Origin of the sequence: Pseudonocardia sp. CA-107938, from assembly GCF_050936315.1 — a bacterium.
Taxonomy (GTDB): domain Bacteria; phylum Actinomycetota; class Actinomycetes; order Mycobacteriales; family Pseudonocardiaceae; genus Pseudonocardia.
The window spans coordinates 329,000-438,082 of the sequence record NZ_JBNJNA010000002.1; the positions used below are offsets into that span (position 1 = coordinate 329,000).

115 protein-coding genes and 1 other annotated feature (2 of these 116 only partly in view) are annotated in these 109,083 nt (G+C 73.4%); of the genes, 48 read left to right on the forward strand and 67 right to left on the reverse strand.

The genetic code is table 11. The features are described 5' to 3' along the window. Window positions 1-495 carry the final stretch of an alpha/beta fold hydrolase gene (locus ACQEVB_RS34485; protein ID WP_432981779.1) on the forward strand. 639 nt of this gene lie to the left of the window's left edge, so the window shows 495 of its 1,134 coding nt (coding positions 640-1,134); the start codon falls outside the window, past its left edge; its stop codon occupies window positions 493-495. On the opposite strand, the gene ACQEVB_RS34490 is transcribed toward ACQEVB_RS34485, so the two are convergent. Then, entirely contained in the window at window positions 492-1,472 is a 981-nt protein-coding gene (locus ACQEVB_RS34490; protein WP_432981782.1) for a patatin-like phospholipase family protein, read from the reverse strand. The two genes, ACQEVB_RS34485 and ACQEVB_RS34490, sit on opposite strands and share 4 nt — an antisense overlap. 65 nt (window positions 1,473-1,537) lie before the next feature. On the opposite strand from ACQEVB_RS34490, the gene ACQEVB_RS34495 reads away from it, so the two are divergent. Beyond that, complete coding sequence (locus ACQEVB_RS34495; RefSeq protein WP_432981785.1) at window positions 1,538-2,032, forward strand: pyridoxamine 5'-phosphate oxidase family protein; 495 nt, start codon at window positions 1,538-1,540, stop codon at window positions 2,030-2,032. Between the two features lie 8 nt (window positions 2,033-2,040). Here ACQEVB_RS34495 and ACQEVB_RS34500 read toward each other — a convergent pair whose 3' ends face one another. The 4 genes from ACQEVB_RS34500 to ACQEVB_RS34515 all read right to left on the reverse strand — a co-directional run bounded on the left by ACQEVB_RS34500 (window position 2,041) and on the right by ACQEVB_RS34515 (window position 6,065). After that, complete coding sequence (locus tag ACQEVB_RS34500; protein WP_432981788.1) at window positions 2,041-3,162, reverse strand: ricin-type beta-trefoil lectin domain protein; 1,122 nt, start codon at window positions 3,160-3,162, stop codon at window positions 2,041-2,043. A 429-nt stretch (window positions 3,163-3,591) separates the two neighbouring features. Further along, window positions 3,592-4,902 carry an NAD(P)/FAD-dependent oxidoreductase gene (locus ACQEVB_RS34505; protein ID WP_432981791.1) on the reverse strand — a complete coding sequence of 437 codons (1,311 nt, stop codon included), beginning with the start codon at window positions 4,900-4,902 and terminating at the stop codon, window positions 3,592-3,594. Window positions 4,903-4,963: 61 nt separating this feature from the next. After that, entirely contained in the window at window positions 4,964-5,287 is a 324-nt protein-coding gene (locus ACQEVB_RS34510; RefSeq protein WP_432981794.1) for a DUF3040 domain-containing protein, read from the reverse strand. Then, complete coding sequence (locus ACQEVB_RS34515) at window positions 5,277-6,065, reverse strand: TetR/AcrR family transcriptional regulator (protein ID WP_432981797.1); 789 nt, start codon at window positions 6,063-6,065, stop codon at window positions 5,277-5,279. The genes ACQEVB_RS34510 and ACQEVB_RS34515 overlap by 11 nt, the downstream gene beginning before the upstream one ends. An 85-nt stretch (window positions 6,066-6,150) precedes the next feature. Between ACQEVB_RS34515 and ACQEVB_RS34520 the strand changes: the two genes are divergently transcribed. Then, window positions 6,151-7,563 (forward strand): MFS transporter, encoded by a 1,413-nt coding sequence (locus ACQEVB_RS34520; protein ID WP_432981800.1) that lies wholly within the window; start codon window positions 6,151-6,153, stop codon window positions 7,561-7,563. Next, window positions 7,560-7,913: a nuclear transport factor 2 family protein gene (locus tag ACQEVB_RS34525; RefSeq protein ID WP_432981803.1), complete on the forward strand. Its 354-nt coding sequence runs from the start codon at window positions 7,560-7,562 to the stop codon at window positions 7,911-7,913. The genes ACQEVB_RS34520 and ACQEVB_RS34525 overlap by 4 nt, the downstream gene beginning before the upstream one ends. A 7-nt stretch (window positions 7,914-7,920) precedes the next feature. Here the strand turns inward: ACQEVB_RS34525 and ACQEVB_RS34530 are convergent, their stop codons facing one another. Continuing rightward, window positions 7,921-8,490: a helix-turn-helix domain-containing protein gene (locus tag ACQEVB_RS34530; RefSeq protein WP_432981805.1), complete on the reverse strand. Its 570-nt coding sequence runs from the start codon at window positions 8,488-8,490 to the stop codon at window positions 7,921-7,923. A 66-nt stretch (window positions 8,491-8,556) separates the two neighbouring features. On the opposite strand from ACQEVB_RS34530, the gene ACQEVB_RS34535 reads away from it, so the two are divergent. After that, window positions 8,557-9,177, forward strand: coding sequence for a class I SAM-dependent methyltransferase (locus ACQEVB_RS34535; RefSeq protein WP_432981808.1), 621 nt, complete (start codon window positions 8,557-8,559; stop codon window positions 9,175-9,177). 309 nt (window positions 9,178-9,486) lie between these two features. On the opposite strand, the gene ppdK is transcribed toward ACQEVB_RS34535, so the two are convergent. Next, window positions 9,487-12,195: a pyruvate, phosphate dikinase gene (gene ppdK, locus ACQEVB_RS34540; RefSeq protein ID WP_432981811.1), complete on the reverse strand. Its 2,709-nt coding sequence runs from the start codon at window positions 12,193-12,195 to the stop codon at window positions 9,487-9,489. Between the two features lie 203 nt (window positions 12,196-12,398). On the opposite strand from ppdK, the gene ACQEVB_RS34545 reads away from it, so the two are divergent. Beyond that, the gene (locus ACQEVB_RS34545) at window positions 12,399-12,668 is read left to right on the forward strand and encodes a hypothetical protein (RefSeq protein ID WP_432981813.1); all 270 of its coding nucleotides are present in this window, start codon (window positions 12,399-12,401) and stop codon (window positions 12,666-12,668) included. 16 nt (window positions 12,669-12,684) lie between these two features. Here the strand turns inward: ACQEVB_RS34545 and ACQEVB_RS34550 are convergent, their stop codons facing one another. The 7 genes from ACQEVB_RS34550 to ACQEVB_RS34580 all read right to left on the reverse strand — a co-directional run bounded on the left by ACQEVB_RS34550 (window position 12,685) and on the right by ACQEVB_RS34580 (window position 19,493). Beyond that, window positions 12,685-13,329, reverse strand: coding sequence for a spermidine synthase (locus ACQEVB_RS34550; RefSeq protein WP_432981816.1), 645 nt, complete (start codon window positions 13,327-13,329; stop codon window positions 12,685-12,687). Further along, the gene (locus tag ACQEVB_RS34555; RefSeq protein WP_432981819.1) at window positions 13,329-13,994 is read right to left on the reverse strand and encodes a haloacid dehalogenase type II; all 666 of its coding nucleotides are present in this window, start codon (window positions 13,992-13,994) and stop codon (window positions 13,329-13,331) included. The genes ACQEVB_RS34550 and ACQEVB_RS34555 overlap by 1 nt, the downstream gene beginning before the upstream one ends. A 177-nt stretch (window positions 13,995-14,171) precedes the next feature. Then, on the reverse strand, window positions 14,172-15,485 hold the full coding sequence (gene ggh / locus ACQEVB_RS34560; RefSeq protein WP_432981822.1) for a glucosylglycerate hydrolase: 1,314 nt from the start codon (window positions 15,483-15,485) through the stop codon (window positions 14,172-14,174). Next, window positions 15,482-16,534: an ABC transporter ATP-binding protein gene (locus ACQEVB_RS34565; RefSeq protein WP_432981825.1), complete on the reverse strand. Its 1,053-nt coding sequence runs from the start codon at window positions 16,532-16,534 to the stop codon at window positions 15,482-15,484. Before ACQEVB_RS34565 ends, ggh begins: the two co-directional genes overlap by 4 nt. Before the next feature lie 6 nt (window positions 16,535-16,540). Then, a complete protein-coding gene (locus tag ACQEVB_RS34570) occupies window positions 16,541-17,377 on the reverse strand; it encodes a carbohydrate ABC transporter permease (protein WP_432981828.1) in 837 nt (278 codons plus the stop codon). Next, on the reverse strand, window positions 17,374-18,189 hold the full coding sequence (locus ACQEVB_RS34575) for a carbohydrate ABC transporter permease (protein WP_432981831.1): 816 nt from the start codon (window positions 18,187-18,189) through the stop codon (window positions 17,374-17,376). Before ACQEVB_RS34575 ends, ACQEVB_RS34570 begins: the two co-directional genes overlap by 4 nt. Beyond that, window positions 18,189-19,493, reverse strand: a complete 1,305-nt coding sequence (locus tag ACQEVB_RS34580) for an extracellular solute-binding protein (RefSeq protein WP_432981834.1) — start codon at window positions 19,491-19,493, stop codon at window positions 18,189-18,191. Before ACQEVB_RS34580 ends, ACQEVB_RS34575 begins: the two co-directional genes overlap by 1 nt. 51 nt (window positions 19,494-19,544) lie before the next feature. Between ACQEVB_RS34580 and ACQEVB_RS34585 the strand changes: the two genes are divergently transcribed. Next, window positions 19,545-20,660 carry an ROK family transcriptional regulator gene (locus ACQEVB_RS34585; protein ID WP_432981837.1) on the forward strand — a complete coding sequence of 372 codons (1,116 nt, stop codon included), beginning with the start codon at window positions 19,545-19,547 and terminating at the stop codon, window positions 20,658-20,660. Between the two features lie 73 nt (window positions 20,661-20,733). Here the strand turns inward: ACQEVB_RS34585 and ACQEVB_RS34590 are convergent, their stop codons facing one another. The 3 genes from ACQEVB_RS34590 to ACQEVB_RS34600 all read right to left on the reverse strand — a co-directional run bounded on the left by ACQEVB_RS34590 (window position 20,734) and on the right by ACQEVB_RS34600 (window position 25,170). Beyond that, window positions 20,734-21,498: a maleate cis-trans isomerase family protein gene (locus tag ACQEVB_RS34590; RefSeq protein ID WP_432981840.1), complete on the reverse strand. Its 765-nt coding sequence runs from the start codon at window positions 21,496-21,498 to the stop codon at window positions 20,734-20,736. Window positions 21,499-21,554: 56 nt separating this feature from the next. Then, on the reverse strand, window positions 21,555-23,309 hold the full coding sequence (locus ACQEVB_RS34595) for an ABC transporter ATP-binding protein (RefSeq protein ID WP_432981843.1): 1,755 nt from the start codon (window positions 23,307-23,309) through the stop codon (window positions 21,555-21,557). A gap of 181 nt (window positions 23,310-23,490) precedes the next feature. Further along, complete coding sequence (locus ACQEVB_RS34600; protein WP_432981846.1) at window positions 23,491-25,170, reverse strand: ABC transporter ATP-binding protein; 1,680 nt, start codon at window positions 25,168-25,170, stop codon at window positions 23,491-23,493. A 46-nt stretch (window positions 25,171-25,216) separates the two neighbouring features. On the opposite strand from ACQEVB_RS34600, the gene ACQEVB_RS34605 reads away from it, so the two are divergent. From ACQEVB_RS34605 to ACQEVB_RS34620, 4 genes are read left to right on the forward strand one after another with little or no spacing between them, the layout of a single operon-like run. Then, on the forward strand, window positions 25,217-26,167 hold the full coding sequence (locus ACQEVB_RS34605; RefSeq protein ID WP_432981849.1) for a methionyl-tRNA formyltransferase: 951 nt from the start codon (window positions 25,217-25,219) through the stop codon (window positions 26,165-26,167). A 58-nt stretch (window positions 26,168-26,225) separates the two neighbouring features. Then, window positions 26,226-26,411 (forward strand): hypothetical protein, encoded by a 186-nt coding sequence (locus ACQEVB_RS34610; protein WP_432981852.1) that lies wholly within the window; start codon window positions 26,226-26,228, stop codon window positions 26,409-26,411. A gap of 40 nt (window positions 26,412-26,451) precedes the next feature. Then, complete coding sequence (locus tag ACQEVB_RS34615; protein WP_432981855.1) at window positions 26,452-27,456, forward strand: acetamidase/formamidase family protein; 1,005 nt, start codon at window positions 26,452-26,454, stop codon at window positions 27,454-27,456. Further along, window positions 27,456-28,217, forward strand: a complete 762-nt coding sequence (locus ACQEVB_RS34620; RefSeq protein ID WP_432981858.1) for an SDR family NAD(P)-dependent oxidoreductase — start codon at window positions 27,456-27,458, stop codon at window positions 28,215-28,217. Before ACQEVB_RS34615 ends, ACQEVB_RS34620 begins: the two co-directional genes overlap by 1 nt. Here the strand turns inward: ACQEVB_RS34620 and ACQEVB_RS34625 are convergent. Continuing rightward, the gene (locus ACQEVB_RS34625) at window positions 28,214-29,392 is read right to left on the reverse strand and encodes an MFS transporter (RefSeq protein WP_432981861.1); all 1,179 of its coding nucleotides are present in this window, start codon (window positions 29,390-29,392) and stop codon (window positions 28,214-28,216) included. The genes ACQEVB_RS34620 and ACQEVB_RS34625 overlap by 4 nt on opposite strands. Window positions 29,393-29,456: 64 nt before the next feature. On the opposite strand from ACQEVB_RS34625, the gene ACQEVB_RS34630 reads away from it, so the two are divergent. Further along, a complete protein-coding gene (locus tag ACQEVB_RS34630) occupies window positions 29,457-30,059 on the forward strand; it encodes a TetR/AcrR family transcriptional regulator (RefSeq protein ID WP_432981864.1) in 603 nt (200 codons plus the stop codon). On the opposite strand, the gene ACQEVB_RS34635 is transcribed toward ACQEVB_RS34630, so the two are convergent. Further along, window positions 30,019-30,864 carry a helix-turn-helix transcriptional regulator gene (locus tag ACQEVB_RS34635; RefSeq protein ID WP_432981867.1) on the reverse strand — a complete coding sequence of 282 codons (846 nt, stop codon included), beginning with the start codon at window positions 30,862-30,864 and terminating at the stop codon, window positions 30,019-30,021. The genes ACQEVB_RS34630 and ACQEVB_RS34635 overlap by 41 nt on opposite strands. A gap of 85 nt (window positions 30,865-30,949) precedes the next feature. Here ACQEVB_RS34635 and ACQEVB_RS34640 point away from each other — a divergent pair, with 85 nt between their 5' ends. Then, entirely contained in the window at window positions 30,950-31,660 is a 711-nt protein-coding gene (locus ACQEVB_RS34640; protein WP_432981870.1) for an SDR family NAD(P)-dependent oxidoreductase, read from the forward strand. Window positions 31,661-31,700: 40 nt separating this feature from the next. Beyond that, entirely contained in the window at window positions 31,701-32,252 is a 552-nt protein-coding gene (locus tag ACQEVB_RS34645) for a DinB family protein (protein WP_432981873.1), read from the forward strand. Window positions 32,253-32,362: 110 nt separating this feature from the next. Here the strand turns inward: ACQEVB_RS34645 and ACQEVB_RS34650 are convergent, their stop codons facing one another. From ACQEVB_RS34650 to ACQEVB_RS34660, 3 genes are read right to left on the reverse strand one after another with little or no spacing between them, the layout of a single operon-like run. Continuing rightward, on the reverse strand, window positions 32,363-33,601 hold the full coding sequence (locus ACQEVB_RS34650; RefSeq protein WP_432981876.1) for a VOC family protein: 1,239 nt from the start codon (window positions 33,599-33,601) through the stop codon (window positions 32,363-32,365). Then, window positions 33,598-34,122, reverse strand: a complete 525-nt coding sequence (locus ACQEVB_RS34655; protein WP_432981879.1) for an RNA polymerase sigma factor — start codon at window positions 34,120-34,122, stop codon at window positions 33,598-33,600. Before ACQEVB_RS34655 ends, ACQEVB_RS34650 begins: the two co-directional genes overlap by 4 nt. A gap of 56 nt (window positions 34,123-34,178) precedes the next feature. Then, window positions 34,179-35,942, reverse strand: a complete 1,764-nt coding sequence (locus ACQEVB_RS34660; RefSeq protein WP_432981882.1) for a helix-turn-helix transcriptional regulator — start codon at window positions 35,940-35,942, stop codon at window positions 34,179-34,181. Window positions 35,943-36,086: 144 nt separating this feature from the next. On the opposite strand from ACQEVB_RS34660, the gene ACQEVB_RS34665 reads away from it, so the two are divergent. Both ACQEVB_RS34665 and ACQEVB_RS34670 read left to right on the forward strand, forming a co-directional pair. Then, the gene (locus ACQEVB_RS34665; protein WP_432981885.1) at window positions 36,087-36,662 is read left to right on the forward strand and encodes an RNA polymerase sigma factor; all 576 of its coding nucleotides are present in this window, start codon (window positions 36,087-36,089) and stop codon (window positions 36,660-36,662) included. Then, the gene (locus ACQEVB_RS34670; protein ID WP_432981888.1) at window positions 36,659-37,096 is read left to right on the forward strand and encodes a hypothetical protein; all 438 of its coding nucleotides are present in this window, start codon (window positions 36,659-36,661) and stop codon (window positions 37,094-37,096) included. Before ACQEVB_RS34665 ends, ACQEVB_RS34670 begins: the two co-directional genes overlap by 4 nt. Here ACQEVB_RS34670 and ACQEVB_RS34675 read toward each other — a convergent pair. Continuing rightward, window positions 37,020-38,417 carry a cation:dicarboxylate symporter family transporter gene (locus ACQEVB_RS34675; protein ID WP_432981891.1) on the reverse strand — a complete coding sequence of 466 codons (1,398 nt, stop codon included), beginning with the start codon at window positions 38,415-38,417 and terminating at the stop codon, window positions 37,020-37,022. The two genes, ACQEVB_RS34670 and ACQEVB_RS34675, sit on opposite strands and share 77 nt — an antisense overlap. A 115-nt stretch (window positions 38,418-38,532) precedes the next feature. On the opposite strand from ACQEVB_RS34675, the gene ACQEVB_RS34680 reads away from it, so the two are divergent. After that, the gene (locus ACQEVB_RS34680; protein WP_432981894.1) at window positions 38,533-39,162 is read left to right on the forward strand and encodes a hypothetical protein; all 630 of its coding nucleotides are present in this window, start codon (window positions 38,533-38,535) and stop codon (window positions 39,160-39,162) included. A 233-nt stretch (window positions 39,163-39,395) separates the two neighbouring features. On the opposite strand, the gene ACQEVB_RS34685 is transcribed toward ACQEVB_RS34680, so the two are convergent. Beyond that, the gene (locus tag ACQEVB_RS34685; protein ID WP_432981897.1) at window positions 39,396-40,622 is read right to left on the reverse strand and encodes a DUF222 domain-containing protein; all 1,227 of its coding nucleotides are present in this window, start codon (window positions 40,620-40,622) and stop codon (window positions 39,396-39,398) included. Window positions 40,623-41,281: 659 nt separating this feature from the next. On the opposite strand from ACQEVB_RS34685, the gene ACQEVB_RS34690 reads away from it, so the two are divergent. Genes ACQEVB_RS34690 through ACQEVB_RS34730 form a run of 9 tightly spaced genes read left to right on the forward strand, consistent with a single transcriptional unit; the run spans window position 41,282 to window position 50,264 of the window. Next, window positions 41,282-42,307 (forward strand): isopenicillin N synthase family dioxygenase, encoded by a 1,026-nt coding sequence (locus tag ACQEVB_RS34690; RefSeq protein WP_432981900.1) that lies wholly within the window; start codon window positions 41,282-41,284, stop codon window positions 42,305-42,307. After that, the gene (locus tag ACQEVB_RS34695) at window positions 42,304-43,566 is read left to right on the forward strand and encodes an O-acetylhomoserine aminocarboxypropyltransferase/cysteine synthase family protein (protein ID WP_432981903.1); all 1,263 of its coding nucleotides are present in this window, start codon (window positions 42,304-42,306) and stop codon (window positions 43,564-43,566) included. Before ACQEVB_RS34690 ends, ACQEVB_RS34695 begins: the two co-directional genes overlap by 4 nt. Beyond that, window positions 43,563-44,432, forward strand: coding sequence for an alpha/beta fold hydrolase (locus tag ACQEVB_RS34700; protein ID WP_432981906.1), 870 nt, complete (start codon window positions 43,563-43,565; stop codon window positions 44,430-44,432). Before ACQEVB_RS34695 ends, ACQEVB_RS34700 begins: the two co-directional genes overlap by 4 nt. Next, window positions 44,429-45,937, forward strand: a complete 1,509-nt coding sequence (locus ACQEVB_RS34705; protein ID WP_432981909.1) for an ABC transporter substrate-binding protein — start codon at window positions 44,429-44,431, stop codon at window positions 45,935-45,937. The genes ACQEVB_RS34700 and ACQEVB_RS34705 overlap by 4 nt, the downstream gene beginning before the upstream one ends. After that, complete coding sequence (locus ACQEVB_RS34710) at window positions 45,937-46,887, forward strand: ABC transporter permease (protein WP_432981912.1); 951 nt, start codon at window positions 45,937-45,939, stop codon at window positions 46,885-46,887. The genes ACQEVB_RS34705 and ACQEVB_RS34710 overlap by 1 nt, the downstream gene beginning before the upstream one ends. 2 nt (window positions 46,888-46,889) lie before the next feature. Further along, entirely contained in the window at window positions 46,890-47,738 is an 849-nt protein-coding gene (locus ACQEVB_RS34715) for an ABC transporter permease (protein WP_432985441.1), read from the forward strand. Beyond that, window positions 47,735-48,517 carry an ATP-binding cassette domain-containing protein gene (locus tag ACQEVB_RS34720; RefSeq protein WP_432981915.1) on the forward strand — a complete coding sequence of 261 codons (783 nt, stop codon included), beginning with the start codon at window positions 47,735-47,737 and terminating at the stop codon, window positions 48,515-48,517. Before ACQEVB_RS34715 ends, ACQEVB_RS34720 begins: the two co-directional genes overlap by 4 nt. Before the next feature lie 44 nt (window positions 48,518-48,561). After that, window positions 48,562-49,305, forward strand: a complete 744-nt coding sequence (locus tag ACQEVB_RS34725) for an ABC transporter ATP-binding protein (RefSeq protein WP_432985445.1) — start codon at window positions 48,562-48,564, stop codon at window positions 49,303-49,305. Further along, window positions 49,302-50,264, forward strand: coding sequence for a P1 family peptidase (locus tag ACQEVB_RS34730; protein ID WP_432981918.1), 963 nt, complete (start codon window positions 49,302-49,304; stop codon window positions 50,262-50,264). Before ACQEVB_RS34725 ends, ACQEVB_RS34730 begins: the two co-directional genes overlap by 4 nt. An 8-nt stretch (window positions 50,265-50,272) precedes the next feature. Here the strand turns inward: ACQEVB_RS34730 and ACQEVB_RS34735 are convergent, their stop codons facing one another. Beyond that, window positions 50,273-50,671, reverse strand: coding sequence for a PPOX class F420-dependent oxidoreductase (locus ACQEVB_RS34735; protein ID WP_432981921.1), 399 nt, complete (start codon window positions 50,669-50,671; stop codon window positions 50,273-50,275). Between the two features lie 352 nt (window positions 50,672-51,023). On the opposite strand from ACQEVB_RS34735, the gene ACQEVB_RS34740 reads away from it, so the two are divergent. From ACQEVB_RS34740 to ACQEVB_RS34750, 3 genes are all read left to right on the forward strand, one after another. Next, entirely contained in the window at window positions 51,024-52,427 is a 1,404-nt protein-coding gene (locus tag ACQEVB_RS34740) for an amidase (RefSeq protein ID WP_432981924.1), read from the forward strand. Window positions 52,428-52,498: 71 nt separating this feature from the next. After that, complete coding sequence (locus tag ACQEVB_RS34745) at window positions 52,499-53,497, forward strand: TIGR03885 family FMN-dependent LLM class oxidoreductase (RefSeq protein ID WP_432981927.1); 999 nt, start codon at window positions 52,499-52,501, stop codon at window positions 53,495-53,497. After that, window positions 53,494-55,176 carry an alpha-amylase family protein gene (locus ACQEVB_RS34750; protein WP_432981930.1) on the forward strand — a complete coding sequence of 561 codons (1,683 nt, stop codon included), beginning with the start codon at window positions 53,494-53,496 and terminating at the stop codon, window positions 55,174-55,176. The genes ACQEVB_RS34745 and ACQEVB_RS34750 overlap by 4 nt, the downstream gene beginning before the upstream one ends. A gap of 70 nt (window positions 55,177-55,246) precedes the next feature. Here ACQEVB_RS34750 and ACQEVB_RS34755 read toward each other — a convergent pair whose 3' ends face one another. The 6 genes from ACQEVB_RS34755 to ACQEVB_RS34780 all read right to left on the reverse strand — a co-directional run bounded on the left by ACQEVB_RS34755 (window position 55,247) and on the right by ACQEVB_RS34780 (window position 59,616). Then, a complete protein-coding gene (locus ACQEVB_RS34755; RefSeq protein WP_432981933.1) occupies window positions 55,247-56,107 on the reverse strand; it encodes an NAD(P)-dependent oxidoreductase in 861 nt (286 codons plus the stop codon). Continuing rightward, window positions 56,104-56,985 (reverse strand): NAD(P)-dependent oxidoreductase, encoded by an 882-nt coding sequence (locus ACQEVB_RS34760; protein WP_432981936.1) that lies wholly within the window; start codon window positions 56,983-56,985, stop codon window positions 56,104-56,106. The genes ACQEVB_RS34755 and ACQEVB_RS34760 overlap by 4 nt, the downstream gene beginning before the upstream one ends. Window positions 56,986-57,044: 59 nt before the next feature. Next, window positions 57,045-57,344: a hypothetical protein gene (locus tag ACQEVB_RS34765; protein WP_432981939.1), complete on the reverse strand. Its 300-nt coding sequence runs from the start codon at window positions 57,342-57,344 to the stop codon at window positions 57,045-57,047. Window positions 57,345-57,462: 118 nt separating this feature from the next. Next, window positions 57,463-58,140 (reverse strand): hypothetical protein, encoded by a 678-nt coding sequence (locus ACQEVB_RS34770; RefSeq protein WP_432981942.1) that lies wholly within the window; start codon window positions 58,138-58,140, stop codon window positions 57,463-57,465. 54 nt (window positions 58,141-58,194) lie between these two features. After that, a complete protein-coding gene (locus ACQEVB_RS34775) occupies window positions 58,195-58,773 on the reverse strand; it encodes an LGFP repeat-containing protein (protein ID WP_432981945.1) in 579 nt (192 codons plus the stop codon). A gap of 72 nt (window positions 58,774-58,845) precedes the next feature. Then, window positions 58,846-59,616, reverse strand: coding sequence for an FHA domain-containing protein (locus ACQEVB_RS34780; protein ID WP_432981948.1), 771 nt, complete (start codon window positions 59,614-59,616; stop codon window positions 58,846-58,848). A 24-nt stretch (window positions 59,617-59,640) separates the two neighbouring features. On the opposite strand from ACQEVB_RS34780, the gene ACQEVB_RS34785 reads away from it, so the two are divergent. Continuing rightward, window positions 59,641-62,751 carry a BTAD domain-containing putative transcriptional regulator gene (locus ACQEVB_RS34785; protein WP_432981951.1) on the forward strand — a complete coding sequence of 1,037 codons (3,111 nt, stop codon included), beginning with the start codon at window positions 59,641-59,643 and terminating at the stop codon, window positions 62,749-62,751. Here ACQEVB_RS34785 and ACQEVB_RS34790 read toward each other — a convergent pair. From ACQEVB_RS34790 to ACQEVB_RS34805, 4 genes are read right to left on the reverse strand one after another with little or no spacing between them, the layout of a single operon-like run. Continuing rightward, on the reverse strand, window positions 62,742-63,263 hold the full coding sequence (locus tag ACQEVB_RS34790; protein WP_432985448.1) for an LppA family lipoprotein: 522 nt from the start codon (window positions 63,261-63,263) through the stop codon (window positions 62,742-62,744). The genes ACQEVB_RS34785 and ACQEVB_RS34790 overlap by 10 nt on opposite strands. Further along, on the reverse strand, window positions 63,205-64,953 hold the full coding sequence (locus ACQEVB_RS34795) for an alpha/beta hydrolase (RefSeq protein WP_432981954.1): 1,749 nt from the start codon (window positions 64,951-64,953) through the stop codon (window positions 63,205-63,207). Before ACQEVB_RS34795 ends, ACQEVB_RS34790 begins: the two co-directional genes overlap by 59 nt. Next, entirely contained in the window at window positions 64,953-65,324 is a 372-nt protein-coding gene (locus ACQEVB_RS34800) for a hypothetical protein (RefSeq protein WP_432981957.1), read from the reverse strand. Before ACQEVB_RS34800 ends, ACQEVB_RS34795 begins: the two co-directional genes overlap by 1 nt. A 60-nt stretch (window positions 65,325-65,384) precedes the next feature. After that, a complete protein-coding gene (locus ACQEVB_RS34805; RefSeq protein WP_432981960.1) occupies window positions 65,385-66,152 on the reverse strand; it encodes a sugar phosphate isomerase/epimerase family protein in 768 nt (255 codons plus the stop codon). Window positions 66,153-66,462: 310 nt separating this feature from the next. Here ACQEVB_RS34805 and ACQEVB_RS34810 point away from each other — a divergent pair, with 310 nt between their 5' ends. Continuing rightward, on the forward strand, window positions 66,463-67,704 hold the full coding sequence (locus ACQEVB_RS34810) for a DUF222 domain-containing protein (RefSeq protein WP_432981963.1): 1,242 nt from the start codon (window positions 66,463-66,465) through the stop codon (window positions 67,702-67,704). Here the strand turns inward: ACQEVB_RS34810 and ACQEVB_RS34815 are convergent. Beyond that, window positions 67,667-68,943, reverse strand: a protein-coding gene (locus ACQEVB_RS34815; protein ID WP_432972188.1) for an IS3 family transposase whose coding sequence is annotated in 2 segments (ribosomal slippage) — window positions 67,667-68,643 and window positions 68,643-68,943 — 1,278 coding nt in all. Because the reading frame shifts where the segments join, the coding sequence is not laid out codon by codon here. The genes ACQEVB_RS34810 and ACQEVB_RS34815 overlap by 38 nt on opposite strands. Beyond that, window positions 68,522-68,653 (reverse strand) — a sequence feature (AL1L pseudoknot). Its footprint overlaps the gene before it by 132 nt. 320 nt (window positions 68,944-69,263) lie before the next feature. Between ACQEVB_RS34815 and ACQEVB_RS34820 the strand changes: the two genes are divergently transcribed. After that, entirely contained in the window at window positions 69,264-69,854 is a 591-nt protein-coding gene (locus tag ACQEVB_RS34820; RefSeq protein ID WP_432981966.1) for a UdgX family uracil-DNA binding protein, read from the forward strand. 1 nt (window position 69,855) lies between these two features. On the opposite strand, the gene ACQEVB_RS34825 is transcribed toward ACQEVB_RS34820, so the two are convergent. The 11 genes from ACQEVB_RS34825 to ACQEVB_RS34875 all read right to left on the reverse strand — a co-directional run bounded on the left by ACQEVB_RS34825 (window position 69,856) and on the right by ACQEVB_RS34875 (window position 75,669). After that, a complete protein-coding gene (locus ACQEVB_RS34825; protein ID WP_432981969.1) occupies window positions 69,856-70,131 on the reverse strand; it encodes a gas vesicle protein K in 276 nt (91 codons plus the stop codon). Further along, window positions 70,124-70,330 carry a gas vesicle protein gene (locus ACQEVB_RS34830; RefSeq protein ID WP_432981972.1) on the reverse strand — a complete coding sequence of 69 codons (207 nt, stop codon included), beginning with the start codon at window positions 70,328-70,330 and terminating at the stop codon, window positions 70,124-70,126. Before ACQEVB_RS34830 ends, ACQEVB_RS34825 begins: the two co-directional genes overlap by 8 nt. Continuing rightward, complete coding sequence (locus tag ACQEVB_RS34835) at window positions 70,327-71,070, reverse strand: GvpL/GvpF family gas vesicle protein (RefSeq protein ID WP_432981975.1); 744 nt, start codon at window positions 71,068-71,070, stop codon at window positions 70,327-70,329. Before ACQEVB_RS34835 ends, ACQEVB_RS34830 begins: the two co-directional genes overlap by 4 nt. Continuing rightward, window positions 71,067-71,435 (reverse strand): gas vesicle protein, encoded by a 369-nt coding sequence (locus ACQEVB_RS34840; RefSeq protein WP_432981978.1) that lies wholly within the window; start codon window positions 71,433-71,435, stop codon window positions 71,067-71,069. The genes ACQEVB_RS34835 and ACQEVB_RS34840 overlap by 4 nt, the downstream gene beginning before the upstream one ends. Further along, complete coding sequence (gene gvpO, locus ACQEVB_RS34845; protein WP_432981981.1) at window positions 71,432-71,830, reverse strand: gas vesicle protein GvpO; 399 nt, start codon at window positions 71,828-71,830, stop codon at window positions 71,432-71,434. The genes ACQEVB_RS34840 and gvpO overlap by 4 nt, the downstream gene beginning before the upstream one ends. Window positions 71,831-71,839: 9 nt before the next feature. Next, window positions 71,840-72,079, reverse strand: a complete 240-nt coding sequence (locus tag ACQEVB_RS34850; protein WP_432981984.1) for a gas vesicle protein GvpG — start codon at window positions 72,077-72,079, stop codon at window positions 71,840-71,842. Next, window positions 72,079-72,807, reverse strand: a complete 729-nt coding sequence (locus tag ACQEVB_RS34855) for a GvpL/GvpF family gas vesicle protein (RefSeq protein ID WP_432981987.1) — start codon at window positions 72,805-72,807, stop codon at window positions 72,079-72,081. Before ACQEVB_RS34855 ends, ACQEVB_RS34850 begins: the two co-directional genes overlap by 1 nt. After that, window positions 72,804-73,247, reverse strand: coding sequence for a gas vesicle protein GvpJ (gene gvpJ, locus ACQEVB_RS34860; RefSeq protein ID WP_432981990.1), 444 nt, complete (start codon window positions 73,245-73,247; stop codon window positions 72,804-72,806). Before gvpJ ends, ACQEVB_RS34855 begins: the two co-directional genes overlap by 4 nt. Then, window positions 73,244-74,383, reverse strand: a complete 1,140-nt coding sequence (locus tag ACQEVB_RS34865; RefSeq protein WP_432981993.1) for an SRPBCC family protein — start codon at window positions 74,381-74,383, stop codon at window positions 73,244-73,246. The genes gvpJ and ACQEVB_RS34865 overlap by 4 nt, the downstream gene beginning before the upstream one ends. Further along, window positions 74,376-75,098 carry a hypothetical protein gene (locus tag ACQEVB_RS34870; protein WP_432981996.1) on the reverse strand — a complete coding sequence of 241 codons (723 nt, stop codon included), beginning with the start codon at window positions 75,096-75,098 and terminating at the stop codon, window positions 74,376-74,378. Before ACQEVB_RS34870 ends, ACQEVB_RS34865 begins: the two co-directional genes overlap by 8 nt. Window positions 75,099-75,294: 196 nt before the next feature. After that, window positions 75,295-75,669: a hypothetical protein gene (locus ACQEVB_RS34875; protein ID WP_432981999.1), complete on the reverse strand. Its 375-nt coding sequence runs from the start codon at window positions 75,667-75,669 to the stop codon at window positions 75,295-75,297. Window positions 75,670-75,881: 212 nt separating this feature from the next. Here ACQEVB_RS34875 and ACQEVB_RS34880 point away from each other — a divergent pair, with 212 nt between their 5' ends. After that, a complete protein-coding gene (locus ACQEVB_RS34880) occupies window positions 75,882-76,688 on the forward strand; it encodes an SDR family oxidoreductase (protein WP_432982002.1) in 807 nt (268 codons plus the stop codon). A 4-nt stretch (window positions 76,689-76,692) separates the two neighbouring features. Here the strand turns inward: ACQEVB_RS34880 and ACQEVB_RS34885 are convergent, their stop codons facing one another. From ACQEVB_RS34885 to ACQEVB_RS34895, 3 genes are read right to left on the reverse strand one after another with little or no spacing between them, the layout of a single operon-like run. Further along, window positions 76,693-78,171, reverse strand: a complete 1,479-nt coding sequence (locus ACQEVB_RS34885) for a flavin-containing monooxygenase (protein WP_432982005.1) — start codon at window positions 78,169-78,171, stop codon at window positions 76,693-76,695. Beyond that, window positions 78,168-78,992, reverse strand: a complete 825-nt coding sequence (locus ACQEVB_RS34890; RefSeq protein WP_432982007.1) for an SDR family oxidoreductase — start codon at window positions 78,990-78,992, stop codon at window positions 78,168-78,170. The genes ACQEVB_RS34885 and ACQEVB_RS34890 overlap by 4 nt, the downstream gene beginning before the upstream one ends. After that, entirely contained in the window at window positions 78,989-79,888 is a 900-nt protein-coding gene (locus tag ACQEVB_RS34895) for a patatin-like phospholipase family protein (RefSeq protein WP_432982010.1), read from the reverse strand. Before ACQEVB_RS34895 ends, ACQEVB_RS34890 begins: the two co-directional genes overlap by 4 nt. Window positions 79,889-79,959: 71 nt before the next feature. On the opposite strand from ACQEVB_RS34895, the gene ACQEVB_RS34900 reads away from it, so the two are divergent. After that, window positions 79,960-80,553 carry a TetR/AcrR family transcriptional regulator gene (locus ACQEVB_RS34900; RefSeq protein ID WP_432982013.1) on the forward strand — a complete coding sequence of 198 codons (594 nt, stop codon included), beginning with the start codon at window positions 79,960-79,962 and terminating at the stop codon, window positions 80,551-80,553. Window positions 80,554-80,564: 11 nt separating this feature from the next. Here ACQEVB_RS34900 and ACQEVB_RS34905 read toward each other — a convergent pair whose 3' ends face one another. Together ACQEVB_RS34905 and ACQEVB_RS34910 are read right to left on the reverse strand one after the other, a co-directional pair. After that, a complete protein-coding gene (locus tag ACQEVB_RS34905) occupies window positions 80,565-81,077 on the reverse strand; it encodes a DUF6328 family protein (protein ID WP_432982016.1) in 513 nt (170 codons plus the stop codon). A gap of 39 nt (window positions 81,078-81,116) precedes the next feature. Continuing rightward, on the reverse strand, window positions 81,117-82,496 hold the full coding sequence (locus ACQEVB_RS34910; protein ID WP_432982019.1) for a serine hydrolase domain-containing protein: 1,380 nt from the start codon (window positions 82,494-82,496) through the stop codon (window positions 81,117-81,119). Between the two features lie 214 nt (window positions 82,497-82,710). Between ACQEVB_RS34910 and ACQEVB_RS34915 the strand changes: the two genes are divergently transcribed. Both ACQEVB_RS34915 and ACQEVB_RS34920 read left to right on the forward strand, forming a co-directional pair. Further along, on the forward strand, window positions 82,711-83,592 hold the full coding sequence (locus ACQEVB_RS34915) for an alpha/beta fold hydrolase (RefSeq protein WP_432982022.1): 882 nt from the start codon (window positions 82,711-82,713) through the stop codon (window positions 83,590-83,592). Then, window positions 83,589-84,332 carry a phosphotransferase family protein gene (locus ACQEVB_RS34920; protein WP_432982025.1) on the forward strand — a complete coding sequence of 248 codons (744 nt, stop codon included), beginning with the start codon at window positions 83,589-83,591 and terminating at the stop codon, window positions 84,330-84,332. Before ACQEVB_RS34915 ends, ACQEVB_RS34920 begins: the two co-directional genes overlap by 4 nt. A gap of 61 nt (window positions 84,333-84,393) precedes the next feature. Here ACQEVB_RS34920 and ACQEVB_RS34925 read toward each other — a convergent pair whose 3' ends face one another. The 4 genes from ACQEVB_RS34925 to ACQEVB_RS34940 are packed head-to-tail and all read right to left on the reverse strand — an operon-like array spanning window position 84,394 to window position 88,320. Next, window positions 84,394-85,281, reverse strand: a complete 888-nt coding sequence (locus ACQEVB_RS34925; protein WP_432982028.1) for an ROK family protein — start codon at window positions 85,279-85,281, stop codon at window positions 84,394-84,396. Beyond that, window positions 85,278-86,489, reverse strand: a complete 1,212-nt coding sequence (locus ACQEVB_RS34930; protein ID WP_432982031.1) for a sugar ABC transporter permease — start codon at window positions 86,487-86,489, stop codon at window positions 85,278-85,280. The genes ACQEVB_RS34925 and ACQEVB_RS34930 overlap by 4 nt, the downstream gene beginning before the upstream one ends. Continuing rightward, window positions 86,486-87,229 carry an ATP-binding cassette domain-containing protein gene (locus ACQEVB_RS34935; RefSeq protein ID WP_432982034.1) on the reverse strand — a complete coding sequence of 248 codons (744 nt, stop codon included), beginning with the start codon at window positions 87,227-87,229 and terminating at the stop codon, window positions 86,486-86,488. The genes ACQEVB_RS34930 and ACQEVB_RS34935 overlap by 4 nt, the downstream gene beginning before the upstream one ends. Then, window positions 87,226-88,320 carry a substrate-binding domain-containing protein gene (locus ACQEVB_RS34940; protein ID WP_432982037.1) on the reverse strand — a complete coding sequence of 365 codons (1,095 nt, stop codon included), beginning with the start codon at window positions 88,318-88,320 and terminating at the stop codon, window positions 87,226-87,228. Before ACQEVB_RS34940 ends, ACQEVB_RS34935 begins: the two co-directional genes overlap by 4 nt. A gap of 199 nt (window positions 88,321-88,519) precedes the next feature. Here ACQEVB_RS34940 and ACQEVB_RS34945 point away from each other — a divergent pair, with 199 nt between their 5' ends. Continuing rightward, window positions 88,520-89,698, forward strand: a complete 1,179-nt coding sequence (locus ACQEVB_RS34945) for an ROK family transcriptional regulator (protein WP_432982040.1) — start codon at window positions 88,520-88,522, stop codon at window positions 89,696-89,698. Here ACQEVB_RS34945 and ACQEVB_RS34950 read toward each other — a convergent pair. Genes ACQEVB_RS34950 through ACQEVB_RS34960 form a run of 3 tightly spaced genes read right to left on the reverse strand, consistent with a single transcriptional unit; the run spans window position 89,684 to window position 91,649 of the window. Beyond that, on the reverse strand, window positions 89,684-89,959 hold the full coding sequence (locus ACQEVB_RS34950) for a DUF3618 domain-containing protein (protein WP_432982043.1): 276 nt from the start codon (window positions 89,957-89,959) through the stop codon (window positions 89,684-89,686). The two genes, ACQEVB_RS34945 and ACQEVB_RS34950, sit on opposite strands and share 15 nt — an antisense overlap. Beyond that, window positions 89,956-90,399, reverse strand: a complete 444-nt coding sequence (locus ACQEVB_RS34955) for a phage holin family protein (RefSeq protein ID WP_432982046.1) — start codon at window positions 90,397-90,399, stop codon at window positions 89,956-89,958. Before ACQEVB_RS34955 ends, ACQEVB_RS34950 begins: the two co-directional genes overlap by 4 nt. Before the next feature lie 56 nt (window positions 90,400-90,455). Beyond that, window positions 90,456-91,649 carry an MFS transporter gene (locus ACQEVB_RS34960; RefSeq protein ID WP_432982049.1) on the reverse strand — a complete coding sequence of 398 codons (1,194 nt, stop codon included), beginning with the start codon at window positions 91,647-91,649 and terminating at the stop codon, window positions 90,456-90,458. Window positions 91,650-91,720: 71 nt separating this feature from the next. On the opposite strand from ACQEVB_RS34960, the gene ACQEVB_RS34965 reads away from it, so the two are divergent. Further along, window positions 91,721-92,242, forward strand: a complete 522-nt coding sequence (locus tag ACQEVB_RS34965) for a CGNR zinc finger domain-containing protein (protein WP_432982052.1) — start codon at window positions 91,721-91,723, stop codon at window positions 92,240-92,242. Between the two features lie 59 nt (window positions 92,243-92,301). Here ACQEVB_RS34965 and ACQEVB_RS34970 read toward each other — a convergent pair whose 3' ends face one another. Further along, on the reverse strand, window positions 92,302-93,351 hold the full coding sequence (locus ACQEVB_RS34970) for a hypothetical protein (protein WP_432982055.1): 1,050 nt from the start codon (window positions 93,349-93,351) through the stop codon (window positions 92,302-92,304). A gap of 117 nt (window positions 93,352-93,468) precedes the next feature. Here ACQEVB_RS34970 and ACQEVB_RS34975 point away from each other — a divergent pair, with 117 nt between their 5' ends. From ACQEVB_RS34975 to ACQEVB_RS35020, 10 genes are all read left to right on the forward strand, one after another. Then, entirely contained in the window at window positions 93,469-94,305 is an 837-nt protein-coding gene (locus ACQEVB_RS34975) for a mycofactocin-coupled SDR family oxidoreductase (RefSeq protein WP_432982058.1), read from the forward strand. A gap of 24 nt (window positions 94,306-94,329) precedes the next feature. Next, entirely contained in the window at window positions 94,330-95,136 is an 807-nt protein-coding gene (locus tag ACQEVB_RS34980; protein ID WP_432982061.1) for a mycofactocin-coupled SDR family oxidoreductase, read from the forward strand. A gap of 81 nt (window positions 95,137-95,217) precedes the next feature. Then, on the forward strand, window positions 95,218-96,072 hold the full coding sequence (locus tag ACQEVB_RS34985; protein WP_432982064.1) for a tryptophan 2,3-dioxygenase: 855 nt from the start codon (window positions 95,218-95,220) through the stop codon (window positions 96,070-96,072). Beyond that, on the forward strand, window positions 96,069-97,058 hold the full coding sequence (locus tag ACQEVB_RS34990) for an amidohydrolase family protein (protein ID WP_432982067.1): 990 nt from the start codon (window positions 96,069-96,071) through the stop codon (window positions 97,056-97,058). Before ACQEVB_RS34985 ends, ACQEVB_RS34990 begins: the two co-directional genes overlap by 4 nt. Then, window positions 97,055-98,350 carry a kynureninase gene (gene kynU, locus ACQEVB_RS34995; RefSeq protein WP_432982070.1) on the forward strand — a complete coding sequence of 432 codons (1,296 nt, stop codon included), beginning with the start codon at window positions 97,055-97,057 and terminating at the stop codon, window positions 98,348-98,350. The genes ACQEVB_RS34990 and kynU overlap by 4 nt, the downstream gene beginning before the upstream one ends. Next, window positions 98,340-99,680 (forward strand): FAD-dependent oxidoreductase, encoded by a 1,341-nt coding sequence (locus ACQEVB_RS35000; protein WP_432982073.1) that lies wholly within the window; start codon window positions 98,340-98,342, stop codon window positions 99,678-99,680. The genes kynU and ACQEVB_RS35000 overlap by 11 nt, the downstream gene beginning before the upstream one ends. Next, window positions 99,677-100,108, forward strand: coding sequence for a RidA family protein (locus ACQEVB_RS35005; protein ID WP_432982076.1), 432 nt, complete (start codon window positions 99,677-99,679; stop codon window positions 100,106-100,108). The genes ACQEVB_RS35000 and ACQEVB_RS35005 overlap by 4 nt, the downstream gene beginning before the upstream one ends. After that, a complete protein-coding gene (gene nbaC / locus ACQEVB_RS35010; protein ID WP_432982079.1) occupies window positions 100,109-100,648 on the forward strand; it encodes a 3-hydroxyanthranilate 3,4-dioxygenase in 540 nt (179 codons plus the stop codon). Continuing rightward, window positions 100,645-101,523 carry a PaaX family transcriptional regulator gene (locus tag ACQEVB_RS35015; RefSeq protein WP_432982082.1) on the forward strand — a complete coding sequence of 293 codons (879 nt, stop codon included), beginning with the start codon at window positions 100,645-100,647 and terminating at the stop codon, window positions 101,521-101,523. Before nbaC ends, ACQEVB_RS35015 begins: the two co-directional genes overlap by 4 nt. A gap of 263 nt (window positions 101,524-101,786) precedes the next feature. Continuing rightward, window positions 101,787-102,983 (forward strand): fumarylacetoacetate hydrolase family protein, encoded by a 1,197-nt coding sequence (locus tag ACQEVB_RS35020; protein ID WP_432982085.1) that lies wholly within the window; start codon window positions 101,787-101,789, stop codon window positions 102,981-102,983. Window positions 102,984-103,222: 239 nt separating this feature from the next. On the opposite strand, the gene ACQEVB_RS35025 is transcribed toward ACQEVB_RS35020, so the two are convergent. From ACQEVB_RS35025 to ACQEVB_RS35055, 7 genes are all read right to left on the reverse strand, one after another. Then, window positions 103,223-103,696 (reverse strand): YybH family protein, encoded by a 474-nt coding sequence (locus tag ACQEVB_RS35025; RefSeq protein ID WP_432982088.1) that lies wholly within the window; start codon window positions 103,694-103,696, stop codon window positions 103,223-103,225. Then, a complete protein-coding gene (locus ACQEVB_RS35030) occupies window positions 103,693-104,262 on the reverse strand; it encodes a helix-turn-helix domain-containing protein (RefSeq protein ID WP_432982091.1) in 570 nt (189 codons plus the stop codon). Before ACQEVB_RS35030 ends, ACQEVB_RS35025 begins: the two co-directional genes overlap by 4 nt. A 39-nt stretch (window positions 104,263-104,301) precedes the next feature. Continuing rightward, entirely contained in the window at window positions 104,302-105,405 is a 1,104-nt protein-coding gene (locus ACQEVB_RS35035; RefSeq protein WP_432982094.1) for a Gfo/Idh/MocA family protein, read from the reverse strand. Then, entirely contained in the window at window positions 105,390-106,085 is a 696-nt protein-coding gene (locus ACQEVB_RS35040) for a ThuA domain-containing protein (protein WP_432982097.1), read from the reverse strand. Before ACQEVB_RS35040 ends, ACQEVB_RS35035 begins: the two co-directional genes overlap by 16 nt. 12 nt (window positions 106,086-106,097) lie before the next feature. After that, a complete protein-coding gene (locus ACQEVB_RS35045; protein ID WP_432985451.1) occupies window positions 106,098-106,886 on the reverse strand; it encodes a carbohydrate ABC transporter permease in 789 nt (262 codons plus the stop codon). A 107-nt stretch (window positions 106,887-106,993) separates the two neighbouring features. Further along, complete coding sequence (locus ACQEVB_RS35050; protein WP_432982100.1) at window positions 106,994-107,908, reverse strand: carbohydrate ABC transporter permease; 915 nt, start codon at window positions 107,906-107,908, stop codon at window positions 106,994-106,996. Further along, window positions 107,905-109,083, reverse strand: partial view of an extracellular solute-binding protein gene (locus ACQEVB_RS35055; RefSeq protein ID WP_432982103.1) — the 3' portion only. 108 nt of this gene lie beyond the right edge of the window; 1,179 of the gene's 1,287 nt are visible here — the last part of the coding sequence; the start codon falls outside the window, past its right edge; the stop codon is at window positions 107,905-107,907. The genes ACQEVB_RS35050 and ACQEVB_RS35055 overlap by 4 nt, the downstream gene beginning before the upstream one ends.

Here is a 109,083-nt window from a genome sequence, read left to right on the forward strand (position 1 = left end):
CGGGCCCTCGTCGCCGCGGGCGGGGGCACGGTGCCGGGCGCGGCGCTCCTCGCGAACTTCGTCGGGATCGCGCCGGCCGCCGAGATCGGCCGCCAGCTGGAGCTCCTGCAGCACCTCGACGAGCCCGACCACGTTTCCCGCTACCGCGCGTTCGAGGACTGGTTCAAGCACACCCAGGACCTGCCCGGCGCTTTCTACCTGTGGCTCGTCGAGCACCTGTTCGTCCGCAACGAGCTGATCGCCGGCGAGCTGGTCGTGGGCGGCCGGCGCGTCGACCCTGCTGCGATCACCTGCCCGCTGCACCTGCTCGCCGGCGCGCGTGACCACATCACGCCGCCCTCCCAGGTGTTCGCGTTCGCCGACGCCGTCGGCACCCCCGCGGCCGACATCGTGCGGCGCACCACCGCGGGCGGCCACCTCGGCCTGTTCATGGGCCACGACGCCCTGCGCACGGACTGGCCGGCGCTCGGCGCGCAGATCCGCGCGCGCTCCTAAGCCGCCCGCTGGTCGCGCTCCGCGGCCTGCACTGCGCGCAGGGCCGAGCCCGCCCCGATCTCGACGGCCGCGGCCACGAGCTCGCGCTCGACCGTCAGCGAGCCGACGCCGCTCGAGCTCTCCGGGGCGATCGCGGCCAGGCGAGCCGTCCCACGCAGCGGGTGCTCCGGCTCGGTGACGAGCCGCAGCTCGGCGCCGTAGCGGCGGGAACCCTGCGAGAGCGTGCCGAGACCGGCGGCGACCCGGTCCAGCCCGCGGGCCCACAGCGGCATCCGCGGCCCCGGCTCGGGCCCGCGATCGGCCGCACCGCGGCACAGCATCACCAGCACGTGCGTGGCGCCGCCGCGGATCGCCCGCGCCGTGGCCAGCGGCTCGGCCACCGAGCCGTCCACCCAGCGGCGGCCGCCGAACTCGGCGGGCGGGCCGGCGAGCAGCGGGATCGTGGCGCTGGCCGCCAGCGCCTGCCGCCAGTCCGCCCGGCCGGTCATGCCGGTGAGGGTGTGCGCGGTGAGGTCGGCGGTGTCGGTGGCGACCAGGTGCAGCGCGGCCGGGGTGGTGCCGAGCGCGTCCCAGTCCAGCGGCCGGCGATCGCCCATGATGTCGTCGAGGAGGTAGTTCAGGGCCAGCACCGGGCGGCGCGAGCCGAGGCGGCGCATGTCGATGAACTCGCGCGTCGTCATGTCCTCGGCGTAGCTCTCCGCGGCGCCCGCCGCCCCGCCCGTCACGAACGCGGCGGCCAGGAGCGCACCCGACGACGAGCCGTACACCTCGTCGAACGCGCGGGTCAGCCCCTGCTCCTGCAGCGCCCGCAGCATCCCGGCCGCGTACGAGCCGCGCATGCCGCCACCGCCGATCACCAGCGCCACCCGGTGGGCGTCCGTGCGGGCGCCGGGCGCGCTGCCGGCCTCCCGGCGCGCCACCAGCACCTGCAGCACGTCGCGATCGCCTTGGACGAAGGGAAGACCCGCGGTGGTCACCCGCCCGAGCCTAGTTGCTGCTTCACCGACACCATCTGACAGGTTTGCCCCCTACGGTCGCGGCCATGGTCACCTGGAACGAGTTCACCGAGGCAGCGCCGCGCATCGCCACCATCTTCGCGCGCCGGCACGAGGCGACCGGCAACCTCTGCATGCTCGCCACGCTGCGCGCGGACGGCTCGCCGCGGATCAGCCCGCTCGAACCGCGCGTGTGGGAGGGCGAGCTGTGGATCGGCGGCATGCCGAACACGACGAAGTTCGCCGACCTCGCCCGCGACCCGCGCTTCTGCCTGCACACCGCCACCGTCGACACCCACGTCGGCGACGGCGACGCCAAGCTCTGGGGCACCGTGCACCACGTCGACGACGAGGAGCGGCAGCAGCGCTACGCGCAGTACCTGTTCGAGCAGACGGGGATGGACGTGCGCGGCCAGAAGTTCGACCAGTTCTTCGCCGCCGACATCACTTCCGCGTCGTCCGTCGAGGTGGTGGACGGGAAGTACCTCGAGATCACCATCTGGAAGCCGGGCGCGCCGGAGCGGGTCGTCCGCAAGGACTGACCGGCAGATCAGGAGCTGGTCACGAACTGCGCGGTGGGGTCCTTGCCGGTGCCGCAGCGGACGGTCCCGGCGACCGGTCGCCCGTCGGGCGGCCGGACCAGCGCGCACTCGCCCGTGCTCCCGTTGACGATCATCCGGCCGCCGAGGCGCCACTGCTGCGTGGCGTCGCCAGGGCGGCACGGCTGCACCGCCAGCGCTTGCGGGGCGACCGCGGTGAGGCACCCGCCGCCCGTCACGAGCTGCCCGGACGCGGTCTGCGTCCAGATCTGGTCCGGCCGGTTCCGCAGGCACGCGCCGGAGCCGAGCGTGGTCGCGGACGCGCTCAGGCACGTGCCCAGGCCGTCGATGACGCGGCCACGGATCCCCTGCGGGGCGGGCGGTGGTGCCGGTTGGGGTGCCGGCTTGGGCGCAGTTTTGGGTGCAGGCTTGGTTGGCGGCTGTTGCGCCGGCTTGGGTTTCGGAGCGGCCGGCGACGGCTTGGGAGCTGCTCGCGGCGCGGCGGTCGCGCGCGGCGCCTGGGGCCCGGCTGGTTTCGGCTGAGGAGCGACCGGAGCGGGTGCTGCCGTGGTCGGCGGGGGCGGCAGTGTGGGCTGGGTGGCGCTCGGCGGTGGCAGCGTCGGCGGTGGCAGCGTCGGCGAGGCGGGGGCGGCCCGCGCGGTCGTCGGTGCCGCCGTCGGTGCAGCGGTCGGTGCGCTGGTGGGGGCGGGTGGCGCGGCCAGCGGCTGGTCGGCCGAGCGCGGCTGCGTACCGATCACGATCGCCGAACCCGCGACCAGCACCGCGGCCGCGGCCAGCAGCGCCAGGAACGGCCCCCGCCGGCGCCGGACGGGTGGCGGCGGGGTGACGTCCTCGGCGATCGATCGGTCGGCCTGGACGACGAAGCGGCCGGTCCAGTCGGACGCGGTGTCGATCACCGTGACGGAGATGGGCTCGCCGATGCGCTCGGCGGTGGCGGCGACCTGCGCGAACCCGGCGTCGACCGCGGCCTGCCAGCCGCCGTCGACGTCGAGCGGGCGCCCGTCGAGCGTCACGGACGGCCGCCCGCCGCTGTCGACGCCGATCACGATCTGGCTGGTGCGCCGGTACTGGTCGTCGCCGCCCGCGGGCTCCGGCGACCAGGGCGGGGTCACCGGCGCCACCGGTTGCAACCGCCCCGGACCATGTGCACGGCCTCCCTCGACACCCGCCGGTCGGGTGATCGGGGCGAGCGTCGCACGTCAGGGGGTGTGCCCGTGGGCGTTCCGGAGAAGTCGCCGCAGATGCAGGTGCCCGGCACCGGGATCCGGTGCCGGGCAACCGCCGCGCCGCCGGCAGCTGCCCCCGATGCGCTGCCGACCTGGCTGCACCAGCGTAGGAGCGGGCGGCGCCGCGGGGAAACCGGAGCCCGCTACGCCGAACGTGGTAACGGACGTAACCGTCGAACGGGGATTCTCTTCACGGGAGGTGACGGATGCGGGCGTGTCGCCGCAGCTGCCGGACCGTCGCCCGGCGTACGGCCGCCGCGGCGGAGGGCAACTGGGGTGAACTGCGGCCGGGCGGCCGCTGCGAGGACCGCCGGATCAGGTGACGCGCGGGATCTCCGGGGCCGCGGTGTCCAGCGGCACTGCGGTGGCCCGCACCAGGTCGAGGTGCACCGACTGGCGTGGCAGCGCCGCATCGAGCGCCCAGTCGGTGGCGATGCGGAGCCGGTTGCCGGGCATCGCCAGCAGGTGGTACCCGCGCGTCACGACCTTCGCGGGCAGCCCGCCGAGGGGAACGCGGAGCGGGTTCGCCGCCGCGTCGAGGCCGCCGAGGTCGACGACGAACCCCAGGTCGTGGTGCTTGTAGTGGCGCAACCGGCCGCCGTTCAGCGACGCCGCCACGTTGCGTCCCGCGACGACGCCCTGCCGCTGCGCGTGCTGGGCGGTCATCGCGGTGATCTCGCCGGGCCGCGTCAGGTCGGGCACGGCGGCGGCGTCACCGGCCGCGAACACGTCCGGGTGCCCGGGCACGGCGAGGTCCGTGCCGACGACCAGGCGGCCCTTGTCGGTGGCCAGGCCGGTGCTCTCGATCAGCGGATCGGGCCGCACGCCGACGCACCAGATCAGGGAGCGGGTCGGTACGCGGCCGCCGCCGTCGGACAGCTCGACACCGTCGTAGGTCGCCTCCTGCACCGACTGGCCCATGCGCACCTCGACGCCGCGATCGCGCAGCACGGCCTCGGCGGTGCGGGCGAGCCGCTCGTCGAGGGTCGGCAGCACCCGCGGCGCCACGTCCAGCAGGATCCAGCGCATCCGCTGCTCGCGCAGCTGCGGCAGGCCCCTGGCCAGCGCCGCGGTGAACAACGGGCCCTGCGCCGCGACCTCGGTGCCGGTGTAGCCCGCGCCGACGACGACGAACGTGCAGCGCGCCTCCCGCTCCAGCGGATCGGTGGCGGTGGCGGCCAGCTCGACCTGCCGCGTGATGTGATCGCGGAGGTAGAGCGCCTCGGGCAAGCCGCGGAAGCCGTGCGCGTGCTCGTTGACGCCAGGGACGGGCAGGAGCTTGTTGACGCTGCCGGCGGCCAGCACCAGCCGGTCGTAGCGCAGCTCGCCCCGCCGGCCCTCGGGGTCGGTGTAGCCGACCGTCCGGGCGTCGACGTCGACCACGTCGACCTCGCCGAGCACCAGGTCGACGCCGCGCAGAGCGGCCGGCAGCGGCACCGCGATCCGTCGCGGGTCGAGGATGCCCGCCGACACCTCCGGCAGCAGCGGGAGGTACAGGAAGTAGTTGGTGGGGTTGACGATCGTGACCCGGCCCGTTCCGCCGAGTCGGCGCCGGACCGTGCGGGCCGCATGGAACCCGGCGAAGCCGGCACCGACGATCACGACGTGCGGGGACGGGGTGCTCACCCAGGCTTCCTACCGCGCCCGTCCACGGCCCGCATCCCCGAGGCGCGTCCGGGTGAGGCGATCAAGCCCACGTCCACCCGGTGGCGGTGGCGCCGCCGGCCGGTCGTTGCAGCGGGCGGTTGCGCAGCACGAGGAACGCGGTCCAGCTCGCGGCCGCCACGAGGCAGCCGAAGAACACCAGGCCGAGGCTGAACGCGAGCAGGCCGAGCACGGCCGAGGCCAGCCCGATGACGAGCGCGCCGACGGTCGCCGCGGCGAGCCACCGCCTGCGGCTGCGCGCCGCCCGATCCAGCGGCTGGTCGAGCCTGCGGCACAGCGCCGGGTCGTCCGCCTGCAGCTGCAGTTCGATCGCTTCGAGCGCGCGCCGTTCCTGCTCACTGAGCATCGTGTGCCTCCTGCCGCCGTCCCCCGTTCTGAGGTTGGGATGCCCGCTGCGGGTGCGTTCCAATCGCCGATCCGTCGCTCTGGAGGCCGTAGGAGCGGAGGAGGTCGGCCATCTCGTCCTCGAAGAGCTGCGCGGGTTCGTGGATGAGCGGCCTGAGGTGCCCGTAGACCTCGAGCGCGACGAGCCCGTGCATGCGCCCCCACAACCGCATCGCCAGCGCCACGGCCGCCGGCGGCAGGCCGGGGAACTGCTCCTGCACGTCGGCCGCGAGCGTGGCGTCGAAGCTCGACCAGTCGTACGTCGCGGACGAGTTCTGCTCCGCCTGCGGCCAGGCGCCGGCGACGAGGCCGGTGAGTCCGGCGCAGGCCCGGTGGGCGGCCTCCGACGCAGGCCCGCCTTCCGGCGGCTGGTACCCGGTGATCGCATCCCCGTAGATCAGCCGGAACCCGGCGGGGTTGGCCAGCGCCCATTCGCGGAACGACCTGGCCCAGGCCAGTATCCGGCCGGCCGCGTCCGTGCTGGGGAGCGCGTCTCGGGCCGCTTCGATCGTGTCGACGGCGGATTCGTAGACGTCGGTGATCAGCGTGGTGATCAGGTCGTCGCGGGTCGGGAAGTAGCTGTAGATCGCGCCCGCGGTCATGCCCATCTCGCGGGCGATCGCACGCAAGGAGATGGCGTCCGGCCCGCCGCTCGACATGAGGTCGAGCGCCACCTGCTTGATCTCCGCGACGGTGGCCGACCGCAGTCGGGCGCGCCGGCTGATCGTCTTCTCCGTCACGCTTGACACTCTACAGCGCTGTACTACTGTTCGCCGTGTTCTAACTGAACGCCGTGTAGTAACTGCATGCTGATGAGGGAATGTGATGGAAGGACTCCGGGACCGACCAGGTCTCCGCCTGACGCTGCTGGCATCGACCCAGCTCATCGTGGCTTTGGACTACAACATCGTGTACATCGCGCTGCCCGACATCGGCAGTGCGCTCGGGTTCACCGCGCAGTCCGTGCAGTGGGTCGTCAGCGCGTACGCGCTCGGACTCGGCGGCCTGCTGCTGTTCGGCGGCCGCGCCGTCGACCGGCTCGGTGCCCGCCGCATGTTCATGATCGGCCTCGCGCTCTACGCCGTCGCGTCGTTGGCGGGCGGGCTCGCCACCGACGCCGGCTGGCTGCTCGCCGCCCGCGCCGTGCAGGGCGTCGGCGGCGCGCTCGTGACACCCGCGACGCTCGCGTTGATCTTCGGCAGCTTCGCGGAGGGTCCCGCCCGCAACAAGGCGATGGGCGCGTGGGGCATGGCGGGCAGCGCCGGCCTCGCCGCCGGATCCCTCGCCGGGGGCTTGCTGACGAACTACCTGGGCTGGGAGTGGGTGTTCTTCGTCAACGTCCCGCTCGCGCTCGGTGCGGCCTGGTCGGCGACCCGCCTCCTGGCCGCCGACCCGCCGCTGCCGCGTGGGTGGACCGGGTTCGACGTGCCGGGCGCCCTGCTGGCCACTGCCGGATCGCTCTCGCTGGTGTTCGGTCTCGCCGGCGGTGCCGAGGCGGGCTGGGTCACTCCCAGCGCGCTGGCGCTCGGCGCGGTACTCCTCGCCGTGTTCGTCCTCGTCGAGTGGCGCAGCCGCAGCCCGCTGATGCCGCTGCGGCTGCTGACGGACCGCAACCTCGCCACGACCATGGCCGTCATCGCCGTCTTCCAGGCCACGCTCGGCGGCACCTACTACGTCCTGACCACCTACCTGCAACCCGTGCTCGGCTACACGTCGCTGGAGGCCGGGCTCGCCTTCCTCCCGCTGACGCTCGTCTGCATGGCCGCAGCGCTCCGTGCCGCGCCCGTCCTGCTCGGCCGATGGGGACACCGCGCCACGCTGAGCCTCTCCATGATCGGCGCCGGCGCCGGGATCGCCGTGCTGGTGGGCGGGATGTCCGTCGGCGGGTCGTTCTCGGCGCTGCTGCCCGGCAGCGTCGTCTGGGGCTTCTGCGGTGGCGTCGCGTTCGTCTCCGTCTTCGTCGCGGCGGGATCCGGCATCGCGCCGGGCGAGCAGGGGATCGCCTCCGGCATCGCGACGACCGCGAAGGAGATCGGTGGCGCGATGGGACTGGCGGTGCTGGTCGGCATCGCCGCCGGCGGCTCCGGCACGACACCCCAGCTCGACACCCTGCGGACGGCCGGATGGGTCGCCGCCGCCGCGACCGCGCTCGGCGGTCTCGTCGCCCTCCTGATCGCCCGACCTGCCCGAAACCTCGACCTCGCGCCCGCCACATCCACGGAAGGACCGACATCGTGACCACCACGAGCACCGACCTCGTCCAGCAGTACCTCGACATCTGGAACGAGCGCGACCGCGCGGCGCGCGACACCGCCATCGTCGCCGTGATGACCGAGGACTCGACCTACAGCGATCCCGACTACGCGGCCGTCCACGGCCACGCAGCGCTCAGCGACGTCATCGGCACCGCTCACGAGAAGTTCGGCGACCTCGTCTTCACGCTCGGGGAGACGCTCGGCAGCCACCACGACACCACGTTGATCACCTGGCGGCTCGGAGCGCCCGGATCGGCGGAGGCCGTCGCGACCGGCTACGACGTCATCGACTTCGCGGGCGACCGCATCCGGCGCGTCGTCGGGTACTTCTGACGGCCGGTCACCCGTGTGCCGGGCGGGCGCGGACGTGCATCCGCTCACCCTGCGGGCCGAAGATCGACAGGATCTCGGCCGGCCCGTCGACGGCGGCGAACCAGTGCGGCACGTGCGTGTCGAACTCGGCCACCTCGCCGGCGCGGAGCACGACGTCGTGCTCGCCGAGGACCAGCCGGATCCGCCCGGACAGCACGTAGAACCACTCGTAGCCCTCGTGGGTGCGCGGCTCGGGCTCGGCATCCGAGGCGGCCGGGTAGATCATCTTGAAGGCCTGCAGCCCGCCCGGGCGACGGGTCAGCGGCAGGAACGTGACACCCCCGCGGACGATCTGCCGCGGGCGCACCCGCGGGTCGCCCGTCGGCTGCTCGCCGATCAGCTCCTCGATGGGCACCTGGTGGGCGCGGGCGATCGGCAGCAGCAGCTCGAGCGTCGGCTTGCGCTGCCCGGACTCGAGCCGGGACAGCGTGCTGATCGAGATGCCCGTGGCGTCGGAGAGCTCGGCCAGGGTCGCCCCGCGCTCCTGGCGCAGCGCCCGCATGCGCGGGCCGACCGCGGCCAGCACGTCGTCGGTCATGGCAACAGTTTGCCAGAACGGCAACCGGATTTGTCGAACTGTGGAACGAGGGCGCAGAGTCGGGGCATGCACGAACTCGCGGAGATGTTCGAGGAACCGTACTGGGAGGCGCGCTACCGCTCCCGGACGTCGGTCTGGAGCGGCCGACCCAACGCCCACCTCGTCGCCGAGGTGGCCGGGCTCGCACCCGGCACCGCCATCGACGTCGGCGCCGGCGAGGGCGCCGACGCCGTCTGGCTCGCCCGCGCCGGCTGGCAGGTGACGGCGCTGGAGTTCTCCCGCACCGCGCTCGACCGCGGCGCCGCGCAGGGCGTGCCCGGCATCGAGTGGGTGCAGGGCGACGCACGCACCTTCACCCCGCCACCGCCGGGATACGACCTGGTCACGTCGTCGTTCGTGCACCTGCCGGCCGGGCAGTTCGAGCAGTACTTCGCCCGGCTCGTGGCGATGGTCGCGCCCGGCGGCACGCTGCTCGTCGGCGCGCACCACCCCGACGACCTCGCCAACGGCGTCCCCCGCCCACCCCACCCGGACCTGTTCCGGACGGCCGAGCAGCTGGCCGCCCTCCTCCCGGCCGGATGGGTGGTCGACACCGCGGCCGCACCGACGGGGGAGCAGCGGCACCCGGAGACGGGAGAGCCGATGACCATCACCTTCGCCGTGTTGCGGGCGCGGCGGCCGGAGTGAGAGGTGCGGTGCGGTGGCCGGGCCGGGGCGCCGCTGCGTCGGCCGGGCGTGGCGGTGATCAAGGGCAAAAGGTTGCTGAACAAGATCGACTGACGACCATTTGCCCTTGATCGGCGCGGGCGGGCTGCGGTCGGGTTCAGCCACCGCGCCGCGAGGCTGGGCGCGGCGGCGCGTTTGTCGATCATGGGCAGAACGTCGTCAGTCGATCTTCGAGAGCAACGTTTTGCCCATGATCACCGCGCCCCGCTCGGCCGCGCCGCGCCCTGCCCTGCCCGGCCGAACCGACGTGGCCCGCGCCAGTGCCCGGCCTTAGAGGTGCCCCCCGGCCTCCGCCCGCAACGCCGCCCGCCCCGACTCCAGCCGCGCCACCGGAACCCGGAACGGCGAGCAGGAGACGTAGTCCAGGCCCGCGTCGTGGAAGAAGTGCACGGAGTCGGGGTCGCCGCCGTGCTCCCCGCACACGCCGAGCTTGATCGCCGGACGGGTCTCGCGGCCCGTCTCGACGGCCGTGCGGATGAGGGCGCCGACGCCGTCCCGGTCGAGCGACTCGAACGGCGACACGGTGAACACGCCCTTCTCCAGGTACGCCGCGAAGATCGACGCCTCGACGTCGTCGCGGGAGAAACCCCAGGTCGTCTGGGTGAGGTCGTTGGTGCCGAAGGAGAAGAACTCCGCGGCCTCGGCGATCCGGCGGGCGGTGAGGGCCGCGCGCGGCAGCTCGATCATGGTGCCGATCGGGATGCCCAGCGACACGCCGGCGGCCTCCTCGATGCCGGCGATGATCCCGTCGATCTCGTCGCGGATGAGGTGCAGCTCCATCACCGAGCCGACGAGCGGCACCATGATCTCGACGTGCGGGTCGCCGCCCTCGTCCTGCCGGGCCGCGGCCGCTTCGGCGATCGCCCGCACCTGCATCGTGTACAGCCCGGGTACGAGCAGGCCCAGCCGCACCCCGCGCAGCCCGAGCATCGGGTTCGACTCGTGCAGTCGCTCCACGGCGGCCAGCAGCCGCTCGTCGCCCTCCTCGCCGTCGCCGCGGGCGATCTTGACGGCGAGCTCGGTGCGGTCGGGCAGGAACTCGTGCAGCGGCGGGTCGAGCAGCCGGATGGTGACGGGCAGCCCGTCCATCTTCTCCAGCAGCCCGATGAAGTCGGCGCGCTGCAGCGGCAGCAGCTCGGCGAGGGCGGCCTCCCGCTCCTCCGTGCCCTCGGCGAGGATCAGCCGCTCGATCAGGACGCGCCGGTCGCCCAGGAACATGTGCTCGGTGCGGCACAGCCCGATGCCCTCGGCGCCCATGCTGCGGGCGCGGGCGGCGTCCTCGGCGGTGTCGGCGTTGGCGCGCACGCGCAGCCGCCGGGTGCGGTCGGCGTGCCGCAGCACCCGGTCCACGGCGCGCACGAGCTCGGCGGTCTCCGCGTCGCTGTCGGCCAGCGCCGCCTCGAGACCGCTCTCCAGGTACTGGACGACCGGCGAGGCGACCACGGGCAGCTGCCCGGCGAACACCTCGCCCGTCGACCCGTCGATGGAGACGACGTCGCCCTCGGCGAAGGTGCGCCCGTCGACGGTGACGGTGCGCGCGGCGCCGTCGACGTCGAGTTCCTCGGCCCCGCACACGCACGTGCGGCCCATCCCGCGGGCGACGACGGCCGCGTGGCTCGTCTTGCCGCCGCGGCTGGTGAGGACGCCGACGGCGGCGACCATGCCGGGCAGGTCGTCCGGGGTCGTCTCGCGCCGGCAGAGGATCACGTTCTCCCCGCGGGCGGCCCACTCGACCGCCGTGGACGAGGAGAACACGAGCTTCCCGGACGCGGCGCCGGGCGAGGCGGCCATGCCCTTGGTGAGCAGCTCGCGGTCGGCGCCGGCGTCGAACTGCGGGAACAGCAGCTGGCCGAGCTGCGCGCCGGTGACGCGCGACAGCGCTTCGTCAGCGGTGATCACCCGCTCGTCCATGAGCTGGGTGGCGATGCGGAACGCCGCGGCGGCCGTCCGCTTGCCGACGCGGGTCTGCAGCATCCACAGCTTGCCGCGCTCGACGGTGAACTCGATGTCGCACAGGTCGCGGTAGTGGGTCTCGAGCCGGCGCATGATCTGCGTCAGCTGGGTGTGCGACGCGGGGTCGAGCCGGGCGAAGTCCTCCAGCGAGAGGGTGTTGCGGATGCCGGCCACGACGTCCTCACCCTGCGCGTTCACGAGGTAGTCGCCGTACGCGCCCTGCTGACCGGTGGCGGGGTCGCGGGTGAAGCAGACCCCCGTGCCGGACGTGTCGCCGAGGTTGCCGAACACCATCGCGCACACGTTGACGGCCGTGCCGAGATCCTCCGGGATCCGCTCGCGGCGGCGGTAGAGCCGCGCCCGCTCGGTGTTCCACGACTGGAAGACCGCCCGCATCGCCAGGTCGAGCTGCTCGCGCGGGTCCTGCGGGAACTCGCGGCCGCTGTGGTCGGCCACGATCTGCTTGAACGTCTCGACGAGCTCGCGCAGCTCGTCGACCGGGAGCTCGACGTCGGTCGCCGCCCCGGCCCGGCGCTTCGCGGCCTCCAGCTGCTCCTCGAACGCCTCGCCGGGGATGTCCAGCACCGTCTTGCCGAACATCTGGATCAGCCGGCGGTAGGAGTCCCACGCGAACCGCTCGTCACCGGACGCTTCGACGAGGCCCTTCACGGAGTAGTCGTTGAGGCCGACGTTGAGGACGGTCTCCATCATCCCGGGCATCGAGAACTTCGCGCCCGAGCGCACGGACACGAGCAGCGGGTCCTGCACGTCGCCGAGCCGACGGCCCAGTTGGTCCTCCAGCCTGCGCAGCGCCATCGTGATCTGGACGCGCAGCGACTGCGGTTCCTCGCCCTGCGCGAGGTAGTAGCGGCAGGCCTCGGTGGTGATCGTGAACCCGGGCGGCACCGGCAGGCCGAGCTTGGTCATCTCGGCGAGGTTCGCCCCCTTGCCGCCGAGCAGATCGACCTGTTCCCGGCTGCCGTCGGCGAAGTCGTACACCAGTTGTGCGGGGCGGGGAGTGGCCAACGGGACCTCCGGGTTCGTGACCTGCAGAAAGCGCTAGACGGTAGGGGCATCTTCGCCGCGGCGGAGCGGCCGTCGGGTTCCGTATCGATCCCGAAATCGTGGGAGTACCGCGAACATCACGCCTGCGGTGATCGAAGTGCCCGGTTCGAGTGGTGTTCGACGATGGTCATTGCGCGTTCACACATCGTGTGCATCATGGTCGAATGCTGTTCACCGGAGGCGCCGCTCACCAGGGCTTCGTCGCAGGACGTTACCGAAACGGTGCGTTCAGTGACCGGTGGACGGACGTGCTGCGCTGCGCCGAGCTCACCTTCACCGCGTACGCCCCCGCCTGCTCGTGCGGGTGGCTGGGCCGGACGTTCCCGGCCACCGAGATCGGGCACCTCGACAGCCGGCGCGCGCTCGTGCACGAGCACCTCGTTCCGGTGCCCCGGCGCCGGCGGCGGTCACTCGGCGGTGCGGTCCTCGCGTGAGCGGTCGCGCAGCCGGCTACCCGCGGACCGTGCCCAGCACCACCACGTCCGGCTCACCGCGCGCCACCGGCACCTCGAGCACCCGGACGTCGTCGAGCCGCTCGCGCAGCTGCGCGGCGAGCGCGTCGACGCGGGTCGCGCTCCACACCGCGAGCACCCCGCCCGGCGCCAGCACGCGCAGGGCCGCGGCGATCCCAGGCGGTGCGTAGAGCCGGGCGTTCTCCGGGACGACGACCCAGTCGGGGCCGTTGTCGACGTCGAGGCACACCGCGTCGTACTCCGCCGCCGCGGCACCGGCGAGCACGTCGGCGACATCGGCGACGTGCACCTGCACCCGCGGGTCGGTGAGCGCGTCGCCGTGCCGGGCGGCGAGCGGGCCGCGGTTCCAGCGCACCACCGCCGGCTCCACCTCGACGACGTGCACCTCGCGCACGCGCGGCTCGGCGAGCGCCGCGGCCAGCGAGAACCCGACGCCGAGGCCGCCGAGCAGCATCCGCCCGCGCGCCGGAATGCGTTCGGTGGCGGCCGTGACGAGCAGCCGTTCGGAACGACCGTCGGAGGTGTCCATGAGGAACACGCCGTTGGCGACGATCTCGTGGTCGGTGCCGCGGCTGCGCAGCACCAGCTCCCCGTTCACGCCCTGCACCCGCTCGATCTCCATCAGAGCTGGTCCGCGAGGTCGGCGAGGTCGCGGGCGTGCAGGTCGAAGCGATCCGAGGCAGTCGGCGGGTCGCCGACCGGGCGCTCGACGTAGGCGGTGCGCAACCCGACGGCCGCGGCGCCGCGCAGGTCCCACGCGTGCGCGGCGACCATGAGCAGCTGCTCCGGCGCGCACCCCGCCACGTCGACGGCGAGGCGGTAGACGGCGGCGTCCGGCTTGTAGGTGGCGGCGCCCTGGGCGGACAGCGCCTGGTGCCAGCGCAGGCCCGCGTGCGCGTTGAGCCGCAGCAGTGCGCGCGGGCTCGCGTTGGACAGCCCGATCAGCGGGAACCGCTCCGCGAGCCGGGCGAGCCCGGCCTGGGTGTCCGGCCACGGCGGGAGGCGATGGCTCGCGGTGGCGAGCGCAGCGGCGTCGGTGATGCCCGCCCGCTCCGCGACGAGCGCGGCGGCTTCGGCGTCGAGCACGTCGCTCGGGGCGAAGGCCCGTCGGCCGGCGACGATCTTCTCCTGCTCGGCGGCGACGTGGTCCTGCCACAGGCGGACCAGCCCGTCGACATCACCGTCGGCGCTGCGATCCGTCGCCGCGGCGATCGCCGCCCGGAGCCCGGCCGGCTCGTCGACGAGGGTGCCGAGCACGTCGAAAACGATCGCAACGGGGGCGGGCACGGCTCCACGGTAGCGAGGGCACGGCAGCGCCCGGCCAGGGCACGGGCGGGCGCTGCCGCTACGCGGCACGGGAGGGAAGTGCCGCGCACCTGCTCACTCCGCGTTGATACGCGTAGCGTTACGTGTGCGGCAGGTGTCTTGCCCAATTGTCCGTACGCGCACGATGTGCGACCACTCTCACTCGGTGCCGAGCCACTCCAATGCCGCAGCGGCCGTCCACGACTGGCGTCTGCTGCCCAGCGGCGCACCCGTGAACGGCTCGTAGTACTCGGCGAACTCCAGGTCGGACAGCTGGTCCAGCGAGGCGCCGCGCAGCTCCTTCGCGAGCACCTGGTCGCCGTCGCGGGTGGCCGCCCAGCCGAGCAGCAGCGTCAGGAACGGCCACACCGGCCCTCTCCAGTACGTGCACGGCCGGAAGGCCGGGCTCGCCGGTGACGTGGACGGCGGCAGCGGGTACGCGAGCCCGGGGTGCCCCATCCAGCGGCGCCCGCGGATGATCCGGCTCTGCCGCGCCAGCAGGTCGGCGAAACCGCCGCTCACCAGCGGCGCGAAGCCGGCGATCGTCTCCGGCGCGATCCACTGGCCGGTTAGCACGTCCTGGTCGCGGGCCAGCCCGCTGATCGGGTCGATCGTCGACGTGACGCCGGCGCGGAACCGCCGCGCCATCGCCCGCAGCTCGACGGACTCCGGCCGGCCCAGCTCCTCGCCGATCCCGGCCAGCACGTCGCTGGCGGCGGCGAGGATCGCGGAGAAGAACACGTCGCGGACGCGGAACGCGGCGATCGGCAGGATCGCGTCGTCGTCGTAGCCGACGGAGCGCTTCTGCTCCACCAACCACAGGTAGCGCTGGTACTCGGCGTCGCTGGGCCGTTCGGCCAGGTCGGCGACGTGCGCGGTGTCGCGCCGCTCGAACGGCGGCACCGGCCCGGGCACAACCCGGGAGTACGGGCCGTCCCAACGCGGCGAGTTGTCGAACCCGGACTCCCAGCCGTGGTGGATCTCCACGAGGCCGACGCCCTCCGGGTCGCGGGCGGTCGCGAGCCAGCGGTGCCAGGCCAGCCAGCGGTCGAACGTCTCCGCGACGAAGCGCTCGGCGACGACCTGGTCGTGCCCGCCGTTCTCCCGGCCGCGGTCCAGCACGTGCCGCACCGCGATCGCGTGCACGGGCGGCTGGGTGATCCCGCTGGTCGCGACGCCGTCCGGCATGGCGGCCGCCCGGCCCCAGCGCTCGGGCCCGGGGAAGTAGTCGCCGCCGTCGGCGAAGCGGATGTGCGGGATCATCCCGGTGCTCCACTGGGCGCCGAGCAGCGTCTCCAGCTCGGTCACCGCGCGGGGCACGTCGAAGCGGGCGAGCCCGATCGCCACGAACGCGGCGTCCCAGCTCCACTGGTGCGGGTACAGGTCGGGGGCGGCGGCGGTCATCGCGCCGAGGTCGTTGGTGCGCAGGACGTCGATGGCGGCGTCGCGGATGCTGTTGTTCGAGGTGTTCACGGTGAGAGTGCCAGCTGCGTTTCTGCGTCGTAGTAGCGGAGCGCGTCCGGCGCCAGGTCGAGCCGGACGGTGTCGCCGGGCCGGGCCCGGAACGTGGGTGGCGCCGAGACCTTCAGGACCTCTGTCCCGACGCGGGTGGTGAGCAGCACGGCTGCCCCGGTGGGCTCGACGACCTCGACGTGCGCCTCGATCCCGTCGTCCGAGAGGCCGATGTGCTCGGCCCGGATCCCGACGAGCAGGTCACCGGCGGGCAGGTGCGCGGGCGCGGGCCGGGAGTGCCCGGCCACGGCCAGCTGCCCGTCGGCGACGGTGGCGGGCAGGAAGTTCATGGGCGGCGAGCCGAGGAAGCCGCCGACGAACCGGTCGGCGGGTCTGTCGTAGACGTCGAGCGGGTCGCCGAGCTGCACGATCCGCCCGCTGCGCATCACCGCCACCCGGTCACCGAGCGAGAGCGCCTCGCCCTGGTCGTGCGTGACGTAGACGGTGGTGGTGCCGAGGTCCTGCACGATCTTCTTGAGGTCGGCGCGGAACGACAGCCGCAGCAGCGCGTCGAGGTTGGACAGCGGCTCGTCCATGAGCAGCACGTCGGCGTCCATGACGATCGCGCGCGCGACGGCGACGCGCTGGCGCTGCCCGCCCGAGAGCTTCGCGGGGTAGCGGTCCAGGTACGGCGTGAGCTGCAGGAGGTCGGCGGCCCATTCGACCTTCTCCGCGACCGCCTTCGCCGGGACCTTGCGCATGGCCAGCCCGAACCCGATGTTGGTGCGCACCGTGCGGTGCGGGAACACTGCGTAGGACTGGAACACCATCGACAGGTTGCGCTGGTGCGGCGGCTGGTAGGTGACGTCGCGGCCGCCGATGGTGATCTTCCCGGCGTCCGGCAGCTCCAGCCCGGCGAGCATCCGCAGCAGTGTCGTCTTGCCGCAGCCGGACGGGCCGAGCAGCACCACGAACTCGCCGTCGGCGACGTCGAGCGAGACGTCGTCGGTCGCCCGCTCGGTGCCGCCGGGGTACGTCTTGACCAGGCCCTCGATGCTGATCTCAGCCATGCGTGCTCACCTGATCGTCGTCCCCCACATGTTGGTCAGCCAGCGGCGCATGACCGCGATGAACAGCAGCGCAGGCACCACCAGCGCGAACCCGCCGGCGAAGCGGTACGCCAGCGGCGACTCGCCCAGCGACGTCAGCACCTGGGCGGGCAGCGTGCGCCGGTTGAGCGTGAGGATCGAGGCGCCCAGCACCTCGTTCCAGCTCAACACGAATGTGAAGATCGACGCGGCCGCGATGCCGGGCAGCGCCATCGGCGCGACGACCTGCCGGAACGCCTGCGCGGGCGTGCAGCCGAAGACCCGCGCGGCCTCCTCCACGTCCACGGGCACGGAGACGAACACGCTCGCCGTGATCAGGATCGTGGTGGGCAGCGCGAGCGCGGCGTGCAGCAGGATCACCGCGTACGTCGTGTCGTAGATGCCGGACACCAGGAACAGCTGGGCCAGCGGCACCGACAGCACCACGATCGGCAGTGCCCGGGTGAACAGCAGGAACAGCTGGTAGGAGTCCTTGCCGCGGAACGCGTAGCGGGCCAGCGCGTACGCCGCCGGCACCCCCACCGCCGTGGAGAGCACAAGCGCGCCGAAGCCGACGATCAGCGAGTTGCCCAGCGACGCGACGATGCCGGTGGAGGCGAGGAACCGGCCGATCGTCTCGGTGGAGACGTCCGTGGGCAGCAGAGACAGCGGGAACCGGTCGAGCGCGGCGCGCGTGGAGAACGCGGCGAGCGCGACCAGGTAGAGCGGCACGGCCACGAACGCCGTCACGGCGACGCAGGCGACCTGGATCAGGACGCGGTTGCGGCGGTGGCGCCGGAGGGGAGTGCGGTCGATGTCGGTCATGACTGCGCTCGCAGGGTGCGCAGGTAGACGACCGACGTCAGCATCGAGACGAGCAGCACGACGACGGCGAGCGCGGCGGCCACGTTCGGGTTCTGCAGGACCGTGTACCAGCGGTAGGTCTCGCCGACGAGCAGCGGGAAGTTCTGACCGGTCAGCGCCTGCGCGACGGCGAAGGTCTGGAACGCGAGGATCGTGCGCAGGATCAGCGCCACCTGCAGGCTCGGCCGCAGCAGCGGCAGCACCACGTGCCGCAGCCGCTGCCAGGGGCTCGCGCCGAACACCGCGGCCGCCTCCTCGTAGTCCTTGGGGATGCCCTGCAACCCGGCCACGACGATCACGAGCACCAGCGCGGTGGCCCGCCACAGCTCCGCGACCAGCACGGCCACGAACAGCGAGACCGGGTTGTCGAACGCCAGCCACGGCACGGGGGAGAGGCCGAGCCCGGCGAGCACGGAGTTGAGGTAGCCGCGGTCGGTGAGCACCGCGAGCCACACCAGCCCGGCTGCCAGGTCGGAGACGGCGAGCGGGATCGCCCACACGTAGAAGTAGAGGCCGCCGAAGCGCGGGTTGGCGCGCAGCAGCAGCGCCATCCCGACGGCCAGCGCGAACTGCAGCGGGATGAGCACCACGATCAGCAGCAGCGTGTTGCGCACCGCGGGCCAGAAGTACGGGTCGGCGACCATCCGGCCGAGCCCGTCACCGGTGAACGCCGTGCCGATGCCCACGATCAGCGGCCAGCCGAACAGCAGCGCCATGAACAGCACCGACGGCCCGACGAGCCACACGACGGGAGCGATCCGGGACCGGTTCATCACCCCACCTCGCAGACCGCGCCGGGCGGGTCGGGCGCCCAGCACGGCACCTTCAGTCCGTCGAGGATGCGGGAGAGGACGCCGGCCTGCGCGTCGACGACCTGACGGGCCGGGCGCGCGTCGAGGCAGATCTGGGTGAAGCAGTCCTTGAACACCTGCGAGACCTCGCCGTCCTTCGCGCCGACGCCGACGGGCGGCAGCGCGAGCACCGCGCCGTCGGCGTCCCGCTGCGCGCGCACGGCCTTCGCCTCCAGCGCGATGCCGCCGGGCAGGTCGGTGGGCAGCTCGATCGAGGTGACGGGGAAGAACGCGTTGCTGCGCAGGGTCTCGACCTGCATGGGCGCGCTCGCCATGCCGCGGATGGCCTGCTCGGCCTTGTCGCGTTCGGGACCGCCGTGCGGGAGGGCGACGCCGGCGACGATCAGCATGTAGCCCAGGCCCTTCGGCCCACGCGGGGCCGGCACCATCAGCCAGTCGTCGGGCCGTTCCTTGGTGGCGCCGACGAGCCGCGCCACGTGGTCCCACCCGACCAGCACCTCGCCGCGGGCCAGCGGCTCCTGCATGAACGCGTAGTTCGTCGAGGCGGGCGCGGTGACCGCCCACAGGTCGCGCAGGTACTCCCACGCCGTGACGGCGTCGGCGGACGCGAACGTGGTGATCTGCCCGCCGGTGAAGCTGGGCAGCAGGAAGCCCTGGTGGAAGCGGTGGTGCAGGCCCTTCGGTCCCGCCGGCAGTCCGAAGATCGGGGCACCGTGCGCAGCCTTGCCGGCCTGCATCCAGCGCAGGAAGCCCGCGTAGTCGAGGTTCTGCACGTCCACGCCGGGCGGCAGCCACTCCAGCGCGCGCTTGTTCACCGCCAGCACGTAGGTGGCCTGCATCCACGGCACGTACTTGGCCGCGGCGCCGCCGATCCGGGCCAGCTGCAGCACCTCGGGGGCGTAACCGGCGCCGGAGAGGTCGGCGAGCAGCCCGTCGACGTCGTCGAGGCGGTCGGCGATCGGAGCCAGGTCGCCGTGCAGCCCGCCGACCATGCCGACCTGCACCTGACCGGACCGGGTCTGGCTGTCGATGGTGGTGCGGAAGACGCCGGCGTCGACGGGGTTGTAGGCCACCGGCACCGGGAGCCGGCGCAGCACCTGCTCGTAGCGCTGCCGCTCCTCGACGGGCGCGAACTGCGTCGAGAGGAAGCCGACGGTGCCCGGGGACGCGGCGCCGCTGGTGTCGAAGCCCGCGCAGGCAGCCACGAGCGGCGTGGCCAGGAGACCGCTGAGGAACGCGCGCCGTGACGGCCGTGTTACGCGCATGTTGCCTCCCTTCTGTGCACTATGTAGACAAAAGGCGGTTACCGTCAAGCCATGAGTGCGACGAGTCACGGCGGTCTGCTCGCGCTGGTGCGCGAGCACGGCGGCCTGTCGCGCCAACAGATGTTGGACGTGACGGGCATGTCCCGGGGCACCCTCGTCGCGCGGCTGGACGCGCTGGCCCGGCTCGGTTACATCTACGAGGCCGAGGCGCTCGCGCCGACGGGAGGGCGGCCGGCGCGGCGGGTGCGGTTCGACGACCGCGGACGCGTCGTGCTCGCCGTCGACCTCGGGCAGACCCACGCGCGCGTCGCCGTCACCGACCTGGCCGGGCGCGAGCTGCGCGGCAGCGCCAGTGACGTGCAGATCGCCGACCCGGGGGTGCTCGCGGCGGCGCTCGACTCGGGTGCGGCGCTGCTCGCCGGCGGTCGCGGGGAACGGCTCGTCGGCGTGGGCATCGGGGTGCCGGCGGCGGTCGACCCGGCGTCGGGCACCGTCGTGCACCCGACGACCATCCCGGGCTGGGCGCCCGGCGCAGTCCGCGATGCGGTGCGGGAGCGCTGGACGGTGCCGCTGGTCGTCGAGAACGATGCGCGGGCCGGCGCAGTGGGGGAGAGCCGCGGACCGGACGAGACGTTGGTGCACGTCAAGCTGTCGATGGGCATCGGGTGCGGCATCGTCGTCGGGGGAGAGGTGCTGCGCGGTGCCGCCGGGTTGGCCGGCGACATCGGGCACGTGCGGGTCGGCCCGGCCACCGGGCCGCTGTGCCGGTGCGGGCGGCGCGGCTGCCTCGCCGCCTACGCGTCCGGGCGGGCGCTGCTGGAGCGGCTCGGCGGCTCGCTGGGGGACCTGGTGGCGGCGCAGTTCGATCCGACCGTCGCCGCGGCGCTGACGGAGGCGGCCGACGTGCTCGGCACGGCGCTGGCCACCACCGTCACGACGGTCAACCCGCACCGGCTGGTGCTCGGCGGCACCCTCGGCCCGCTGCCGCTCGTGGTGGAACGGGTTCGGCGCCAGATCCACGAGACCGTCACCGAACGGGCGTGGCCGGTGGTCGAGGCCGGGACGTCCGGGGCCACGGTGACCGGGCTGGCCCGGCTCGTCGTCGCCGCGGCCTACGCGCCGGAGGCGGTGGACGCCGCGGTGGCGGCCGCCCCCCGCCCACCCTGACGCGTCGAGAACGACGTTACGGTTATTTGAAACGATTCATATTCACCGCAACGTCGTTCTCGACGCGTCGGCGCTACGCGAACAACCTCCCGTACCCGCGCACCAGGCCGGGATCTGCGCCTGCGGCCCCCAGCATCGCCCACAGGAGCACCTGGTTGGCGGTGAGCACCGGGCGTCCGAGCAGCCCCTCCAGCACCTCGATGACCCCGACGGCGCGGAACCCGTTGCCCCCGATCGTCACGGCGTCGACCGTGTCGGGTACGTTCGCGAGCACCCAGTCCTGCAGCTCCTGCGGGGTGATCAGGCCCTGCCCGCTCGGCAGCCCGCACGGCGCGGAGAGCTGCACGTCGAACCCGGCCTCCTGGTAGTAGGCGCGGCCGAGGTCGCAGAGCTCGGCGTCGAACCACGGCGGGCTCAGTACGGCCAGCCGGGTGGCGTCGAACTCGCGCAGGGCGGTCACGGCCGCGGCGCACGGGGTGACGACCGGCAGCCCACCGGCCACGTCACGCAGCCGGGCGATCATCTTCTCCTCGCCGCCGGCGCCGATGACGTACGCGGAGCTGGTGAACCCGAACCCGATCGCCTGCACCGGCGCCGCGGCCAGCAGCTTTGTCGCGTCGTCGACGCCGGGTGGCTCGGCGAACGCCCGCACGGGTGCCAGCGGGATCGTCGGGTCCATCGCCCCGCCGGCCGTCATCGCGCCGAACGGGACCCGCGCGGTGTGGATCCCGACGTCCGCCGGCGCCATCGCCCGCAGCTCCGACTCCGGGCCCACGTCGGCGTGCGGGACCAGCACACCGAGCCGCCACCGCGCGTCCCACCCGTCCGCTCGCCACATCGCGCCGCCTCCTGCCGATCGGGGGCGACGATTCTCCGCCCGTCGGCCTCGGCGGTCTAGCGCTGCGCCGACCAGGCCTGCCACAGCTGCGCGTACCGCCCACCGGCGGCGACGAGCTCGGCGTGCGTGCCCTGCTCGACGACGCGGCCCCCGTCCAGCACGACGACGGTGTCGGCGGCTGCGGCCTGCGTCAGCCGGTGCGCGACGAGCAGCGCGGTCCGTCCTGCGGTGGCGGTGCGGGCCGCGGCCTCCAGCACGCGCGCCCCGGCGCTGCCGGCCTCCGCGGTGGCCTCGTCCAGGATCGCGACGGGCGGGTCCGCGAGCACGAGCCGGGCCAGCGCAAGCTGCTGCGACTGCACGACGGTGAGTGTGTGCCCGCCCGCGCCGACGACGGTGGCGAGCCCGTCGGGGAGAGCCACTGCCCAGTCCAGCGCGTCGACGGCGGCGAGGGCGGCGCGCAGCTCGTCGTCGGTGGCGTCGGGGCGGGCGAGGCGCAGGTCGTCGGCGAGGGTGCCGGCGAAGACGTGCACCTCCTGCGTGATCAGCGCGACGGTGCGGCGCATGCCGTCCGGGCCGATGTCGACGATCGCCGCCCCGCCGATGCCGACGCTGCCCTCGCTGGGCCGGTGCACGCCCGCGACCAGCTTGGCCAGCGTGGACTTGCCGGCGCCGCTCGTGCCGACGAGCGCCACCGTGGACCCTGCCGGCAGGTCGAGGTCGACGTCGTCGAGGACGGGGTGCCCTTCGACGTAGGCGTGGCCGAGGCCCTTGACCTGCACCCGCCCGTCGGCCGGCTGGGCGGGCTCGGCGGGCTGCTGCTCGGCCGGCAGGTCGGTGACGCCGACGATGCGCCCGAGGCTCGCGGTGGCCGACTGCGCGGTGTCGAGCAGGAACAGCACCACGTTGATCGGGCCGAACAGGTTGATGAAGTAGAGCGCCGCGGCGCTGGCCGTGCCGATGGTCGTCAGGTCGGCGCGGACCAGCAGGAACCCGACCGTCAGGACGGCGGCGACGCCGATCCACTCGGCGGTGTTGAGCCGGCCGAAGAACCGCGTCTGCATGCCCATCACGCGCAGCCCGAGCCGGACGACGTCCTCGGAGCGGGCGTGGACGCGCTCGCGGTGGGCGGCCGCGAGCCCGAACGCGCGCACGGTCGCCGCGGCGCCGATGGTGTCGAGGAGCTGCTGCTGCTGGGTACCGGCGACGCGGCGCTGCTCGGCGTACAGGGCCGTGGAGTGCTTGAGGTACCAGCGCGCGGTGGCCGCCTGCACCGGCACGGCGCACAGCGCGGCCAGCAGGAACCGCCAGTCCAGCACGGCGAGACCGACGAGCGTCAGCACGATGAGCAGCGCCGAGCGCGCGAAGTCGGGCACGGCCTCCCGCACGGCCTCCGCGATGCGGGAGACGTCGGACGTGACGCGCGAGGTCAGGTCGCCGGAGCCGGCCTCCTCGATCTGCTCCAGCGGCAGCGTGAGCGCGCGGGCCACGAACCGTTCGCGCAGCTCCGCCAGCATGCCCTCACCGACGCGCGCCACCAGCGTGACCCCGAGGACGGCGAGCAGGCCCTGCGCGACGGCCACGACGGCGAGCGCCAGCACCGGGCCCGTCACGGCGTCGGCGGGCTGGCGGGAGGCCACGAGGTCGACGATCCGCCCGAGGAGGGGCGCGGTGACCAGGCTGACCGCGGCGCCGGCGACCAGCGCGGCGACGGCGGCGAGGGCCTGCCACCGGAACGGGCGGAGCAGCTCGCGCAGGGCGGCGCGGATGCGCGCGCCGTCGGCGACGGGCAGGAGGGCCCACTCGCCGCTCATCGCCCGCCCCCCGCACCGCGAGTTGCCCCGCTCGGGATGCCGAGTTGGCCGGATCGGGACGCTCGTCGCCGTTCCGGGATCGCCAACTCGCCGTCCTGAGATCCGCAACTCGCCGTACGGATTCGGGCGACTCGCCGTCCCGATCGGGGCAACTCGCCGTCCAGGGCGGGGCAACTCGCGGTCATCGCAGCACCACCTCCCGGTAGCGGGCGCTGTCCAGCAACGCCGCGTGGTCTCCCGCCGTGGTCGTGCCGTCCGTGTCCAGGAGCACCACGCGGTCCGTCACCGCGAGCAGCGCGGGGCTCGTCGTCAGCAGGAGGGTGGTGCGGCCGGCTCGGTGCGCGCGCAGGCCCTCGGCGATCTCCGCCTCCGTGACGGCGTCGACGGCGGTCGTCGGGTCGTGCAGCACCAGCACGGGCGCGCCGGTGGCGAGTGCCCGGGCGAGTGCCACGCGCTGTCGCTGCCCGCCCGACAGCGAGCGGCCCTGCTCGGTGATCGCCGTCTCGACGCCGTCGGGCAGGGCCTCGGCGACCTGGTCGGCGCGGGCCGCGGCCATGGCGGTCGCGACCGCGTCGCCCCCAGCTGCCACGTTCTCCCACAGGGTGCCGGCGAACAGTTCCGCGTCGTGCGCCGAGACCACCACCGCGGCCCGGGCGGCCTGCGGGGGATAGGCGGTCAGGGCGACGCCGTCCAGCTCGACGGTTCCGCCCTCGGGGTCGACCTCGCGGGCGAGCAGGCGCATCAGCGCCGTCGCGGCGGCCGGATCCGCCGGGACGACGCCGACGATCTCCCCGGCGGGCACGTCGAGATCCAGTGCCGGCAGCGGGCCGTGCGCGAGGCCGCGCAGCCGCAGCGCGCCCGTGACCTGCGCCGGGGCCGGCCGATCACCGGCACCGACGGCGGGCGCGGCCGCGAGCACGTCCGCGACGCGCACCGCGGACGCCCTGGCCATGGCGAGCCAGCCCATGACCTCGCCGAACATCTCCAGCGGCCCCACCAGGAACTGGGCCAGCCCGACCGCCGACACCAGCTCGCCGACGCTGATCGTGCCCTCGGCCGCCATCCGGCCGCCGACCAGCGCGATCAGCGCCAGGAACAGCCCGTTGATGGCCAGCACCGCGCCGTCGAAGCGGGCCTGGGCGCGGGTGGCGCGCAGCGTCGCGCCGAGGGCGTCGCGGCTGGTGCGCCGGTAGCGGCGCACGGCGACGGGTTCGGCGCCGATCCCCTTGAGCACGCGCACCCCGGCCACGAGGTCGGCGGCGACGCCGCTCGCCAGCGCCGCCCGTTCCTGCTCCGGGCCGCTGCGCCTCTCCAGCGGCTTGCCCAGCAGGTGCACGGCGTAGAGCAGCGGCGGCGTGCCGAGCAGGATCAGCAGGCCCAGCGGCACGGAGATCCGCAGGAGCGCGACCGTCCCGACGGCGAGCGCGACGACCGCCGCGGCGCCCATGGGCAGCACGAACCCCATCACCGCCACGCGGAACGTGTCGGAGGTGGCGAGGTTGACCAGGCTCCCGGGCAGTCGACCGGTCTCGGCGCCACCGTGCGGGTCGAGCACGCGATCGGCGACCTGCAGCCGCAACCGTTGGTCCATCCGCTGCTCGGCGGCCTTCGCGACGCGCGCGCCGAACCGGTAGGACCACGACAGGAACAGGAAGTCGACGCCGAGCACGGCGATCCAGAACAGCAGGGCGCCCACGTCGCCCGTGGCGACGGCCGCGTCGATCACGACGCCCACCAGGACCGGGACCAGCGCCTCGCCCGCCTGGTGGCCGCACATGAGCAGGCCGGAGAGCCCCACCTGGCGTCGCTGCGAGCCGACGGCGTCGCGGAGGACGCGGCTCCCGGTGATCATCCCCGCCATGTTCGTAAGGTTATCCTCACCTGAGTCGAACGGAGCGGAGTGGCGCATGCGGGTGGTCGCGTTCGGGTACATGACGTGGGGGCGGCGCACCATCGAGGCGGTGCTCGACGCCGGCCACGAGGTGCCGCTGATCGTCACGCACCCGGAGAGCGACAACCCGTACGAGAAGATCTTCAACGAGTCGGTGGCCGAGCTCGCCGCCGACCACGGCATCCCGACGCTCGTGCGCGAACGCGCCGACGACGCCGAGGTGCGCGCCGCGATCGCCGCCGCGCAGGCCGACATCGTGGTCGTGTCGAACTGGCGCACCTGGCTCGCGCCGGAGGTGTTCTCGATCCCGCGCCTCGGCACGCTCAACGTGCACGACGCGCTGCTGCCCGCCTACGCGGGCTTCGCCCCGCTGAACTGGGCGCTGATCAACGACGAGCCCGAGGTCGGCGTCACCGCGCACATGATGAACGCCGAGTTCGACGCCGGCGACGTGGTGCTGCAGTACGCCACCCCGATCACGGACGCCGACACCGTCGTCGACCTCTTCGACCGCACCCTGGCCATGTTCGGGCCGATCACGGTCGACGCGCTGAAGCTGATCGAGTCCGGCGCGGCCCGGCCGCAGCCGCAGGACCGGCGGGCCGCGTCGTACTTCCACCGGCGCGGCGACGAGGAGAACCGCATCGACTTCGGCTGGCCGGCGCGCGACATCTTCAACCTGGTGCGCGCCCAGGTCGACCCGTACCCGAACGCCTACTGCTATCACGGCGACCAGCGGTTGCGGGTCCTTTCGGCCACCGTCACCGACGATGCGATCGGCGGCACCCCGGGCCGGATCGTGATCCGCCGCGGCCGCGGCGTCGTGATCGTCGCGGGGGCCGACGCGCGGCGCGGCCGCAACCGCGGCCTCGTGCTGCAGCGCGTGCGCACGGACGACGGACGCGAGTTCGACGCCGCGGAGTACTTCGAGCGCATGGGCGGCTACCTGACGAGCCACCCGGCCTGACCTCGCGAAGACTGTCGGTGTCCCGTGCTCTCCTTCCGGTGAGGAGGAGGTGGTGGACATGGCGTTCGTCCACGGCCACGCCCGCGCCACGGGCTGGGTGATGGCGCACGTCCGGGCGCCCAACCGGGCGCAGGAGGGGCAGCTCGCGCTGCTCCCGGCGCTGCTGCCCGCGCTCGCGGAGCGGATCCCGCGGCAGCGGCGGGGTTCGTCGCGGCCGGTGCCCGCGGCCGCGCACTCGCCCTGAGGTCTTGCCGCGGCCCTGTGGGAGGGCTTCGATCACCACGGTGGACGTCGTCGAGTTCCGCCCGAGCCCCGACCAGTACGCCTGGACGTTCGGCGGGGTCGCCCCGACGCACCGCATCAGGCCCGGCACCGTGCTGCGGCTCTGGACGGAGGACGCGTTCTCCGGCCGGCTCACCCGCACCACCGACCGGCCGAGCCAGGTGCTGAACATGGCCGAGGTCAACCCGCAGACCGGCCCGTTCTTCGTCGAGGGCGCGGAGCCGGGCGACACGCTCGCGCTGCACATCGTCGACCTCACCCCGGCGCGCGACTGGGCCGCGTCCACGACGATCCCGTTCTTCGGCGCGCTCACGGGCACCGACCGCACGGCGCTGCTGAACGAGCCGTTGCCCGAACGGACGTGGATCTACCAGCTCGACCGTGCCGCCGGCACCGTCCGGTTCGAGGCGGAGCGCAGCTCGCTGGTGATCGACCTGCCGGTGGCTCCGATGCTGGGCACCGTCGGGGTGGCACCGCCCGCGCGGGAGGTGCGGTCGAGCCTGGTGCCCGACACGTTCGGCGGCAACATGGACACCCCCGAGATGAAGCCCGGCACCACCTGCTACCTGGGCGTCAACGTCGAGGGTGCGCTGTTCTCCGTCGGCGACGGGCACTACCGGCAGGGCGAGGGCGAGAGCTGCGGCACGGCGGTCGAGGGCGCCATGGACGTCACGCTGATCGTCGAGCTGATCAAGGGCGGCTCCCCGCCGCCGTGGCCGCGGCTGGAGCACGACGACCACTACGCCGTCGTCGGTTCGGCGCGCCCGCTGGAGGACGCGTGGCGGGCCAGCCAGGTCGGCATGATCGGCTGGCTCGGCGAGCTGTACGGGCTCGACCGGCTCGACGCCTACCAGCTGCTCACACAGGTGAGCCGGGCGCCGCTGGCCAACGTCGTCGACGTCAACTACAGCGCGCTCACGCTGCTGGAGAAGGCGCTGCTGCCGCCGGCGTCGGCGTACGACGGGATGCACGCGCACCTGCGGTCGATCGCGGAAGGGCTGGTCTGATGGACCTCGGACTCAACGGGAAGGTCGCGCTCGTCACGGGCGGCACCAAGGGCATCGGACGGGCGATCGTCGAGGGGCTCGCCGCGGAGGGCGCCAGGGTGGCGTTCTGCGCGCGCACCGCCGAGGACGTCGACACGGCGCAGGCCGAGCTGACGGCCGACGGCGCCGAGGTCGCCGGCACGGCCGTCGACGTGGCCGACGGCACTGCGCTCGCGGCCTGGGTGGCCGCGTCGGCGGAGCGGTTCGGCGGCATCGACGTCGTCGTCGCGAACGTCAGCGCGCTGGCCATCGGGCCCGGCGAGGAGAACTGGCGGTCGAGCTTCGAGGTCGACCTCATGCACACCGTGCGGCTGGTGGAGGCCGCGCTGCCGCACCTGGAGGTCAGCGCGGCCCCGTCGATCATCGCGGTGTCCAGCGTGTCCGGCCGGGAGATCGACTTCGCCGACGGCTCGTACGGGGTGATGAAGGCGGCGATCGTGCACTACGTCTCCGGCCTGGCCCACGACCTGGCGGGGAAGGGCATCCGCGCCAACGTGGTCTCGCCCGGCAACGTCTACTTCGACGGCGGTGTCTGGCAGAACGTCGAGCAGGGCAACCCGTCGCTGTTCGAGGCGGCGATGGCGCTCAACCCGACCGGCCGGATGGGCACCCCGGACGAGACCGCCTACGCCGTGGTGATGCTGGCCAGCCCACGCGCGTCGAGGATCAGCGGCACCAACCTCGTCGTCGACGGGGCGTTGACGCGCGGCGTGCAGCTCTAGCGATCCCGGGTCGCGCACCAGCGCGCCCCGCCGAGACCGGCGACGACGAGCCCGGCCACGCACACGGCCGTCCAGCCGCCCTGCGCGAACGCGGAGGCGCCGACGACCGAGCCGACCATGCCGCCGCTGAACATCGAGACCATGTAGGCGGTGGTGATGCGGCCACGCGCGGCCGGGTCGAGCTGGTAGATGCGGTTCTGGTTGGAGATCTGCAGCGCCTGCACGGCCATGTCGAGCACCAGCAGCCCGGCGACGAACGCGACGAGCGAGCTTCCGCCCAGCCAGAGCAGCCCCCAGCCGGCCGCGACGAGGATCCAGCCCGCCGTGGTGGCGCGGGCGCCGTGCCCGCGGTCGGCGAACCGGCCGACGAGCGGCGCGGCCAGCGCGCCCGCGGCCCCGGCCAGCCCGAACAGGCCGATGACCGGGTCGGGGAGCCCGTAGTGGCCGGCGAGCAGGAACGCCGACGCCGTCCACGTGGCGGAGAAGCCGAACATGCCCAGCGCGCCGAGCAGCATCCGGTTGCGCAGCACCGGCTCAGCGCGCACGAGCCCGGCGATCGACCCGATCAGCGCGCCCAGGCCGCGCGGGTCCTTGCCGTCGCGGTCGGCGGGCAGCAGCCGCCATGCGACCACCGTCAGCACGGCCATGACCACCGCGGCCGCGACGAAGACGCTGCGCCAGCCGGCCGCGCCGGCCACGGCGCCCGACACCGTGCGCGCGAGCAGGATGCCGAGCAGCAGGCCGCCCATGACCGTGCCGGTGACCCGCCCGCGGTGCGCGGGATCGGCCAGCTGGGCCGCGAACGGCACGGCGACCTGGGCGGCCGCTGCTGCGATCCCGATCGCCGTCATCGCGACGACGAGCAGCCAGAACGCGGGCGTCACGGCTGCCAGCGCGAGGGTGGCGGCGGACGTCGCCAGGAGCGCCGTGACGAGGGTGCGTCGGGAGGTCCGGTCGCCGAGCGGGCCGCCGACGGCGAGGCCGGCGACGAACCCGAGTTGGGTCGCGGTGACCAGCAGCCCGGCGGCCGCGGGCCCGACCCCGAACTCGCGCGCGATGGTGTCGAGCAGCGGCTGGACGTAGTAGATGCTCCCGGCGGCCAGCGCGGCGATGACGGCGAGGGTGAGCGTGGTCCGGCGGTCGACGCCCGGCCGGGTGCAGGCGGTGGTGGACATGGCGACAAGTCAACCAACCAGTTGGCTGGTCTGTCAACCAACTAGTTGGTGGTAGTGTATGCGCATGGCGAGGGATCCGGCTGACACCCGTCGCAAGCTGCTCGACGCGGCCCGCCACGAGTTCGCGCGGCACGGGTCGGCCGGTGCCCGGGTCGATCGCATCGCGGCCGCGGCCGGCGTCAACAAGGAACGCATCTACGGCCACTTCGGCAACAAGGACGACCTGTTCGCCGCCGCGCTCGCCGACTCGATGCGCGACATCACCCGCGAGCTGGAGACCGGTGACGACCAGGACCTCGGCGCCTACGTGGCGCACAAGCTGGCCTTCCACGCCGAGCACCCGGACGTCGCCCGGCTGGTCATGTGGGAGACCCTCGAGCGGGCCGACGCGCCGATCGTCGCGGAGGAGGAGCGCCGCGCGGTCTACGCGCGCAAGGTGACGGCGTTCGCCGAGATGCTGGGCATCGACGAGCACGAGGCGCGCTACGCGGTGCTCGTCGGGCTCGCGCTGGGCACGCTGGAGCGGGTGTTCCCGCACCTGGTGACGATGATCGCCGGCGACGCCGACGGCACGGTCGACCGGGCCGAGCTGCGGGCGCAGCTCAGCGCCGCCGCGTCCCGCGCGTTCACGTCTGTGCCGTCAGCTGCTGCAGACCCACGACCCTGAGCAGGTCGAGCGCCTCGGCGCTGCGGGTGCCGGGTTCCGCGGAGTAGACGATCAGCTCCTGGTCGTCCTCGGGCACGTGCAGGCGCTCGCAGTCGAGGACGATCGGGCCGAGCTCGGGATGGCGGATCGTCTTCTGCTCGTCCGGGCGCCCTTTGACCTCGCGGCGCTCCCAGTGTTCGACGAACCGCGGGCTCCGCCTCAGCAGGGTGGCGATCAGCCGCTGCATGCCGGGGTCGTCGGGGTAGCGGGCAGCGGCCCGGCGCAGGCCCGCCACCAGGTGACCGTCCATGCGGTCGCGGTCCGCCTCGTCCAGGCCGACGCGGCGCTCGCCGCTGACGAACGCGATCCACACGATGTTGCGCTCGGCCCGCGGGACGGCCGAGAAGTCGCCGAGCAGCGCGGCGGCCATCGGGTTCCACGCCAGCACGTCGGTCTTCGCGTCGACGAGCAGGGCGGGCAGGTCGGTGAACCGGTCGAGCAGGCGCAGCACGCTGGGGCGCACGATGCTGCGGATTCGGCCGGGCAACGGCGGGCTGGCCCCGGCGAGGCGGAAGAGGTGCTCGCGCTCGGCGTCGGACAGGCGGAGGGCGCGCGCCAGGCTGCCGAGCACGGCCTCCGACGGGTGCGGGCCGCGGCGCTGCTCCAGCCGGGTCAGGTAGTCGACGGACACCCCGGCCAGCTGCGCGACCTCCTCGCGGCGCAGGCCGGGCGTGCGCCGGTGCAGACCGGCGGGCAGGCCGACGTCGGCGGGGGTGATGCGCTCGCGCCACACCCGCAGGGCGGCGCCCAGCTCCACTCGGTCCATGCGTCCAGCATGCCCCGCGGCGCGCGGACGTGCCTGGTACTGCTGATCCCTGGCGGAGCTCCGGCCGGCGCCGCACGGTGATCGCATGACGGAAACGACGATCGCGCTGGTCACCGGCGCGAACAAGGGGCTCGGCCGGGAGACGGTCCGCCGCCTCGCCGAGCTGGGCTGGACGGTGCTGCTCGGCAGCCGCGACGCCGAACGCGGCGCCGCGACCGCGGCCGAACTCGGCGGCGACGTGCACGCCGTCCCGATCGACGTGACCGACGACGACTCCGTCGCCGCCGCCGCGAAGGAGATCGAACGGCGGTGGGGCCGGCTGGACGTGCTGGTCAACAACGCGGGCATCACCGGCGAGCGGGTCGGCGCGCTCGACACCACCGCCGAGCACCTGCGGACGGTGTTCGAGACCAACACGTTCGGCCCGGTGCGGGTCACGCACGCGATGCTGCCGCTGCTGGAGCGCTCGGCCGCGCCGCGGATCGTGATGGTCTCCAGCGGGATGGGCTCGATCGCCGTCACCAGCGACCCGGAGCGGCTGGAGTCGACCATCGTCGCGCTCGGCTACCCGTCGTCCAAGACCGCGCTCAACATGATCACGACGCAGTACGCGAAGGCCCTGCCGCGGTTCCGCGTCAACGTCGCCGACCCCGGCTACACCGCCACCGACCTCAACGGCAACAGCGGCCACCAGACCGTCACCGAGGGCACCGACGCGATCGTCGCGCTCGCCACCGCCGCGCCGGACGGGCCGACGGGGACGTTCGTCGACCGCCATGGAACCGTGCCCTGGTAATCCGCTCGCGCCCGCCGTCGCGGTGTAGGACGGTGCGGTCATGGCCAAGACCGCACGGGCGGACATGTTCCTCGACCTCGCCGACGACCCCCGCGAGGTGCGCCCGCCGATGACCGACGAGCGCAGCACCCTGGTCGGCTACCTGCGCGACCAGCGCCTCACCCTGGAGATCAAGTGCACCGGCCTGGACGCGGCCGGGATGGCGGCGCGCTCGGTGCCGCCGTCGACGCTGTCGCTGCTGGGGCTCGTCCGCCACCTCGCCGACGTCGAGCGGAGCTGGTTCCGCCGCTACATGGCCGGCGAGGACGCACCGCCGCGCTACTCCTCGGCCGAGGACCCGGACGGCGACTTCGACGGCGCCGTCGCCGACCCCGCGGTCGTCGAGGAGGCGTGGGCCGCGTGGCGGGAGGAGTGCGCGTGGACCGACGCGTTCGTCGCGGCCGCGCCCGACCTGGAGGTGCCGGGCAGCCGCCCGTCGGACATGCACACGAACCTGCGGCAGGTGCTGATCCACATGATCGAGGAGTACGCCCGGCACAACGGCCACGCCGACCTCCTGCGCGAGCTCGTGGACGGTCGTGTCGGGCAGTGACTCGATGACGTCACACACCGAGTGCGGTCCTCACACATGCTGCAACGTGTGTGACGTCCCTACTGGATGTGTGACGTCGTCGTCCGGCGGGCCCACGCCCGCCGGCGTGCTCAGGCCGGGTAGAGGCCGAACGCGAAGCCCTGGTCGTCGACGCAGGAGGCGATCGGGTCGTGGCCGCGCTCGCTCACCTCGTCCACCCGGCCGCCCGCCGCCGTGACCGCCGTCAGCGCCGCGTCCAGGTCGTCGACGACGAAGAGCGGCACGACCGCGGCCTCCGGTCCCGCTGCCAGCCCGGCCATGGGACGCAGCGGCGCGCCGGCGCGGAACGGGTGCCAGTAGCCCGGGTCGGTGCCGGGCAGGTACTGCACGCCCAGCGTCGACCCGTAGAACGCGCGGGCGCGGGCGACGTCGGGCACCCGCAGCTCGACGTACCCGAGCGCGCCGGACGCCTGGCCCGGTACCGGCCCGCCGACGGCCTGGTTGACCGCGAACGGCACCCCCTGGTCGTCGACGCACTGCGCGAGCGGCCCGTACGGGGTCGGCGCCACGTCCTGCGCGGTTCCGCCGGCCGCGCGCACCACCGCGACCGCGGCCTCGGCGTCCTCGACGGCGTAGCAGCAGAAGAGCGTCGGCGTGCCGGTGGTCGACCAGATGCCCAGGTGCCCGGGCAGGTTCGTCACCTGCACGCCGGCGCCGTCGTGGTCCGCGGCGAACGCCCAGCCCAGCACCGCGCCGAAGAACCGGGTGGCCCGCTCGACGTCGCGCACCCACAGCGACGCGTAGGTGAGGTCGCCGGCGCCGAGCGCCGGCACCGCCTGCACGATCATCAGCCGGTTGCCGGAGTCGTCGAGCACGACCCCGCCGCGCCCGTACGGCTCGTCCTGGACGGGCCGCTCCACGCTGGCCCCCGCGGCGACGGCTGCGGCGAACGCCGCATCCGGATCGGGCACCTCGATGCGCACCGAGCCCGTCGGCCCGCCGCGCTCGGCAGGCGACAGGATGTCGATGTCGGGGTTCGAGTCGGCGAGCATCAGCACGCTGTCGCCGATGGTGATCTCGGCGTGCGCGATGCGGCCGTCCTCCCGCGGGAAGGGCTCGCCGCGGAGCACGCCGTCGAACGCGGCCACGTAGAAGTCGATGGCAGCGGCCGTGTCGCGGACGCGCAGGTAGGGGGTCAGCGTGTGCGGTCGCACGGTGCTGGCCGGGCGGGTCTCGGTCGTGGTCACAGGTGTCTCCGATGCAGGTGCGAGCACCTCGCGCTCCAGCCGGGCGCGCAGCGCGGCGGCGAACGCCGGGTCGGGGTCGACGGGCACGATCGGTTCGCGCAGCTCGTCGAACGGGCTGGTCATGCGATTCCCCCGATCCGGCGGTACTCCCGGCGGAAGGCCGCGCGGGAGCGGGCGAGCAGCGACTCGGTGGCCGGCACCGTGCGCCGCAGCGCCCGCGCCACCTCGCCGACGCCGAGGCCGTCGAGGTAGTGCAGGGTCAGCGCGGCCCGGTGCAGGCCGTCGAGGGCGGCGAGCACGTCGTGCGCGACCAGCACGTCGATGCGCTCGTCCCACGGGTCGGAATCGGGCTCCGGCTCGTGCGCGACGGCCGTCAGTCCGCGGCGCTCGCGCTCCGCGGACCGCCAGTGGTCGACGAGCTTGTGCCGGGCGATCCCGACCAGCCACGCCGTGCTCGGTGCGGGCGGCGGCACCCGGCGACAGGCCGTGACGGCGGCGAGGAACGTCTCCGCCGTCAGGTCCTCCGCGAGTGCGGTGCCCCCGCACCGGGCCAGGAGGTAGCCGTAGACCTGCGGCAGCGCGGCGTCGTACAGCTCGAGCAAGGCCGTGCCCGCGTCCGGTCGGACGTTCTCCCTGCCGCTCACGACCCTTCATCGCCGGGGAGCCGGCAGTTCCGTCGCGGATTCACCCGATCGTCGTATCAGCCCAGCACCGCTTCCAGGGCTGCCCGGGTGTCGACGTGCAGCTTCGCGCAGGCGCGGTAGAGGTGGCCCTCCACCGTCCGCACCGAGACGACGAGCCGCGCCGCGATCTCCTTGTTGCTCATCCCGCCGGCGGCGAGCGAGGTCACCTCGCGTTCGCGGGCGGTCAACGGGAGCGGTCGCGCGGCCGCGCGCAGCGCCGGGGTGACGGCGCCGCCACAGCGCCGGGCGAGCTCCTCCGCGCGGGCCGCCGAGGCGATGGCCGACCCGCGCGCGCCCGCGCGGTGGTGGGCGGCCGCGGCCTGGGCGACGGCGTCCGCGGCAGCGGGCAGCGCCCCGCGCTCGGCCAGCCGGCGTGCGACGGTGTCGAGGGCAGGGCCGTCGTCGTCCGCGAGCGCCCCGGCGTGGGCGGCGGCCAGGTCGGCGCCCGGGACGGTGTCGGCGAGGGCGGCCAGCCGGGCCGCGCCGCCGGGGTCGCCGAACCGGACGGCCGCGTGCAGCGCCGCCACCTCGGCGTCGCGGTCGGCGTCGTCGCGGGCGAGCACGGCCGCGTGCCGGGCGTGCGCCGCGGCCTCGGACACCGCACCCGCGGCCGCCGCGGCCCACGCGCGGGCGATCAGGTGCTGGCGCCGGCACCCCGTGCTGAGCGCCAGTGCGGCCGCGGCGCCTGCGGCGTCGCCGCGCATGCCGAGCACCACGGCGAACTGCAGCTGGATCGGGCCGGTGGGCGCGCCGTCCGCGGTGTTGACGGCGACGGCGTCGCGCAGGGCGCGGGTGGCGGCGTCGAGCCGGCCGCGGGCGGCGAGCGCGGCCGCCGTCGCGACGGCGTCGGCCACGGGCGGGCGCGGCGCGGGCAGCGGGGCAGCGCCGAGGCGGCGCATGCGGATGGTCCCCGCGCGCTCGCGCACCAGCCGGCCCAGCAGCGGCACGGTCAGCGTGACCAGCCCGTCCTGCTCGCGGAGCAGCCCGGCCCGTTCGGCGGTCTCGACGGCGGTCGCGCCGACGAGCCGGTCCAGCTCGCCGGGCCGGACGGACCCGCGCGCGGCCACCACCTCGACGGCGGGGCACGCGGCCGCGTCGACGGGCAGGTGCGCGTCGAGCAGGTCGACGGTGCGCGGTGAGAGCTCCGGCTCCCCCGTCCACAGCCACACGCCGGCCACCCGGCGCAGTCGCCCCGCCGCGGTCTCGTCCGCCACGAGGGAGCGCACCAGCGCCAGGTCGCCGCCGGTGAGCTCGTGCAGCCGGGCCGCGGTGCCGGACTCGACCTGGTCGCCGAGCCCGGCCTCCAGCAGCTCGTGCAGCTGCGCAGGCGCCGGCACGTCGACGTCGACGCGCTCCAGGCGGCCGTCCTTCCACAGGTCCACGAGCGGCCCGGCCGTCCGCGCGGTGACGATCACCGGCACCGCCCGCGTGGCGACCAGCCGGTGCACCAGCGCGAGCGACGCCGGGTCGAGCAGGTGGGCGTCGTCCACGGCCAGCACGCCGCGGCACCGGGCGGCGACCTGCTCGGCGGCTGCCGTGACCTCGGCGGACGCGCTCAGCGCGGCGAACGCACCCAGCGGGACGGTCGCTCCGGCCGCGGTCGCGGTGACCCACGCGCCGGGCCCGTGCCGCTCCGCGGTGGCCGCGAGCAGCTCGCGGGCGAACCGGGTGCGCCCGCTGCCGGCCGGTCCGGTGACCAGCACGCCCGGACGGTGCCGCAGTGCTGCCGCCGCGGCCCGCACCCGCTCGGCCGCACCACCGCTGAACGTCCACTCCGCCATCGGGGCTCCCTCCGCGTCTACAGCGGGGCAGAGCGGTCGGATCGGCCGGTTGATGCGTCCGTCCGGGTGATTCCCGGGATCAGCGCTGGACCGCCGGTGCTCTCGAACCGTGCGATGCCCGGGTACCGGTGCAAGGAGGAGTTCGTGATCGACGACGCGACGACGGCTCGGCTCGTGTCCGCGGCCGCCGCGGGCGACGAGGCGGCGTGGGACGCGCTCGTCGACGCGTACACGGGCATGCTCTGGGCGATCGCGCGCAGCTTCCGGCTCGACCAGGCCGACGCCGGCGACGCTGTCCAGACGACCTGGCTGCGGCTCGTCGAGAACCTGGACCGCATCGAGGACCCGAGGCGGCTACCCGGCTGGCTCGCCACCACCGTGCGCCGCGAGTGCCTGCGCATCCTGCGCCGCGGCGGCCGGGAGGCGCCGGGCGGCGAGGACTGGTCGGACGTGCTGGTCGCCGACACCCCGCCCGTCGACGCGGCCCTGCTCGCCGACGAGCGCGACGCCGCCCTGTGGCGGGCCCTGCAGGCGCTGGGGGAGCGCTGCCAGCAGCTGCTGCGGGTGCTGATGGCGACGCCGCCGCCGTCGTACGCCGCGGTCTCGGCTGCGTTGGGCATCCCGGTCGGGAGCATCGGGCCCAGCCGCGGGCGCTGCCTCGACCAGCTGCGCCGGATCGCCGCCGGTGACGACCTGCTCGACCTGCAGGAGCGGTTGTGACCAGCCCGGACGACGCGTTCCTGGAACGCCTGCGCGGCATCGCCGCCGCCGTCGACCCGCCCCCGGAGCTGGTGACTGCCATGGCCCGGACGGCCTTCACGACCCGCCGCCTGGACGAGGAGCTGGCCGAGCTCGTGCTCGACTCGGCGGAGGCACTCACCTCGGTCCGCTCCGGCACCGCCGACGTGCGGGTGCTGTCCTTCGAGGCCGGCGACGTCACGGTCGAGGTGCAGGTGCAGGAGGGGCCACGGGGCCGGGAGCTGCGCGGCCTCGTCGACGGCACGCAGGTCGAGACCGTCACGGTCGAGTTCGGTGCCGCGGAACAGCTGGTCGTCGCCGTGGACGAGGACGGCTGGTTCACCGCCGCTCCGGTGGTGGCCGGGCCGGTGCGACTGCGGCTGGGTGCCGTCGTGACGACGTGGGTGGTGCTCTGAAGCCGATCAGGTGGTGACGGCGACCTCCCGCTCCTCCGGTCCCGTCACCGGCTCGGGCGCCTCGCCGCGCACCAGCACGGACTCCATCCGCTCCCGGTCGAGCTGGCCCTCCGACTTCGCCACGACGAACGTCGCCACGCAGTTGCCGAGCAGGTTCACCACCACGCGCATCGAGTCCATGAGCCGGTCCGCGCCGAGCAGCAGCGCCACCCCGGCGACCGGGGAACGCGCCGATCGCCGCGGCCGTCGCCGAGAGGGCGAGGAACGACGAACCGGGCACCCCGGCCATGCCCTTGGACGTGAGCATGAGGACGCCGACGGCGGCCAGCTGCTGCCCGAGCGTCATCTCGACGCCGAACGCCTGGGCGAGGAACACCGTGCTGATCGCGAGGTAGAGGGTGGCGCCGTCGAGGTTGAACGAGTAGCCGGTGGGCACGACGAGCCCGGTGGTGGCGCGGGAGCAGCCGGCGTCGGTGAGTTTCGCCATGATCCGCGGCAGCACCGACTCCGTCGACGCCGTGCCGAGGGCGAGCAGGAACTCCTCGCGGGCGTAGCGCAGGAACCGCCACAGCGACACTCCCGCGTACCAGCGCGAGATGGCGGCCAGCACCAGCACGAACAGCGCGCCGGCGCCGTAGCAGGCGCCGATGAGGGCGGCGTAGGTGCCGAGCGTCGCGATGCCGTACTGGCCGATGATGAACGCCATCGCGCCGAACGCGCCGATCGGCGCCACCCGCATCACCCAGCGCATGACGACGAAGATCGTGTGCTGCACCTGCTCGATGAACCCGAACACCACGGGCGCCCGTTCCGGCCCGACGAGGGACAGCGCGCAGCCGAAGATGACGGCGAAGAACAGCACCTGCAGGAGGCTGTTCTGCGCGAACGCGCCGACGATGCTGTCGGGGATCACGTTGAGCAGGAATTCGGCGGTGGAGGGGAGGTGCCCGCCGGCCGTCTTCGCCGCCACCGCGCCCGGGTCGAGGGTGGCCGGGTCGATCGCGAGCCCGGCGCCCGGACGCAGCAGGTTGGCCACCGCCAGTCCGAAGACCAGCGCGAACGTGGTGACGATCTCGAAGTAGACGATCGCCTTCAACCCGATCCGGCCCACCGAGCGCAGGTCGCCGACCGCCGCGATGCCCGTGACGACGACGCAGAACACCAGCGGCGCGATGATCATCTTGATGAGCCGGATGAACCCGTCGCCGAGCGGCTTCAGCGCGCCGCCGATCTGCGGCCAGAAGTGGCCGATCAGCACGCCCGCCACGACCGCGACGAGCAGGTGGACGAACAGCGACTGGTACCAGCGAGGCTTCGACACGGTCGGAACCTAGGTCGCCCACATTCCGACGGCGTTAACTACATCGAACACAAACCATCTCGGGCCGCCCCAACCGTTTGCGGGTCTGCCGGGTCGTCCACGGGGGAGGGGTGGCATGCGTTTCGGTGGGGACCTGGCGGTCGTGCGGTGGTTCTGGGCGGTCGGCGTGCCGGCGGTGTCGGCGGGGCTCGTCGTCGGGAGCGGGTTGTTGAGCGTGCAGGGACCGGACGTGCTCGCCGCGACCGCACCGGGCCGCGTCGTCATCACACTGATCGGGCTGGCCGGCTACTGCGTCGCCCTGTTTTCGCAGCTGCGCTACACCAACGTCATCGTGTTCTTCGGCGCCTTCCTGGCCTTGTTCACGGGCCTGAACCTGCTCAGCGGCGCCGTCACCGACGACGCCCTGCACCAGCGCGGCGAGCTGACGAGCTGCACGGTCCGCACCGTGCTGCCCGTCTCGGTCACGTCGAGCGACTCGGAGGGCCGCACCCAGACCCGCATCCGCTACGCCTACGACCTGGACTGCGCCGTGCCCACCGTCACAGCCATGTCGACCGACCGCCGCGTCGCCGCCCCCGGCGACCGCATCGACGTGCTCTACGACCCGTGGCACCGCCTGGACCCCCGTATCCCCGACGGCGACGAGGACTCGCAGTGGCTGCCGGGCCTGCTGCTGCTCGCCCTCGCCGCCGGCCTGCGTCTGCTGTGCGAGTACGGCGTGTGGCCGTTCCGCGCGCACTGGTGACAGCCGTTCCGGTCTTTCTCGGGGCTCCGCCCCGAACCCCGGCCCTCCTCTGGTGGGGCGGGAAACCGCGGTCGGCTCCACCGCCGATCGGTCGCCCTGTCGGGATGCCACAGCCCCGGCCGACGCGCAAACGAAACCGCGCGTTTGCCCGCCGACCGGGTCTGCGGCGTTGCTGCGCACGCCCGATCGACGGTGGAGCCTGTGGCCTGCCTGCGGGCACAGTGGTGCCCTGGTCATGGCGCAGCCCACAGATCAGCCATCCAGGGTGGCGGGATGAACTCCGGTTTCCCGGACGACATGTCTATTCGCCAATCGGTCGAATGGACTTGATCATGGTGTTGGCAGCACAACATGACCAGGTTGTCCAAGGCCGTTGCGCCGCCGTGCTGCCACTCGATCACATGATGGACTTCGCACCACGAGGGTGGCCGATCACAGCCGGGGTGGGCGCAACCGTGGTCGCGCAGGGCAACCGCCCGGCGCAACCAGGGCGGGACCAGGCGGTGGGTGCGGCCGACGTCGAGGGGTTGGCTGTCGCCGTCGAGCACGACCGGGACCAGGTGGGCATCGCACAGCAGCCGCCGCAGCTGTCCGGGGGTCAACTGTCCCCCGGTGTCCAGCATCGCGGTGCGGGCCCGGTCTTCCAGATCGTCGAGCCGGATCGTGACGGTGACCCGGGGGCGTTCTCCACCGACCTCGCCGGAGGCGCCGTGGTCGAGGGCGAACCCGCAGATCTCGGCCAGGGCGGCGGCGTTGCGTTCGGCCGAGGTGGTGCCGCGGTTGTCGGGTGTGGGGCGGGTGCGGGCCTCGATCGCGGTGCGGATCGCCGCGAACGCGAGCGGGTCGTCGAACTGGCCCCGCAGCCACCCGCTGCCATCAGAGTTGGCGCCCATCTGGAGTTCGTTGCGGCCGGGCCGCTCATCCGGCTCCGGCCCATCCAGGTCGGCCGCCGCCAACAGCTCCAGCCCCATCAGCCGGACTTCCCGCGGGGTGAAGGTGCGGGCCGCCTCACCGAGGCTGGCCTCGATCGAGACCCGATCGGCCAGGCTGATCCGGGAGGCCAGGTGGGAGTTCATCAGCGCGGCGATGGTCTCCACGTGCCGCATCGTGGCCGCACCATCGGTGAACGCGGCCGCGGTGGCCGGGAGCACCGGCTCCAACGGAGCACCGTCCAGGGCGACCCGGGGCCCAACGTGTTCGGCGACCGTGACATGCCGCCGGGCGGTGTCGTGATCCCATCCGAGCAGATCCTTCAACCCCGCGACGGTGGTGCGGTAACCCTTCTCCGCCAGGGAGCCGTCGCGCTCCACGGCAGCGATGGCGGAGACCTTCGCCCGGTCGACCTGCCGCGACACGCCCTCCAGAACGAGGAGCGCGGCAAGGGGATCGGGGCTGTCGGAGAGGGCCGTGAACGCCTGCTCGATCAGGCTCGCGGCCTGTGCGAGTGGGTTCTCGGTCATGCCTTGATTCTACCCGAACACAGGTTCGAACGCGTGCTGATTGCCGCAGGTCAAGTGCCGTTTAGCGCTCGCCAAAACGGTGCCTGAAAGGCTCCACCGTCGGTCGGGCGTGCACAGCAAGGCCGCGCCGGTGGTCGGGTGGCAAACACGCGTTTCGTTTGCCACCCGGCCGCCGGTGTGGCATCCCGGAGGGCGACTGAGCGACGGTGGAGTCGGCCCGTCGAAGCTCCACCGGAGGGAGGGACGGGGTCCCGGGGCGGAGCCCCGGAAAGAACCGCAACCTCAAACGGCTCCACCGGAGGGAGGCGCCGGGGCCCGGGCGGAGCCCCGGAAAGAACCGCAACCCCAAACGGCTCCACCGGACGGAGGCGCCGGGGCCCGGGGCAGAGCCCGGAAGCCACGCCGCAACGAGGCCGTGCGGATCTTCGGGACCGTACGCGTTTCCGCAGGTCAAGGCCATGTGAGTTGATCCTCGATGGTCTTGACAGATCGGCGTGGCGAGAGGTTGGCTGCTGTGATCGACCACGCACCGGGGGAGGCGCCGTGCTCATCCCGCACCCTGCCCGGTGGCGGCGGCGGCACGTGGACTTCTGCCGGACGGGCGCGGCGCTCTGTCGGTGAGCACCGTCCCTGCCCGCTCCCGAGCATCCGAGGTTGTCGTGCCCGCCGCCCTTCCCACCGCCCTTCCCGTCGTCGATCTCTCCCGTTTCCGCGCCGGCCCCGCCGAGCGTGCCGCGTTCCTGGTCGAGCTGCGCGCCGCCGCCCGTGACGTCGGCTTCTTCTACGTCACCGGCCACGGCGTGCCTGCCGAGGTGACCGAGGGCATCGAGGTGCTCGCGCGGAGGTTCTTCGCGCTGCCCGTCGAGCAGCGGTTGGAGATCGAAAACATCCACTCGCCGCAGTTCCGCGGCTACACCCGCACCGGCACCGAGCACACCGGCGGCACCGCCGACTGGCGCGAGCAGATCGACATCGGGCCCGAGCGCGCCGCGGTCGAGCAGCGGCCCGGCGACCCCGACTGGGTGCGCCTGATCGGTCCCAACCAGTGGCCGTCGGCGCTGCCGGAGCTGCGCGAGGCGGTGCTGCGCTGGCAGGACGAGGCGCTGCGGGTGAGCCGCGAGGTGCTGCGCGCGCTGGCCGCCGCGCTGGGCCAGGACGAGGGCTACTTCGACGCGTGGTTCGACGAGGAGTCGTCGCTGCACGTCAAGATCGTGCGCTACCCGGGCCGTCCCGATCCCGACTCCGACCAGGGCGTCGGCGCGCACAAGGACTACGGCTACCTGGCGCTGCTGCAGCAGGACACCGTCGGCGGGCTGCAGGTCGAGGGCCCGGACGGGCAGTGGATCGACGCCACCCCGCTGCCCGGCACGTTCGTGGTCAACATCGGCGAGATGCTCGAGATCGCCACCCGCGGCTACCTCACCGCGACCCGCCACCGCGTGGTCAGCCCGCCGGTCGGGGTGGATCGCTTCTCCGTGCCGTTCTTCCTCGGCCCCCGCCTCGACGCCGTGGTCGAGCCCCTCGAGCTGCCGGCCGAGCTGGCCGCGCAGGTCCGCGGGGTCACCGACGACCCGGACAACCCGCTGCTCGCCCAGTTCGGCGAGAACGCCGTCGTGGGGTGGCTGCGCTCGCACCCGCGCGTCGCGGAGAAGTACTGGTCCGACGTGCTGGCGCGGCGCGCGTGAAAGCCTTCGCCACCCGCCAGCTGCACGCCGGAGCGCGCGGGGCCGTCCCGATCTACCAGACCACCTCGTACGTCTTCGACGACAGTGCGCACGCCGCCGCCGCGTTCGCGCTGGAGGACCTGGAGACCCACGCCTACACGCGCCTCTCCAACCCGACGACGGTCGTCGTCGAGGAGCGGATCGCCGCGCTGGAGGGCGGCACGGCCGCGGTCGCGGTGGGCAGCGGCCAGGCCGCCACCTCGCTGGCCCTGCTCAACCTCGCCCGCGCCGGCGACCACCTCGTGGCCGCGGCCAGCCTGTACGGCGGCACGCACACCCTGCTGTCGACGACGTTCGCCGAGCTGGGCATCGACGTCACGTTCGTCCAGGATCCGGACGACCTCGACGCCTGGCGGTCCGCGATCACCCCGCGCACCCGCGCCCTGTTCGGCGAGAGCATCGGCAACCCGCTGGGCAACGTGCTCGACCTCGCGGCGGTGGCGGCTGTGGCGCACGACGCCGGGCTGCCGCTCGTCGTCGACAACACCGTGCCGACGCCCTACCTGCTGCGCCCCCTGGAGCACGGCGCCGACATCGTCGTGCACTCCACGACCAAGTTCCTGGCCGGGCACGGCACGGCGATCGGCGGGATCGTCGTCGACGGCGGCCGGTTCGACTTCGGCACCGACCCCGCACGCTGGCCTGGGCTCACCGCGCCCGACCGCACCTACAACGGCCTCTCCTTCTGGGACCGCTTCCCCGGGTTCGCGTACGCGATGCGGCTGCGCACCCGGCTGCTGCGCGATCTCGGCCCGGCACCGTCGCCGTTCAACTCGTCCCTGCTGCTGCAGGGCATCGAGACCCTGGACCTGCGGCTGGCCCGGCACGTACGGAACGCGGCCGCCGTCGCGCAGTTCCTGGCGGCGCACCCGGCCGTCGAGCGCGTGCACCACCCGAGCCTGCCGTCGAGCCCCTGGCACGCGGCCGCGCAGCGCTACCTGCCCGACGGGGCCGGCGCCGTGCTCGCGTTCGAGATCCGCGGCGGCCGCGCCGCCGGCGCCCGGTTCATCGACGCGCTGGGGCTGTTCAGCCACCTCGCCAACATCGGCGACGTGCGCAGCCTCGCGATCCATCCCGCGTCCACCACGCACGCCCAGCTGGACCCCGCCGAGCAGCTCGCGAGCGGGGTGACGCCCGGCCTGGTGCGGCTGTCGGTGGGCATCGAGGGGATCGACGACCTGCTCGCCGACCTGGACCAGGCACTGGGAGGAACTCCGTGACGACACACCGCGAGACCAGGCTGGCCGGGCGGCGCGGGTCGTTGCACCTGCACCGCTGGTCACCGCCCGGTCGCCCGTCCGCGGTCGTGGTGCTGCTGCACGGGCTGGGGGAGCACGCCGGCCAGTACGCGCCGCTGGCCGAGACGGCCGCGGCAGCCGGCATCGAGACGTGGGCGCACGACCAGGCCGGGCACGGGCGCAGCGACGGCGTGCGGGTGCTGATCGAGTCGATCGACGACCTCGTCGCCGACGCCGAGACCGTGCTCGCCGATGCGCGTCGGACGCGGCCGGGGGCGCCCGTCGTCGTGGTGGGGCACTCGCTGGGCGCCACCGTGGCGACCCTGCTGCTCGGCGAGCTGCGCCTGGACTCGGCCGACGACCCGGCGGGCGGGGTGGCCGGGCTGGTGCTGGCCGGCTCGTCGCTGCGCGGGCCGGGGTTCGTGCTGCCGCCCGGCATCGACCCGTGGGAGCTGCGCAAGGACCCGTCCGAGCTGGTCCGCGACCCGGAGCAGGCCGAACGCGTGCGCAACGACCCGCTCGTGTGGGACGGCGGGCTGCGCCGCGAGACGTTCGCCGCGCTGAGCGCGGCGCGATCCCGCACAACCCGGGTGGTGGAGACGGGCGCGCTCGACCACCTGCCGGTGCTGGTGCTGCACGGCGCCGACGACGACCTCGCACCGGCCGCCGACGCCGTCGCCCTGGCGGAGCTGCTGCCCCGCGGCCGCGCCGTCGTCTACCCGCAGGACCGGCACAACATCCTGCACGAGCTGGACCGCCACGCCGTGCACGCCGAGCTCCTGCGTTTCGTGGCGTCCCTGGGCCATCCTGACGCGATCACCACCCCGATCGGAGAAGCCACCCGATGAGGCACCGCAGATCAGCCCTGGCCGTCGCGCTCGCCGCCCTCGTCGTGCTCGCCGGCTGCGGTTCCGGTGGCGGCGCCGCCGCACCCAGCGCCGACGCGACCGTCGACGTGCGGCTGGTGCTGGAGCCGACCAGCCTCGACATCACGTCGGTTGCGGGGGTGGCGCTGGAGCAGGTGCTGCTCGACAACGTCTACCAGGGACTCCTGACTCGCACGCAGGACGGGCAGGTCAAGCCGCTGCTCGCGCAGGCGGCGCCGACGGTCTCCGCGGACGGGCTGACGTACACGTTCCAGCTCAAGCCGGGCGTGACCTTCGCCGACGGTTCCCCGCTCACGTCGGCCGACGTCGTGTGGTCCTACCAGCAGGTGATCGCGCCGGAGTCCACGAACCCGGACAAGAAGAGCTTCGGCTCGGTCGCGGCGGTCGCCGGGCCCGACCCGCAGACCGTGCAGATCACGCTCAAGCAGCGCGACAGCAACTTCGCCTGGGCGCTGACCGGGCGTGCCGGCGCGGTGCTGAAGAAGGGCACCGACCCGTCGACGCTGGCCACGACGCCCAACGGCAGCGGCCCGTTCGTGCTGAAGCAGTGGAACCGCGGCTCCACCATCACGCTGGCCCGCAACGACAGGTACTGGGGCGAGAAGGCCAAGGTCGCGTCGGTGGTGCTGCACTACATCCCCGACCCCAACACCGCCAACAACGCCCAGCTCACCGGCGAGACGGACGTCGAGACGCGGCCCGAACCCACGTTGCTGTCCGCGTTCACCGGCCGGGACGAGTTCACGGTCGCCGAGGGCATCACGTCGGACAAGTTCGTGCTCGGGTTCAACAACGGGCGCGGCCCGCTCGCCGACCCGAAGGTGCGGCACGCGGTCCGCCAGGCCATCGACAAGGACGGCCTGATCAAGATCCTGGGCGGCACGAACAAGCGCATCGGCAGCGGCGTCGCCCCGACCGACCCGTGGTTCACCGACCTCACCTCGATCGACCCGTACGACCCGGCCGCGGCCAAGCGGCTGCTCGCCGAGGCGGGCCACCCGAACGGGTTCCCGCTCACGCTGACCGTGCCCAACATCTACCCGGAGAGCATCGGCAGCTACGTCGCGTCGCAGCTGGGGCAGGTCGGGATCACCGTCGCCGTGCGGCCGGTGGAGTTCGCGACCTGGCTGGACAAGGTCTTCAAGCAGGCCGACTACGACATGTCGATCGTCGACCACGCCGAGCCGCGCGACATCGCCAACTACGCCAACGCCGCCTACTACTGGCGCTACAACAGCCCGGCCGTGCAGGACCTGATCGCGCGCGCCGGCACCGCGGCGTCCGACGGTGAGCGCGACGGCCTGATGAAGCAGGCCGCCCAGCAGATCTCGAACGACGCGGCGAGCGACTGGCTGTTCAACGTCGGCGAGCGCACCGTGATCCGCAAGGGCGTCACCGGTTTCCCCACCAGCTCGACCACGTCGCGGCTGGACCTCTCCGGGCTCGCGGCCACCGAACCCGCCTGATGGCGGCCTTCCTGCTGCGCCGCACGGGCCTGTTCGTGCTGTCGCTGCTCGTCGCGAGCCTGCTGGTGTTCGGGCTGCTGCGGCTGCTGTCGGGCGACATGGCGCAGGTGATCGCCGGCGTGGAGGCCACCCCGGCGCAGGTCGAGCTGCTGCGCGTGAAGCTGGGCACCGATCGGCCGCTGGTCGTGCAGTACCTGGACTGGATCGGCGGCGTCGTCACCGGCGACTTCGGCACGTCGGCGCTGTCAGGGGTGTCGGTGTCGGCGGAGCTGGGCGCCAAGCTCACGGTGACCGCGCCGCTGGTTGCCGGCTCGATGGTGCTGGCGGTGCTGATCGCCGTGCCGCTGGGGGTGGTGGCAGCGGTGCGGCACCGCACCCGGGTGGGCGTCGGCATCGCGGGGCTGTCCCAGCTCGGGATCGCGCTGCCCACGCTGTGGGTCGGGCTGGTGCTCGCCATCGTCTTCGCGGTGCTGCTGCGCTGGCTGCCCGTGCAGGGCTTCCCGACAACCGGCTGGGCCCAGCCCGGCCGAGCCGTGCGCAGCCTCGTGCTGCCGTGCGTGACGCTCGCGCTGTCCGAGGGGGCCGTGCTGCTGCGGTTCGTCCGGTCCGCCACGCTCGGCGTCCTACACCAGGACATGCTCCGCACCGCGCGGGCGACCGGCCTGACCCGCACCGGCGCGCTGCTGCGGCACGGGCTGCGCAACGCCGCGCTGCCGGTGATGTCGATCCTCGGGCTGCAGGTGGCGGCGCTGCTCGTCGGCGCCGTCGTCGTCGAGCGCGTGTTCTCGCTGCCGGGGGTGGGCACGATGCTGCTCGCCGACGTCGGCAACCGGGACCTGATCAAGGTGCAGGGCGAGGTGCTGCTGCTCACCGCCGTCGTCCTGACGATCGGGTTCCTCATCGACGTCGGGCACCGGCTCGTCGATCCGCGGTTGCGGGTGGCGAGGTGAGCATGTTCAGGGCGCTGCTGCGCGAACCGTCCGGGCTCATCGGGGTGATCCTGATCGGCCTGCTCGTCGGGTGCGCGCTGGTCTCGCTGGTGTGGACGCCGTACGACCCGACGCTCGTGGACCCGGCGGCGGCGTGGACCCCACCGTTCACGGGCGGCCACCTGCTGGGCGCCGACGGCAGCGGTCGCGACCTGTTCAGCCAGCTGCTCGCCGGCGCTCGCATCACGACGGTGGCGGCGGTCGCGGCGACCGTGGTCGCCGGGGTGGTCGGCGTCGGGCTGGCGGTGCTCGCGGCCGTCGGGCGGCGCAGCGGCGAGGTCGTCGCGCGCCTGATCGACGTGCTGGTGGCGCTGCCGACGCTCCTGCTGGCGATGGTGCTATCGGCGGTGTACGGGGGCTCGGTGGTGACGGCGGTCGTCGCGATCGGCATCGGCACCGGCGTGAACGTGGCGCGGGTGGGCCGCGCCGAGATGACGTCGGCGTTGAGCACCGACTACGTGCTCGCGGCCCGCACCAGCGGCGCGTCGACCGCGCGGATCGTGCGCCGGCACGTGCTGCCCAACGTGGCGCCGGTGCTGCTCGTGCAGCTCTCGCTGACCCTCGCGCTGGCCGTCCTCGCCGAGGCCGCGCTGTCCTACCTCGGCTTCGGCACCGCACCGCCCACGCCGTCGTGGGGGCGGATGCTGCAGGACCTGCAGGTCTTCGTCACCGTCCACCCGTGGGCGGTGGTGTGGCCGGGCGCCGCGATCACCGCAGCGGTGCTGGGGTTCTCGCTGGTCGGGGACGCATTGCGGGACGTCACCGACCCGCGGCTGCAGCGGCAGGTCACGGTCGGGGAGGTGCTCGCGTGACGCTGCTGGCGATCGAGGACCTCACGGTGCGCTTCGGCGGCCGGGCCGTCGTCGACGGGGTGTCGTTGAGCGTGGCGAAGGGCGACCGGCTGGGGCTCATCGGCGCCTCCGGGTCGGGCAAGTCGCTCACCGCGCTGGCCGCCGTCGGGTTGGCGCCCGACGACGCCGACGTCACCGGCCGCGTCCGGCTCGACGGGACGGACCTGCTCGGCCTGCGCGACCGCGAGCTGGCGCCGCTGCGCGGTCGCCGGGTCGGCGTGGTGTTCCAGGAGCCGCAGACCGCGCTCGACCCGTTGATGCGGGTGGGGCGGCAGGTCGCCGGTCCGGTGCGGCGGCTCACCGGGGTGGACCGGCGGGCCGCCGACGAGCGCGCCGTCGAGCTGCTGACGGCGGTCGGGCTGCCCGACCCGGAGAGCCTGGCCCGCGCCTACCCGCACCAGATGTCGGGCGGGCAGCGCCAGCGCGTCGGGATCGCGATCGCGCTGGCCGGCGATCCCGCGCTGCTGATCGCCGACGAGCCGACCACTGCGCTCGACGTCACGGTGCAGGCGGAGATCCTGTCCCTGCTCGACCGGCTCGTCGAGGAGCGCGGCATGGCACTGCTGTTCATCAGCCACGACCTGGCCGTCGTGGCGCGGGTGGCGCGGCGGGTCGCCGTGATGGCCGACGGGCGGGTGCGCGAGGAGGGCCCCTTGGAGCAGGTGCTGCACGAACCGGCCGACCCGTCGACGAAGGCGCTGCTCACGGCCTATCGGGCGAGCGCGTGGAGCCCGTCGTGAAGGACCCGCTGCTGCGCGCCGACGGGTTGACCCGCCGCTACCGGCTGCCCCGCACCAGCCTGCGCGGCCCGCGCCGGTACCGGGAGGCCCTGCGGGGCGTCGATCTCGAGGTGAGCCCGGGTGACGGCGGTCTCGGGATCGTGGGGGAGTCCGGCTCAGGCAAGTCCACGCTGGTCCGGCTGCTGCTGGCGGTCGACCGGCCGGACGCCGGGACCGTCACCCATCGTGGGCAGGATCTGGCCGCCGCGTCGGCGGATCGGCTGCGGGAGTTCCGCCGGGACGTGCAGGTGGTGCTGCAGGACCCGTTCGCGTCGCTCGACCCGCGCATGCGCGTCGGCGACATCGTGGCCGAGCCCCTGGAGTGCCTGGACGTCCCGGGCGACCATCGGGCCCGCGTGCACGAGCTGCTCGGCGCGGTCGGGTTGGAGCGATCCGCGGTCGACCGGTACCCGCACCAGTTCTCCGGCGGGCAGCGGCAGCGCATCGCGATCGCCCGCGCGCTGGCTCCCGGGCCGCGCGTGCTGGTGGGGGACGAGCCGCTGTCGGCGCTCGACGTCGCCGTGCGGGTGCAGGTGATGGACCTGCTCGGCGGGCTCGCCACCGACCTCGGGCTGTCGCTGGTGCTCGTCTCGCACGACATCGGCGCCGTCGCCCGGCTGTGCCGGCGGGTGCTCGTGCTGCACGACGGGCGTGCCGTGGAGCGCGGGGAGACCGCGCAGGTGCTGTCCGCGCCGCAGGAGGGGTACACGCAACGGCTGCTGGCCGCCGTGCCGCGGCTCCCGGCGTGATCCCCGGGCTCCGCGTCGGGCACTGGCAGCGGATCGGCGACGGCTGGCTGACCGGCACGACCGTCGTCCTGCCGGACGCGCCCGCGCTCGCCGCCGTCGACGTGCGCGGCGGGGGACCGGCGACGCGCGACACGATCGCCCTGCGGCCGGGCGGACTCAGGGCCGACGCGATCGTGCTCACCGGCGGCAGCGCGCACGGTCTCGCTGCGGCCGACGGGGTGGTGGAGTGGCTGGGTGGCGACGCCCCGGTCGTCCCTGCGGCGGCCATCTACGACCTCGGCCGCGGCGGGGTGCGCGGCAACCGGCCGGACGCCGCCGCCGGGCACGCGGCCGCAGCGACTGCCGGGCCCGACGTCGCGCAGGGGTGCGTGGGTGCTGGCGCCGGCGCGGTGACCGCGGAGATGAAGGGCGGCATCGGCGCCGCCTCCGTGGCGCTGGCCGGCGGATCGGTCGTGGGCGCGCTGGCCGTCGTCAACGCGCACGGCTCGACGCTCGACCCGGCCACCGGACTCCCGCTGGCGGCCGGGCTGGGCGCGTTCGGGCTCTGGGTGCCGGAGCCTGCGGAGCACGCCGCCGCCGTGCACGCCCTGCAGCACCCCGACCGACCCTCCGCCGGCCTCGACCTGCCCAACACCGTGATCGGCGTCGTCGCGACGGACGCGCCCGTCGACCACGCCGGCCTGACCCGCGCCGCCGCGGCCGCCCAGCGCGGGATGGCCCGCGCGATCCGCCCGGTGCACGGGCAGACCGACGGCGACACGGTGTTCGCCCTGGCCACGGGCCCGCTCGGCAGCGATCCCCGGCAGGCGGCCGAGGTCGCGGCCGCCGCCGAGCTGGCCTTCGCCCGGGCCGTCGTGCACGCGATCCTCGCCGCCACGTCCGTCACGACCGGGTTCGGGCACATCGCGAGCTACCGGGAGCTCTACCCGGGCGCGACGGGCGGCGCGGCGGGTGGGTGATCACCGCACTACCCCACCGTGCGCGTCCCCGGCCCACCCTCCTCGATGCCGAACGCCAGGATGCGGGTCGGGTGGATGCGGATGATCCCCGGTGGCGCGCCGGGGACGACCGCATCGCCGGGGGCGTCGGGCAGCACCTCCGCCTTCCCCCGCACCTCGAGGGCGCGGGGCCGCCACGGCGGCAGGACGTCGTCGACGACGAGGGCGGCGCGCCCGTCGCGGACGACGTTGCGCCACTTCTGGCTGGCCGGGTTGCGGTGCCCGGCGATGTCGACCGCGCCGGTCTCCTCGTCGACGGCGAAGGAGACCGGGCGGACCTGCGGCTCTCCGTCGGGCCCGATCGTGGCGAGGCGGCCGAGCTTCTGTTCGCGGAGGTAGGCGAGCTCTGCCGGAGTGAAGGGCGTCATCGGCACAGCCTGCGACCTGAAGTCGACTCGAGGTCAATGAGCTGCGGCGATCGCCAGGAACCGCTACGCGACGACGCCCGTCGGCGCGGGAGCGGCCCATCGCGGCGAGCGTCTCGGCCACCGATCCCGGGCGCGTCGTAGACCGCCGCCGAACGCCGTGCGCCGCCACGCAGACGACCGCGCCGAGCGCGGCGAAACGCGTCGTCGATCGTGGCCGGTCGGGTGCGGTCGATCGCCGGGGTCGTGCTGCGGGACGGCTCGATCACGGCGTGCCTGCACCGAGGACGACGGTGCGACGGTGTCGCGGTCGGTGACGTCGAGTGCGACCGCCTCGCCTGGCAGAGTCGAGGGCGTGACAGCTGTGGCCACCGACCTGATCTCCCTCTCCGCGACGGAGCTGCGCGCCGGCTACGCCGCGGGCACGTTCCGGCCCGTCGACGTCCTGGAGGCCGTCCTGGCGCGGATCGCGGAGCGGAACCCGCAGATCAACGCGTTCAGCGAGACCGAGTTCGACCGCGCCGGCCGGAAGGCGCGCGCGAGCACCGGCACGGCCGGGCTGCTCGACGGCGTGCCGATCACGCTCAAGGAGAACATCGCGACCGTCGGGCATCGGCTCGCCGCGGGCACCGCGGCACTGGCCGAGGCGCCGCCGCAGACCGTCGACGGGCCGGTAGCGCTGCTCACCGACGCCCAGGGTGCGGTGCGGATCGGCAAGACCGTGATGCCCGACTACGGCATGCTCTCGGCCGGGGTCTCCAGCCTGCACGGCATCACCCGCAGCCCGTGGAACCCGGGCTGGACGGTGGGCGGGTCGAGCGCCGGGTCCGCGGCCGCCGCGGCTGCGCGGTTCGGGCCGATCCACGTCGGCAGCGACATCGGCGGTTCCGTCCGGCTGCCCGCCACCTGGACGGGGCTGGCCGCGCTCAAGCCGACGTTCGGCATCGTGCCCGTCGACCCGCCGTACATGGGTCGGGTGATCGGCCCGCTCGCGCGCACTGTCGACGACGTCGCGCTGGCGATGGCCGTGCTCGCGGAGCCGGATCCGCTCGCCCGCGACCACACGTTCACCGGTCCGCGCGCGGCGAACTGGGCCGACGTCGCCGGGCAGCCGCTGGCCGACCTCGCCGGGCTGCGGGTCGCCGTCCACACCGACGCGGGCTGCGGCCTGCCGACCGATCCCGAGGTCGTCGCCGTCGTCGACGCCGCGGCCGCCCTGTTCGAACGGGCGGGTGCGCACGTCGAGCGCATCGCGCCGTTCGCGTCGGAGGAGCTGCTGCACGAGCTGGACGTGTTCCTGCGCATGCGCTCGTGGGTGGACGTGAAGGCGCTGCCGATGGCCGCGCGCGACCGCGTGCTCCCGTACATCCGCGAGTGGGTGCTGGGCGCGGCCGACCTGCCCGGCACGGCCGTCATCCAGGCCTACCACGGCGTGCAGGCGCTGCGCCGGGCCACGGTGACGACCACCGAGCAGTTCGACGTGGTGCTCTCCCCGGTGGCGCCGGTGGCCGCGTTCCCGGCGGAGGACCCGTCGCCCACCAACGACCCGGCCCGCGCGATGGCCCACATCGCCTACACCGCGCCGTACAACTTCTCCGAGCAGCCCGCCGCGACCGTCAACGCCGGGTTCACCGCCGACGGCCGCCCGGTGGGCCTGCAGCTCGCCGCCCGCCGCTACGACGACGTGCGGCTGCTGCAGGTGGCGCGCTGGTACGAGGGCGCGCGCCCGGCGTCGGCGACCCCGGCCTGGCCGGCCTGAACGACCTCGCAGAGGTTGAGGCGTCCTTGCAGAGGTTCGGCCTCCTGCGAGGACGACCTGACCTCTGCGAGGTGCGGCTGATCTTCGGCTCGAACGGGTACCAGGCACCCGTGGCGACCTTCGGCTTCCATTCCTCGCACGAGCAGGTCCACCCCAGCGCGCTGCTGGCCGCGGTGCAGCGGGCGGAGCAGGCGGGCTTCGGCTTCGCCATGTCGTCGGACCACTTCTCACCGTGGAGCGCGCGGCAGGGCCAGTCGGCGTTCGCGTGGTCGTGGCTCGGGGCCGCGCTGCAGGCGACGTCGCTGCCGTTCGGCGTGGTCAACGCGCCCGGGCAGCGCTACCACCCGGCGATCATCGCGCAGGCCATCGGCACGCTGGGTGCCATGTACCCGGGCCGGTTCTGGGCCGCGCTGGGCACCGGGGAGAACAGCAACGAGCACATCACCGGCGGCGTGTGGCCGCGCAAGGACGTCCGCAACGCGCGGCTGCGCGAGTGCGTCGACGTCATCCGCGCGCTGCTGGCCGGGGAGGAGGTCAGCCACGACGGGCTCGTCACCGTCGACCGGGCCCGCGTGTGGACGCTCCCACCGGAACCACCACCACTCATCGGCGCGGCGACCAGCACGGCCACCGCCCGCTGGTGCGCCGAGTGGGCCGACGGCCTGATCACGACGAACGCGCCGGCCGAGCACCTGCGCGAGATGGTCGACGCCTACCGCGGGGCCGGCGGGCGCGGCCCGCTGCGCCTGCAGGTGCACCTGTCCTGGGCGCCCGACGAGGCCACCGCCGAGGCGATCGCGCTGGAGCAGTGGCGCAGCAACGTGTTCCCGCCGCCGGTGTGCTGGGACATCGACCACGTCGACACGTTCGACATCGTCTCGGAGAAGGTGGGGATCGACGTGGTCCGCGGCGTCGTCAACGTCTCGGCCGACCTGGGCCGGCACGCCGCGCTGCTCGCCGAGTACGCCGAGCTCGGGTTCGACGAGATCGCCCTGCACCACGTCGGGCAGGAGCAGGACGCGTGGATCGACGCGTTCGGCGCGAAGGTGCTGCCGGAGCTGGCGGCATGAGGCTCACGCAGACCTCGGACCTGTGGTGGAAGAACGCGGTCATCTACTGCCTGGACGTCGAGACGTTCGCCGACGGCAACGGTGACGGCTGCGGCGACTTCCAGGGCCTCATCCAGCACATCGACCACCTCCACCGGCTCGGCGTGACCTGCCTGTGGCTCATGCCGTTCTTCCCCTCGCCCGACCGCGACGACGGCTATGACATCACCGACTTCTACGGCGTGGACCCGCGGCTGGGCACCCTCGGCGACGTCGTCGAGTTCGTGCGGACCGCCCGCGACCGCGGCATGCGCGTCATCGCCGACCTCGTCGTCAACCACACGTCGGCGGAGCACCCGTGGTTCGTCGAGTCGCGCAGCAGCCGCGACAACCCCAAGCGCGACTGGTACGTGTGGCAGGACGAGCCGCCGCCCAACGCGTCGGAGGGCGTGGTGTTCCCCGACCAGGAGACCAGCCTCTGGGAGTTCGACAAGAAGACGAAGCAGTACTACCTGCACCAGTTCTACAAGCACCAGCCCGACCTCAACATCGCGAACCCGCAGGTCCGGGACGAGATCGCGCGGATCATGGGGTTCTGGATGGAGATCGGCCTGTCCGGGTTCCGGGTCGACGCCGTGCCGTTCCTGCTGCAGACGGTGCGCCCGCAGGACGTGGAGGCGCTGCCCGACCCGCACGACTACCTGGCCGACCTCTCGGCGTTCCTGCGCCGGCGCAACGGGGAGGCGGTGCTGCTGGGCGAGGTCAACCTGCCCTACCCGGACCTGATGAAGTTCTTCGGTGCCGAGGACGGCGGCGGGGCCTGCGACGAGCTGACGATGTGCTTCGACTTCATCGGCATGCAGAACCTGTACCTGGCGCTGGCCCGCGGCGACGCCGAACCGCTCGCGCGGTCACTGCGGGAGCGGCCCCAGCCGCCGGAGGACGGGCACTGGGCGACGTTCGTGCGCAACCACGACGAGCTGACGCTGGACAAGCTGACCGACTCCCAGCGCCAGGAGGTGTTCGCCGCCTTCGGGCCCGACGAGGACATGCAGGTGTACGGCCGCGGGCTGCGCCGTCGACTGCCACCCATGCTCGGCGGTGACCTGCGCCGCATCCGCATGGTCTACAGCCTGCTGTTCGCCCTGCCCGGAACCCCGGTGCTGTTCTACGGGGAGGAGATCGGGATGGGGGAGAACCTCGCCCTCCCCGGCCGCTTCGCCGTGCGCACGCCGATGCAGTGGACACCCGAGCCGCACGGCGGGTTCTCCACCGCCGACCCGTCGACGTTCCCCGGCCCGGTGCCCGAGGGCGAGTACGGGCCCGAGCACGTCAACGTCCGGGACCAGGAGCGCGACCCGGAGTCGCTGCTCGCCTGGATCCGCACCCTCGTCGAGGCCTACCGCGCGTGCCCCGAGCTGGCCTGGGGCACGGCGACCGTGCTCGACCCCGGCCCGGACGCGCGGTCCGTGCTGGCGCACCGCTGCGACGACGACGGCCAGACCGTGATCGCGCTGCACAACCTGTCCGGGGCCGGTGTGGACGCCGTGCTGAAGCTGCCCGAGTTGGCCGGAGTGGCGCTCACTGACCTGCTGGACCTGAATGCCCCACCGGTCGAGGCGGAAAAGGACGGGGTGCTGGAGCTGCGCATGCGCCCGTACGGCTGCCGGTGGTTGCGGACAACAGGGCCGCAGGGTTGACGGTGATCATGGGCAAAACGTCGTCAGTCGATCTTCGAGAGCGACGTTTTGCCCATGATCAACGCAACCTCTACCCGCGCATCACCTCGATCGTCGCCGTCCAGCTGTCCTTGCCGCGGCCCGCCGCGACGGTGCGGTCGTAGAGCGACTTCACCGCCAGCGGCAGCGCGGCGTCGATCCCGGCCTCGCGGCTCGCCGCGACGATGTGGTCGGCCGTGGCGCCCATCATCGCGGCGTTGCCCGCGTCGCCGGGGTGCTCGCCGTTGTCGAAGGCGCGCGCGGTGTCGCTGATGTAGTACGAGAGCGTGTCGCTGAACGCGGTCGCGTACGGCAGGAACGTCGCTGCGTCGACCCCGGCGGCGCCCAGCAGCGCGGTGGCGTGCGTGTAGGCCGCGAGGTAGCTCAGGAAGATGTCGAGCAGCGCCTGGTAGTACAGCTGGGCGAGGCCGGGGTCGGTGCCGCGGTAGTCCGGCCGCCCGAGCACCCGCAACGTGTCGACGTGGGCCTCGTAGGCCGCGGCCGGTCCGCTGTAGAACACCATCGCCTCGGGCTTGCCCACCAGCACGGCCGGCACCATCACTCCGCCGACCACCAGTTCCGCGCCGCGCTCGGCCAGCCACGCCGCCGCCTCGCGGGTCCGACCGGGCGAGTCCGAGCTGAGGTTCACCACCACGCGCCCGCGCAGCGCGTCCTCCGCGGGGCCGAGGATGTCGTACATCGCCTGGTAGTCGGTGAGGCTGAGGATCACCAGCTCGTTCGCCGCCAGCGCTTCGCCGGGGGTCGCGGCGAGCACGGCCCCCTCCACCACCAGCGGCTCGGCCCGCGCCGGCGTCCGGTTCCACACGGTGACGGGGTGGCCGGCGGCCAGCAGCGACCGGACCATGGCCTGGCCCATGGGGCCGAGTCCGATGAGGGTGACGGGGGTGTTCACGCGTTCTCCTTGAGAGTCAGCAGCTCGACGAGGCCGGCAACGTTCTCGGCGCCGTGTCCGTCGGCGACGCGGCGCTGCATGAGGGGCAGCAGCGGGGCCAGCAGGTCCGGTCGCACGCCCTGCTCGGTCGCGGCCTCCAGCAGGTGGTGGTAGGCGGCGGTCTGCATCTCGAGGTTCGACACGACCTCGCCGCCGTACTCGCCGGCGTCGATCAGGCGGGCCGCCTCGGTGGTGAACCGGCTCATCGCGGCCAGCCAGGCCGAGAGGCGCGGCTCGAACTCCGTGGCGGCGATGCCGGCCGAGCGGACCATCGCGAACGCGTGCAGCACGCCCATCATCTGCCCGTACATGCCGCTGAGCAGCGCGATGTCCTGCAGCGACGCGGCCCCGGGCGCGGAGCCGACGTAGGCGGCCTCGCCGAACACCTCGAGCACCGGGCGGTGGGTGTCGAAGGCGCTGCACGAGCCGCTGTACAGGACGAACGCACCCGGCGTCCCGATCATCGGCGGCACGGCCATGATGCCGCCGTCGAGGTGGTCGGCCTGGTGGTCGGCCGCCCACGCGGCCAGCTCCTCGGCCTGCCGTGGGGTGCCGCTGGTCAGGTTCACCAGCACCCGACCGGCCACGGCGTCGCCGTCGAGCACGTCGAGCACCGACGCCTGGTCGAGCAGGCAGACGACGATCAGGCGGCTCGCCCGGATCGCCTCGACGGGTGTGGTGGCGGCGACGGCGCCGTGCTCGACGAGCGCGGCGGCCTTCGCGGGATTGCGGTTCCAGACGGTGGTCGGGTGGCCCGCGGCGAGCAGCGCGCGGGCGAGCGCGGTGCCCATGGCGCCGAGGCCCAGCACCGTGACGGGAGTTCTTCCCAGGTCGGTCATGGAGGTCACGGTGCTGGGCGGCGCGCACGGTTCACCGACGGTCCGCGCACGGTCCTTCGTCAGCCGAGGCGGTCCAGCCAGTGCCAGACGGGCTCGACGAGGCCGGGGTCGACCGAGGTCAGCACGAGCAGCCCGACCACGGCCACGACGGCCAGGACGACCAGCGTGAAGACCATCGAGAACAGCCGGCCGATCAGGCCGAGCGGGCCCCGGCGCGGGGCGTAGTAGTGGGGACGGTGGGACTGGCCGAGGCGGGTCGCCAGCGCGGCGTTCTGCTGGGCGGCGCGGCTGGCGGAGGCCTGCGCCACCTGCGCTGCGATCTGGGCCTGCTGGTTCGCCTGGAATGCGGGGTTCGTCATGGGACAAGTGAACGGCGTCGCGCTCGGGAACCCTCCCGAACGATCAACGGCGGTGAACGCGAAGGAGCCCGGTGGCGTCCGCTGCGGGACGACCACCGGGCTCCGGGACGCGGCGGCATCAGCGGTGGCCGCGCTCGTAGTCCTTCCTGAGCTGGTTGTAGCGGTCCTCGGCCTGCTTGGCGGCCTTCTCCGCGGCCGCCTGGTTGGTCTGCGCGGTGGCGAGGGTCTTCTCCGCCTGCGTGACCTCGGCCTGCTTCGCGGTGACGGCGGCGTTCTTCGCGTCCCGGTTCTGCTCGCGGGCCTTCAGCTCCCGGCTCGCGTCGGCGAGCTCGCGGAGGCGGTCGAGGAACATCTGGTTGCGGATGTTGTACTCGGCCTCCTTCACCGCGTCGTTCGGGTTGGCGTTGGTCGCCTGCGCGGCCTGCTTCTTGGCGTCACCGGCGGCGACGAACGCCCGGTTCGCCGCATCGACGACGGGCTGCTGCGCGGTGACGGCCTCCTGCGCGACCTGCGCGTCACGCTGGGCGAGGGCCAGCTGGGCGCGCTTGTCGTCGAGCGCGCCGCGGGCGGCGCCGGTGGCCGTGCCGGCCGCGTTGGCCTTCTCGCGCGCGATCCGGGCCTGATCGCGGGCTTCCGCGACCTGCTCGAACGTCAGGCGGTCGTGGTGGTCCGTGGCCGGGGCGACCGTGGCCGCGAGCGGGGCGGCCGACGCCGTGGCGGCCGTGGCGAGTGCGCCACCGGTCAGCGCCGCGACGGCGGCGGCGACGGTCAGGGTGCGGGCGACGATGCTGGTCATGACGTGCTCCTGTGATGTGTCGGGTTGTTGGGGGCATGAAGGTCGGGCGCGCGATCACACGCGGACGTGCACCGGGTAGGTGAAGCCCTGCCGGCAGGTCGTGTTGCCCCAGGAGCGGTCGCTGCCCTGCACCTGGAAGCTGTACATCGTCGGCGTGGCCGAGGTGCGGTCGAGGAACCAGGAACCGCTCTGCCGGTGACCGCCGTCGGCGTCCTTGAACTCGATCTGGCGGTTCGGCCGCTTCCAGATGCCGGCCTCGGTCGTCGTGCCCCAACGGACCTGGAACAGGTCGTAGCTGAACGGGTTGGTGTAGCCCCACGTGAAGAACGCGCGGTTGCCCTGCCGGTAGGCGACGGTCACCATGTGGCTGCCCTGGTCCGGCGAGACGACCACGTGCCCGTTCTGGAAGAACTGCTGGCGGCCCTTGGCGCCGTCGGGGAGGTCCTTCTCCGGCCCGGTCGGGCAGCCCAGCACCCCGTCCCCACCGCCGAGCTGCACCCATCGGGCGCCGATGTCACCGGCGCTCGGAATAGCGCAGGTCGCGGCGGAGGCGGTGCCGGTGGCGAACAGCGTGACGGTCAGCGCCGCCATGACGGTCAGCGCGAGTGCTCCGATGCGCGTGCGAATGCTCATGTCCGATCTCCTCCATCGAGCTGATGGGGAGAAGTGAAGAGCGGCTGGTTCGGGAACCCTCCCGAACCGCGGTCAGAGCTCCAGCTCGTCCAGCACGCGCAGGTCGGGCGGCACGAGGGTGGCCGAGGAGACCAGCTCCAGCATCAGGTTGTGGTTCAGCGCGTTGCCGACGGGATCGCCGACCTCGTCGCGGGTCAGCCCGGGCACCCCGGCGGCGGAGAGCCGCTTGCGGACGGCGACGCCGATGTGCTCGGCCCGCTTCGCCGTCCAGCCCTGGTCGGGCAGCAGCTCGTTCAGCTCGTCGGCCACCTGCCGCCACGACAGCGGCTGCGGATGGGCGTCGTGGCGCAGGTAGCGCTGGCCGAGCACGACGAGCACGAGCCGCTCGTCGGCGTTCAGCGCCCAGATCGGGTCCGAGCTGGTCAGGTCCTTGTGGCGCGGCCGCGTGACCCCGGTGGCGCCGGTGATGCGCACCTCGACGAGGTGGTCGCGGCCGTGCCGGCTCCGGATGAACATCGGCGTGTAGCCCACGGCCAGCTCGACGGGCTCGCTGTCGGGGAACACCATCCGCGAGCCGGGCAGCCGGATCGGCAGCCGCCCGGTGTTGGCCAGCGTCCAGCTCCGTCCGGCGCGGGTGAGCACGCCGTGGCGCCGGCTGACCCGGTCGTCGTCGGGCGCGACGACGACGTCGACGTCGTCGATGTTGCGGCCGAACGTGATCGTCGCGCCGGGCGTGGGCTCGGTGCTCACGCCGCCACGCGGACCCAGCACGAAGATCGTGCCGGGCGGGGAGCTGGGCGGCTCGAACGCCAGGCTGGCTGATCGGGCCGACAGCTCACGCATGCCGAGCAGGATACGGTCGGGAGCGTGCGTTTCGGGGTGCTGGGCCCGCTGGCGGTGTGGACCGGTGCGGGGGAGCCGGTCACGGTGCCCGAGGCGAAGGTCCGCGCCCTGCTCGCCGAGCTCCTCGTCGATCCCGGGCGGGTGGTCCCGGCCGACCGGCTGGCCCGCGACCTGTGGGGCGAGCAGCAGCCCCGCGACCCCGCCAACTCGCTGCAGACCAAGGTCTCGCAGCTGCGCCGCGCGCTGGAGGCCGCCGAGTCCGGCGGGCGCGCGCTCGTCGTGCACCAGCCGCCCGGCTACCTGCTGCGCACCGCCCCCGGCGCCGTCGACGCGCAGCGGTTCCGGGAGCTCACCGCGCAGGCCATGGCCACGCCCGACCCGGCCGTGCGGGCGGCGCTGCTGGAGCAGGCGACGGCGCTGTGGCGCGGTCCGGCACTGGCCGACTTCGCCGGCGAGCCGTTCGCCGTCGCCGTTGCGCAGCGGCTGGAGGAGGAACGGCTCGTCGCGCTGGAGGAGTGGGCGCAGGCGCGGCTCGACCTCGGCGAGCATGCCCAGCTCGTCGGCGAGCTGGCCGACCTCGTCGAGCGGCACCCGCTGCGCGAGCGGCTGCGCGGCCTGCAGATGCGCGCGCTCTACCGGGCCGGACGGCAGACCGACGCCGTCGACACCTACGCCGACCTGCGCCGCAGGCTCGCCGACGAGCAGGGCCTCGACCCCGCCCCCGAGCTGGCGGCGCTGCAGCAGGCGATCCTCGACCACGCGCTGGACGGGCCGCCGCCGGCGCGTTCGCACCTCCCGGCCGCCGTCACCGAGCTGGTCGGACGGGAGGCAGCCGTCGCCGCCGTGCGCGCGCGGCTGGCCGAGTCGCGGCTGGTCACGCTCACCGGACCGGGTGGCGTCGGCAAGACCAGCCTGGCGCTCGCCGCCGCTCGCGGCACCGGCGACGCGTGGTTCGTCGAGTTCTCCGGGGTGGAGGCCGGCGCAGGCGAGGAGCGGGTGGTGGCCGTCCTCGCTGCGGCGCTCGGGATCCGCGAGGAGCCGGGCGACCCCGTCGACCAGCTCGCCGCCGCGCTGGCCGAACGCCGGATCCTGCTCGTGCTCGACAACTGCGAGCAGGTCGTGGCACCCGTCGCGCGCGTCGTCGCCCGGCTGCTGGCGGCCGCGCCGCAGGCCAGGGTGCTGGCGACGAGCAGGGAACCCCTCGCCGTGCAGGGCGAGGTGCTGTGGAACGTGCCGCCCCTGGAGATCCCCGGCGCCGAGGCGCTGCGGGTGGCGGGGGCCGACGTGCTCACCCGGTTCAGCGCGGTGCAGCTGTTCGTCGCGCGCGCTGCGGCCGCGGCGCCCGGGTTCGTGCTCGACGACGGCAACGCGCGCGCCGTCGCGACCATCTGCACCCGGCTCGACGGCATCCCCCTGGCGCTGGAGCTGGCCGCGACGAAGGTCCGCGCGCTGGGCGTCGACGAGCTGCTGCGCCGCCTCGACGACCGGTTCCGGCTGCTCGCGGCCGGTCGCCGCGACGCCCCGCTGCGGCAGCGCACCCTCCGGGCCATGATCGACTGGAGCTGGGAGCTGCTCGGCCCCGTCGAGCAGGCGGTGCTGCGCCGCCTCGCCGTGCACGTCGAAGGCTGCAGCCTGGCGGCCGCGGAGGAACTGTGCGCGGGCGACGGTGTCGCGCCCGACGACGTGCTCGATGCGCTCGCCGCGCTCGTCGACCGCTCGCTCGTCGTCGCCGTCCCTGGTGGCGAGCCGCGCTACCGGCTCCTGGAGTCGGTGGCGGCGTACGGGCTGGAGCGGCTGCGTGACGCCGGCGAGCTGGCGGACCTGCGGCACCGCCACGTCGAGCACTACCTCGCGCTGGCGCAGCGTTCCCTCGCCGGGCTGCGCGGCGCGGACCAGCGCCGCTGGCTGGAACGGCTCGACGCCGACACCGCCAACCTGCGCGCGGCCCTCGACGCCGCCGCTCCCGAGGCGGCGCTGCGCATGGTCAACGCGTTGACCTGGTACTGGTTCCTGCGCGGCCGGTTGGGGGAGGGCGCCCGCGCGCTGGCCGCTGCGCTGGAGGGCGCGCTGCCGGGTGACGAGCGGAGCGCCGCCACCGGCTGGCTGGCCGCGTTCGACCTGCTCTCCGGCAGCGGGTCCGCGATCGACGAGACCGTGCTGGCCACCGTCGAGGCGATCGGCGACGACGCGACCCGCGACGGCGTCGCCTGGTTCCTCGGGTACGTCCTCACGACGCTCGGCGACATGCCCACCGCGCAGCGGCTCACCGAACGGGCGCTTGCCGGGTTCCGCGCCCGCGACGACCGCTGGGGCGCCGCAGCGGCCGCCACCGACCGCATCACCCAGCGCGTCTCGCAGGGCGACATGGCCTCCGCGGCCGCCGACGCCGAGCACTGCGCGCGCGAGTTCGCGCTGCTCGGCGACCGCTGGGGCCGGTTGCAGGCCACGTTCGCGCAGGGCACGCTCGCCGAGATCGCCGGCGACTACGCCACGGCGACCCGCCTCTTCGAGGGCGGCGTGCGGATGGCCGAGGAACTGGGGCTGCTGCCGGAGGTCAGCTACCAGCTGTCCTGGCTCGGCCGGATCGCGCTGCTCGACGGCGACCACCCGCGCTCCCTGCAGCTGCACGAGCAGGCGCTGCGCCGCGCCGTCGAGCAGGGGTTCAAGCCGGGCGAGGTGTTCGCCGAGACCGGGCTGGCCCTGCTCGCCCGCCGCACCGGCCGCCTCGACGACGCCGAACGCCACCTCCGGCACGTCCTGAGCTGGCACGACCGGACCGGCTTCGACGCCGCCAGCACCCTCATCCTGGCCGAGCTGGGGTTCGTGGCCGAGCTGCGCGGCGACGCGGCGGCCGCCGAGGCGCTTCACCGCGACGGGCTGGCGCTGGCCCGGCAGGCCGGCGACCCGCGCGCGATCGCGCTCGCGCTGGAAGGCCTGGCCGGGGCCGCTGCGCTCGCCGGCGACCACGTGCGGGCGGCCCGGCTGCTCGGCGCGGCCGCGCGATCGCGCGAGTCGGTCGGGAGCCCGCTCCCGGCGGCGGAGCGGGGCGACGTCGACCGGATCACGGCGGTGGCCGTCGCGGAGCTCGGGGAGGCGCGGTTCGCGGCCGAGTTCGCGACCGGCGACTACTCGTAGATCCGCCACTCACCCGGGTGGCAGCCGGTGCTGACCCGCATCACCGTGTGCGTCACGTTGCCGAGGTTGAAGTAACCGCCGTACGTCGGCTCGTAGGCGTTCAGCTCGTGGCTGCCGCCCGTGTCGACGGCCATTCCGCCCGGCCGGAAGCCGTGCTCACCGAGCACGTCGAGGACGGCGCGCTTCACCGCAGGCCAGTCCGCGTCGGTGATCGGCTCGTCGAACCCCCAGGACGGCAGCGTGACGTCACGGCCCTGGACGTTCGGCTCGAAGGCGCGGTCGCCGCAGGAGCCGTAGCCGGCGCTGCCCGGGTGGACGTGCCACGCGCGCGGGCCGATGGCCGCGTCGACCGCGGTGCGGATCCGCTGCAACATCTCCTCGTAGCGATCCTGCATCGCGGCGATCGGGGGAGGGCGTCGAGATCGGCCTGGGTGAGCACGCGCTGCTCCACGGTCACCACACCACCCTTCGAAGAGCGTCCCCGTAGCCGATGCGCGACTCGAGGATCTGATGGTGGTCGAGGCCGGCCACGGCGAGCCCGATGTTGTACTGGCTGGTCGTGCCCGGAGCGAGGTACTCGCTGTGGCCGGTCGACGCGGTCAGCTGGGTGCCGTCGGGAAGCAGGTATTCCTCCGAGTACAGGTTGGTCACCCCGGGGAGCAGGTTCGGGTCGCCGCCGAACCGGCCCAGGTCGGCCACGCCGTCCTTCCGGGCGTCGACGATCTCGACGTGGCCCGGAGCGACGTGGAGCTGGCCGACGTCGTTGGTGCCGAGGCCGGGCGAACCGAAGAGGACGGCTCGATCCACCGGAACGGACGTCTGCTGGAGGGCGTACCCGGTGGTCGTGGAGCCGTACGAATGACCCAACGCGGTGACGTGCGCCGGATCCCCCGGCCGGCTCGCTGCGATGCCGTCGTAGAAACGCGCCAGGTCGGCGGCCCCGGCCTGCGCCGTGGCGGAGGACGCGACGCTCCGACTCGGATCGAGCATGGTGGCGTCGAGCTGCGGTGCGTCGTAGCCGATCCACGCGACGGTGGCGACCCCCGCGTCTGGCTGTCCGACCTTCTTGAGCTCCGCCGCAGCGACGTCGCGAACGCCCTGCATGTCCCTGGTGTAGCCCCCGACGCTGCCGGCAACCGTCGTGGTCATCCCCGGGGTGAACACGGCGACGTGCTTGGCGGTGTCCACGTTGCCGACCGCTACTGCAGCGTGCGGCGCGTGACCCCCGGGCGGGCCGAGGTCGAGCAGCAGCAGCTGCCGATCAGGTGCCGCGATGGTGCTCTGGATCGCCACCGCCGCGTCGTGACGGACCTGCACGTCCGCGATGTGCTCCTTGAGCCTCGCCACCTCGGCGTAGACCTGCGGCGTAGGCGGATCGATCGACGTGATGGGGTGTGCGGCGAGGAGTGCGGCGAGCCGCGCCTGCGACGCCGCGAGATCGGAGTCGAGCCTGCCGAGCTGGTCGGGCAGCTGCGCGCGGTTGGCCTCGTCGCGGACGGACGCCGGGATGCCGTCGCGGTTGCCGACCAGGCCGGGGTCGCGCAGGAGCACGGCCTCGCGCTGGGCGTCGGTGAGGCCGGTCCACCAGGCGTTCGTGGCGCTCGGGCCGGCGGTGACCGGCGGTGGCTCCGGCACGGCGACGCCGCCCAGCACGTGGTCGGCGGCGCCGGCGAGGGTGGTGGCTGCGCCGTCGTCGATCTGGCCGGCGGCCGCCCTGGCGAGGATGTCGGCGAGCGCCGCGTCGATCTCGTCGGCGCGGCCGAGGATGGTGTCGAGCTGCGTCCGCAGGGCCGTCATCTGCGCGATCCGATCGGCGCGGTACGCGTCGACCTGCTCGGGCAGGAGCGTGACGGTGCGGGTGTCGGTGATCGTCGACTCCGCGTCGATCAGGAACCCGGCGGCCGCGGCCGTGGCGTCGGCGGAGGCGAGGTCGCGGTGCAGGCCCTCGATGGCGTCGACCGTCTGCGCGAGCACCGGACGGCACCCGGTGACTCCAGACACGACCCGGCGCAGCCGCTCCGCCACCCCGTCGTGCGTCGCGCGCGCGGCGTCGGCTGCCGGCGCGACCCACGCGCTCGGTGGGGCACAGCCGGCCAATCCGGCGTCCAGGTCCACGAGCCGGTCGCGGGCCGTGCCGAAGCGGGCGAACACGGACTCCAGCGCGGCCGGATCCCACCGGCGCAGATCGGCCAGCCGGACCATCAGCCCAGCGCCTCTCGGATCCGGGACGGCAGCTCGGCCGCCGCCTGCTCGACAAGTGCGGCGGGCCCGGGCACGACGGCGGAGGCCGCCGCGATCAGCCGGAGCTGGTCCTGCTCGGCGTCGGCGTAGGCCGCGGCGGCGTCGGCGAGGTGGAGGCCGTAGTCCTGCATCGCCGTCGTCACGTTCGCGATCTCCGCGCGCCACAGCTGCGCCGCCGACGCCGCGACCTGCGCGCTGCGCGAACCGGGGAGCGCGGCCGCGATCTCGCCCGCCGGGCCCGCCACGTCGACGCCCCCGACGTCGCCAGCCACCGAGGCCGCCAGCCGCCCCGCGTCGCCGATCGCGCTCACCGGCACCGTCACGTCCCCCACGGTTCGGGACGCTACGACAGCACCACCCGGCTCCGTGGCCGAACGAGGAAACTGGGTTGGTCAGGCGTCGAGCACCTGGTGGAACGCGGCCAACGCGTCGGCGAGCGGGGCGGCCTCGGGGTACCAGGCCCGTTCCCACTCCAGGCTGATCCAGCCGGTGTAGCCGAGCCGCCGCAGCTGCGCGCGGACGTCGTCGAGGGGGAGCACGCCGTGCCCGGGGAGGACGGGCGTCGTGTCGTCGACCGACGCCACGTCCTTGAACTGGACGTTCCGCAGCCACGGCCCGAGCGCCGCAGCCGTGGCGGCCACCGGCTCGCCGGCCCGCCACGGGTGCAGTGCATCCCACACCGCACCCAGGTGCGGGGAGCCGACGGTGGCGAGCAGGTCGGCCACCGCCGCCCCCGTCGGGAAGGAGTCGTGGGTCTCCAGCGCCACGTCGACGCCGATCGCGGCGGCCAGCTCCGCGGCCCGGTCGAGCGTCTCCAGCGCGCGCTCGCGGCGCCCGTCGGGGTGCTCTGTTCCGCCTCCGAAGACGCGCACGAACGGGGCGTCGAACCGGGCCGCCAGCTCCAGGTGGCGCGCTACGTCCGCATCGTCGGTGGGCGTGGCCACGCGGAGATACGTGGCCAGGCAGACCACCTCTATCCCGGCGTCGCGCAGCTGTGCCGCTAGCGCGTCGGCTTCGGTGTCGGTGGTTTCGGGGGTGATCAGCTGGCCCGGGGCGCAGCGCAGCTCGATGCCTTGGGTGGGGCCGATACGAGCGAGGTGGAGGACCTCCGTCACATCGGCGTTCGGACAGCCGAGGGTGCTGAAGGCGGTTCGGGGCATGGTTCGAGCCTAGGTTGCAGGTCTTCCGGGGTTGCGGTCTCTCCGGGGCTCCGCCCCGGACCCCGGCGCCTCCCTCCGGTGGAGCTTTTCCGGCCGGCTCCACCGTCGGTCGGTCGCCCTTCGGGATGCCACACCGGTGCTCGGGTGGCAAACGAAACGCGTGTTTGCCACCCGACCACCGGCGTGGCCTTGCTGTGCACGCCCGACCGACGGTGGAGCCTTTCAGGCACCTTCATTGCACGCGCCAAACGGCACTTGACCTGCGATAATCGGCACGCGTTCGAACTTGCGTTCGGGTATCATAGGGGGCATGACCGAGAACCCACTCGCCCAGGCCGCGAGCCTGATCGAGCAGGCGTTCACGGCCCTCTCCGACAGCCCCGACCCTCTTGCCGCGCTCCTGATTCTCGAGGGGGTGTCGCGGCAAGCGGACCGGGCCAAGGTGGCCGCGATCGCGGCTGTCGAACGCGACGGCGTGCTGGCGGAGAAGGGCTACCGCAACACCGCGGCCGGGTTGAAGGATCTGCTCGGCTGGGACCACGACACCGCCCGCCGGCATGTCACGGCGGCCGAACACGTTGGGCCGCGGGTCGCGTTGGATGGTGCCCCGTTGGAGCCGGTGCTGCCCGCGACCGCGGCGGCGTTCGCTGACGGTGCGGCCACGATGCGGCACGTTGAGATCATCGCCGCGTTGATGAACTCCCGCCCGGCCGCGCGGATCAGCCTGGCCGACCGGATCGCGATCGAGACCAGCCTCGGTGAAGCGGCGCGTACCCTCACCCCGCACGAAGTCCGTGCCATGGGGCTGGAGCTGCTCGCCGCGGCCGACCTCGACGGGCCCGAACCCGATGAGCGGCCCGGCCGCAACGAACTGCAGATGGGCGCCAACGCTGATGGCAGCGGGTGGCTGCGCGGCCAGTTCGAGGACCCGCTGGCCTTCGCCGCGATCCGCACCGCGATCGAAGCCCGCACCCGGCCGACTCCCGAGAACCGGGGCACCACCGCGGCGGAGCGCAACGCGGCCGCCATGGCGGAGATCTGCGGGTTCGCCCTCGACCACGGCGCCTCCGGCGAGGTCGGGGGAGAACGCCCCCGCGTCACCGTCACCCTCCGCCTGCAGGACCTGGAAGACCGGGCCCGCACCGCGATGCTCGACACCGGAGGACAACTGACTCCCGGGCAACTGCGGCGGCTGTTGTGCGATGCCCACCTGGTCCCGGTCGTGCTCGACGGCGACAGCCAACCCCTCGACGTCGGCCGCACCCACCGCCTGGTCCCCACGTGGTTGCGCCGGGCGGTTGCCCTGCGCGACCACGGCTGCGCCCACCCCGGCTGCGACCGACCACCATCCTGGTGCGAAGTCCACCACGTGATCGAGTGGCAACACGGCGGCGCCACCGCCTTGGACAACCTGGTCATGCTGTGTTGCCAACACCATGATCAAATCCACGCCACCGAGTGGCGAATAGACATGAGCTCGGGTGAACCGCCCTGGGTTCGCGAGAGGCTCGGGTTCAGGCCACCTCGGCTGGGTGGGCTACCCGTTGGGTGATGGTGTCAGCGTACACCATTTCCCGTTCTACGGGTGTCATGTAGTCGATTGATGAGTGGATTCTGTCGTTGTTGTACCAGTGAACCCAGTCGGCGGTCTCGCGTTCGACCTCGAGGCGTCCGGTCCAGTTTCGGCCCCGGTCACGGGTGTTGATCAGTTCGGTCTTGTACAGTCCGATCGTCGATTCCATCAGCGCGTTGTCCAGCGCGTCGCCGACCGTCCCGATCGACCCGGAGATACCGGCCTCGGCCAACGCCTCGGTCATCGCAATGGCGGTGTATTGGGAGCCGGCGTCGGAATGATGGATCAGTCCATTGGTGGTGAAACCGTAGACCGTCCGGCGTCGGGTGCTCAATGCTTGCTCCAGCGCCGAGGTGACCAGATCTGCGGATCTGTCCATCGATGCCCGCCAGCCAAGAATACGACGTGAGTACACATCGGTGATGAACGAGACGTAGCAGAACCCGGCCGCGGTCCACACGTAGGTGAAGTCCGCCACCCAGATCGCGTCCGGCTTCGTCGGCGCCGCCCACCCACGCTTGACCAGGTCGGGATGTCGCGCGGCCCGCTCGTCGCGGGTGGTGGTCCGGGTCCGGTGCGCACCGCGGCGAACACCCTGGACACCGGCGATCCGCATCAGCCGCCCAACCTGGTCCCGGCCCACGCGCAGCCCGGCACGACGGGCGACGCGCCACAGCTTCCGCACCCCGTACACCGACCTGTTCTTTCGATAGAGCGTGACGATGGCGTTCACCACATACGCTTCCTCCAGCTGCGCATCACTCACCGGCCGTGTCAGCCAGCGGTAGAACGTGCCCGGGGCGATCGTGACGCCGTGTTGCGACAGCACGGCGCAGATCGGCTCGACCCCGAAACGGTCACGATGGTCTGCGATGTACTCGCAGATCAGCGAAGTCGACGGTCGAGCTCCGCCTGGGCGAAAAACGCTGACGCCGTCTTCAAGATGTCGTTCGCGCGGAGCAATTCCGCATTCTCCGCGCGCAACCGCCGCAACTCTGCCTGTACATCATCCGCAGCCGCCACAGGTCGGGCCGATGCCGATCCCTCGCCCTCCTCGGCGCGAATCCAGTTCCGGATCGTGGACTGGTTGATATCCAACAGCGCGCCCACATGGCGACGCGCGGCCAGCTTCGAGTCACCGTGCTCACGCAACCGGTCCTGATACAGGCGCACCGCACGGGCACGTGTCTCGTCGTCGAACTTCCGGGGAGCGGACATAGCCCCAGTCTCCTTGGTTAGATCAGGAGCCTCTCCCGCGCCCAGGGCGGTTCACGGGCAAACCGAAGTTCATCCCGCCACCCTGGATGACCGACCTCTGGGCCGCGCCATGACCGGGGCACCACTGTGCCCTGAGGCAGGCCACAGGCTCCACCGTCGATCGGGCGTGCGCAGCAACGCCGCTGTGGCATCCCGTCAGGGCGACCGATCGGCGGTGGAGCCGACCCGCTCGTTCCCGCTCCACCAGAGGAGGGCCGGGGTTCGGGGCGGAGCCCCGAGCGGTGGCGGTTCGGTCTGGACGTGCTGGGTAACCCACTGCCATGAGTGCCACGGCTACCCGGCTCGAGTCGCTGCGCGCGGAGGCGGCTACCTGCACGCGGTGCGAGTTGTACGAGCCGGCTACGCAGACGGTGTTCGGGGAGGGGCCGGTTCGGGCCTGGCTGATGCTCGTCGGGGAGCAGCCGGGGGATCGGGAGGATCGGGCGGGGGAGCCGTTCGTCGGGCCGGCCGGGCGGGTGCTGGACGAGGCGTTGGAGCGGGCCGGCATCGCTCGGGACGAGGTGTACGTGACGAACGCGGTCAAGCACTTCCGCTTCGAGCGCGACGGCAAGAAGCGCATCCACAAGACCCCGGCCGTCGGTCATGTGCGGGCCTGCCGGCCATGGCTGGACGGGGAGATCGACGCCGTCGACCCGGCGGTGATCGCGACGCTGGGTGCTGTTGCGGCGAAGGCGCTGCTCGGCGCCGACTTCCGGGTCACCGCCGAACGGGGGCGGCCCCGCGACTGGAACGGTCGGCAGCTCGTGCCCACCGTGCACCCCTCGTCGATCCTGCGGGGGCGTCCCGAGCAGCGCGACGAGGCGCTCGCCGCGTTCGTCGCCGACCTCGAGGTGATCGCCGGCCTGCGCTGACCTACAGGAGCTTCCCCAGTGGGCCGAGGTCGATGTTGAGGTCCTCCGGCTCCAGGCCGAACACCTCCCGCAGCTCGGCCATCGCCTCCTCCAGCCGCATGAGGCCGAGCCCGAGCCGCTCGACGGTCTCGTCGGGTAGATCACCGGCGTCGACGCGGCGCAGCGCCTGCCGCTCCATCAACTGGCGCACCAGCTCGACGACGGTCAGGACGAGCCGGCCCAGGTCGCGGGCCACCGTCTCCGGCTGCGCGTCGATCCGCTGCGGCAGCTCAGGCATCCGTCTCGCCCTCCGCGCCACCCTCCACGAGGGTCTGCACCGAGCTGATCAGCGCCCGCAACGACACGTGCACGAGATCCACGTCGGCGAGCGAGATCCGGATCTCCCCGGTCAGCACCACGCCACCGGCCAGCAGCCGGTCGAGCAGGTCGACCAGCGCCAGCTCGGTGTCGGACCGCAGCGCCGGGGGAGCGCTCACGTCAGGTCCACCGTCGCGAACGAGAACGGCGGCCACGGTCCCGTCCGCACCACCTCGATACCGCACGTCGCAGCGCCGGCGACGACCGCGGCGAACGCGTCCTCGTCGCTGCGGCGCACCAGGTACGTCGCGTTCAGCACCATCTCCTCGCGCCGCCCCGACAGCGCAGCGTCCTGCGGCGCCATCCGGTGCTCGGCCACCGCGACCCGGGCCAGCGCCGCGTGCGTCCGGTCGGCCACCTCCGCCGCCTCCGCGCGGCGCCGCACCCCCGCGTCCCGCACCGCCATCCTCCGCTGCAGGTACGCGGTGCCGGGCCGCCCGTTCCCCGCCGCGACGGGCTCCTCCGGCTCGGCCGCCACCCACACCTTCACGCCCCATTCGCGGCAGGTACCCAGCCGTTCCAGCAGCTCCGCCAGCTCCGGCCCGCGGTCGCGCAGCAGCCGGCGGACGCCGTCGTCGTCGCGGTAGATCGTCGCCAACCGCACGGGCGCCACCGGCTGCTCCACCGCAGCGACGACCGCGTGGTGGGCGCGGGCCAGCTGCTCGATGCGCCCCAGGTCCGTCAGGTCGCGAGCGACGGCGGACTCGTCGAACCGCGCGGCAGCGACCGACCCCACGACGGCCGCCACCGCGCCCTCGACCACGGTCCGCGGTTCCTCCCCGTCCACACCCAGCAGGTCCGGCGGCGCGACCGACGCCGGCGCGACCGCGTACAGGTAGGTGAGCTCCCCGCCCTTCACGACCCGTCCTCCTCCGTGCGCCCCGCCTCCAATTCGCCGATGCGTTCACGCAGCATGCGGTTCTCCTCGTGCAGGTCGCGCTCGCCGGAGCTGAGCGTCGGGTCGTGCTCCCACCAGTCGATGCCCATCTCGCGGGCCTTGTCGACGGATGCCACGAGCAGCCGGATCTTGATCGTCAGCAGCTCGATGTCGAGCAGGTTGACGCGGATGTCACCGGCGATCACCACGCCCTTGTCGAGCACCCGTTCGAGGATGTCGGCGAGGTTGGTGGACTCCTGCCGGTGGTCGGGACCCTGCGCCCGGCTCGGCACGGGGATGCCGGACGCCGTGCGCCGTGTCGCTGATTGGCTCGTGAGCTCGCTCATCTGCCTCCTCGCCCGAGCTGGCCGCGCGCGTAGCGGTGCACCCGCGCGAGCCGGCGCAGCTCGCCGTGATCGTCGGTCTCCACCTCGTAGACGGCGAGGATGTCGGCCGAGTCGGGGATGCGGCGGCTCTCCACCACCTCCACGCACACCCGCCAGCTGTCGTCGCCGCGTTCGACGGCCACGACGCCCTCCAGCTCGCGCCCGGTCAGCGTCAGCACCTGCCGTGCCGCGTCCCGCGCAGCCACGTCGGCCGGCGGCCGTGACCCGTTGGAGCTGCTGCGCGTCCTCGACGTCCGCCGGGGCCGCGACGTGCGCGGCTTGGGCTTCTCCTCGGTGCTCTTCTCTGCGCTGCTCTCGCTGCTGTCGTCGGCGCTCTCGTCCTGCTCCTCGGCCATGTGATCACCTCAGCCCGCCCGCCCGCGGCCAGCCAGCATGCGGGCGATCAGCGCGTCCTCCCGCTCGGCGCACTCCTCCTCGGACAGCTCGCCCGCCCGCCTGGCCGCGTCGACGGCGTCGAGCTCGGCCCGGATGCGCGCCGGGTCGTAGAACTGCTCCTCGGCCTGCTCCTGGATCTGCTGGGCGAGCCACACCACCCCCCGCACCGGCGCGAGGGGCAGCCCGAGCAACCCGGTCACCAGCCCCATCAGCGCCCCGTCACGAAGTCGTACGGGGCGAGCGGGCCGAGCAGCCGCAGCCGCAACCAGTCGTGCGTGTCACGGCCCAGCTCCTCCACGGCCTCCTCGAACTCGGCCGCCCGGTCCCGGTCGACGAGGAACGCCGCCGTGATCACCTCGTCGGGCAGCGGCGTGGCCGAGAGCGACACCCGCTCCGCGTACGGGCGCAGCCGCTCCTCGATGTCGGCGGCGTCGACCGTCGAACGCTCGTCCAGCGCAGCCACGACCAGCTCGCCCAACCGGATCCGGTCGGCCTGCCCGACGTCCTGCGGCAGCCCGCGAACGTGCTGGTCGAGCGCGCGGATCTCCGGGTCCTGCTCGACGATCTCCCGCAGCAGCACCTCCTGCTCGTAACGGCCGCGCAGCGTGTACTGCACCTTCCCCTCGAGGTCGGCCAGCACGGCGAGGAACTCGTCGCGATGCGGTGCGAGCAGCTCGTCGACGATGCCGGCGTCGTCGATCACCGCCGGGAACCGCATCGGCAGCACCGTCGCCGCCTGCGCCACCGTGTCCACCACGGACTCGTGGGCGAGCAGGTCCGCGCGCGAACCGAGCGCCCGCCCCTCCGGGACCGCGCCGACGACCGCCGCGAGCCCGTCGTGCTCCACCGTGCCCACCGACCCCGGACCCATCCCGGTCAGGCCCTCGGGCAGCCGGGTCCCCGCCGGGACGAGGCCGTACACGTAGGTCGCGGTCACTCCGCACGCTCCCGCGCCCGGGCCCGCGGCCGGCGACGGGGTCGCTCCTCGTCCCCGTCGTCGTCACCGTCGCCGTTGTCGCTCTTCCGCCCGACCAGCTGCTCGACCTTGTCGGCCGCGGCATCCAGCACACCGGACGTCTTGCCCTTGGCGCCGCCCTCCATCATCCCCTGCGTCAGGTCGGTGAGGTCCTTGCCGCCCTTGCCCGCGCCGTACAGGTCGAGCCGGTTCGTCGCCTCCGCGAACCGCAGGAACGTGTCGACGCTGGCCACGACGATCCGCGCGTCGATCGTCAGGATCTCGATCCCGACCAGCGACACCCGCACGAACACGTCGATGACCAGGCCCTTGTCGAGGATCAGCTCCACGACGTCGGCCAGGCTGCCCGAACCCCCGCGTTCGACGTACCCGCCGCCCTGCTGTGTGGTTGCGACCGTCATCGGTCACCGCCCCTTCCGGCGCCGGACCTCGCCGGTTCGCGACGCCGCGGCCGCTCCTCCCGGTCGTCGTCCGACGGCCCCTCGTAGTCCTCGTCGTACTCGTCCTCGTAGACCGGCTCGTCCTCCGGCTCCTCCTCGGGTTCGTCCTCGGGTTCGTCCTCTGTCTCGTCCTCGGGTTCGACGTCGGCCTCGTCCTCGGGCTCGAGATCGTCCTCGTAGTCGTCCTCGGCGTACTCGTCCTCGACGTCCGAGTCGACGTCCGAATCCACGCCCGAATCCACGTCGGCCTCGCGCTGCTCGTCCTCCAGCGCCTCCTCGTGGGTCCGCACGACCTCGCTGTCGCGGATCTCGCCGCGCCAGCCCTCCACCTCGTCCTGACGGATCAGCACGTTCGTCATCGCGTGCCGCTTGAAGTGCTGGAACTCCAGCCGGGCCCGCCTGCCCTGGGCGCGCCAGATGTTGCCGGTGCGCTCGAAGAGGCCCTGCGGGTAGTACTCCAGCACCAGCAGCACCCTCGTCAGGTTGCGGCCCAGTTCGGTGAACGTCACCGCGCCGTCGACGTGCCCCTTCGCGCCGGTGGAGCGCCACACGATGTGCGAGTCGGGCACCTGCTCGACGACCGTCGCCTCCCACTCACGGTGGGACAGGAACACCTGCGCCTTCCAGCGGCTCTTCTCGTCGGAGACCTGCTCGACGCTCTCCACCTTCTTCATGAACGACGGGAAGTCGGCGATCTGGGTCCACAGGTTGTAGGTGGTGCGCAGCGGAAGCCCGATGTCGTGGTCCTCGACGATCTGGGTGACCTTCAGCTTCTTGCCGCCACCGCCACCACCGCTGCCGCCGCCGAACATGCCGGTGACGGTGTCCTTCAGCCCGGAGAGCAGGCCACCGCCACCGTTCTCGTCGCCACCGTTCTCGTCGTCCTCGCCGTCGTCGTCGCGGGACCGTCCACGGAGGGCCGCGCCGAGCCCGGTCCCGCCGTTCTCGGTCACCCCGTCCAGCCGGTCGGTCAGCGCCGTGATGCGGTCGGACGCCGCCTCCGCGGCGCGCTGCACCACCAGTCCGAGCAGCTGCTGGCCGGCGTCCTTGAGCGCGCCCGTGGGGAGAGCGTCGGTCAGTTTCGGGGTCTCAGGCATCGCCGCTCCTCCGGGTCGTCCGCCGGCGAGTCGTACCGCTGCTCGAGCTGCCGGAGCTCTTGGCCGCGATCTTCGACCGGGATCGGGAGTTCGCGCTGCGCCCGGCCGTCTCGCCCACCTTCTTCGCGGTGGACCGCGCACGGCTGGTCGCGGCCCGTCCGGTGCTCTCCGCGGCGGTGCCGGCTCGCGCGCTGCGCCGGCGGCGCGGTGCCGGCTTCTCCTCGGCCTCGTCGTCCGACCCGGTCTCCTCGTCGGCCTCGTCGCTCGCCGACGTGTCCTCGTCCTCCGACGCCTCGGGCTCCGGCTCGTCGACCGGTTCCTCCTCGGTGTCGCTGTCCTTCGCGTCGCTGTCCTCGGTGTCGCTGTCCTTCGCGTCGCTGTCCTTGCCGCGGCCCTTGACGCTGCTGCCGAGGCCACCGAGCGACTCCACCCGCTTGCCGACGCGGTCGGTCAACGACTCGACCTGCCGGGTCGCCACCGACAGCACGGCGTTCTTGCCCGCTTCCATCAGCCGGCCGCGCACCTGCTCGGTCAGCGCCGCGATCTCCGGGTTGCTCGACAGGAGCTTCCCGCCCTGCGACAGCAGCTCACCCGGACCGCCGGCGCGCCTCCCCGCCGCCATGCCGCCGAGCATCAGCGCCAGCTTCATCTTCTTCGTGCGTCCCAGGAAGTAGCCCCCCGCGACCCCGAGCGCTACGCGCGCACCGCATTTCATCCGAACCTCCACGTGGTTTCCGATCCGACGCCCCCCAGCGAACCGGTCGAGTTGTCGCGTACCCGGATGCGTATTCCGGGACACGTCCGGTAATGGACATCGAGAAATGTTCGTTCGTTCGGCGGTGGCCGACCGGGGAAACGGGTGAAGATCCTCGGCGATCGGGGGAGGGCGCACCCGGTCGCGCCGAGCACCGTCACCGGTACGCCGAGACGACGACGATGGCGACGATCAGCGCGATCAGCAGCAGCACCACCGTCACCGGAAGCAGGACGATCGCCAGCACCAGCGCGACGACCAGCGCGATCCGCGTGCTCGTGCTCATCGCCGCGATCGCCCCGCGGAACGCGCCCCAGATCGGGTTGTCGCCCGCTGCTCCGGCCCGCAACCCGCCCAGCACCGCGCCGATCACGGAGTCCTTGGCGCTGGTCAGCACGTCGAACGAGCGGGCGAGGTCCTCCACCTTGTCCAGCGCGATCCCGACGGTGACGTGCAACAGGTCGGCCAGGCTGTCGCGCAGGTCCGCTACGGCGTCGGCGCGTGCCTGTGGCGATCCCGGCGGGTGGGTCATCGGGGGCTCCTGCTCTCGTGTCGGCCTGTGCGACGACCCGGATACCCCGCCGGGAAGCGGCGAATCCGCGGACCATCGGAATCGCCCGGCTGCCGCAACGAATGCGGCCGGACGGAGGGTGGAATCGGCGCGGAAATGTGCGAGGCGAGTTGTCGAAACGGCGCAGCGCCGGGGCAGGGTTGGCGGCGTGGCTCCAGGGCTACCCGACGGGTATGCAGACACCGCCCGACTTCCCGACCACCGCCGTCGTCACCGGCTCCGACTCCGGCATCGGCCGGGCGACCGCGGTCGCGCTCGCCGAGGCCGGGTGCGCGGTGGGGATCACCTGGCACCAGGACCAGGAGGGCGCCGAGCGCACCGCCGACGAGGTGCGCGCGGCCGGACGGCCGGCGTACGTGCGGCACCTCGACCTGGCGGCGATCCCCGGTTCCGTCGACGCGATCGACGAGCTCGTCGACGATCTCGGCGGCGTCGACGTGCTCGTCAACTGCGCGGGCACCGGGACCATGACGCCGCTGCTCGACCTCGACTTCGAGACCTGGCGCCACGTCGTGGCCACCGATCTCGACGGCGCGTTCCTGTGCCTGCAGCGGGCGGCGCGGCACATGGTCGCGGCCGGTCGCGGTGGCCGCATCGTCAACGTCACCAGCGTGCACGAGACGGCGCCGCGGGTCGGCGCGGCGCCGTACTGCGCGGCCAAGGGCGGGCTCGGCCAGCTCACCCGCACCGCAGCGCTCGAGCTGGCCGAGCACGGCATCACCGTGAACGCCGTCGCGCCCGGGGAGATCGCCACGCCCATGACCGGGCAGGAGGACGAGGACCCGCACGGCACCGCGCGACCCGGGGTGCCGCTGGGCCGCCCGGGCGACGCGCGCGAGGTAGCAGCCGTGATCGCCTTCCTCGCCTCACCGGCCGCGGCCTACGTCACCGGCGCGTCGTGGCCGGTGGACGGCGGGATGCTGCAGATGGGCCCGATGGCCGGCTCGCACCTGACCTCGGACGACTGGCGCAAGGCGTGACGGCTCAGGCGAAGGTGTAGTGGTCGAGCGGGAACCGCTCGGCCTCCCGCCGGCTCGTCACGACAGGTGCCGGCCGCAGCAGCGCCGCTTCGCCGTGCGGGTCGAAGTAGTAGCTGCGCGAGCCCGCGCAGTCGCCGTTGTAGAAGACGGAGCTGTCGAGCTGCTCGGTCATGCGGTCGAGGAACGCGCGGTTCGCCTCGTCGGTGACGTCGAACGTGGTGGCCCCGCGGCGGCGCAGCTCGCCGAGCAGCCGCGCCATGTGCGCCATCTGGGTCTCGATGGTCCAGAAGTACGACAGCCCGGTGTACGCGTACGGGCTGTTGAGGCTGATCAGGTTCGGGAAGTGCGGCACGGTGAGCCCGGCGTAGGCCTGGAACCGCTGCTCGCGCCACCACTTCCCGAGGTTCCGCCCGCCGGCGCCGATGATCTCGACGGCCGGGAAGTTGGCCTCCCACAGGTCGAACCCGGTGGCCAGGACGAGCACGTCGAGCTCGGTGCGCCGCCCGTCGGCGGTCACGATCGCGTCCGGCTCGACGCGCGCGATGGACGTGGTCTCCAGGTGCACGTGCGGCTGGTTGAAGGTGCGGTAGTAGCTGTTGGAGAACGTCGGGCGCTTGCAGCCGAACGAGTACTGCGGGGTCAGCTTGCGCCGGGTCGCCGGGTCACGCACCTGCGCGCGCAGGTGCGCCCGGGCGAGCGCCTCCACACCCTTCGAGAGCAGCCGGGCCTCGCGGTAGTGCAGCACGCCCGCCACGGAGAGGGCCTCCAGCGCCGCCGAGTTGGCCAGCCGCGCCGCCCGCTGCGTCGCCGGGGCGAGCGCGAACAGCCGCCGGACCGGCTCGGGGATCGGCGCGTCGATCTTGGGGACGACCCAGATCGGGGTGCGCTGGTAGACCGTCAGCTCGGCGACTCGCGCGGCCAGCTCGGGGATCAGCTGCACGGCCGTCGCTCCGGTGCCGATGATCGCCGCGCGCTTGCCGGCCAGCTCGACGCGGTCGTCCCAGCGGGCGCTGTGGACGACGGTGCCGGCGAACGCGTCGATGCCCGGGATGTCGGGCGCCTTCGGCTGCGAGAGGAACCCGGTGGCGGTGATCAGGTAGCGCGCGGACAGCGTCGCGCCGCCGGCGATCCCGACCTGCCAGCGCTGCTCCTCAGCGTCCCAGGTGGCGCCGGTGACGGTGGTGTCGAACCGCATGCGCCGGCGCAGGTCGTAGGTGTCGGCGACGTGCTCGGCGTAGCGCTTGAGCTCGGCGCCGGGCGCGAACACGCGAGACCAGTGCGGGTTCGGCTCGAACGAGTACGAGTAGGTGACCGACGCGATGTCGACGGCGAGGCCGGGGTAGCGGTTGACGTGCCAGGTGCCGCCGAGGTCGTCCTCGCGCTCGACGATGACGTAGTCGTGGATGCCGAGCCGGTCGAGCTGGATGGCGGCGCCCATGCCGCCGAACCCGGCGCCGACGATCACCGCGTCGTGCGTGGTCATGTGCTGGCTCCTCGATCGCGGGCCTGGCGGGCGACGGCCTCGTCGTAGGCGGCGCGGCCGGCGTGGTCGACGGCGGTGAGCGCGCGCCGGCCGCCGACCGCGCGGCGCGCCAGCCGCATCACGGGCTCGGGCACCACGGCGTCGACCAGGCCCCAGCCGGCCAGGTAACCGGGGACGGGCGTCTCGGCGCGGCGGCTCGCCACCGTGCCGACGACGGCGCGGGCCACGTCGATCGGGTCCACGGTGGGCAGGCCGCGCCCCAGCGGCACCCCCGATGCGAGCCGGGTGCGCACCGCGGAGGGCAGCACGGTCGAGACGCTGACGCCGGTGCCGGCGTACTCCTCGCGCACCGCGGCCGAGAGCCCGACCGCGGCGAACTTGCTGGCGTTGTAGACGGCCATGCCGGGGATGGCGAGCTTCCCGGCCATCGACGCGACGTTGACGACGTGCCCGCGGCCGCGCTCGATCATGTGCGGCATCACGGTGCGCATGCCGTGGACGAGGCCCCACACGTTGACGTCGAAGGTGGTGGCGGCGACGGCGTCCGGCTCGGTGAGGAAGTCCCCGAGCGGCATCACGCCGGCGTTGTTGACCAGCACGTCAATCCGGCCGTGCCGGTCGAGCGCGGCCTGGGCGAAGGCGGCGAAGGACGCGCGGTCGGTGACGTCGAGCGGGAGCGCGTGACCGGCGGGCTCCAGATCGCCGACCACCACCCGGGCGCCCCGCTCGGCGAACAGCTCCGCGGTCGCGGCGCCGATGCCGCGCGTGCCGCCCGTGACGAGCACGACGGCGTCCTGCAGCGGGATGGGCGGGTACGTCATCGGGCACCTTCCGGGATCTGCACCTGGACCAAAGCCGCTTCCATGGCCGGCAGCCTGCGGCGCGGGTTCATGAAGTTCGGACCCATCACGGCCAGCTCGGCGGTGCTCGGGCACAACCGCACGACCCGGGTGCCGGCTGCCTCCAGCGCGGCGATCTCCCGGTCGAGCCCGCGCGTCATCGACCGCCGCAGCAGCCCCTCCACCCGGCCGCCGACGCCCGGGATGCGCCCGCCGGCCATCGGCGCGACCACGACGACCTCGTCCAGCTCCTGGCCGACGAGCAGGTCGACCGAGCCCGTCGACGCCACGCCGCCGTCGAGGTAGGTGCGGCCGCCGACCGTGACCGGCGGGTACCAGCCGGGGATCGCCCACGACGCGCGCACGGCGTCGCGCAGGGACGCCGGCGGCGCGCCGGGCGACCCGAACGCCACCCGCCGGCCCGTGCCGGCGTCGAGCGCCACCGCCCACACCGCCGGGTGCGGCACCCAGCCGCCGTCCGGCACCAGGTCGTCGACGAGCTCGTCGAGGAACGCCGGGTCGGTGCGGCCGCGCGGGGCCAACCGGGCCAGCGCCGTCAGGGCCGGGCCGCGCAACCCGGTGAGCGACCACGTGCCGGGGAGCCCCGGACGGGCGGGGAGCGCGGCCGGTGGCCGCGTGCAGAACCGCCGCACGGACGGGCGCGCGCTCCACCGGCCGCGCTGCCCGTCCACCAGCTCGGCGGTGCCGACGCCGGCGCCGAGCAGGGCGGCCAGGCTCGCGCCACCGGACGTCCCGACGATCACCGACGCCGTGCGCGGGTCCCAGCCCCAGCTCGCTTCGAGGGCGGCCAGCGCGCCGACCTGCCAGGCACTGCCGACCGTGCCACCACACCCCAGGACCAACCCGCGCCGCGTCATCGCGCCTCCCGACTTCAGATACGAGCCGTATCTGGATTCAGACGGTATGTGGATTCGGGTAGGGTGTCAACGTGCCCCGACTGACCCGCGCCGAGAGCCAGGCCCGCACCCGGGCGGAGCTGCTGGCGGTCGCCCGCACGCGGTTCCTGCGCGACGGGTACACCGCGACCTCGCTCGACCAGGTGGCCGAGGACGCCGGCTTCTCCCGTGGCGCCGTCTACTCGAACTTCCGCAACAAGGACGAGCTCTGCCAGGCCGTCCTCGACGGGATCCGCATCGAACGGGCCCGCGAGATCGTCGAGATCGTGCAGGCCGGCAGCGTCGACGAACGGCTGCGGCGCTTCGAGGCGTGGGCGGAGGCGGTCGTCGGCGATCCCGGCTGGACGCGCCTCGAACTCGAGTTCGGCGTGCAGGCCAGCACCGACCCGGCCCTGCGCGAGAACCTGGCCGCCAGCATCGACGGGATCACCCGGGTCATCGCCGGCGGCGTCGCCATGTTCGAGAACGCCGGCGACATCCGGCCCCGCATGCCCGCCGACCAGATCGCCGTCGCCCTGCTCAGCCTCGGCGTCGGGCTCGGGGTCTTCCGCTCCGTCCATCCCGAGCTGCCCGTCGAGGCGCTCACCAACACCCTCCGCGTGCTGGTCGGCCTACCGGCCCGGTAGCGCGACGTGCGTCAGTCGTCCCGCCGCGCATGGGCCCGCACCAGCAGCGGCCCTACGCCCCACAGCACCCCGAACGCGACGAGCGCGACGACGGCCGCGGTGATGCCCTGGTCGATCCCCAGCACCACGTCGAAGATCAGCTCGCACACCCCGACGACGGCCAGGCCCAGTGCGGCGAAGCCGGCGAGGGCCAGGTGGTGGGCCGTGGCGATGAGGTCGTCCCGGGCGTGGAGCCGGAACAGCACCCGGTGCAGCACCACCGGGCTGATCAGCAGCCCGGTCGCGAGCACCGACAGCGAGACCGTCACCAGGTAGACGACGCGCTGGTGGGCCGCGAGTTCGAGGAACCGCGACTGGAACGGGACGGTCAGCAGCAACCCCGTCAGGAGCTGGACACCGGTCTGCGCGACGCGCAGCTCCTGCAGCAGGTCCTGCCAGTTGCGGTCGAGCTTCTCGGTGCGTGTCTCGTTGCGGTCGGCATCCGCCGCGACGGCACTGCTGGAGCTGCCGGCGTCGTGGGTCACCCGTCCGAAGTACCCCGTTTCGGCGGATTTCCACCGAGTTCAGGCCGACACGTCGCCGGTCCGCGCCGTGAGCCGGCCGCCGCGGAACACGTGCGTGGCCGGTTTCCCGGGCCCGCCGCGGAACGCGAAGATCGTCGGGATGCCCGTCGTGGCCTCGGTCGCGATGAGCCGCTCCCCGTCGAGGGTGACGAGCTCGGTGGTCAGCACCTCCGGCCACACCGACCGCGCCTCCGGCGTGAGCGCGGACTCGACGGCCACCGCCGTGCCGTCCGGCCGGACCTGGATCACCAGCGACATCGACGACGAGTCGTAGCGGCCGGCGTAGCGCAGGGCGTCCACGGGCACGCGTTGCCCGGGCGCCACCACCGGCGGCGGCACGTCCACACCGCCGGTCGCCCGCAGCACGTGCCGCGCGACCGCCCGGTGGAACCCCGCGGCCCGACCCCCGTTGGCCAGGCTGACCAGCGCGATCCCGGCGTCGGGCAGCAGCCGGAACTGGCTGCTCTGCCCGACGGTCGTGCCGTCGTGCCCGACGACGCGGGCGCCCGGCCAGTCGAACAGCATCCACCCGAGCCCCCAGTGCGTGCCGAGCGCGCCGATGTCGGGCACCTCGACGTAGGGGGTCCAGGCCTGCTCGACGGTCTCCGCGGAGAGCAGCTTGTGGTGGCCCGCCAGGTCGGCGCCGAAGGCCAGGAGACCGCGGGGGTTCATCGCGAGCAGGGCGCCGGCCGGGGCGAGCGCGTGCGGCAGGCTCCAGAACGGGAAGGGCTGCGGGTCGCCGCCTCGCCGGTTCATGTGCCCCACCGCCGTGCCGTGCAGGAGCGCCTGCTCGGGCAGCGCCGCCCAGTGCTCCAGCCCGAGCGGGCCCGCGATGCGCTCGGCGAGCAGCTCGTGGAACGGCCGGCCGCGCAGCACCTCCGCGATCCGGCCGAGGATCACGTACCCCGAGTTCGAGTACGACAGCCCGGCGCCCGGCGGGACGTCCTGCGGCAGCCCGGGCACCACCTCGTCGACGTAGCGGGCGACGGCGTCGTCACCGCGGGAGGTCGGCACGAACGCGTCCCCCAGCACGCCGGACGTGTGCGTCAGCAGCTGGCGGGTGGTGATGGCGGCGCTCGCGGCGGCGTCGGCGACCCGGAACCCCGGCAGCACCGACGCGACCGGCGCGTCGAGATCGAGCAGGCCGTCCTCCACGAGCTGCAGGATCAGCGTGGCCGTCCACAGCTTGGTGATCGACCCGACCTGGAACAGCGACTCCGTCGTCACCGGCGCACCCGTGCGCAGGTTCAGCACCCCGTCAGCGGTGTCGAGGACGCCGTCCGGGGTCAGCACACCGACGGCACACCCCGGCACCCCGAACTCCCGGCGCAGTGCCGGGACCTCGTCGTCCAGCCAGGAGCGCAGGTCGGTCGGGATCATCGGACCTCCGTCGGGATCGGTGAGCGGTGGCTGACCGGGTCCACGTGGGCGCCGCGCGGGAACGCCTCGGCTGGGGCTCGCGCAGGGGTGTTGGCGAGCTCGACACGGCGAAGAAATCTACGTGAGTCGTCGACGGACGTCTACGAAAGTCACCAGCGTGGACGGGGTTACGCTGGCCGTTCGGTGGGTGCCGGCGGTACGGGGGAACGCGGCCATGGTTCGGGACTTCAGCGGGGCATCGGCCGTGGTGTGCGGCGGCCGCCGCGTCGCCGTCGCGGAGTACGGCGACCCGGAGGGACGGCCGGTGTTCCTCCTGCACGGCACGCCGGCCAGCCGGCTCGGCAACGACTTCGCCGACGCGCCCGCACGCGAGCGCGGCATCCGGGTCCTGTGCCCGGACCGTGGCGGAATCGGCCGGTCGGACCCCGTTCCGGGCCGCACCGTCGCCGGGTACGCCGGCGAGCTGGTGGAGCTCGCGGACGCGCTCGGCATCGACGAGTTCGCGGTCATCGGCTACTCCGGTGGCGGCCCGTTCGCGGTGGCGTGCGCGGCGGGGTGCGGTCCGCGGCTGACGTCGGTCGGGCTGATGGCGGCCGTGGCGCCGGTGGACGACCGGCCCGGCGCCCGGGACGGCCTCGCGGCGTCGGACCGGCACCTGCTCGACGCCGCGGTGCGCAGCCCGTTCCGGGCGGGGCTCGTGCTGCGGTTCGAGCGCGTCGTGACGCTGCTGGTCCCCGCGCTCGCCGTCCGGGAGCTGTCCGCGGAGCTGACGCCGGTCGACCGGGCGGAGCTGGCCCGGCACACCCCGCGCGAGGCCATGGCGGGGTTCGTGGAAGCGCTGCGCCCCGGCCCGGACGGGGTGCTCACCGACTACCGACTCTGGGGCTCGCCCTGGCGGGTCGACTGGTCGGCCGTCACGGTTCCCGTCCACGTCTTCCAGGGCGACGCTGACCCGTTCGTACCCGTCCACCACGCCGAGGACCTGGTGCGCCGCCTCCCCGCGGGCGTCGGGCACCTGCACCTGCTGCCCGGCGTCGGGCACCTGTCCCTCCAGACGCGGTTCGGCGAGATCCTCGACGCGCTGGGCCGAGGGTGACCGGCATCCAGGTCGTCGTCGCCCATCGCGAGCGCGCCACCCTCCGCGTCGACGACCTGTTCCTCAAGATCGACACCGATCGGGCCCGCGTCGACGCCGAGGTCGCGGCGATGGCCGCGGCGCCGGTCCCCACCGCGGAGATCCGCTGGCACCGGCCGCCCGTCCTCGCGCTCGCCGCCCTTCCGGGGCGGGCGCTCGGCCGGCTCGGGGAACCGTCGACCGCGTCGCCGGCGGCGTGGGCGGCGGCGGGCGCGGCCGTCCGGCAGCTGCACTCCGCGCCGCTGCCGGCGCGGGTCGGCCCCGGCCCCGCGGAGCTCGCCGCCGAGCTCGACCGTGAGTGCCGCTGGCTCGTCGCGAACGACGTCCTGCCCGCCGACGTGGTCGCGCGCAACCGCGAGATCGCCGAGGCCGCGCTCCGACCGTGGACGCCGGTGTTCGTGCACGGCGACCTCCAGCTCGACCACGTCTTCGTCGACGGCGACGAGGTCACCGGTGTGCTGGACTGGTCGGAGGCCGCGCAGGGCGACGCCCTGTGGGACCTGGCGACGCTGACGCTCGGCCACCCCGAGCACCTCGACGACCTCCTCGCCGGCTACAGCGCGCCCGTCGACCGCGAGCTGGTCCGCGCGTGGTGGACGGTGCGCAGCCTGCGCGGGCTCCGGTGGCTGATCGAGAACGGTTTCGACATCACCGTCCCGGGCGGCGAGCTGGACGTGCTGAAACGGGCGTCACACAGCTGACGGCCACGGCACACAGGTCGCAACCTGTGTGCCGTGGCCGCGCGCTGTGTGAGGTCGCTCGTCAGCGCGCCCGGAGGCCGTCCCAGGCCAGCGCCGCGGCGCCGACGAGCGGGCCGTCCTGCGCGAAGCGGGCGGTCACCAGCTCCGGCGGGAACGGGACGGCGTGGTCGACCACGGCCTTCAGCACCGGCAGCACGACTTCGGCCGAGCGGACCATCCCACCACCGACGGTGATCCGCGCCGGGTCCACCAGCATCGCCGCGTTGGCCAGGTGCACGGCCAGCTCGTCGAGCGCCTCGTCGAGGAACGAGCGGGCGGCCGAGTCGGTCCTGGCCAGCGCGAACACCGACTCCGCGTCGCCGCTGCCGCCGACCGCGCGGCCGCGGACACCGAGCGCCCTGCCGCCGACCTGCTCCTCCAGCGGGGCGCCGCCCTGCGGGGTGTCGCTGCCGAGCCGCAGGTTGTACCCGATCTCGCCGGCCGCGCCGTGCGCACCGGTCAGCACCGTCCCGTCGACGACGACGGCGAGCGCGAGGCCGGTGCCCAGGTTCACGTGCATGCCCGTGGACACGCCGTGCAGGTGGCCCCAGCGCGCCTCCGCGAGCGCCGCGGCCTTGACGTCGTTCGCGCACGTCGCGGGCACGTCGAGCGCCGTCTCGAACATCTCCTGCAGCCGCAGCCGCGACCAGCCGGGCACGTTGGGCGCGAGCAGCACCCGGTCGGGCAGCACGATCCCGGGGCCGGCCACGCCGGAGCCGAGCAGCGTCCCGTCGACCCGGGTGATCAGGGCGCGCGCCGCGTCCAGCGTGCGGGCGACGGCCTGCTCTGCGCCGCGGTCGGCGTGGATCGGGAGGCGGACGTCGGCCAGCACCGTGCCCGCCGGATCGACGGCGGCCAGGCCGGCCTTGGTGCCGCCGAAGTCCACCGCGAGGACGAACCCGTCCGTCATGTCAGCCCGTCGGCTGCGCCGCGCCGGGCCAGCGAGTCGATCGCGACGGCGACGGCGAGCACCGCGCCGGTGACCATGAACCGCACCGACGAGTCGACGTTGAGCAGCAGCATCCCGTTGGTGATCGACTGGATCACGAGGATGCCGAGCAGCGCCGCGTAGGCCCGTCCGCGTCCGCCGAACAGGCTGGTGCCGCCGATCACGGCGGCGGCGATGGCGTTGAGCAGGATGTCGCTGCCGCCGGACGTCTGGTTGACCGCCGCGAGCCGCGACGCCGCCAGCACCCCGCCGACCGCGGCCAGCGTCGACGCCCCGACGAACGCGAGCACCCGCACCTGCGTGACGTTGATGCCGGCCCGGCGCGAGGCCTCCGCGTTGCCGCCGACGGCGTACATCCGCCGGCCCCACACCGTGCGCCGCAGCGCGAGGTCGAGCACCACCACCAGCCCGCCGAAGATCACCAGCGTGAGCGGCACGCCGCGGTCGGCGTTGAGGACGACCACGCCGGCGGCCAGCAGCACGGCCAGCCCCGCCGAGCGCGCGAGCACCCACGCGGTGCTCGGCACCGGCAGGTCCGCCGCCACCCGCATCCGCCGTGTGACCAGCCCGGACGCCAGGTGCGTCCCGGCCAGCACGACGATCAGCGCCCACCCGAGCCACGCCGGCAACCAGGTGTCGGAGAGCAGCGCGATGCCGCGGTCGAACGGCAGGTTGATCGTGCCGGCCTTGCCGAGCAGGAACAGCATCAGCCCGAGCCAGCCGATCAGGCCCGCGAGCGTCACCACGAACGACGGCATCGCGAGCTTCGTGCGCATCAGCCCGTGCAGCAGCCCGATCACCGCCCCGGTGACCAGCGCACCCAGCACGGCGAGCACCGGGTTCCAGCCCTGCTGCGTGTAGAGCAGCGTCATCACGACCGCCGCCAGCCCGCTCACGGAACCGACCGACAGGTCGATCTCGCCGAGCAGCAGCACCAGCACGATGCCGAGCGCGATCGTCCCCGTCGCGGCCATCTGCAGCGCGAGGTTCGTGAGGTTCTCCGCGGACAGGAAGTGCCCGTTGAGCGCGGAGAACACGATCGCGATCAGCACCAGCCCGACGGCGACGGGGAGCGAACCGAGATCGCCGCGACGCAGCCGGTCGCGTGCGGCGTCGAAGAGACCCGAGCTGGGTGGGGCAGGAGGAACGGTCACGGCCACCTCGCTCATGACGCCTTCCCGTACGCGTCGGCGCCGGTGATGGCGGCCACGATCTCCTCCTGGGTGGTCGACGCCGTCTCGAACGTGCCGGCGTTGCGGCCGAGCCGCAGCACCACGACCCGGTCGCTCACCTCACGGACGTCGGCGAGGTTGTGCGAGATCAGCACGACCGCGAGACCGCGCTCGCGCAGCCGCTTGATCAGCCCCAGCACCTGCGCGGTCTGCTCGACGCCGAGGGCGGCGGTCGGCTCGTCGAGGATCACCATCCTCGGGTCGCCGAGGAGGGCGCGGGCGATCGCCACGGACTGGCGCTGCCCGCCGGACAGCGCCGACACGGGAGAGCGCACGTCCTTGATCCTCACGTCGAGCGAGTGCAGCAGGTCGCGGGCGGCGCGTTCCATGCGGATCTCGCCGAGCACGGTCCTGCTCCGCACCTCGGAGCCGAGGTGCAGGTTGGCCACCACGTCGAGGTTCTCGCAGAGCGCGAGGTCCTGGAACACGGTGGTGATGCCGAGCGCCTGCGCGTCCTGCGGGCGGGTGATGCGCACCGGCGTTCCCTGGAACGCGATCGTGCCGCCGTCCGGGGAGATCGCCCCCGAGATCACCTTGACCAGGGTGGACTTGCCGGCGCCGTTGTCGCCGACCAGCGCGACGACCTCGCCGGCGTACACGTCGAGGTCGGCACCGGCCAGCGCCTGGACGGCGCCGTACCGCTTGGTGGCGCCCCGGACCGAGAGCACCGGCGTCACGAGAGCCCGGCCTCCTTGCACGCTGCCGCGAAGTCGGGGGTGCAGATCTCGGACACCGAGTAGAAGCCGTCCTTGACGATCGTGTCCTTGATCTTGTCCTTGGTGACGGCGATCGGGTCGAGGATCGTGCTCGGGATGTCGGCGGTGCCGTTGTTGACCGTGGTGGTGGTCTTCGGCTTCTCGCCCTTGGCCAGCGCGACGGCCGCCTCGCCCGCCGTCTCGGCCTGCTGCTTGATGTTGAGGTAGATCGTCATCGTCTGCTCGCCGGTCAGGATCCGCTGCACGGCGGTGACCTCGGCGTCCTGGCCGGTCAGTGCCGGCAGGGTCGTGTAGCCGGCGCGCTTGAGCGCCGCGACCGCCCCGGTGGCCATGCCGTCGTTGGCGGAGTAGACGCCGACGATCGAGTCGCGGCCCAGCGACGTGATGGCCTGCTCGGTCTGCTGCTGGGCCTTGTCGGGGCTCCAGTCGGGGGTGTCGAACTCGGCGCCGATCTTCACCTTGCCGTCGAGCGCCATGTGGGCGCCCTTCTTGTAGTCGGCGGAGCTGGGGTCGGTCGGCGAGCCGTTGATCATCACGACCTGGCCCTTGTCGGCCGTGCCGCGCTTGGTCAGCTCGCCGAGCAGCGCCTCGCCCTGCACCTTGCCGACGGTGACGTTGTCGAACGACACGAAGTACTCGTAGCCGATGCCGGAGATCAGCCGGTCGTAGCCGATGACCGGGATCTTCTTCTGCTTGGCCTGGTTGACCAGCGGGGCGACGGCCGCGGCGTCGACGGCGTCGAGGACGAGCACCTTCGCGCCCTGGGTCAGCGCCGACTCGACCTGGCTCTGCTGCTTGGCGGCGTCCTGGTCGGCGTTGAAGTACAGCACCGTGCAGCCCGCGCACAGCTGCTTCACCTTCGCCTCGAAGATCGGCTTGTCGAACTTCTCGTAGCGGGTGGTCTTCGACTCGGGGAGGAACAGCGCGATCGTCGCGTTCCCGGCCGCGGGCGCGCCGCTGCTCGGCGCGGAGCCGCCGCTGCCGCCCGATCCGCACCCCGCCGCGAGGAGCAGTGCCGCGCCGGCCGCCATGATGAGACGTCCTCGACCCATGGAGTCACCCTCCCGATGGGAACTGTGGTCGCTCGGTTGAGCGTTGGTAAGAAAGGTAGTTTACTGACATGGTCGGTGTCCAGACGCCGTCGACCCAGGGGGGTGGTCGACGGCCGCCGGCACGCCGGGAGGACCACGGCTCCGTTGCGCGACCGGCGGGCCGCGGTCTTCCCGGCCCGGCGCGACGCGGGGAGCAGCGGTGAAAGGCCAGGTCGGGAACCCGCAGCTGCTGCGCACCATGAACGAGCGGCTGCTGCTGGACCACCTCCACGAGCACGGGCCGTCCTCCCGCGGCGACCTCGCGGCGGCCAGCGGGCTCTCCAAGCCCACCGTCTCCGCGGCGCTCGCCGGGCTGGAGTCCGCCGGGCTCGTGCACCTCGTCGAGTCACGCGGCGGCAAGCCGGGACCCAGCACGGCCATCTACGACGTGAACCCGCGCGCCGGCCTCGTCGCCGGCGTCGACATCGGCCGCAAGTGGATCCGGCTCGCCATCGCCGACCTCCGCGGCGAGTTCGTGGGACGCCGCGACGTCCGCAACACGGCCCGCTCCGGCGCCGAGCTGGTCCGCCGGGTGCGCGCGCTGGCCGGCGAGGTCGCGGCCGAGGCAGGCGTCGAGTGGACGGCCGTCAGCTACGTCGTGATCGGCTCCCCCGGCGTGCTCAACCCGTCGACGGGGCGGCTCGACCTCGCCCCGAACCTGCCGGGCTGGGGCAAGGCCGGCCTCGTCGACCAGCTGCGGGCGGCGCTGCAGGTGGAGTCGGCGATCGAGAACGACATCAACCTGGCCGCCGTCGGCGAGCAGACCGCAGGTGCCGGCCGCGGCGTGCGCAACTTCGTGCTCGTCTCGGTGGGCACCGGCGTCGGCATGGGCATCGTCATCGACGGGTCGCTCTACGTGGGCGGCACGGGCGCGGCGGGCGAGGTGTCGTTCCTGCCGAACAACGACCTCGAGGTCCCCCGCTTCGACACGCGCCACCGCGGCATGACCGAGGCGACGACGTCGGCGTCCGGCCTGTTGCAGGCCGCGCACGAGTCCGGGCTGTCGTTCGACTCGGCGGAGGAGGTGTTCGCCGCGGCCGCTGCCGGGGACGAGCGCGCACAGGCGATCGTCGAGGCGGAAGGTAGGCGGATCGGCGCGCTGATCACGGCGGTGACCGCGATCCTCGACCCCGACCTCGTCGTCCTCGGCGGCGGCGTCGGGCGCAACCTCGACGTGCTCGGCGAGGCCATCAGCCGCCGCATCGCCGAGCTCGGGCCGCTGCGGCCGCGGATCGTCGCCAGCGAGCTCGGTGACGGGGGAGTGCTGCTCGGGGCCGTGGCCAGGGCCCTGGACGTGGCCCGTGACCTGCTGTTCGAGCGCCGCTCACCCGGCGCCTGAGCGCCTCCGGGACAGGATCCGCCAGCCGATAAACACGACGACAGCGATGCCGGCAACCAGCGTCGGCCGCTGCCGCACCATCCGGTCCAGCGACGGCGCCTTCTCCGCCACCAGCGCGGCAGCCTCGTCCTTCTTGGCCTTCACCCGCGCCGGCACGTCGACGCGGCCCGCCAGCTCGCCCACCGTGTCGCCGATCTCGGCGCGCACCTCGTCGATGTCGGCCCGCAGCTCGGCCTGCGTCTTGCCCGCCTTCTCGGTCATCGGCGTGCCGCCTCCTTGACGGTCTCCACGTCGCGCTGCAGGCCGGCGATCGCCTGCTCCGGCGTGGGCGGTGCGGCCTGCGCGATCCGCGACCGCGCGACCAGCGCCAGCACACCGGCCACGATCAGCAGCACCGCGGCCACGATCAGCGCGGACAGCCACACCGGCAGCACGACCGCGAGCCCGGCGATCGCCGCGGTCACCAGCGCCCCGACGCCGAACCAGCCGAGCACCGCGCCGGCTCCGGCCATCCCGGCACCCGCTCCCGCCTGCTTGCCCTTCTCGGCGAGCTCGGCCTTGGCGAGCTCCAGCTCCCCACGCATCAGCTCGGACAGTTGCGTGGTCAGCCGCGACACCAGCTCGGAGATCGACGCGCCCGACAGGTCGGACTCCGCGCCCTGCGCCGGCCCCGTCGCGCGGTCGTGGGTGTGTGACGTCATGCCCGTCGCGTACCCCCTGACGTGCGGAACACACGCGTGGTGCACCCCGGCTGCGGTCACGGCGCCATGATGCGGTGGCTGCCCAGCGCGAGCGCGCCGAGCACGGCGGCGCCGAGCTGGCAGCCGCCGACGATCGCGAGCACCACCCCGGTCGGGACGTGCAGGGCGAGCTGGCCGCCGACCGCCTGGCCGACCGCGAGCGTGGCGATCCGCAGGCTCGCCGCGCTCGTCGACACCCGGCTCTGCAGGGCGAGGGGGCTGTAGACCTGCCGGGCGCCGAACATCGCCGGCATCATCGGGCCCTCGACGATCCCGGCCACCAGCGCCAGTGCGACCAGCACCGGCAGCGTGCCGGCGAGCGGCCAGGTCAGCAGCGCGGCCCCGAACGCGGCGACGGACAGCAGCACCGTCCGCTCGGGGCGCCAGCGAGCCTGCCAGCGGCCGACGAGCAGGGCCGCGCCGACGCTGCCGATCTCGAGCGCCGTCCAGACGTAGCCGCTGGTCGCGGCCGGTGCGCCGAGCGTGACGGCGTGCAGCGGGAGCGCGACCAGCAGCAGTCCGCTCGTGCCGAGCGACAGGGTCGATGCCACCGTCGCCGCACGCAGGCGCGGCACGCGGAACAGGTGGCGCAGCCCCTCGACGGCGGCCCCGAGCATCGGCGGGTGCACGGCGTCCTGCTCGGGTCGCACCGGCGGCACCCCGGTCAGCGCCACGATGCTCGCCGCCGCCGCGCCGACGACCAGCAGCAGCGCGGCGTCGGGTGACACGAGCGCCGCGACCGTCGCGGCGACCGCCGGTCCGGCGATGGCGGCGGTGCCGAAGCTCGCTGCCTCGGCGGCGTTCGCCCTGGTCAACAGCGGCGCCGGAACGATCGCTGGCAGCATGCCGGTGAAGCCGCCACTGACCATCGGCAGCGTCAGCCCGGCGACGGCGGCCAGTGCGATGACCACCGCGTCCGGTGCGCGGCCCACCGCTCCGAGCATGATCAGCATGACCGCGGCCAGCAGTGCCTGGTTCGCGCCGAGCGCGAGGCGGCGGTGCGCGGTGCGGTCGAGCCAGGCACCCAGCAGCGGGCCGGTCAGGATCGCCGGGAACGCGTACGCCGCGCCGATCGCGCCGGCCAGCCCGGCGCTGCCCGTCCGGTCGAGCACGATCAGGACCAGCGCGAACCCGACCATCTCGTCCCCGGTGCGGGCCAGGGTGGCGGCGAGGTGGTAGGCGGGGAGCCCGGGGCTGTCGCGCAGCCGCATGCCATGCTCCTTGGTAGCGCGTACTCAATGGTTACGCGTTACCGTATATATGGCGTTACGAGGAGGTGGTCATGGCGTCGGCCCTGCAGGTGCCCGACCGCGCCGCGCACCTCGCCGTCGACCTCGTGAACGCGCAGCTCCCCGACGCGGAGGCGCTGCGGCAGTTCCTCGTCGCGCACGGCGAACCGGAACCCGTGACCGTCGACGACACGGACACGCTGGCGGTGACGGCGGTCCGGGAACGGATCCGACCTGTCTTCGACCTGCCCGCGGACGCCGCGGCGGCCCTGCTCAACGCGCTGCTCGCCGAGTTCGCCGAGCGCCCCCACCTCTCCGACCACGACGGCACCAGCTGGCACGTCCACGCCACGCGGGCCGACGCGACCTGGGCCGAGTGGATCGCCGGGACCGGCGCGCTCGGCCTCGCCCTCTACGCGGCCGCCCACGGCTTCACCGCCCTCGGCACCTGCGCGGCGCCGGACTGCACCCGCGTGTTCGTCAACCCCGCGGAGCGCCGCGTCCGGCGCTTCTGCACCCCGAACTGCGCCACCCGCACGCGCGTGGCGGCACACCGGGCGCGACGGCGCCCGTAGAGCGATCGGAAAGCCGGGGACGGCAGGAGTCGGCCACGATCGTGTCGAGGGAGGTGCCGCTAGCTCGACCGGTACAGCAGCAGGCTGCGCAGGGGCTGGCCGTAGGCGTCCTGGCCGCTCAGGTCCGGCACGTAGACGACCTGCTCCCAGCCCGGCGCGATGCCGCGGTGCAGGTCGATGACGAACGGGCGGCCGTCCGCGTCGGTGTCGAAGACGGTCAGGTCGCCGCGTTCGCGGTCGAGGGCGACCAGTTCGGAGCGGCCGCCGATGGTCAGCGGTGCCGTGGTCAGGCTGGTGAACGGGCGCCCGACCAGCGTGTTCGCGGCGGGTGCGTAGCCGTCGTCGCCGTCCTGCACGTACACGCGCAGGACGTGCGCGGCCGGCTCCTCGTGCGTCGTGGGCAGGAGCTGCACCAGCAGGTCGTCACCGGTGTCGCCGCCCCCGTTGGCGTCGTACCAGCCGACGACGAGCCGTTCGGCGCGGCTGCCGAAGCGCACGGTCGCCACCCGGTGGGTCACGTCGGAGAAGCGGCGCACCTCCAGCCCGGTGCGGTCGGGTCTCAGGAGGAGCAGGTGGGTGGCCTGCTGGTCGGTGGAGCTTCGGGTCACGGCGACCGCGTCGGACCAGCCGACGAGCGAGCGGTCGTGCCAGCGCCGCCGGCGCCGCACGGTCACCCGCTGACCGGCCCTGGTCACCTCGACGAGGTCGAGCTGGCCGGTGTCCGGGTCGTGGAACAGGTACTGCGCGACGTCGCCGATCGGGAGCGCCACCCGGCGGGCCACCCGGTACCCGGTCGGCCAGTCGGAGTCGCGGTAGAGCTCCTCCGACGAGTCCCCGTACCCGGTCGCGCGGATCGACAGGTGCCCGCCGACCGGGTCGTGCAGCAGCAGGTGCGGGTCGGGCGTGTACCCGACGACCAGGTGCCGCCAGCCCGACCACCACAGCCCTTCCTCCCGCGGGCCGGTCAGCTCGCCGACCTGCGGTTCCCCTTCCGCGCCGCCCTCGATGCCGTACCAGCGGACGCGACCGCGGAAGTTGCGCAGGAGGTTCTCGCCGATGCCGGGCGGGAGGTGGAGCGCTTCGGGCGGGAACGGCAGCGGTCGCGTCATCGCGTCACCCCACGTCGGAGGGGCCGAGCAGGACCGTCGATGGTGGCAGCGGCCGCGCACGGCCGGCAGCCGCCAAGCGGGCGTGTTTGACTCCGAGGAGACCGGAGGGGGAGCGCGATGGGCAGGTTCGACGGGAAGGTCGTGCTGATCACGGGCGGCGCGCGCGGGCAGGGCCGCTCGCACGCGGTGCGGTTCGCCACGGAGGGCGCCGACGTGGCGTTCTGCGACGTCGCGGCGCCGCTGGCGTCGGTGCCCTACGGGCTGGCGACGCCCGACGACGTCGCGGAGACCGTGCGGCAGGTCGAGGCGCTGGGCCGGCGGTGCCTCGGGGTCGTCGCCGACGTGCGTGACCAGGCGGCGACCGCGGCGTTCGTCGAGCAGGCCCGCGCCGAGCTGGGGCGGGTCGACTTCCTGCTGGCCAACGCCGGCGTGCTCTCGTACGCGCCGGTCGCCGAGATGGACGGCCGGAAGTGGGACGAGATGATCGCCACCAACCTCACCGGCGTCTTCCACGCGATGCGGGCCGTGCTGCCGCTGATGATCGAGCAGGGCCACGGGCGGGTCGTCGCGACGTCGTCGGTGGCGGGCAAGCAGGGCATCCCCAACCTCGGCCACTACTGCGCGGCCAAGTGGGGCGTGATCGGGCTGGTCAAGACGGCGGCGATGGAGGTCGGGGAGCACGGCATCACCGTCAACGCGGTCTGCCCGACGACCGTCGCCACCGACATGGCGCACAACCCCGCCACCTACCGCCTGTTCCGCCCGGACCTGCCGGAACCGACGCTGGCCGACGCCGAAGCGGCGTTCGCCGAACCGCACGTGCTGCCGGTGCCGTGGATCGAGCCCGCCGACGTCTCCGCCACCGTGGCGTTCCTCTGCTCGGACGAGGCGCGCTTCATCACCGGCGAGACGATCTCGGTTGCCGCCGGGATGACCGCCGGGAACGCTGGCTGAGCGGAGGCACAGGAGGAGGGGGACATGGGCGGACGGCTCGAGGGGAAGGTCGCGCTGGTGTCGGGCGCGGCGCGCGGGCAGGGTCGGGCGCACGCGGTGCGCCTGGCGGAGGAAGGCGCCGACGTCATCGCGTTCGACGTGTGCGCGCAGCTGGGTTCGGTGCCGTACCCGCTGGCGGACCCGGAGGACCTGGCCGAGACGGTCCGGCAGGTCGAGAAGGTCGGCAGGCGGATCGTCGCGCGGGAGGCGGACGTCCGCGACACCGCTGCGGTGCAGGCCGTCGTCGACGAGGGCGTGGCCGAGCTCGGCCGCCTCGACGTCGTGTGCGCGAACGCGGGCATCTGCTCGTTCGCGGAGAACACCTGGTCGATCTCCGACGAGCAGTGGGAGGAGACGGTCGGGGTCAACCTGACCGGCGTGTTCAAGACCGTCCGGGCCGCGGTCCCGCACATGATCGCCGCCGGCAACGGCGGCTCGATCGTGCTGACCAGCTCGACGGCGGGCCTCAAGGGCATGCCCCGCATCGCGCACTACGCGTCGGCCAAGCACGGTCTCGTCGGGCTGATGCGCACGCTCGCGATCGAGCTGGCGCCGCACTCGATCCGCGTCAACTCGGTGCACCCGACGGGCGTGAACACCCCGATGGTCGTCAACGACGCGACGGGTGTCGTCCTCGGCGACGCCACCGACGGCGCGCTGGTGAACGCCCTCCCCGTGGCGCTGCTGGAGTCGGTCGACATCGCGCACGCGATCGTCTGGCTGTCGTCGGACGAGGCCCGCTACGTGACGGGAGTGGCGCTGCCCGTGGACGCCGGTTTCCTGGTCCGATAGTGGCGAGGCCTTTGCCGGCCGCGCCGATTGCGTTACCTTGACGGGCGTCACGATCGTGAAATCGGCGACGGGAGGGCGTTCGTGTCGAGCCCCGGCAATACCCGACCGGTGGAGGACGGCATCGTCCGCGACCTCTCGGCGACCTCGTCCTACGGCTCGTACCTGCGCCTTGACCTGCTGCTGTCCGCGCAGCAGCCGGTGAGCCAGCCCGCGCACCACGACGAGATGCTCTTCATCGTCCAGCACCAGGTCGCGGAGCTCTGGCTCAAGCTGACGCTGCACGAGATCCGGGGCGCCGTGGAGTGCATCGACGCTGACGAGCTGGCGCCGGCGCTGAAGCAGCTCGCGAGGGTCAAGCACATCCAGAAGTCGATGGTCGAGCAGTGGTCGGTGCTGGCGACGCTCACACCGGCGGAGTACGTGCAGTTCCGCGGCGCGTTGGGCACCGCGTCGGGCTTCCAGTCCTACCAGTACCGGGCCGTCGAGTTCGCGCTCGGCAACAAGAACGCCGAGATGCTCGAAGTCTTCGCGCACGACCCGGCCGCGCAGGACCTGCTGCGCCGGATGCTGGAGGCGCCCAGCCTGTACGACGCGTTCCTGCGCTACCTCGCGCGGCACGGGCACGCCGTGCCGCGCTCCGTGCTGGATCGGGACGTGCGGATGGCGCACGTCTTCCAACCGGAGCTGGTGCCCGTCCTGCTGCGCCTCTACGAGGACACCCACACGTACTGGACCGAGTACGAGACGTGTGAGGAGCTCGTGGACATCGAGGAGAACTTCCAGATCTGGCGTTTCCGCCACCTGAAGACGGTGGAGCGCACCATCGGCTTCAAGCGGGGGACGGGCGGGTCGAGCGGGGTCGGCTTCCTGCGCCACGCCCTGGACCTGACGTTCTTCCCCGAGCTGTACGCGGTGCGGACGGAGATCGGTTCGTGAGCGTGATCGACGTCCACACGCACTACGTGCCGCACGGCTGGCCGGAGCTGCCCGGTGTCGGTCCGCGGCCGTCATTGCGCGTGGACTCCCCGCGCACCGCGACGATCATGCTCGGCGAGCAGCCCTTCCGCACGATCACCGACACCGCGTGGAACGCCGACGTGCGCCTGCGCGACATGGACCGGCACGGCGTCGACCGCCAGGTGCTCTCCCCGACCCCGGTGTTCTTCTCCTACGACCAGCCCGCCGACGCCGCTGCCGCCACGGCCGCGATCTTCAACGACCTCGCGCTCGACATCGCCGCGCAGGCGCCCGGCCGGCTGGTCCCGTTCTGCCAGGTCCCGCTGCAGGACACCGACGCGGCGTGCCGCGAGCTGGAACGGGCGGTCGGCGCCGGACATCGCGGCGTCGAGATCGGCAACCACGTCGGCGACCGCGACCTCGACTACGCCGGCGTCGTCACGTTCCTGCAGCACGCGGCCGCGCTGGACGTGCCGGTGTTCGTGCACCCGTGGGACATGCCGTCCTCGCCGCGCGTCGGGCGCTGGATGGCGCAGTGGCTGGTCGGGATGCCGGCCGAGACGCACCTGTCGCTGGTGGCGATGACGCTGGGCGGCGTGTTCGATCGCATCGGCCCCGAGCTGCGGATCTGCTTCGCGCACGGCGGCGGTTCGTTCCCCTTCTGGGTCGGGCGGATGGACAACGCGTGGCGGGAGCGGCCCGACGTCGTGGGCGGCTCGGCGCTGCCGCCGTCGGGCTACCTCGACCGGTTCCTCGTCGACTCGGTGGTGTTCGACGAGCGCGCGCTGCGCCTGCTCGTCGACACGATGGGCGCCGAGCGGGTGCTGCTCGGCACCGACTACCCGTACCCGCTGGGGGAGCCGGAGCCGGGCGCGGTGATCCGCAAGGCCGGGTTCCTGACCGACGACCAGCGGTCGCTGCTGCTCGGCCGCAACGCCGTGCGCTTCCTGGGAGAGAAGGCATGACCAGCACCGTCGACGTCCGAACCGAGGAGCACGCCCACCGGCTGGACGCGGCCGATCCGCTGCCGACGCTGCGTGAGCGCTTCCACGTGCCGCCGGCGAGCGGGGGCGCCTACCCGGAGGTCGCGTACCTCGCCGGCAACTCGTTGGGCCTGCAACCCCGCTCGGTGGCCGGCCTGATCGAGGAGGAGCTGGCCGACTGGGCGCGGCTCGGTGTGGAGGGGCACGTCGAGGCGACCCGGCCGTGGAAGCCGTACCACGAGCTCCTGCGCGACGCCGCGGCCCGGCTGGTCGGCGCGCAGCCGGCGGAGACCGTGGTGATGAACTCGCTGACGGTCAACCTGCACCTGATGCTGGTCAGCTTCTACCGCCCGACGCCGGAGCGGTACGCGATCCTCATCGAGGACAGCGCGTTCCCGTCCGACTCCTACGCCGCGCAGAGCCAGGTCCGGCTGCACGGCTTCGATCCGGCGCAGGCCGTGATCCGGTTGCGCCCGCGCCCGGGCGAGGCATGCCTGCGCACCGAGGACGTGCTCGACGTCCTGCGCACGCGCGGCCACACGATCGCCACCACGATGCTCGGCGGGGTCAACTACCTCACCGGCGAGCTCATGGACATCCCGGCGATCACCGCGGCTGCCCGCGACGCCGGGGTGATCGCCGGCTGGGACCTCGCGCACGCCGTCGGCAACGTTCCGCTGCGGCTGCACGAGTGGGGCGTCGACTGGGCTGCCTGGTGTCACTACAAGTACGTCAACTCGGGGCCGGGCGCGCCGGCCGGCTGCTTCGTCCACGAGAGGCACCTCGCCGACCGTGCGCTGCCCAAGCTGCAGGGCTGGTGGAGCACCGACCCGGCGACACGGTTCCGGATGCTCCCGGAGCTCGACCCGGTCGACACCGCCGACTCCTGGCAGCTCTCCAACCCGCCGATCCTCGCGATGGCGCCGGTGCTGGCGTCGCTGCGGATCTTCGACGAGGTCGGCATGGACGCGCTGCGTGCGAAGAGCCTGCGCCTGACGGGGTACCTCGCCGAGCTGGTCGAGGCGCTGTGCGCGGACCTGCCCGTCGAGGTGCTGACGCCGCCCGACCCCGACCGGCGCGGCGCCCAGCTGTCGCTGCGCCTGCTCGGACCCGACGCCGACGACGTCAGCGCGCGGCTGCGGCACGAGCACGGCGTGATCGCCGACGCCCGGCGCCCTGACGTCGTGCGGTTCGCCCCGGCGCCCCTGTACTGCACCCACCACGACGCGTGGCGGGCCGCGCACGCACTCGCGGCGGTGCTCCGTGCCGGCTGAACCGCTGACCTGGCACGGAGCGCCGGCCCGTCGCGTCGCCGTGGTCGGCGCGGGGCTCGCCGGCTGCCTCCTCGCGACGATGCTCGCCGAGCGCGGGCTGGAGGTGGCGCTGTACGAGCGGCGGGCCGATCCGCGCGTCGGCGGGCCCGAGCGGGGCCGCTCGATCAACCTCGCGCTCTCCGCCCGCGGGATCGACGCGCTCGCCAGGGTGGGCCTGGCCGACGCCGCGCTCGCCGAGGCGCTGCCGATGCGCGGGCGCACGCTGCACCCGCGGGCCGGCGCGCTGGGCTTCCATTCGTACTCCGCGGACGGCACGCGCGCGATCAACTCGATCAGCCGGGCCACGCTCAACGCGGCGCTGCTGGACTGCGCGGAGAAGACGTCCGGTGTCTCGCTGCACTTCGGCCACACCTGCACCGGGGTCGACCCCGCCACGGGCACGCTGAGCTTCGACACCGCCGGCGGCCAGGTCACCGTGCCCGCGGACCTCGTCATCGGCGCGGACGGCGCCTACTCGGCCGTACGCCGCGCTCTGCAGTTCCGCGAGGGGTTCGACTACAGCCAGTCGTTCCTCCCACACGGCTACAAGGAGCTGACCATCCCGCCGACCCCGGACGGCGAGTTCGCGCTGGACCCGGGATCGCTGCACATCTGGCCGCGCGGCGAGGCGATGATGATCGCGCTGCCGAACCTCGACCGGTCCTTCACGTGCACCCTGTTCTGGCCGAAGGACGGGCCGGGCGGGCTGTCCACTCTGGACAGCGCCGAGGCCGTCACGGCGCACTTCGCCGAGCACTACCCGGATGCGGTGCCCCTGATGCCCACCCTCGTCGAGGACTTCCTGCGCAACCCGGTCGGCTCGCTCGTCACCGTCCGGTGCGCGCCGTGGGTCGTCGGCCGGGTGGCGCTGCTGGGCGACGCCGCGCACGCGATCGTCCCGTTCTTCGGGCAGGGCGCCAACTGCGCCTTCGAGGACTGCGTCGAGCTGGGCCGCTGCATCACCGACGCCGGCGGCGAGCTGTCGACGGCGCTCGCGCTCTACGGCGAGCGTCGAAAGGCCAACGCCGACGCCATCGCCGACATGGCGCTGGAGAACTTCGACGAGATGAGCAACAAGGTCAACTCGCGGCTCTTCCGGTGGAGCACGCGGGCGCGGCACGCCCTCGAACGCGTCGTGCCCGGCTACGTGTCGCGCTACGAGCTCGTCTCGTTCACCACCACCCCGTACTCCCGGATCGAGGGCCGGGTCCGCACCCAGGACCGGCTGGTCGCCGGCGCGCTCGCCGCCGCCGTCGGGTCCGTCCTGCTCGCCTGGAGGGCTCGCCGATGACCGACCGCGCGATCGTCGTGCAGGGCAAGGCCCGGCCGCGCGGCGCGTACCCGCACGCCCGCCGCGCCGGTGACCTGATCTACGTGTCGGGCACGAGCAGCCGGCGCCCGGACAACACGTTCGCCGGCGTCAGCGTCGACGAGCTGGGCACCACGTCGCTCGACATCCGGGAGCAGACGCGGGCCGTCATCGAGAACATCCGCGACGTGCTGACCGCCGCCGGCAGCGACCTGGCCGACCTGGTGTCGATCACGACCTACCTGGTGAACATGAACGACTTCGGCGGCTACAACGAGGTCTACGGCGAGTTCTTCGACGCGGCGACCGGCCCGTCGCGGACGACCGTGGCCGTGCACCAGCTGCCGCACCCGCACCTGTTGATCGAGATCTCCGCAGTGGCCCACCGGCCCGTTACCGAGGAGGAATAGATGGCGATCGGCGAGCCCATCCACTTCGACGGCTGGGTGGAGGAGCACCGGCACCTGCTGCGGCCGCCGGTGGGCAACAAGCAGCTGCACCCGGAGGGGCAGGACCTCATCGTGATGGTGGTCGGCGGCCCGAACCAGCGCCAGGACTACCACGTCGACCCGTACGAGGAGTGGTTCTACCAGATCAAGGGCGACATCCACGTCAACCTGATCGTCGACGGCCGCCCGCGGACCGTGCACATCCGGGAGGGCGAGTCGTGGCTGCTCCCGGCCGGGGTGCCGCACTCGCCGCAGCGTCCGCAGGAGGGCTCGGTCGGGCTCGTCGTCGAGCAGGTGCGCAAGCCGGGCACGCTGGAGAAGTTCCAGTGGTACACCCACACCGAGGACTCCGCGACGCTCGTCCACGAGGTGGAGCTGCAGGTCAACGACATCGCGGCCGACCTGCCGAAGGTGTTCGCCGAGTTCTACGCCGCGCTGCCCGACCTCACGGACTCCGACGGCAACCCGATCAGCAAGGAATCGCTGTCGCCGCGCACATGATCCTCGACGACCTCGACTCCCGGCCCGGCAGCTCGACCTCCCTGCTGCGCTCGATCGTCGGGATGTACCTGCGCGAGCTGGGCGGGTGGATCGCCGCGCCGGCGCTGATCGAGCTGATGGGTGCCGTCGGGGTCGCGGCGCCCGTCACGCGGACGACGATCGTGCGGGTGAAGCAGAAGGGGCTGCTGGTCGCCGAGGCGCGGGACGGCGTCGCGGGACTGCGGCTCGGGCCGGGTGCCGAGCGCATGCTGGCCCGCGGCGACCGGCGGATCTATCACCCGCGGATGATGGCGCACGGCGACCGGTGGTGCCTGGCGTCGGTGTCGGTCCCGGAGGCCGAGCGGGCGCTGCGCCACCAGCTGCGCCGGCGGCTGCAGGGCATCGGCTGCGGCAACGTGTCGCTGGGCCTCTGGATCTGCCCGGCCTTCCTGGTCGACGAGGTCGTCGAGATCCTGGAGGAGCTGGATCTGCGCCGCCGCGCCACGGTGTTCGTCACCGACACCCCGGACGTCGGCGGCGACCTCCCCGCCGCCGTCGCCCGCTGGTGGGACCTGCCGTACCTGCGGTCGCTGCACGACGCCTTCCTCGACGCGCACCGCGCCGACGTCGCACCGGTCTCGGGGGAGCAGGCGTTCGTCACGTACGTGCGGGCCGTCGACTCGTGGCGCCTCATCCCGTACGTCGACCCCGGCCTACCCGCCGACCTGCTGCCAGCCGACTGGCCGGGGCGGGAGAGCACGGAGCTGTTCCTCACGCTGCGGCGGCGGCACGGAGCGGCGGCCGGGGAGCACGTCGCTGCGGTGGTGGGGCGGTGGCTGCCGGACGCGGCGCGGTTGCGGTCCGTCGGTGATCAAGGGCAAAGTGTCGTTGGTTGATCTTGGGGCGCGACGTTCTGCCCTTGATCGGCGTCGGCTGCGGCGGCCGATGGCTCCGGTGCCGGCCTGGTCCGGTCTCGGTGGCCGCCGGTCCCGGCCGCGTCGGTGATCAAGGGCAGAAGGTCGTCGCCCAAGATCCACTGACGACACTTTGCCCTTGATCACCGACACGCCGCCGTGCCCCGCGCTCGCCGTGGCGTTTCCCCCGGCGATGAGCTACGAACGTGGTGGCAGACGATCTCGTCCCGACGAACGGAGTCCCCGTGTTCCCACCTGATCCCGCCACCACCCTCCCCTCGGACGGGACGGCCGGCGCGCTGGTGGGCCGGGTCTGGCGGCCGGAGGTGGGCGGCCCGTCGGTCGTCGCCGTCCGCGAGGACGGGCTGTACGACGTGACCGCCGAGTTCGCGACGGTCAGCGACCTGTGCGAGACCGCCGACCCGGCCGCTGCGCTGCGGGCGGCCACGGGGGAGCGGGTCGCCGACCTCGCCGCGGTGCTCGCCAACACCCCGCCCGAGGCACGGGACCCGGCGCTGCCGCACCTCCTGGCGCCGGTCGACCTGCAGGTGCTCCGCGCGGCAGGGGTGACGTTCGCGGTCTCGCTGCTGGAGCGCGTCATCGAGGAGCGGGCCGACGGCGACCCGGCAGCGGCCGAGCGGGAGCGTGCCGCGATCTCCGCGGTGCTCGGCGCGGACGTGTCCGCCGTGCGTCCCGGTTCCGCCGCGGCGGCGCGGCTGAAGGAGCGGATGGTCGCCGAGGGCACCTGGAGCCAGTACCTGGAGGTCGGCCTCGGCCCGGACGCCGAGATCTTCACGAAGGCGCCGGTGCTGTCGGCCGTCGGCACGGCGGCCGACGCCGGTATCCGGCCCGGATCGGTGTGGAACAACCCGGAACCGGAGATCGCGCTGGTCGTGGCCTCGTCCGGGCAGATCGTCGGGGCCACGCTCGGGAACGACGTGAACCTGCGCGACGTCGAGGGCCGCTCCGCGCTGCTGCTCAGCCACGCCAAGGACAACAACGCCTCGGCCGCGCTCGGCCCGTTCGTCCGGCTGTTCGATGACGGGTTCTCCCTCGACGACGTCCGCGGCACCGACGTCACGCTCACCGTGCGCGGCACCGACGGGTTCGAGCTGGCCGACGTCTCGTCGATGACCCTGATCAGCCGCGACCCCACCGAGCTGGTCGCGCAGCTGATCGGGCCGCACCACCAGTACCCCGACGGTGCCGTGCTCTACCTCGGCTCGATGTTCGCGCCGGTCGCCGACCGCGACGCGCCGGGGCAGGGGTTCACCCACCACGTGGACGACGTCGTCACCGTCGCCGCGCCGCTGCTCGGGACCCTGGTCAACCGCATCCGCCGCAGCGACGAGTGCCCGCCGTGGACGGTCGGGGCGAAGGCGTTGTTCCGCAACCTCGCGGAGCGCGGACTGCTCGTGGGGGCCGCCCCGGGTTCCCGGTGATCATGGGCAGGACGTCGCTTCCGAAGATCAACTAGCGACGTTTTGCCCATGATCAACGCCAAGCCGGCTGCGCCGTTGTGCCGCCCGCTCCGGCCCTGCACCGGTTGCGGTGATCAAGGGCAGAATGTCGTGCTGATTTGATCCGGCAACGACGTTTTGCCCTTGATCAACGTCGAGCCGCCCCGCATCACCGCGCCGCCGTGCCGGCCGCGCCGTGCCGGCTACCCCTGCACCGCCGGCTACCCCCGCACCGCCCGCTGGTACGCGGCGAGCGCGGCGGCGTCGTCGATGCTGCCGTGGTGGTGCACGAGCCGCCAGCCGTCGGCGGTGGACGCGAGCACCCGCGTGGTGCGGATGTGCAGCGGCACGCGCTGCCCGTCCGCCTGGTAGCTCCCCACCTCCCGCCCCGTGACGACGAGCGAGCCCGGTGTCTCGACGCGGACGGCGTCGGTGAACGTGATCTCGAGGTCGAGCCCGCTGTCGAACACCCTGCGGTACAGCTCGACGATCGCGGGCCGGCCGCGCAGGATGCCGCCGACGGGGTTGTCCAGCTGCGCGAGCGGGTCGTCGACCCAGACGGCGGCCAGCGCGTCGAGGTCGGCGTGGTTGAGGGCGTAGTAGAACGTCTCCAGCGCCGCCTCGGCGGACTCGGCGGTGTCGGCGAGGCGGTTGCGGCTGGAGGGGCCGAAATCACGGCTGAGCAGCTCGATCATCGGGACTCCTCGGTCAGGCGCGCGGCGCGCACGAGCGCGGCCGTCGCGCGGGTGGCAGCGGTCATGGCGCTGTCGTCGTCGGCGGCCCGGGCCAGCACGAACCCGCCCTGGACGACGGCGACGAGTGCGGCAGCGAGATCGTCGGGATCGGCGCGCAGCTCGCCGGCGGCCACCGCGTCCCGCGCTGCAGCGGCCAGCGCGGCGCGCGTCCGCGCGAAGTAGTCGCTGATCGGCGCGGAGAGCGTCGGGTCGGCGGCCACCTGCGGGTCGAACGCGAGCCGGCCGAGCCGACAACCGGCCCGGGCGGCGCGGGGGTGTTCCAGGTAGGCCAGGATCCTGGCCAACCCGGAGGCGGACGGGTCGTCGAGGACGGCGGCCGTCTCGGCGTCGAGGTCGGCGGCCAGTGCCTCGATAGCCGCCAGCGCCCACTGCTGCTTGCTGCGGAAGTGGTGGTAGAGGCTGCCCTGTCCCACCTCGGCCGCGGCCAGCAGGGCCGCCGGGCTGGTGGCGGCGACCCCGCGTTCCCAGAGCAACGCCTTGGCCGCCGCCACGATGACGTCTCGCATGCCCGCGACCATACCTACTAGTAGGTATGGTCGCCAGTGTCAGGCCGTCAGGTCCACGACTCCCGGTACCGGCTCCGGCCGCTCGCACGTGGTGGTGAGGTCGATCCAGCTCCGCGACTCGGCGGCCTGCGCCACCGCCTCCATGACTTCCAGGACGTGCAGCGCGATCTCGTCGCCCGCCCGGTGCGCGCGGCCGTCCGCGACGGCGAGCGCGAGGTCGGCGACCCCGTAGCCGCGGCCGGCGTCGAGGTAGCCCGCCGTGGCCCCGAGGTCGGCCCACTCCGTGCCACCGGCCGGGAACAGCTCGACCGCGCCGTCGAACATGTTCGGGTCGGGGACGGACAGCGACCCCTCCGTGCCGTGCACCTCGATGCGCGGCAGCCGCGCCGCCCACACGTCGAACGTCATGACCAGCGTCGACAGCGCGCCCGACGCGTGCTGCAGGATCCCGACGACCGTCGAGTCCGTGTCGACGTCGAACGTCTCGCCGGCGCGCGGGCCGCTGCCGATGGTGCGCGTCGCCTGCGGGCGGCTCGACGCGCCCGTGACGCTGACGACCGGGCCGAGCAGGTGCACCAGCGACGTCAGGTAGTACGGGCCCATGTCGAGCAGGGGCCCGCCGCCGGGCTGGTAGTAGAAGTCGGGGTTGGGGTGCCACCGCTCGTGGCCCGGCGTGGTCATGAACGCGGTGGCCGCGTGCGGCCGGCCGATCCGGCCCGCGTCGACGGCCGCACGCGCGGTCTGGACGCCGGTGCCGAGCACGGTGTCGGGAGCGCAGCCCAGCCGCACCCCGGCTTCTGCGGCCGCTTTGACCAGCTCACGCCCTTGCGCGACGGACGTCGCGAGCGGCTTCTCCACGTACACGTGCTTCCCGGCCGCGATGGCGGCGTGCCCCACATCGGCGTGCGAGGCGGGCAGGGTGAGCACCAGCACGACGTCCACGTCGGACTCGAGCAGCTCGGGCAGCGCCAGCACCCGCGCGTCGTGGGCCGACGCGAGCGCCGTGGCCCGCTCGGTGTCCAGGTCGCAGACGGCGGTGACCTGCAGCTGCGGCAGCCGGGCGAGGGACGCAGAGTACTGCCCCGAGATGTTCCCGGCGCCGACGATGCCAACTCTCAGCGCCGACCTCACCGGGCCGCCCACGTGATCCCCCGCTCGATGATCGTCGTGACGTCCGGGTGCACGATGACGTCCATGTTGTGGCCGGGCGTGCAGACGAAGACCCGCCCCTTCCCCCACTGCCGCGTCCAGATCGCCGGCGACGTGACGGGCCGGTGCCACGGGTCGAACTCGCGCGCGGCGAGCGTCGTCGTGGCCAGGACGTCGATGTACTCGTCGGTCAGCACCCAGTACTGCTCGGTGACGAGGTCGAAGTCGGCGATGCCCGCGACGATCGGGTGCTCGGCCGCCTCCGGTCGAATGTTCACCCGGTACGGGATGAAGTAGTCGGACTGCTCGCCCACCCGCTCGGCCTCGGCCTTGGGCGGGTGGCAGGCGAACTGGCCGCCGATGAGGTGCAGGTAGTCGCTGGAGTTGCGGTAGGAGTCGGCGATGCCGCCGTGCCAGCCGGCGAGGCCGGTGCCGTTCGCGACGGCCGTCGTCAGCCCGGCCAGCTCGTCCGGCTCGATCGTGCTCATCGTCATGCACTGGACGATGACGTCGACGCCCGCCATGTAGTCCGCGTCGGCGTACACCTTCGGCGAGCCCTCGATGCGGACGCTGAAGCCGTTCGCCTCGAGGTGCGGTACGAAGCGGTCGGTCGTCTCGACCGGCTGGTGCCCGTCCCATCCTCCGCGGACCACCAGCGCCTTGCGCTCGACCACGTGTCGTACCTCCTATTTCGAGAAGCCGGCCGCCAGGCCGGAGAGCAGCTGCCGGCGCCCGACGATGTAGAGCGCGAGGATGGGGAGGGTGGTGAGCACGACGCACGCGAGCACGGCGGGGATGTTCACGCTGTACTGGCCCTGGAACGTCCACAGTGCGAGCGGCAGCACCCGCAGCTCGGGGCTCTGGGTCAGCACCAGCGGCAGCAGGAACGCGTTCCACACCTGCAGCGCCTGGTAGATCGTGACGGTGACGAGCGCCGGCCGCGTCAGCGGGAAGGCGAGGCGCCACATCGTGCCCCACTCGCTCGCGCCGTCCAGGCGCATCGACTCGAACAGCTCCTTCGGCACGTCGCGGATGAAGTTGCCGAGGATGAGCACGGTCAGCGGGATCGCGAACGCGATCGAGGGCAGGATCAGCGCGAGCAGGCTGTCGTAGAGGTGCAGCCGGATGATGATCAGGTAGACCGGGATGATCGTCGCCTGCAGCGGGATGGCCAGTCCCATGAGGAACACGCCGTTGGCGAACCGCAGGAACCGGCCCTTGCCCCGGACGATCGCGAACGCGGCCATGAACGACAGCAGCACGGCCGGCACCGTCGCGCCCGCCGTCGTGATCACCGAGTTGATGAAGTAGTTGACGAAGTCGGCCTCGATGACCATCCGGTAGTTCGCGAGCGTCGGCTCGCCGGGCGGCAGCATCGGGTTCGTCGTGAAGTACGTCGACTGGCTCTTGAAGCTCGTGATCACGATCCAGTAGATCGGCACCACGATGATCGCCAGCCAGACGATGCCGGCCAGGCCGCCGAGGTAGTTGGGCCGCTGCGCTGACCGCCCGCGCCGCGTCGGCGGCCGGACGTGTGCGCGGTGCTGGGCGCGGGCCGGAGGTGCGATCGTGTCGGTCACCGTCAGGCCCCTTCCAGCTGGCTGGCGTTCTGGTCCGTCCCGCCGAGGCGGCGCAGGACCAGCGCCAGTACGAGGCCGACGAGCACGAGGATCACCGCGATCACGTTGGCCGGCCCCATGAGGTTGCCGCGGAAGCCGCGCAGGTACATGTCGACGGCCAGCGCCCGCGTCGCGTCGCTCGGCCCGCCCGCGGTCAGCACGAAGATCAGGTCGAAGAACGTCAGCGAGCCGACCACGATCAACGTCGACGACGTGATGATCGTGTACTTGAGCTGCGGCAGCGTGATCGAGAAGAACTGCCGGATCCGGCCGGCGCCGTCGATGCGCGCCGCCTCGTACAGCGACACCGGGATCTGCCGCACCCCGCTCTGGTAGATCAGCGAGTGGAACGGGATGAACTGCCACGACACCACGAACACCACGACGCCCACGGCGAGCGTCGGGTCGCCGAGCCAGTTCTGCACCAGGAGCGGCAGACCCAGCCCGGCACCCAGCCCGAAGTTGGGGTCCAGCAGCGCCTTGTAGGCGATGGCGATGGCCGCCGAGCTGAGCAGCAGCGGCAGGAAGTACAGCACCGCCAGCACCGCGCGGTAGCGCTGCTGGCCGGCGACGAACGTGCCGAGCAGGATGCTCAGCGGTGTCTGCGCCAGCCAGGACAGCGCCATGATCAGGAACGTGACGCCGAGGGCGTGCAGCAGGCCGGGGTCGCCGAGCACCGACACCCAGTTGTCGAAGCCGGCCGGGAAGATCTCGCCGATCCCGTCCCAGCTCGTGAACGACAGCGCCAGCACCCCGACCAGCGGCACGATCCCGAACGCGGTGAAGAACAGCAGCGCGGGCACCACCAGCCAGGCCAGTGACCGCTGCTGCTGCGCTCCGATCGAGGACCGGCCCGCTGACGTCACGGCCGCCGTCACGACGTCGGGGCCGCGTTCATGTTCGTCGCGAACTGCTGCGGGGTGATCGCCAGGCCGAACAGCTGCTCGATGTTGTTCAGCAGCACCTCGGCGGCGGCGGGCGGCAGCGCCTGGTCCCAGGACTGCGTGAACGTCGGCGCCTTCGCGGCCATGTCGTAGATGAACTGGAGGAACCCGGCGTCGGGGCTGCCCGCGAACTTGCTGTTGATGCCGTTCACGACGGGCACGCTGCCGGCCTTCTCGATCCACTGCCCGGCGTCGGCGTCGTCGAGCAGGGTCTTGAAGTAGTCCTTGGCGATCGCCTTCTGGTCGTCGCTGGCCTTGGAGTTGAGCGCCAGGTACGACGACGGGTTGCCCACGGCGTTGCCCGGGTCGCCCTTGCCGCCCTCGATCGCGGGGAACGGCACGTAGCCGAGCTTGCCGCCGGAGACGAACTGGCCGCCGTCCGTCTTCATGCTGCCGTAGGTCCAGGCGCCGTGGAGCATCATCGCGGCCTTGCCGGTGTAGAGCAGCGCCTGGTCGGCGTTGGAGTCGGCGGTGATCGACTGGAAGCCGTTGACGAAGCCGCCCGCCTTGATGAACTCCTGCATCTTGGTGAGCGCATCGATCGCGGCGGGGTGCGACCAGCCGTTCGGCTTGCCGTCGGCGATCGCCTGGAAGACCTCGGGGCCGGCCGTGCGGTCGAACAGGTACTCCAGCCACATCATGCTGGTCCAGCGCGACTGCCCGGCCAGCGACATCGGCGCGATGCCGGCGCCGTTGAACTTCGGGATGAGCGCCATCAGCTCGTTCCACGTCTTCGGCGGCTCCGCGCCGACCTTCGCGAACAAGTCCTTGTTGTAGTAGAGGACGATCGGCGAGACGTTCTCGCACGGGACCGCGTAGATCTTCCCGTTGATCGTCGCGGCGCCGAACGACGTGGCGAACCGCCGGTTCTTCGCGTCGGGGTTCTGGGCGAACCAGTCGGTCAGGTCGTCGACCTGGTTGTTGCGGACGTAGTCCTTCAGGCCGCCGCCGCCCCACGTCCAGATGATCGTGGGCGCCTGGTTGGCGCCGATGGCGGTGCGGATCTTGGTCTTGAAGGCGTCGTTCTGGAAGAACGTCGTGGTCAGCTTGCCCTGCGGATGCGCGGAGTTGAACGCGTCCACCGAGCTCTTGCGGATGCCCTCCTGCGG

Coding starts and splice junctions, on each gene's coding strand:
- ACQEVB_RS34610 (WP_432981852.1), top strand. CDS start 26,226: ATGGCGTTCGTCCACGGCCACGCCCGCGCCACGGGCTGGGTGATGGCG.
- ACQEVB_RS34605 (WP_432981849.1), top strand. CDS start 25,217: ATGCGGGTGGTCGCGTTCGGGTACATGACGTGGGGGCGGCGCACCATC.
- ACQEVB_RS34600 (WP_432981846.1), bottom strand. CDS start 25,170: ATGGCGGGGATGATCACCGGGAGCCGCGTCCTCCGCGACGCCGTCGGC.
- ACQEVB_RS34795 (WP_432981954.1), bottom strand. CDS start 64,953: ATGGTCCGGCTGGCCGATCTGCGCCGGTGGGATCCGGCCGCGCTGGAG.
- ACQEVB_RS34895 (WP_432982010.1), bottom strand. CDS start 79,888: ATGACGCGGCGCGGGTTGGTCCTGGGGTGTGGTGGCACGGTCGGCAGT.
- ACQEVB_RS34775 (WP_432981945.1), bottom strand. CDS start 58,773: ATGAGCATTCGCACGCGCATCGGAGCACTCGCGCTGACCGTCATGGCG.
- ACQEVB_RS34765 (WP_432981939.1), bottom strand. CDS start 57,344: ATGACGAACCCCGCATTCCAGGCGAACCAGCAGGCCCAGATCGCAGCG.
- ACQEVB_RS35005 (WP_432982076.1), top strand. CDS start 99,677: ATGACCGACCGCGCGATCGTCGTGCAGGGCAAGGCCCGGCCGCGCGGC.
- ACQEVB_RS34840 (WP_432981978.1), bottom strand. CDS start 71,435: ATGAGCGAGCTCACGAGCCAATCAGCGACACGGCGCACGGCGTCCGGC.
- ACQEVB_RS34780 (WP_432981948.1), bottom strand. CDS start 59,616: ATGCGTGAGCTGTCGGCCCGATCAGCCAGCCTGGCGTTCGAGCCGCCC.
- ACQEVB_RS34705 (WP_432981909.1), top strand. CDS start 44,429: ATGAGGCACCGCAGATCAGCCCTGGCCGTCGCGCTCGCCGCCCTCGTC.
- ACQEVB_RS34750 (WP_432981930.1), top strand. CDS start 53,494: ATGAGGCTCACGCAGACCTCGGACCTGTGGTGGAAGAACGCGGTCATC.
- ACQEVB_RS34960 (WP_432982049.1), bottom strand. CDS start 91,649: ATGCGGCTGCGCGACAGCCCCGGGCTCCCCGCCTACCACCTCGCCGCC.
- gvpJ (WP_432981990.1), bottom strand. CDS start 73,247: ATGACGGTCGCAACCACACAGCAGGGCGGCGGGTACGTCGAACGCGGG.
- ACQEVB_RS34575 (WP_432981831.1), bottom strand. CDS start 18,189: ATGAACCGGTCCCGGATCGCTCCCGTCGTGTGGCTCGTCGGGCCGTCG.
- ACQEVB_RS34550 (WP_432981816.1), bottom strand. CDS start 13,329: ATGGAGATCGAGCGGGTGCAGGGCGTGAACGGGGAGCTGGTGCTGCGC.
- ACQEVB_RS34965 (WP_432982052.1), top strand. CDS start 91,721: ATGGCGTCGGCCCTGCAGGTGCCCGACCGCGCCGCGCACCTCGCCGTC.
- ACQEVB_RS34680 (WP_432981894.1), top strand. CDS start 38,533: ATGCGTTTCGGTGGGGACCTGGCGGTCGTGCGGTGGTTCTGGGCGGTC.
- ACQEVB_RS34685 (WP_432981897.1), bottom strand. CDS start 40,622: ATGACCGAGAACCCACTCGCACAGGCCGCGAGCCTGATCGAGCAGGCG.
- ACQEVB_RS34645 (WP_432981873.1), top strand. CDS start 31,701: ATGGCCAAGACCGCACGGGCGGACATGTTCCTCGACCTCGCCGACGAC.
- ACQEVB_RS34770 (WP_432981942.1), bottom strand. CDS start 58,140: ATGACCAGCATCGTCGCCCGCACCCTGACCGTCGCCGCCGCCGTCGCG.
- ACQEVB_RS35015 (WP_432982082.1), top strand. CDS start 100,645: ATGATCCTCGACGACCTCGACTCCCGGCCCGGCAGCTCGACCTCCCTG.
- ACQEVB_RS34930 (WP_432982031.1), bottom strand. CDS start 86,489: ATGAGCGAGGTGGCCGTGACCGTTCCTCCTGCCCCACCCAGCTCGGGT.
- ACQEVB_RS34640 (WP_432981870.1), top strand. CDS start 30,950: ATGACGGAAACGACGATCGCGCTGGTCACCGGCGCGAACAAGGGGCTC.
- ACQEVB_RS35025 (WP_432982088.1), bottom strand. CDS start 103,696: ATGATCGAGCTGCTCAGCCGTGATTTCGGCCCCTCCAGCCGCAACCGC.
- ACQEVB_RS34565 (WP_432981825.1), bottom strand. CDS start 16,534: ATGGCTGAGATCAGCATCGAGGGCCTGGTCAAGACGTACCCCGGCGGC.
- ACQEVB_RS34820 (WP_432981966.1), top strand. CDS start 69,264: ATGAGTGCCACGGCTACCCGGCTCGAGTCGCTGCGCGCGGAGGCGGCT.
- kynU (WP_432982070.1), top strand. CDS start 97,055: ATGACCAGCACCGTCGACGTCCGAACCGAGGAGCACGCCCACCGGCTG.
- ACQEVB_RS34595 (WP_432981843.1), bottom strand. CDS start 23,309: ATGAGCGGCGAGTGGGCCCTCCTGCCCGTCGCCGACGGCGCGCGCATC.
- ACQEVB_RS34975 (WP_432982058.1), top strand. CDS start 93,469: ATGGGCAGGTTCGACGGGAAGGTCGTGCTGATCACGGGCGGCGCGCGC.
- ACQEVB_RS34925 (WP_432982028.1), bottom strand. CDS start 85,281: ATGACGGACGGGTTCGTCCTCGCGGTGGACTTCGGCGGCACCAAGGCC.
- nbaC (WP_432982079.1), top strand. CDS start 100,109: ATGGCGATCGGCGAGCCCATCCACTTCGACGGCTGGGTGGAGGAGCAC.
- ACQEVB_RS34590 (WP_432981840.1), bottom strand. CDS start 21,498: ATGTGGCGAGCGGACGGGTGGGACGCGCGGTGGCGGCTCGGTGTGCTG.
- ACQEVB_RS34890 (WP_432982007.1), bottom strand. CDS start 78,992: ATGACGTACCCGCCCATCCCGCTGCAGGACGCCGTCGTGCTCGTCACG.
- ACQEVB_RS34910 (WP_432982019.1), bottom strand. CDS start 82,496: ATGATCCCGACCGACCTGCGCTCCTGGCTGGACGACGAGGTCCCGGCA.
- ACQEVB_RS34585 (WP_432981837.1), top strand. CDS start 19,545: ATGAGTGCGACGAGTCACGGCGGTCTGCTCGCGCTGGTGCGCGAGCAC.
- ACQEVB_RS34875 (WP_432981999.1), bottom strand. CDS start 75,669: ATGACCCACCCGCCGGGATCGCCACAGGCACGCGCCGACGCCGTAGCG.
- ACQEVB_RS34495 (WP_432981785.1), top strand. CDS start 1,538: ATGGTCACCTGGAACGAGTTCACCGAGGCAGCGCCGCGCATCGCCACC.
- ACQEVB_RS34625 (WP_432981861.1), bottom strand. CDS start 29,392: ATGTCCACCACCGCCTGCACCCGGCCGGGCGTCGACCGCCGGACCACG.
- ACQEVB_RS34870 (WP_432981996.1), bottom strand. CDS start 75,098: ATGAAATGCGGTGCGCGCGTAGCGCTCGGGGTCGCGGGGGGCTACTTC.
- ACQEVB_RS34570 (WP_432981828.1), bottom strand. CDS start 17,377: ATGACCGACATCGACCGCACTCCCCTCCGGCGCCACCGCCGCAACCGC.
- ACQEVB_RS35030 (WP_432982091.1), bottom strand. CDS start 104,262: ATGCGAGACGTCATCGTGGCGGCGGCCAAGGCGTTGCTCTGGGAACGC.
- ACQEVB_RS34710 (WP_432981912.1), top strand. CDS start 45,937: ATGGCGGCCTTCCTGCTGCGCCGCACGGGCCTGTTCGTGCTGTCGCTG.
- ACQEVB_RS34915 (WP_432982022.1), top strand. CDS start 82,711: ATGGTTCGGGACTTCAGCGGGGCATCGGCCGTGGTGTGCGGCGGCCGC.
- ACQEVB_RS34760 (WP_432981936.1), bottom strand. CDS start 56,985: ATGACCGACCTGGGAAGAACTCCCGTCACGGTGCTGGGCCTCGGCGCC.
- ACQEVB_RS34630 (WP_432981864.1), top strand. CDS start 29,457: ATGGCGAGGGATCCGGCTGACACCCGTCGCAAGCTGCTCGACGCGGCC.
- ACQEVB_RS34955 (WP_432982046.1), bottom strand. CDS start 90,399: ATGACGTCACACACCCACGACCGCGCGACGGGGCCGGCGCAGGGCGCG.
- ACQEVB_RS34940 (WP_432982037.1), bottom strand. CDS start 88,320: ATGGGTCGAGGACGTCTCATCATGGCGGCCGGCGCGGCACTGCTCCTC.
- ACQEVB_RS34520 (WP_432981800.1), top strand. CDS start 6,151: ATGGAAGGACTCCGGGACCGACCAGGTCTCCGCCTGACGCTGCTGGCA.
- ACQEVB_RS34530 (WP_432981805.1), bottom strand. CDS start 8,490: ATGACCGACGACGTGCTGGCCGCGGTCGGCCCGCGCATGCGGGCGCTG.
- ACQEVB_RS34970 (WP_432982055.1), bottom strand. CDS start 93,351: ATGACGCGACCGCTGCCGTTCCCGCCCGAAGCGCTCCACCTCCCGCCC.
- ACQEVB_RS34810 (WP_432981963.1), top strand. CDS start 66,463: ATGACCGAGAACCCACTCGCCCAGGCCGCGAGCCTGATCGAGCAGGCG.
- ACQEVB_RS34805 (WP_432981960.1), bottom strand. CDS start 66,152: ATGCCCCGAACCGCCTTCAGCACCCTCGGCTGTCCGAACGCCGATGTG.
- ACQEVB_RS34650 (WP_432981876.1), bottom strand. CDS start 33,601: ATGACCAGCCCGTTCGACGAGCTGCGCGAACCGATCGTGCCCGTCGAC.
- ACQEVB_RS34715 (WP_432985441.1), top strand. CDS start 46,890: ATGTTCAGGGCGCTGCTGCGCGAACCGTCCGGGCTCATCGGGGTGATC.
- ACQEVB_RS34950 (WP_432982043.1), bottom strand. CDS start 89,959: ATGACCGAGAAGGCGGGCAAGACGCAGGCCGAGCTGCGGGCCGACATC.
- ACQEVB_RS34620 (WP_432981858.1), top strand. CDS start 27,456: ATGGACCTCGGACTCAACGGGAAGGTCGCGCTCGTCACGGGCGGCACC.
- ACQEVB_RS34510 (WP_432981794.1), bottom strand. CDS start 5,287: ATGCTCAGTGAGCAGGAACGGCGCGCGCTCGAAGCGATCGAACTGCAG.
- gvpO (WP_432981981.1), bottom strand. CDS start 71,830: ATGGCCGAGGAGCAGGACGAGAGCGCCGACGACAGCAGCGAGAGCAGC.
- ACQEVB_RS34545 (WP_432981813.1), top strand. CDS start 12,399: ATGCTGTTCACCGGAGGCGCCGCTCACCAGGGCTTCGTCGCAGGACGT.
- ACQEVB_RS34850 (WP_432981984.1), bottom strand. CDS start 72,079: ATGGGGCTGGTGACCGGGTTGCTCGGGCTGCCCCTCGCGCCGGTGCGG.
- ACQEVB_RS34535 (WP_432981808.1), top strand. CDS start 8,557: ATGCACGAACTCGCGGAGATGTTCGAGGAACCGTACTGGGAGGCGCGC.
- ACQEVB_RS34880 (WP_432982002.1), top strand. CDS start 75,882: ATGCAGACACCGCCCGACTTCCCGACCACCGCCGTCGTCACCGGCTCC.
- ACQEVB_RS34885 (WP_432982005.1), bottom strand. CDS start 78,171: ATGACCACGCACGACGCGGTGATCGTCGGCGCCGGGTTCGGCGGCATG.
- ACQEVB_RS34825 (WP_432981969.1), bottom strand. CDS start 70,131: ATGCCTGAGCTGCCGCAGCGGATCGACGCGCAGCCGGAGACGGTGGCC.
- ACQEVB_RS34580 (WP_432981834.1), bottom strand. CDS start 19,493: ATGCGCGTAACACGGCCGTCACGGCGCGCGTTCCTCAGCGGTCTCCTG.
- ACQEVB_RS34865 (WP_432981993.1), bottom strand. CDS start 74,383: ATGCCTGAGACCCCGAAACTGACCGACGCTCTCCCCACGGGCGCGCTC.
- ACQEVB_RS34735 (WP_432981921.1), bottom strand. CDS start 50,671: ATGACGCCCTTCACTCCGGCAGAGCTCGCCTACCTCCGCGAACAGAAG.
- ACQEVB_RS34660 (WP_432981882.1), bottom strand. CDS start 35,942: ATGGCGGAGTGGACGTTCAGCGGTGGTGCGGCCGAGCGGGTGCGGGCC.
- ACQEVB_RS34980 (WP_432982061.1), top strand. CDS start 94,330: ATGGGCGGACGGCTCGAGGGGAAGGTCGCGCTGGTGTCGGGCGCGGCG.
- ACQEVB_RS34635 (WP_432981867.1), bottom strand. CDS start 30,864: ATGGACCGAGTGGAGCTGGGCGCCGCCCTGCGGGTGTGGCGCGAGCGC.